The following is a 112,528-nucleotide window of genomic DNA, read 5'->3' as shown; positions in this document are numbered from 1 at the left end:
GCGGAGAAGAACGCGAAGACGGGCACGGCGAACCCGGCCGAGAGCGGCCGGAGCCGGTGCTCGAAGTGCTCGGCGAGCCCGGGGCCCGCGTCCGGTCCGCCGGCCGCCGCGCTGCGGACGACGGGCACGGTGAAGGCCAGCAGCACGCCGGCGACGGTGGCGTGCACGCCGGACTCGTGCATCAGCACCCAGGTGAGCGCGGCCAGCGGCAGCAGCAGCCACCAGGAGCGGATCCGCTTCTGCACGAGGAAGCCGAAGACGGCCAGCGGCAGCAGGGAGAGCAGCAGGGCCGGGACGTCCAGCGCCGCGGTGTAGAAGATCGCGATGACGACGATCGCCAGCAGGTCGTCGACGACGGCGAGGGTGAGCAGGAAGGTGCGCAGCGCCGTCGGCAGGTGAGTGCTGATCACCGCGAGGACGGCCAGGGCGAAGGCGATGTCGGTGGCCGACGGGATGGCCCAGCCGCGCAGCGCGCCGTCGGTCCCGCCCAGGTTGAACAGCACGAAGATCAGCGCGGGCACCGCCATGCCGCCCACGGCCGCGGCGATCGGCAGCGCCGCGCGCCGCGGTTCGCGCAGGTCGCCGGCGACGAACTCGCGCTTGAGCTCCAGGCCGGCCACGAAGAAGAAGATCGCCAGCAGGCCGTCGGCCGCCCACGTGCCGAGCGTCAGGTCCAGGTGCAGCGCCGACGGGCCGACGCGGGTGTCCCGCAGCGACTCGTAGCTCTCCGCCCACGGGGAGTTGGCCCAGACGAGCGCGATCGCGGCACCGACGAGCAGCAGGGCGCCGCCGACGGTCTCGCGCCGGAGCACCGAGGCGATCCGTTGCGCCTCGGGCCACGAGCCGCGGCCGAGGAGGCGGGGGGAGGACGAGGTGCTCACGGGGGCGGCTCCGGGGGAAGGGTCGAGAAGGACGTTGCCGACCAGACTTCCCGGCGCACCGGGAGACAGGTTACCGGGCGAGGAGCTCCCGCACGCGCGACGTCAGGCCCGCGTCACCGCGGCGCACGCCGTCGAGCGTGTGCACCGGCGCGGCCCCGCGCACCCCGGACAGCAGCCAGACGGCGTCGGCGGCGTGCAGGTCGTCGACGGTGGCCCGCGTCCGCGCCGTCGGCCAGCCCTCGGCCGATGCGCGCTCGAACAGCCGGGCGACGGTGGTACCGGGCAGGATGCCGGTCTCGGTCGGCGGGGTGTGCAGCGTGCCGCCGGCCGCCCACGCCACCGTCGACGTCGGCCCCTCGAGCAGTTCGCCCTCGAGCGAGGTGAGGACGACGTCGTCCGCGCCGAGGGAGTGCGCGTGCCGGTAGGCGGCCATGTTCACCGCGTAGGAGAGCGTCTTCGCGCCGCCCAGCAGCCACGGCGCCCGCGCGCGGAAGTCCGCCGGGACGCCGAGGGAGAGGCTGATCACCGAGACGCCCGTGGTGCGCTGTCGGACGGTCTCGGCGGGCACGGGTGCCAGCAGGGCGAGCGCGGTCGGCGGTGCGTCGTCTCCCGGCCCCCGGGTGAGCAGCAGCCGGATCACGCCCTCGGTGTCCACCGGCCAGCCCGCCAGCACCGCCCCGACGAGGGCGCGCCAGGCGTCGTCGCCCGGGTGGGGGATCTCCAGCAGCGCGGCCGACCGGGTCAGCCGGGCCAGGTGCGCCGGCAGGTGCGGGGTGCCGCCGTCGAGCACCGCCACCGACTCGAAGGCGCCGTCGCCGCGGACCAGGCCCTGGTCCCAGGCGGTCACCACGGCCTCGTCGGCGGGGACGGCGACGGCGGCTCCGTTCCGCCAGACGGCCACGCTGCGCAGATCGGTCACGGACCCTCCTCGCTGACGCTCGTCGGGCACGTGCCCTGGGTGCAGTGTCCTCGCGTGACCTCGCAAGCTCGGTCACGGGCCCAGGGTGCCCGACGCCGGGCATAGGGTCGCGCCATGGAGCACGAGGGCCATGCGGTCGAGGGTGGCAGCGCGGGCCGCACCGCCGGCGACGCGGCACCGCTGGCCGAGCGGCTGCGGTCCCGCGGGCTGCGCCTGACGGCCCAGCGCCGCCGCGTGCTGGCGGCCGTGGAGGCTCTGGAGCACGCGACGCCCGAGGCGATCGGGGCGTGGCTGCGCGAGGAGGCCGGGCCCGGGTCCCCCGCGCCGGACGCCTCCACGGTCTACCGCAACCTGGAGCTGCTCGAGCGGCTGGGCCTGGTGTGGCACACCCACCTGGGCAAGGGGGCGCCGATCTACCACGCCTCCGAGCACGCCCACCTGCACGTGGTGTGCGCCTCCTGCGGCGAGATCTCCTCGGTCGCCCCCGACCTGCTGGACAGCGCGGCGGAACGTCTGGCCGCCGATCTGGGTTTCACCGTGGACGTGGGGCACGTCGCCCTGTCCGGGACGTGCCGCGCATGCCGCGAACGAGCATCGGAGACCCCATGAGTTCCACCCTGCTGTCCCGCCCGGGCGCCGTCGCCGTCGAGAAGCCGGTGGACGCCGCCGTCGCGGTGGCCGCCCACTACGGGGACCCGCTGCGCGAGCAGCGGCTGCTCGCCGAGGGCGCCGGGCTGGTGGACCGCAGCGACCGGGACGTGCTCGTCGTCCCCGGCGCCGACCGGCTCTCCTGGCTGCACAGCCTCACCAGCCAGCACCTCGACCGGCTGGCCGACGCCACCGGCAGCGAGGCGCTGGTCCTCTCCCCGCAGGGGCACGTCGAGCACCACCTGGTGATCGCCGAGCTCGGCGGCACCACCTGGGCCGACGTCGAGCCCGGCACGGGTGTCGCACTGCACGCCTTCCTGCAGAAGATGCGCTTCATGCTCCGCGTCGAGCCGGAGCTGGTGACGGCGCAGTGGGCCGTCCTCTCGCTGGTGGGGCCGAGCGCGCTCGACGTGCTGGGCGCCGCCGGCCTGCCCGCGCCCGCCGTCGAGTACGCGGTGGAGCCGCTGGCCGACGGCGGGTTCGCCCGCCGGATGCGCCCGATCGGCGACGGCAGCGCCGTCGTCGTGGACCTGGTCGTGCCGCGCGGCTCGGTCGACGCCGTCGCCGACCGGCTGCTGACCGCCGGGGCCCGGCTCGCGGGGGTGCAGGCCTACGAGGCGCTGCGCGTGGAGGCCCGCCGGCCGCGGCTGGGCGCCGACAGCGACCACCGCACCATCCCCAACGAGCTGGAGTGGCTGACCAGCGCGGTGCACCTGGACAAGGGCTGCTACCGCGGGCAGGAGACCGTCGCCCGGGTGCACAACCTGGGTCGGCCGCCGCGCCGGCTGGTGCTGCTGCACCTGGACGGCGTCAGCGAGGACCTCACCGAGCCCGGCGCCCCGGTGCTCGCCGGCGCCCGCGAGGTGGGCCGGGTCGGCACGGTCGTGCGGCACCACGAGCTCGGCGTGATCGCGCTGGCGCTGGTGAAGCAGTCGGTCGCTCCCGACGCCGCGCTGACCGTGGGCGGATCGGTCGCCGCGATCGATCCGGACGACGCCCCCGCGGAGGTCGACGACACCCGGGCGGCGGCGCGCGACCGCATCCGAGCCGTCCGGTCTGCGACCATGCCGCGTGCGTGACGAGAAGACGACCGATGGAGGCCGCAGTGAGCGAGCTCGCGAGCTCACCCGAGAGCACAGCAGCCCGGCGAACGTCGGCGACGAGCGCCAGCGAGGAGAACACGTGAGCACCAAGACCAGTCCCGCGGGGGGCGCCGCCGTCGACGCGCTGCTGGACCCCGCGTTCCTCGAGGACGCGACCCGGCGGTCGATGACCGAGGTGCGCTCGCTGCGCCGCCAGGCCGAGCAGGAGGAGGTCAACCTCTCCTACACGCGGCGGCTGCTGCAGGGCCGGCTGGACATCGTGCGCCGCGAGGTGCAGCGCCGGGCCGAGCACGACGGCCGGTCGCTGGTCGAGCTGCTCCCGGAGATCCTGTCCGAGAAGGGCCGCGGCCCGGCGCACGGTCTCGGGCGCCACCAGACGGTGCAGCCGGCCAACCCCGACGAGTACGAGTCCTGGGTGAACGCGCTGACCCCCGGGGTCGACCTCTCCTCGATCACCGACCTCCCCGACGCCAAGCTCGAGCAGGGCGCCCGCGCGCTCGCCGAGGCCGAGGTCGGCCTCTCCGAGCGGCGGCGCGGCGTCCAGCAGGTCATGGATGCGCTCGCCGGGGAGCTGGGTCGCCGCTACCGCGACGGCGAGGCCGACGTCGCGGCGCTGCTGGCCGACGAGGGCCGGCACTGAACGACGACGACCGTTCCTGGCCAGGGAACCCGGTGCTGGTCGAGGTCGAGCGGTCCGGGTTCCTCGAGTCGGTGCACCGCGGCTCCCTGGTCGTGCTCGGCGCGGACGGGGACGTGCGCTTCGGCGCGGGCGCCGTGGACCGGCCGATGCTGCCGCGCTCGTCGAACAAGCCCGTGCAGGCGACGGCGCTGCTCGCCGCCGGCTGGGCGCCGCGCGACGAGGCCGAGCTGGCGATCGGGGCCGGCTCGCACAACGGCGAGGACGGGCACCGGGAGCTCGCGGCGGCGATCCTCGCCGCCGCCGGGCTCGGGCCCGAGCACCTGGGCTGCCCGCCGGCGCTGCCCTCGCACGAGGCGACGCGGGCGGCCTGGCTGGTCGAGGGCCGCGCGCCCGACCGGCTGGTGATGAACTGCTCGGGCAAGCACGCGGCGATGCTCGCCGCGTGCGTGGCGGCCGGCTGGCCGGTCGAGGGCTACCTCGACCGCGCGCACCCGCTGCAGCAGGCGATCGACGCGCGGCTGGGCGAGGCGGCGGGTGAGCCGGTGACGGCCGTCGTCGTCGACGGCTGCGGTGCGCCGCAGCACGCGCTCTCGCCGACCGGCCTGGCCCGCGGTGTCCTCTCCCTGGTGCAGGCCGACGCCGGCTCCCCGGAGCGCGCGGTCGCCGACGCCATGCGCGCCCAGCCCTGGTTCGTGGCGGGCACCGGCCGCGAGGACACCGACCTGATGCGCGCCGTCCCCGGCCTGCTGGTCAAGGGCGGCGCCGACGGCGTGCACGTCGCCGCGCTGCCCGGGGCGGGCGCGGTGGCGCTCAAGCTCGACGACGGCGGCGACCGCGGGCGGATGCCCGCGCTGACCGCGGGCCTGCTCCGGCTCGGGGTGCTGGCCGACGTGCTCGCGCCGTGGTTGCAGCTCCCGCTGTCCGGAGGCGAGGGGATCGTGGGTGCCGTGCGCGCGGCGCCGGCGCTGGCGGGCTGAACTGCGATTCCGGGTGTGACGCGGCAGACAGCCGAGTGCTAGCTCATCTGCTTGCAGGAGCTAGCACTCCGGGCTAGTCTCGGACACGTGCAGACACCGGGAGAGTTCGTCCGCGAGCAGGTGAGCACGGTCCGCTCGACGGTGGACCGGGTCGCCGGCACCGTGGCCGAGTCCGTCGCCGAGGCCACGAACGCCTCGGCGAGCAACGTCACCGCCGTCGGTTCGCAGGTGGGCAACTACATCCGCGAGCAGCGCAGTGCCGCCCAGGTGTCCCTGAGGGAGCTGGCCCGCACCGCCGGCGTCAGCAACCCCTACCTGTCCCAGGTGGAGCGGGGCCTCCGCAAGCCGTCAGCGGAGATCCTCGCGTCGATCGCCCGGGGCCTGAAGATCTCGGCCGAGTCGCTCTACGAGCAGGCGGGGATCCTCGACCGGCGGTCCGGCAACCCGGACACCGTGGCGGCGATCCGGTCGGACGAGGCGCTGTCCGAACGGCACAAGGCCGTGCTGCTGGAGCTCTACGAGACCTACGTCCGCGAGCACGGCGTCAGCACGGCGTCCTCGGCCGCTCCCCAGGCCGCACCCGAGAACCCCTCCCACCCTTCCAAGGAGTCGGCATGACCCCCACCCAGACCGTGAAGCAGTACGGCGAGCTCGCTGTGGCCCAGGGCCGCTCGCTGGCCGAGCAGGCCCGCACCCCCATCCTCGCCGTCGTCGGCGCCGGTGACCTGGCCGTCCAGAGCGCCCGCACCGTCCTCGACCAGTTCCGCTCGAAGGCCACCTCCTCCGTGCTGGCCCTGCCGGGCGAGGCGCAGGTCCAGGCCGACCTCGCCGTCCGCGAAGCCCGCACCCGGGCCACCGAGGCCGCCGACACCGCGCGTGCTCGGGCCAACGAGGCCGCCGGCAGCGCGCGCACCACGGCGCACCAGCTGGCCGACGCCGTCCGCCCCGACGCCCTGCGCAGCACCGTCGCCGGCCTGGTCGACACCGCCCGCACCCAGGCGACCGCGACCGTCGGCACGCTGGCCGAGCGCGGCGCCGAGGTCGTCGAGGAGCTGCGCCGCCAGCCCGGCTTCCGCCGGGTCGTGCGTCGCGCCGAGCGGGCCGTCGACACGGTCGAGGACGCGCTCGAGGACATCCTCGAGGAGACCGCCGAGGCCGTCGCCGACGCCTCCAACGAGGTCACCTCGGTCGCGCAGAAGACCGCCGCCAAGGCGACGAAGGTCGCCGCGAAGGCCGAGTCGTCGGTCGAGAAGACCGCCGAGGTCACGAAGAGCGAGCTCGAGGACGCCGTCGAGGCGCCGAAGCCCGCCCGCAAGACGACCGGTAAGAAGAGCAGTGCCGCCGCCGGTACCTCGGCCACCAAGGCCACCTCGGCGCGCGTCACCCGGGCCCGGACCGCGAAGCGGACCGACCCGGCGGCTGTGCCGGCCAAGCGCAACGGCTGACGCACCACCCCACGAACCAGGGCCCCGGAGCTGCGAGAGCGCTCCGGGGCCCTGTCGCGTCCGGGTACCCTCGTGGCCATGGCGGAGTTCGACGGACTGCTCTTCAGCGGCCTCTACGTGGCCGCGCAGGTACTCACCCTGTGGGCGTTCGTCGACGCGCTGATCCGCCCGGCCCCGAACTTCGTCGCGATGGGCAAGCTGAGCAAGCCCGCGTGGGCCGGCATCACGGGCCTGGCGGCGGTCTTCGTCTACCTGTTCGGGGCGATGAGCTTCCTCGGGCTGCCGGCGGTCATCGCCGCCACCGTCTACCTGGTCGACGTGCGCCCGGCCGTGCGCGGCCTGAGCCGCGGCAACAGCTGGTGACCGGGCGCTGAGCCCTCAGCGCCCGAAGACGCCCGCCGGAGGCTCGGGCGACGGCTGCGCCTCGGCGTCGGTCACCGGCGGCGTGCGCCCGACGAACCGCTCGAGGTCGGCGCCGTCCACGACCCGGGAGGGCATCGGGTCGCGCGCGCAGGCCCGGCTGAGGTCGGCCAGCGGCAGTTCGTCGTCCGAGGCGACGGCCACCAGGTTGCCGAACCGGCGGCCGCGCATCGTGCCCGGCTCGGCGAGCAGGCAGACGTGCGCGAACACCGAGCGCAGCGTCGCGACCTGGCCCCGCGCGAACCGCAGCGGCGGGCCGTCGGCGACGTTCGCGGCGTAGAGCCCGCCGGGGCGCAGCACGCGGGCGACCTCCCGGGCGAACTCGACCGTGGTCAGGTGGGCCGGGGTCCGCGCGCCGGCGAACACGTCGGTGACGACGACGTCGGCGCTGGCCGGGTGCAGCAGGGTGAGTGCGGTGCGGGCGTCCTCGGCGCGGACCCGCACGCGGGCATTGCGCGGCAGGGGCAGGTACTCGCGGACCAGGTCGGTGAGCGCCTGGTCGATCTCCACCACCCGCTGGCGGGAGCCCGCCCGGCTCGTCGCCACGTACCGGGGCAGGGTGAGCGCGCCCCCGCCCAGGTGCACGACGTCCAGCGCCGCACCGGCCGGGGCGGCGAGGTCGAGCACGTGGCCCATCCGGCGGACGTACTCGAACTCGAGGTGGGTCGGGTCCTCGAGGTCGACGTGCGACTGCGGGGTGCCGTCCACCATGAGCACCCACGAGCCGTCGCGGTCGGCGTCACCCAGCAACTCGGCGGTGCCACCGGCCACGGGCATCGGCCCCGGAGGGATCCGCATCAGCTCCCGGCCGCGCCGGCGGCCGCCAGCAGCGCCGCCTCGCGGTCGGCCGGCAGGTCCACGGCCAGCGGGGGCTCGCCGCGCTCCCGGTCCCAGGCGACGACGTCGGCCGCCGTCTGCTCCAGGGGGGTGGAGGTGAGCCCCACCGTGCGGGCCAGGTCGGCGTTCCGGCGCATGCCGACGTCGAACCGCGGGTCGGCCAGCACGAGCGGGACCGCTCCGCCGCCCAGCGCGGGGTCGACCGGGACGACGTCGACGGTCGCGCCGGTGCCGCGGGCGCAGGCCTCGACGAGGCCCCTCAGCGTCACCGGCTCGGCCGGGCCGGCGGCGTTGTACGTGCCCGCGCGGTCGTCGTGCAGGAGCGTGACGACCAGGTTCGCCAGGTCGCGGCTGTCCACGACCTGCACCGGCTGGTCCGGCCGTCCGGGCAGGGGGATCGTGCCGCCGCGGGCGGCCCGGCGGGCCCACCAGGTGAACCGGTCGGTCTGGTCGTGCGGGCCGGCGACGATGCCGGGGCGGACCAGCGTGGCGCGGTCGCCGAACCGGCCCAGCGCCTCGTCCTCGCAGGCCACCTTGAGCGGGCCGTAGGTGCGCCCGTCGACCTCCTCGGTGCCGAGCTCCGGCTCGCGCCGGGGGGCGGACTCGTCGAGGGGACCGTCGGCCTTGCCGTCGTAGACCGCCCCGGTGGAGATGAACAGGTACCGGCCGGTCGAGCCGGCCAGCGCGTCGGCGGCCTGCGCCACGTGCCGGGGGACGTAGCCGCTCACGTCGACGACGGCGTCCCAGTCGGTGCCTTGGAGGGAGCCGTAGTCGCCGCTCGCCCGGTCGCCGACCAGGCGGGCGACGTCGGGGAACAGGTCGGTACCGGTGCGGCCCCGGCTGAACAGCGTCAGCTCGTCGCCCCGGCGGAGCGCCTCCTCGACGATCGCGCGACCGACGAACGACGTACCGCCCAGCACCAGGATCCTCACCGGCCGACCATAACGGCGGCTGCGGACCGACCGACGGCGGGCGCTAGTGTCCCCGCCGGACGGCGGAAGGTGACCGCCGACACATCCGGGAGGCCCCGTGTCCACCGCACCGCCCGCACCCGCCGAACTGCCCGCCGAGGGGACCGACGGCCCGGCCGTCCTCGCCCGGATGGTGGCGAACCGGCACGACGACGCCGACTGGCGCAACGGCCGCATCTTCGGGCTGATCTTCCACCCGGACGACGAGGAGCTCGAGGAGCTGCTCGCCGACGTCAGCCGCGAGTACCTGGCGGAGAACGCGCTCAACCCGGTGCGCTTCCCGAGCCTGGCCCGGATGGAGCGGGAGACGGCGGACATGGTCGCCGGCCTGCTGCACGGCACGCCCGGCGCGGGTGGGCTCACCAGCGGCGGCACCGAGTCGATCTTCATGTCGGTCCTGGTCGCGCGCGAGACGGCCCGCAAGAAGGGGATCGCCGAGCCGGTGCTGGTCACCGCGGTGACCGCGCACCCGGCGTTCGCCAAGGCGTGCCACCTGCTCGACATGCGCCAGATCCGGGTGTCGGTGGACGAGGGCTACCGGCTGGACGTCGAGGCGATGCGCGCGGCCGTGGGCCCGGACACCGCCATGGTCGTGGCCAGCGCGCCCTGCTACCCGTACGGCGTGATGGACCCGGTGACCGAGGTCGCGGCCATCGCGCTGGAGGCCGGCGTGCTCTGCCACGTGGACGCCTGCCTGGGCGGGATGATGCTGCCGTTCTGGGAGCGGCTCGGGGAGCCGGTGCCGCCGTGGGACTTCCGGGTCGAGGGCGTCACGAGCATCAGCGCCGACCTGCACAAGTACGGCTACGCGTTCAAGGGCGCCAGCGTGCTGCTGCACCGCGACGTCGCGCAGTACCGGACCCAGTGGTGGTTCGACGACGGCGCCTGGGGCGGCGGGCTGTACGGGTCGCCGACGGCGGCCGGCACGCGTCCGGCCCCGCCGATCGCCGGTGCCTGGGCGGCGCTGCGCCACCTCGGCGAGGCGGGCTACGTGCGCCAGGCCGCGAAGGTGCGCGACGCCACCCGCCGGCTGATGGCCGGGGTCGAGGCGATCGACGGGCTGACCATCACCTCCACGCCGGACCTGTGCGTCTTCCAGTTCGGCAGCGACGTCCTGGACATGGACGTCGTGGCCGAGGCGCTGGCCGACCGGGGCTGGTTCCCGAACCGGCAGCCCGGCGGCCTGCACCTGATGGTGTCGCCGTACCACCTGAAGGTGGCCGACGAGTTCCTGGTCGCCCTCGCCGAAGCGGTCGAGGTGGCCCGGGACGGGGGCACCTCGGATGCCGCGCCGGCCGTCTACGGCGCCGCGCGCCCGACCGGGGGGAGCTCCTCGTGAGCGAGCCCTGGCTGCAGGACGCCTGCTCGCTGGTCGACGCGTTCCGCGCCGGCGAGCTCAGCCCGGCCGAAGCGGTGCAGGCGGTGCTCGACGCCGCCGAGGCCAGCGACCTCAACGCGATCTGCCACGTCGACGCCGAGAACGCCCTCGCCGCGGCGCGGACGGCCGACGTCTCGAAGCCCTTCGGCGGGGTGCCGTTCGCGGTCAAAGAGCTCGAGCCGGTCGAGGGCTGGCCGTTCCCGCGCGGCAGCAAGCTGCTGGAGGGGGCGACCGGGCCGTTCACCACCGTGCACGTCGAGCGGATCCGCGACCGCGGCGGCGCGATCCCCGTGGTGCAGACGACCAGCAGCGAGTTCGGCCTCGTCGGCTACACGCACACGTTGCTGCACGGCACCACCCGCAACCCGTGGGACCCGGCGCGCACGCCGGGCGGCTCCAGCGGCGGGACGGCGGCCGCCGTGGCCGGGGGCGTGGTGCCGATCGGCACCGGGACCGACGGCGGCGGCTCCATCCGCATCCCGGCCGGCTACACCGGACTGGTCGGCATCAAGACGAGCTTCCGCACCATCCCGTTCGCGCCGATGGCCCAGATCGAGCCGCTGCACTCCACCGTCGGCTGCCTGTCCCGCTCGGTGCGCGACACCGCCCGCTGGCTGGACGTCGCGAACGGGGCGCACCCGCGCGACCCGTTCAGCCTGCCGCGGGTCGAGGGCTTCGAGGCCGGGCTGGGCAGCCACGAACTGGCCGGGCTGCGGGTCGCGGTGCTGCCCGACTTCGGCGGCGCGGTCGTGCACCCCGACGTCGTCGCCGGGATCGAGGACGCCGCGGCCGCGCTCATCGCCGCGGCCGGCATGCGGCGGGTCGACGTCGACTTCACCGTGCCGGACATGGCCGCGGTGTGGTCCGGGGCGTCGCTGCCCACGATGTGGCACGGCATGCACGCCTACTGGCCGCAGATCCGCGAGCTGCTCACCGACGAGGTGGCGGCGCTGATGGCCCGCTCCGAGACGTTCACCATCGCCGACGCGGCCGCCGTCGACCCGCTGCGCAAGCAGCTCAACGAGTCCTTCGCCGACCTGTTCGAGTCGGTGGACCTGGTGCTCGCCGCCACCAACCCCGACGACGCCTACCCCGCGGAGGGTCCCTCCCCGGTGCGCGTGGGCGACGTCGACGTCGAGGGCGCGGGCAACACCGGCCGGCTGACGATGGGCATGAACATCACCGGCGTGCCGGCGATCAGCGTGCCGGCCGGGCTCTCGCCGCGCGGGATGCCGATCGGGCTGCAGATCGTCGGGCCGCGGCACAGCGACGCGCTGCTGCTCTCGGTCGCGGCGCTGTTCGAGCGCGAGCGGCCGTGGCCGCTGGTGGCGCCGTCGGCGAGGGCCCGATGAGCTGGGGCACGACATGACCTGGGAGACCGAGACCGTCGAGGGCCCCGACGGCCTGGTCTGCTGCGTGGACCGGCTGGCCTCCGACGCCGGCGTCGCCGTCCTGCGCGCCGGCGGGAACGCCGTCGACGCCGCGATCGCGACGAGCGCGGCGCTCACCGTCACCACCCCGCACATGTGCGGGATGGGTGGCGACCTGATGGCGCTGATCGCCGGGCCGGGCACCGGTTCGGCGGAGCCGCTGGTGCTGAACGCCACCGGTCGCGCGGGCAGCGGGGCCGATCCGGACCGGCTGCGCGCCGAGGGGCACCGCAGCATGCCGGTGCTGGGCGACGTCCGCAGCGCTCCGGTGCCGGGCTGCGTGGACGGCTGGCTGACCCTGCACGCGCGCCTCGGCCGGCTGCCGCTGGCCGACGTGCTGGCGCCGGCGATCGAGCTGGCCGAGGCCGGGTTCCCCACCTCGCCGCTGCTGGCGTTCCTGCTGCCCGGGCTGGCCGGGGTGGCCGGCTGCGACGAGCTGGTGCTGTCCGGGGTGAAGGCGGGTGACCACCTGCGCCGGCCCGGGCCGGCCCGGATGCTGCGGGCGATCGTCGCCGAGGGCCGCGACGGCTTCTACGGCGGGGAGTTCGGCGAGCGACTGCTGGAGGCCGGCGCGGGGGAGTACCTGCCCGAGGACCTCACCACCTCCCTGGCCGACTGGGTGCCGGGTCTGGCGCTGGACGTCTGGGGTCACCGGGTCTGGACCGTGCCCCCGAACTCCGCGGGCTACGTGGCGCTGGCCGGCGCCGGGATCGCCGAGCGCGCGGGGCTGCCCACCGACGCCGAGGACGGCGCGTGGGCCCACCTCACCGTGGAGGCGGCCCGGCTGGCCGGGTTCGACCGGGTGCAGCAGCTCTCCGAGGACGCCGACGGGCCGGCGCTGCTGGCGCCGGACCGGCTGGACGCCCGGGCGGCGATGCTCGACCCGCGTAGGCGGCTGCCGCTCGCGGACAGCTACCGCGACGGCGGGACGATCCACCTGGCCGTCGCCGACCGCGACGGCATGGCGGTGAGCCTGATCCAGTCCAACGCCAAGGAGTTCGGCTGCCACGTGGCGGTGCCCGGCACCGGCATCCTGCTGCACAACCGCGGGATCAGCTTCAGCCTGCAGCCCGGCCACCCGGCCGAGTACCGGCCCGGCCGGCGGCCACCGCACACGCTGTCGCCGACGCTGGTCACCCGGCCCGACGGCTCGCTCCGCGCCGTCCTCGGCACGATGGGCGGGGACTCGCAGACCCAGCTCGTCCTGCAGCTGCTCGCCCGCCTGCTGCGCACCGGAGCCGACCCGGCCGCGGTGATCGGCGCGCCGCGGTGGGTGCTCGCCGTCGACGGCGGAACGGGCTTCAACGTGTGGGAGCGGCCCGAGGCGCACCGCGTCCGCATCGAGGCGCACGCCCCGGCCTCCTGGCGGTCGGGGCTCGAGGAGCGCGGCCACGAGGTCGAGGTCGTGCGGCCCGACCCGGCCGGCTTCGGGCACGCGCACCTCATCGATCTCCCGGTCGACGGGCCGCCGCGCGGCGCGTCGGACGCCCGGGCGATCATCGGCGCCGCCGTCGCCGTCTGAGGGCCTGGTGCTTTTATCGGACGGCTGATAGAAAAAAGCGATGACCCAGGTCCTCGTCCAGCGGACGGCCGACGCGGCCCTGCGCACGCGCGCGGCGTCGGTGATCCCCGGCGGCATGTACGGCCACATGAACGCCGCGGGCCTGCCGGAGGCGTATCCGCAGTTCATGACCCGCGGCGAGGGCAGTCGCGTGTGGGACGCCGACGGCAACGAGTACCTCGACTTCATGTGCGGCTGGGGCCCGATCGTCCTGGGGCGCAAGGACCCGGTCGTCGAGGCGGCGGTCCGCGCCCAGCTCGAGCTCGGCGACCTGCTCGACGGCCCGTCGCCGGTGATGGTCGACCTCGCGGAGCTGCTGGTCGAGCTGGTCCCGCACGCGGACTGGGCGATGCTGGCCAAGAACGGCACCGACGCCACGACCGCGTGCGTCAGCATCGCGCGGGCCTCCACCGGCCGGCGGAAGGTCCTCGTCGCGACCGGGGCGTACCACGGCGCGATCCCGTGGTGCACGCCCCGACCGGGCGGCGTGCTCCCCGAGGACCGGGCGCACCTGGGCTACTTCGACTACAACGACGTCGCCTCGCTGGAGGCCGCGGTCGCCGAGGCCGGCGACGACCTCGCCGGCATCATCGTCTCGCCGGTGCGCCAGGAGCTCGCCCGCGACCAGGAGATGGCGACCGTCGAGTTCGCCCGCGCGATCCGGACGGTCTGCGACCGGACGGGCGCGGTGATGATCCTGGACGACGTCCGCTGCGGGTTCCGCCTCGACCTCGGTGGCAGCTGGGAGCCGCTCGGGGTCCAGCCCGACCTCGCCGCCTGGTCCAAGGCGATCGCGAACGGCTACTCGCTCGCCGCGATCACCGGCCGGGACGGGCTGCGCTCGGCGGCCTCGAGCATCTACGTCACCGGCTCCTTCTGGTACTCGGCGGTGTCCATGGCGGCGTCGATGGCCACGCTCACCCAGCTGCGGGACACCGACGCGCTGGCCCGCATGGCCGCCTCGGGGCAGCGGCTCCGCGACGGGCTGGCCGCCCAGTCGGCCGCCCACGGCTTCGTCACGACCCAGACCGGCCCGGTCCAGATGCCGCTGCTGCGCTTCGCGGACGACGACGCCGGGTCGACGCTGGCGCGGACGTGGACCAACGAGGCCGTGAAGCGCGGGGTGTACCTGCACCCGGTGCACAACTGGTTCCTCAGCGCCGCCCACACCAGCGACGACATCGACCTGGCCCTCGAGCGGACCGACGACGCGTTCGCCGAGCTCGCCCGCCTCGCGCGTCAGGGCTGACGTGCTCACCGACCCCCGCCGGCGCGCGGCCGCGGAGAGCCTGGTCCGGTACGGGCGGCGGATGAACCCCGATGGCCTCGCGGTCGGCCCGGCCGGGAACCTCAGCGTGCGGCTCGACGACGTCGTCGCGATCACGCCGTCGCAGATCCGCTACGACGAGGTCACGGTCGAGTCGATCTGCTTCGTGACCTTGGACGGCGAGCACGTCGGGGGCGAGGGCCGGGTCTCCTCGGAGACGCCCATGCACCTGTCGGTCTACCGGACCACGAACGCAGGGGCGGTCGTGCACACCCACTCACCGCGGGCCGTGGCGGCGTCGACCGTGGTGGACGAGTTGCCGGCGGTCCACTACTCGATCCTGCGGGCCGGAGGCGGCCCGACGATCCGCGTCGCGCCCTACGAGCGGTTCGGCTCCGACGAGCTGGCCCGGGCGGCGGTGGCGGGACTGGAGGGACGGACGGCGGTGCTGCTCCAGAACCACGGGGCGATCACCTACGGCAGGGACCTGGCCGACGCCTACGAACGGGCCCAGCTGGTCGAGTGGCTGGCCGACGTGCACCTCGCCGCGTCCGGGTTCGGCACCCCGCGCATCCTGACCGACGAGGAGCTCGGCCAGGTCGCCTCGGAGTCCGCCCGCCGCCGGTACGGCGCGGCCGTGGGGACGACGCGATGAGCGGCGGGATCCCCCCGTACGACGAGCTGCCGCGCGACGAGGCCGGTGCGCCGGTGGGCTGGGGCGTCTTCGGCGCGGGCGACACCGTCGGCCGGATGAACCTCCAGTCGCCGGCCGCGGTCGCCGCGGCCGCGCAGTCCGTCGTGAGCGGCGCCGTCTTCCCGCTGAACGCACCGCAGGACCTGTTCGACCCGCCGCTGTACGGCCGCGGCGCGATCCGCCACACCCGGCTGCCCAGCCCAGGGGGCACCGGCTTCGACGACGTGTACGACAACTACTACCCGCAGGCCTCCAGCCAGTGGGACGCGCTCTCGCACGTGGCGTACCGGCCCGACGTCTTCTACCAGGGCGTCTCGGCCGACGACGTCGCGCGCGAGGGCCGCAACGGCATCGACGTGTGGGCGCGACGCGGCATCGCCGGCCGGGGCGTCCTCCTCGACGTCGCCCGCGCGCTCGAGGCGGCGGGCCGGCCGCTCGATCCGGGGTCCAGCACGGCCCTGACGGTGGACGACCTCGAGCTGGCGCGCACGCAGGCCGGGCTGGAGTTCCGGCCCGGTGACGTCGTGCTGGTGCGCACCGGCTTCGTGGGCTGGTACCGGCAGCAGGACGAGCGGGCGCGGCAGGCGATGGCCCGCGGCCGGCTGACCGCGGCCGGCGTCGAGCACACCGAGGCGATGGCCCGCTACGTCTGGGACAGCGGTGCCGCCGCGTTCGTCAGCGACGCGCCGGCGCTCGAGGTGTGGCCGCCGGACCCGCGCCCCGAGGCGGCGCCCTTCGGCTTCCTGCACAACGTCCTCATCGGGCAGTTCGGGCTGGCGATCGGCGAGCTGTGGGAGCTGGACGCCCTCGCGGCGGACTGCGCCGAGGACGGGCGGTACGAGTTCCTGCTCACCAGCGCGCCGCTGCACGTGGCCGGCGGCATCGGCTCCCCGGCGAACGCCCTGGCGATCAAGTGACCGGCGCCCCGCGTCCGCGCATCGCCTGCGTCGGCGTCTACATCCTCGACGTCCTGGGCCGGGCGATCGACGTGCTGCCCACCACCCAGACGGCCGTCATCGTCGACGAGATCCGGATGACGGTGGCCGGCACGGCCGGGGGGACGGCGGTCGACCTCGCCCGGCTGGGCGCCGACGTGCTCGCCGTCGGCGCCGTGGGGGCGGACAACGTGGGCGCCTTCGTGCGCACCCTGCTGGACCAGGAGGGCGTCGACGCGAGCGGCCTGGTGGTGAAGCCGGAGCTGCCGACCTCGGCCACGATGCTCCCGATCAGCAGCGCCGGCGTCCGTCCCGCCTGGCACGTGCGGGGCGCGAACGCCGCGCTCGGGCGGGACGACCTGCCCTGGGACGCGCTCGCCGACGTCGACGTCCTGCACTACGGCGGGGTCTCGGCGCTGCCGGGGCTCGACGGGGAGGTCTCCCGGGAGCTGCTGGCCTTCGCCCGGTCGCACGGCGCGATCACCACGGCCGACTGCCTGGGCGTCAAGCGCACCGACGCGCTCGCCACCTTCGCCGCCTCGCTCCCGCACGTCGACGTCTTCATGCCCAACCGCGACGAGGTCGCCCGGCTGACCGGCCTGTCCTCGCCCCGCGACGGCGCCCGGGCGCTGCTGGACCTGGGTGCGCGGGCCGTGATCGTGAAGATGGACGCCGAGGGGTGCCTGGGCGTGAGCGCGGAGGGCGAGTTCGCGTTGCCGGCCATCCCTGGGGACGTCGTCGACTCCACCGGCTGCGGCGACGCCTTCTGCGCCGGGGTGATCCGGGGGCTGACGCTCGGCCGGCCGCTGGAGGAGGCGGCCTGGCTGGGCATCGCCGCGGGCACGCTCACCGCCGGCGGCCTGGGTTCCGATGCGGGCCTCCGGGACCTGGACTCGACGCTGGCCTTCCTCGACGACCGCCGGCCCGGACGAGTGGAGCAGTCATGACCAGCACGGTCCACCTGGCCGGCCTGTCCGACGACGTCGAGATCCACCGGGACGAGTGGGGCATCCCGCACGTCCGGGCCCGGTCGGCCGACGACGCCTTCTTCGCCCAGGGGTACGTGCACGCGCAGGACCGGCTGTTCCAGATGGACGCCGCCCGCCGCAAGATGGAGGGCCGCTGGGCCGAGTGGGTGGGGCCCGCGGGCGTGCCCGCCGACACCCTCGCCCGCAGGCTCGGGGTGGTCGCGGCCTGCCGGCGCGACCTCGCCGTCGCGAACGACGAGACCCGTCGGATGCTCGACGCCTACGCGGCCGGGGTGAACGCCCACCTCGCGGGCCTGGACCGGCTGCCGATGGAGTACGGGCTGCTCGGCGTCGAGCCCGAGGCCTGGGAGCCGTGGCACAGCATCGCGGCGATGCGGCAGCGGGGCTACCTCATGGGCTCGGTCTGGTTCAAGCTCTGGCGGGCCGCGGCGGTGCGGGCCATCGGCCCCGACCGGGTCGGCCTGCTCCGGTACGACGACGGCGGCTCGGACCGCCTCGCCATTCCGCCCGGCGCCGACGCCGAGCGCTGGGTCGCCACGCTGGAATCCCTGGCCCCGGCCCTCGAGGCGATGGCCGCGCTCGCCGACGCGGACGCCACCGGGGGCGGCAGCAACAACTGGGCGGTGTCCGGGGCACGCACCGCCTCGGGCCGGCCGCTGCTCGCCGGTGATCCGCACCGCGCGTTCGAGATGCCGGGGATGTACACCCAGGCGCACCTCGCCTGCGACGCGTTCGACGCCATCGGCCTGACCGTCCCGGGCGTGCCGGGCTTCCCCCACTTCGCGCACAACGGCTCCGTGGCCTGGTCGGTGACGCACGCCTTCGCCGACATCCACGACCTGTACGTCGACCTGTTCTCGCCCGACGCCGCCCGCTACCGGTTCGAGGACGGGTGGCGGCCCACGAGCGTCCGCACCGAGCGGGTCCTCGTGGCCGGCGCCGACCCGGTCGACGTCGAGGTCGTCGAGACCCACCACGGCCCGGTCGTCGCCGGTGACCCGAGGCAGGGCGCCGCACTCACCCTGCGGTCGATGCAGTTCGCCGAGACCGACCGGTCGTTCGACTGCCTGCTGCCGATGCTCCGGGCGCGGACGTCCGCCGAGCTGTTCGACGCCTGCGAGGGCTGGGGGTTGATCGACCACAACCTCGTGGCCGCCGACACCGCAGGCAGCATCGGGCACCTCGTCCGCGCCGTCGTCCCCCGCCGTCCCCGGCTCAACGGCTGGCTGCCGGTGCCCGGCTGGACGGGGGAGCACGACTGGGACGGAATGCTCCCGTTCGACGCGATGCCGCGGACCTCCGACCCGGCCCGCGGCTACCTCGCCACGGCGAACAACCGGGTGGTCGCGGACGCGGGCGACGGCGACTACCTGATGACCGACTGCCATCCCTCCCACCGCGTCCGTCGCGTGGAGGACCGGCTGTCGGAGCTTCCCGACGCCACGACGGAGGACATGCGGGCCATCTCCTCCGACGTGCGGAGCCTCGGCGCGCCGGTGTTCCAGCGGCTGCTCTCGGCGACCGACGTGCCGGACCCGTGGTGCGCGGAGCTGCGCGACGTCGTCGTGGGATGGGACGCGCAGATGGGCGCGGACTCGGTCGCCGCCGCGGCGTACACGTCCTTCCGCTGGGCGCTGGCCGGGGTGCTGACCGAGCGGTCGGGGCTGGCCGCGGCGGGCAGCGACCCGCTCGTCGTCCCGATGCAGCCCGGCGTCGACGCCACGAACCAGCTCTGGTGGGCACTGCCCGGGCTCGTCCGGGCCGATGACACCTCCCTGCTGGACGGCTGGACGTGGGCGCAGGCCGCGGTCGAGGCGCTGCACCGCGCGGCGGACGTGGTGGACGGCGCCCCGTGGGCCGACCGGCACCAGGTCGCCTTCCAGCACCCGCTGACCGCCGCGTTCCCCGCCGAGACGGGCCGGCTGAACGCGCCCGGCGCGCACGTGGGCGGCGACAACGACACCGTCCTCGCCAACGGCTGCTACGCCTCGGCGGGCACGCGGGCGGTCTACGGGGCGGTGGCGCGCTACGTCTTCGACGTCGGGGCCTGGGACAACAGCTCCTGGGTCGTCGTCACCGGGGCGTCCGGCGACCCGGACAGCCCGCACCACCTGGACCAGCACGCGCTCTGGGCGGCCGGCGAGACGGTTCCGATGCGCTACGACTGGACGACGATCGCGGCCGCGGGCCGGCTGACCCTGCTGCGTCCCGCTGACTGAGCTGTCCCACCCCAGCCGACCCGATACGACGACAGGAGCGCACGTGAGCGACCAGCTGTGGGCGACGCCGGCGACGGAGCTCGACCGGATGATCGAGGCGAAGGAGGTCTCGCCGACCGAGATCCTCGACGCGGTGCTCGACCGGATGGCCGCCGTCGAGCCGCAGGTCCACGCCTTCGTCACCGTCACCGTCACCGAGGAGCTCGCGCGGACCGAGGCGGCCGCCGCCACCGAGCGGGCCGCCCGGGGCGAGCGGATCAGCGCCATGGACGGGATCCCGTACTCGATCAAGGACCTGGAGAACACCGCCGGGATCCGCACCACGCAGGGCTCGAGGTTCTTCGCCGACGACGTCCCCGACACCGACAGCGTCGTCGCGGGCCGGCTCCGCTCCAGCGGCGGCGTCCTGCTCGGCAAGACCAACACCCCGGCCTTCGGGTGGAAGGACATGGCCGACAACCAGGTCGCCGAGACGACGGTGAACCCGTGGGACACCTCGCGGACCACCGGTGCCTCCTCCGGCGGGGCCGCGGCCGCGGTGGCGGCGGGGCTGGGTCCGCTGGCGCAGGGATCGGACGGCGCGGGCTCGATCCGCATCCCCGCGGCGCTGTGCGGCGTCGTCGGCTTCAAGCCGTCGTTCGGGCGGATCCCGGTGCACCCGATCCGCGAGTACTGGGCGCACCGCACGCACGTCGGCCCGCTGACCCGGACGGTGGCCGACGCCGCGCTCATGACGTCGGTGATGGCGGGGAACGACGACCGCGACCCGCTCTCCCTTCCCAGCGACATGGGGGAGTTCGTGCCGCTGCCGGAGTCCGACCGGCCGCTCGCCGGCCGGAAGGTCCGCTGGAGCGCCGACCTCGGCTACGGCGCGGTGAGCGCCGAGGTGGCGCAGATCGTGGCCGAGGCGGTGTCCGTGCTGGAGCAGCTCGGGTGCTCGATCGAGGAGAAGGCGCCGGGCTGGGAGGATCCGAGCCGCTTCCACCGGGTCATCTACAGCAGCGGCCTCGCCGTGGGCGTCGGCCCGTTCGCCGACCGGCAGCCGGAGTGGGTCGAGGAGGACCTGCGGCGGCTGATCGAGTACGGCCGCTCGCTGTCGGCGGTCGACCTCAAGGCCGCCGAGGCGCAGCGCGGCCGCCTCTACGACGCCGCCCGCACCCTCTTCGAGGAGATCGACTTCCTCGTCACGCCCGCGATGCCGCTCGAGGCCTGGTCCGCCGAGCCCGGCCCCGGGCCGCAGGAGATCGACGGCGTGCGGCTGGGCTCACGCGGCCGCTCCTACGCGCTGAACCCCTTCAACCTGACCGGGCAGCCGGCCATCTCGATCCCCTGCGGCTGGACCGAGGCGGGCCTCCCGGTCGGCGTGCAGATCGTCGGCCGGCGGAACCAGGACATCGACGTCCTCCAGGTCGCGCACGTGCTCGAGCAGCGCCTCGGGCTCGTGGACCGGTGGCCGGCGCTGTCCTGAGCGTCGTCGTCCAGCGGGAGCAGACGTGCCGAAGATCGTCGACCACGACGAGCGCCGCCGGTCGCTCATCGAGGCCACCTGGCGGGTGATCGCGCGGGAGGGCATCGCCAACGCGACGACCCGCGGGATCGCCCGCGAGGCCGGCTGCTCCAGCGGGGTCCTCGCGCACTACTTCGCCGACAAGGCCGAGCTCATGGCCTCGGCGATGCTGGCCGCGCACGCCGAGGTGCACGCGCGGATGGATCCGGAGCTGACCGGGCTGGCGTCGGTCCGCCAGTACATGCTCGAGTGCCTGCCGCTGGACGAGCGGCGCCGGTTCCTCGCCGTCGTCGAGGCGAGCTTCTGGGGGCAGGCGGTCGGCGATCCCCGGCTGGTCGACGTGTACGCCGGCGAGGTCGAGGGGTTCCGCGGGCGGCTGCGGGTCCGGCTGGAGCAGGCGCAGCACCAGGGCGAGCTGCGGCCGGAGGTCGACGTCGACGCGGTCGTGCACGAGCTGCACGTCCTCAACGACGGGCTGAGCATCCAGGCGGCGCTGTACCCGCACAGCGCCCCGGCGGAGCGGCAGACCGCGCTCGTCGACGCGATCCTCGACCGGATCCGCAGCGCCGGTCCGTGACGTTCCCGAGATTCTCCGGGCCGCTCTCAACCTCGGGCATGCGGCGGAGCGTGTCTAGGGGTGGAGGCGCACCCGCCCGGGTGCCGGGCCGGAGGGTGTCGTGAGCGGGGGCAGCGATGCGGAGTTCGCCGATTTCGTCGCGCAGTGGTCACCGGCGCTGCTGCGGGTGGCGTTCCTGCTGACCGGTGACCGCGGCCTGGCCGAGGACCTGCTGCAGACGGCGCTGCTGAAGACGTCGCGCCGGTGGTCGCGGATCGCCGACCGGCAGGCCGCCTACCCCTACGTGCGGCGGGTGCTGGTCACGACGTCGGCGAGCTGGCGCCGCCGTCGTCGGGTGGGGGAGGTGCTCACCGACCGGCTGCCCGAGCCGGCGACGGCGGGCGGCGCGGCGGCTCCGGGCCGGGCGGTGGCGGCGCTGGAGGCGCTGCCCCCGCGGATGCGGGCGGTGATCGTGCTGCGCTACTACGAGGACCTCTCGGAGGCCGACACCGCCGCGGCCCTGGGCTGCTCGGTCGGCTCGGTCAAGAGCCAGGCATCCCGCGGCCTGGCGCGGCTGCGCGTCGACCTGTCTCCCGCCGCCGACCTGGTGGGCTCCCGAGAGGACGCGTCATGAACACCAGCGACCTGCGCGACGAGCTGCGCCGCGACGCCGAGCTGGCCGGCCTGCCGCCGACCGACCTGGTCCACCGGGTGGCGGGCCTGCGCCGGCGCGGCCGCCGCCGCTGGGCCACGGCTCTGGCCTGCGCATGCGCGGTCGCGGTGGCGGTGGCCGGCGTCTCGACCCTCGACGGAGCGCGGGAGCAGGACCGGAGTGCGGACGGGGGTGCCGCCGCGACCGCGGTCGTCGACCCCGAGGCCGCCGCGGAGGCCTATCGGGAGGTGATCGCGAACCGCGGCGGAGGAGGCTCGCGTGCCATCGCCCCGGCGTCGCTGGTCGAGTTCCTGCCCACCATCACCTACCTCATCCGCAACGGGTCCACGACCAGCCTGTCCGACGCGGTCGTCGTCGGGCACGTTACGAGCGTCGGTCCGGGCCGCGCGTTCTACGTTCCCGAGGACGACGACACCGCCAGCATCGAGGTGCCCTTCGACGACCCCCGCGCGATGTGGCGGACCGTCCATGCCGAGGTTGCCGTCACGGAGGTCCTCGCAGGTGAGGTGCCCGGGAACACGGTCACCTTCGGGCTCTCGCTGAGCCCGCAGACGCCGGTCGAGGTCCCGGTGAACGGGCTCCCCGCGCTGGGCGACCTGGTTCTCTTCCTGAACGCGGACTCGGGGGTCTTCGACTACGAACCCGGCATCTGGAGCATCGTCTTCGACGGCGAGGTGCTGGCCGAGATCGCGGACGACGGCCGGCTCAGCCTGCCGGCCGCGGAGCCCTACTTCGCGGAACGGTGGCTCGCCGCGACGCCCACGCTGGACAGCCTGCGCGAGGCGGCCCGCCAGCCGGCCCGGGTGGTTCCGTTCGAATCCCTGGAGGACTGATGGCCGCCGGGAAGCGGACCGCCGGACGCGTCGTCGCTGTCGTCGTCGCCGTGCTGCTGGGCGGGGCACTGGTCACCTGGCTGGCCCTGCGCGGCACCGGAACCCCGGCGGAGGCCGCACCCGGGCCCGTTCCGGCCTGCTCCGAGCTGCTCGGGACCGAGCTCGGTCCCGTCGGAGAGGACCCGGCGTGGAACGGCTGCGTGACCGACGGCGGCGCGGCGGTCCGGTCCTATGGCTACGAGTGCTCCGGCCTCCGCGGGCTGCTGCCGGGGGGCGGGAGGGAGCAGGAGCTGGCCGACGAGGCCGCCGTCGTGTTCCTGCCCGACGCCGGGCTGATGGCCGCCACCGGGCAGCCCTGGGTCGGATCGCGGATGGCGCGCATCGCGTTCCTCCGGACGCCGCTCACGATGCTCGTCGAGTACCGCTGCGACGAGCTGCGCTCCCTGCCGCCACCGGACGGGATCGTCACGGTCGACTGCTCGCTCGACGACGTCCCCCTCGACCTGCCCACCACGCAGGGCTGCACCCGCGAGGGGCAGTACCACGCCGCCGTCGGCCGGATCTGCAGCTATCCCGACTTCGACACCACCACCTCCTGGGAGCAGTGGTCGATCGCCGCGCCCGACTTCCGGGGCGTGGAGGACGTGATCGTGCTGGAGAGCGGGCCGGACGAACAGTGGTGGGCGGTGCCCGCGGCCCACCGCGACGAGCGCTGCTCGACGCCGCCGGACGAGTGGGACCCCGCCTGGCGCTGAGACGAGGTTCTCCTGGCGGACTTTCTGCACCGAAAGTCCGCCGGGGGAACGTCGTGTCCGGACTTTCGGTGCAGAAAGTCCGGGGGGCGTCCGGACCGGGTCAGACGGGGGCGACCGCCGACCAGCGCACGGTGACCTCGCCGTGCCGCCACCGCCGGCTGGAACCGACCAGCGGCCAGCCCTGCTCGGCCAGCGCCTCGACGGCCCCGACCCAGCGCTGCCGCGGCCCGAAGGTCGACAGCCCGGCCGCGGTCGCCCAGGCGGCGTCGAAGGCGCGGAGGAACTCGTGCACCGGCTGGCCGGGGACGTTGTGGTGGATGAGCGCCTTGGGCAGCCGCTCGGCCAGGTCCGACGGCCGCTCGATGTCCGACACCCGGGCGGCCAGCGTCAGGGTGAGCGGACCGTCGTCGTCCAGGGCGACCCAGGCCGAGCGGCGTCCCCACTCGTCACACGTGCCCTCGACGACCAGACCGCCGGGGGCCAGCCGGGCGCGCATCGTGTCCCAGGCGCGGGCCGCGGACTCCTCGTCGTACTGGCGCAGCACGTTGAAGGCCCGGACGATCACCGGCCGCAGCCCGGCCAGCTCGAACCCGCCGACGCGGAAGTCCACCCGAGGGGGATCCCGGTCGGCGGCGACCGCGGTGACGCGGTCCGGGTCGATCTCCAGGCCCACGACCTCCAGCCCGTGCACCTCGGGGCCCAGCCGCTCCACCAGCTCCAGCGTCGTGACGGCCGACGCCCCGTAACCGAGGTCCACGACCAGCGGCCGGGGCGAGTCGCGCAGCCGCGGGACCTGCGTGGCCAGCAGCCAGCGGTCGACCCGGCGCAGCCGGTTGGCGTTGGTGGTGCCGCGCGTGGGCAGCCCGAGCGCGCGGGCGCGTCCGGCGGCCAGCCGGGGCGCCTTGCGCTGCGGCTGCGGGGACAGCGAGGCCCGCTTCTTGTGCTCGCTGCCCGCCTCGCTCACCGGGCGTCAGGGTAGTCCGGGCTAGCGTGGCGCCGTGCAGGTTCGACGCGGCGCCCGGTTGGCGGAGCTCACCACCCTCGCCGTCGGCGGCCCGATCGAGCGGCTGCTGGAGGTGGAGACGGCCGCGGAGCTGGTCGACGCCGTCCGCGACGCCGACGAGGCCGGCCGCCCGCTGCTGCTCCTCGGGGGCGGCTCCAACGTCGTCGCGCCGGACGAGGGCTGGCCCGGCGACGTCGTCGCCGTCCGCACCCGCGGCATCGCCCGGGACGGCGACCGGCTCACCGTGCAGGCGGGGGAGGACTGGGACGGACTGGTCGCCCGCACCGTCGAGGAGCAGCTCGCGGGGATGGAGGCGCTGTCCGGGATCCCCGGCTCGACGGGCGCCACTCCCGTGCAGAACGTGGGCGCCTACGGCCAGGAGGTCGCGCAGACCATCAGCGCGGTCCGGGTCTACGACCGCGCCGAGAAGACCGCGCGCGACCTGACCCCGGCCGAGTGCGGATTCGCCTACCGCGACAGCCGGCTCAAGCGCGAACCCGGCCGGTTCGTCGTCCTCGAGGTCGCCTTCGACCTGCACCCGGGACCGCTGTCCATGCCCGTCGGGTATGCGGAGCTGGCGCGGACGCTCGACGTGGAGATCGGGCAGCCGGCGCCGCTGGCCGCCGTCCGAGAGGCCGTGCTGGGCCTGCGCCGCGGCAAGGGCATGGTCTGGGACCCGGCCGACCCCGACTCGCGCAGCGCCGGCTCGTTCTTCACCAACCCGATCGTCCCGGCCGGGCAGGCGGTCGAGGGCTGCCCGAGCTGGCCCGCCGGCGCCGACCACGTCAAGCTCAGCGCCGCCTGGCTGGTGCAGCACGCCGGCTTCGGCCGCGGCACCCGCGAGGGCCACGTCGGGACGTCGTCCCGGCACAGCCTGGCCCTCACCACCGAGGACGGCGCCACCGCGACCGAGCTGCTGGCCTTCGCCGACCGCATCGTCGCCACCGTGCGCGAGAGGTTCGGCGTGACGCTGGAGCCGGAACCCACCGCCGTCCGCCCATAGCTCTGTCGTGCCGAGTGGGGCCCGGAGGGTCCCGCGCAGGCGCGACGGACGCGCTCCGCCCGGCCGTAAGGGGCTACCTGGCCGCGGTGTCGTCCGGAGGACGACAGAGTGCTCAGGCCTCCTCGCGGTGGACCTTGTGTTGGGCGGCCTGCGCTCTCGGCCGCACGACCATGAGGTCGATGTTCACGTGGTGCGGACGGGTGAGCGCCCAGGCGATGCAGTCGGCGACGTCGTCGGCGACGAGCGGCTCGCGCACGCCCCGGTACACGGCCTCCGCCTTCTCCTCCGAGCCCAGCCGGTTGAGCGAGAACTCCGCGGTGTGCACCATCCCGGGCGCGATCTCGATGACCCGCACCGGTTCGGCCACCAGCTCCAGCCGGAGCGCCCCGACCATGGCGTGCAGGCCGTGCTTGGCCGCGGTGTACGAGCTGCCGCCCTCGTAGGTGACCAGCCCCGCCGTCGAGCTGACGAACAGCACGTCACCGGCGCCCGAGGCGACCAGCGCGGGCAGCAGCGCCCGGGTGACGCGCACGGTTCCGAGCACGTTCACCTCGTAGGTTCGGGCCCACGAGTCCAGGTCGGCGTCCTCCACCCGGTTGGCGTCGAAGGCCCCGCCCGCGTTGTTGACCAGCACGTCCACCCGGTCCAGCTCCCCGGCGAACGCCTCGACCGACGCCGCGTCCGTGACGTCCAGCGGGAGCGCCCGGGCCCCGATGGAATCGGCCAGCTCGGTCAGCCGCTCCATCCGCCGCGCACCCAGGACGACGTCGAAGCCCTCCGCGACCAGCCGTGTCGCGGTGGCCGCCCCGATGCCGCTCGAGGCGCCGGTGACGACCGCGGTGCGGCCGGCTCCGGGCAGCGCGGAGGTACCGGACCGGGTGAGAGGTGAGCCACCTGACATGTGCTCATCCTCCCGCTGTTGCAGGATGGAAGACCGGCGGGGTCCACGACGTTGGCTCCCACGACGGTCCGGACTCCAGGAACTGCAGAGCGGGAGGACAGCACGTGCCTGCTTCCCGCACGTTCCGCCCCGGCCTGCCCCGGCGCGTCGCCACGCTGTCGGTGCACACCAGCCCGCTCGACCAGCCGGGTGCCGGTGACGCGGGCGGCATGAACGTCTACATCGTCGAGGCGTCCCGGCGGCTGGCCGCGCGCGGCATCGCCGTCGACATCTTCACCCGCGCCACCTCCAGCGACCTGCCACCCGTGGTCGAGATGTGCCCCGGCGTCACCGTCCGGCACGTCGTCGCCGGGCCGTTCGAGGGCCTGGGCAAGGAGGAGCTGCCCGCCCAGCTGTGCGCCTTCACCGCCGCCGTGCTGCGCGAGGAGGCCCAGCACGAGCCCGGCTTCTACGACGTCGTCCACTCCCACTACTGGCTGTCCGGTCAGGTCGGCTGGCTGGCCCGGGACCGGTGGAGCGTGCCGCTGATCCACACCGCGCACACCCTCGCCAAGGTCAAGAACGAGGCGCTCGCCGACGGCGACCGGCCCGAGCCGCGCTCCCGCGTGATCGGCGAGCAGCAGGTCGTCGCCGAGGCCGACCGGCTGATCGCGAACACCGACGAGGAGGCCCGCCAGCTGGTCCGCCTCTACGGCGCCGAGCCGGCCCGCACCCTCGTCGTCCCGCCGGGTGTGGATCTCGACCGCTTCTCACCCGGTGACCGGGCGGCCGCCCGGCGCGCGGTCGGCATGCCCCCGGACGCCGTCGTGCTCCTGTTCGTCGGCCGCATCCAGCCGCTCAAGGCGCCCGACGTCCTGCTGCACACCGCGGCCCGGCTGCTCGCCGACGACCCGGCCCTGCGCAGCCGCCTGCGCGTGCACGTCGTGGGCGCTCCCAGCGGCTCCGGGCTGGAAGCCCCCGAGCAGCTGCAGAAGCTCGCCGGCTCGCTCGGGATCGCCGACGTCGTCACGTTCTTCCCGCCGCAGCCGCCCGAGCGGCTCGCGGAGCACTACCGCGCCGCCGACGTCACGGTCGTCCCCAGCCACAACGAGTCCTTCGGCCTCGTCGCGCTGGAGTCGCAGGCCTGCGGGACGCCGGTCGTCGCCGCGGCGGTGGGTGGCCTGCCGACGGCGGTCCGCGACGGCGTCTCCGGCGTGCTGGTGGCCGGTCACCACCCGGCCGACTACGCCGTCGCCGTGCGGGCGGTGCTGGCCCGGCGGGAGCTGCTCGCCGCGGGCGCGCGCCGCCACGCCGCCATGTTCTCCTGGGACCGCACCGCCGACGCGCTCGTCGAGGCCTACGCCTCGGCGGCCCGCGACATGGCCGCCGCCCCCGTCCGTCCCGCGCGCGAGCGGCTGCTCGGCCCGCTGCGCGTCCTCCCCGGAGTGCAGGTGGCGCGATGAGCAGCAGGACCGTCGACGAGCTGGACGCCGTCATCGAGCAGGTGCTCCGCGACGGCGAGCTGGTGCACGAGCACCCGACGCCCGGCACCTGGCTGGTCGACCTGCCGGGCACCAAGAAGCTCAAGACGGTGTGCGGGCTCGTCGTCGGTGAGCACGCGCTGCGGGTCGAGGCGTTCGTCTGCCGCCAGCCCGACGAGAACCGCGAGCAGCTGTGGACCTTCCTGCTGCAGCACAACGCCCGGATGTACGGCGTCTCGTACTCCATCGACAACGTCGGTGACGTGTACCTGACCGGCCGGCTCCCGCACGCCGCCGTGACCGCCGAGGAGCTCGACCGCATCCTCGGCTCGGTGCTCAGCTACGCCGACGACCACTTCAACACCATGCTGGAGATCGGCTTCGGCACCTCCATCCGCCGAGAGTGGGACTGGCGGGTGAAGCGCGGCGAGTCGCTGCGCAACCTGGAGGCCTTCGCTGCCTTCGCCGACCCGTCGCGCCGCGGGGACGCCGCTCCCGCCGGCGAGGAGTGACGACGGACGTCACCTCGGCCGAGGAGGCTCCTCCCGGCTACGCCCGCCGCTGGTGGGTGCTCGCCACCATGACGGTGTGCCTGCTCGTGGTGATCATGGGCAACACGATCCTCAACGTCGCCCTGCCGACGCTGCAGCGCGATCTCGGCGCCACCCAGGCGGAGCTCCAGTGGGCGGTGGACGCCTACATCCTCGTGTTCGCCGGCCTGCTGTTCTCCTGGGGCGTCATCGGTGACCGCATCGGCCGGCGGCGGGTGCTGGTCATCGGCCTGTCGATCTTCGCGCTCGGCTCGGTGCTGGCCGCGATGAGCGACAGCCCGGCCGAGCTGATCGCCTACCGCGCGCTCATGGGCGTCGGCGGTGCCGCGGTCCAGCCCACGACCCTCGCGGTCATCACCAACGTCTTCCCCGGTCCGGAGCGCGGGCGGGCGATCGGCGTGTGGGCGGGCACCGCGGGCATCGCCGTCGCCGGCGGTCCGCTGGCCGGTGGCGCGGTCCTCGAGCACTTCTGGTGGGGTGCGGTCTTCCTCGTCGGCGTGCCCGTGGCCGTCCTCGGCATCATCGGCGTGCTGGCGATCGTCCCGGAGTCGAAGGACCCCTCGCCCGGCCGCCTCGACATCCCGGGCGTGCTGCTGTCGATCGTGGCGCTCGTCGGCCTGGTCTACGGCATCATCCGCGGCGGCGAGGGCGCCGGCTGGACGACGCCGGGCGTGCTGGTCCCGCTGCTCGGCGGCATTGTGCTGCTGGCCCTGTTCGTCCAGCTGCAGCGGCGCTCGGCCCACCCGGCGCTGGACGTCTCGCTCTTCCGCAACCCGGCCTTCTCCGCGGCCGCCGCCGCCCTGGGCCTGAACTTCTTCGCACTGCTCGGCGCCACGTTCTACGTCGTCTTCTACCTGCAGGGGGTGCTGGGCTACAGCCCGCTGCAGGCCGGCGCGACGCTCATCCCGGTGGCGCTGGGCATGGCGATCATGGGGCTGCGCAGTTCCGTGCTGGCCGAGAAGTACGGCGCCAAGGCCGTCTGCGCGGTCGGCTTCACGCTCATCACGACGTCGTTCCTCGGCTTCCAGCTCCTGGACGCCGACTCGCCCGCCTGGCTGCTGATCGTGATCCTGTCCGTCCAGGGCACGGGCACGGGCATGGTGATGGCTCCCGCCACCGAGTCGATCATGTCCGTCGTCCCGCGCGAGAAGGCCGGGGCAGGCGCGGCGGTGAACAACTCCGTCCGCCAGGTCGGCGGGGCGCTGGGGGTGGCGATCCTCGGTTCGGTGCTGGCCGGGGTCTACGCGGCGAACCTGGGCGACGCCACCGACGTGCTGCCCGCCGACGCCCGCGAGCAGGCGGGGGAGTCCATCGTCGGCACCCTCGCGGCGGTGGGCCGGGTGCAGGCCGGGGACGACCCGGAGGCCGCGCAGGCGGCGGCCGGGCTGGTGCAGCCGGCCCGCGAGGCCTTCGTCGACGCCATGCACGTCACCGCCGTGGGGACGGCGGCCGCGGGGGCCGTCGCGGTCGTCGTCGTGCTGGTCTGGCTACCGGGGCGCCGCGATCGGGTGATGCCGCCCCCCACGTGAGGGAACGATCGCGCAGAACGTTGACGCTCCGTCACCGGACGCACAGGCTGGCCGGGTCGCGTGCGGGCCGGGGAGCCGCGTACGGACGTACGTGGGGGAGAAGCACTTGTGACCGACGGCCTCGCCGCCGCCCGCCCTGACCTGCCCGCAGCCAGGCTGAACCGCCGCGATCCGTTCGCGCCGTTGCACGAGAACGCCCTCGCGGCCCTGCTCCGCGATCCGCGTCATCCCGGTGCGGCGTCCGTCGCCGTGCCCACCGGCGGCGCTCCGCTGCCGCTCACCCGGTACGCCGACGGCCACGACCGGATCAACCTGGGCACCGGCAACTACCTCGGCCTGGCCGGCGACCCGCGGATGATCGAGTCCGCGACCGCCGCGCTGCGCCGGTACGGCACCAGCACCTCGGGCAGCCGGGTGCTCAACGGGACCACCGGGCTGCACCTGCAGCTGGAGGAGGAGCTGGCCGACCTCTACGGCACCGAGGCCGCGGTGCTCACCTCGTCGGGCGTGAACGCCAACATCGCGCTGCTGTCCACGATCTGCACCCCCGACGACGTGCTGCTGGTCGACGCGCACGTGCACGCCAGCCTGCACGCGGCCGCGGCGGCCAGCCGTGGCCGGGTGGTGCGCTGGCGGCACAACGACCTGGCGTCGCTGGCCGCGCGCCTGGAGCGGCTCGACCCGCGGGCCGGCGCCGTCGTCGTCGTGGACGGCGTCTACTCCATGACCGGCGAGCTCGCCCCGCTGCGGGAGATCACCGCGCTCTGTGCGCAGCACGGCGCGCGGCTCGTGGTCGACGAGGCACACGGCCTGGGCGTGCTGGGCGAGGGCGGTCGGGGTGCCGGCGAGGAGCTCGGCGTCCTGGCCGACGTCGACGCGGTGACGATCGCGCTGAGCAAGTCGCTGGCCAGCGTCGGCGGCGCGGTGATGACCAGCCGGGCCGCCGCCGACGGCATCCGCGCCGGGGCGATGCCCTACGTGTTCAGCGCCGCCAACGACCCGGCCTCGGTCGCCGCGGCCCTCACCGCGGTGCGGATCCTGCGCGCCGAACCCGAGCGGATCGTCCGGCTGCAGGAGAACTGCGCGCTGCTGCGCCGGGTGCTCGCCGAGGCCGGTGCCGAGCCGATCGAGGGCCGGGGCGCGGTGGTCGCCGTCCCCACCGGGTCGGACGAGGCCACCGGCGCCGCCTGGCGCACCGCCTTCGACGGCGGCGTCTACACCAACGCCGTCGCCTACCCGGCGGTCCCGCGCGGGCGGGGAGTCCTGCGGCTCACGGTCATGGCGACGCACACCGACGCCCAGCTGCGCGCCGCCGGCGAGCTCGTCGCGGCCGCCGTGCACGCGGCCCAGGACCGGTACGGGGACGACGTCCCGGCCCGGCGGAGCGTCGCGTGATGCGGGCCCGGGCTGCGGCCGGACGGCGTTCGGGCAGGATGAGGGCGTGACTTCTACGGGAACCCTCGTGCTGCTCCGCCACGGCGAGAGCGAGTGGAACAAGGCCAATCTGTTCACCGGCTGGGTCGACGTCCCCCTGACGGACAAGGGGCGCGTCGAGGCCGCCCGCGGTGGCCAGCTGCTCGCCGAGCACGACCTGCTGCCCGACGTCCTGCACACCTCCCTGCTGCGGCGGGCGATCATGACCGCCGAGCTGGCGCTGCACGAGGCCGACCGGCACTGGATCCCGGTGAAGCGCTCGTGGCGCCTCAACGAGCGGCACTACGGCGCGCTCCAGGGCAAGGACAAGGCGCAGACGCTCGCGGAGTTCGGCGAGGAGCAGTTCATGACCTGGCGCCGCTCGTACGACACCCCGCCGCCGCCGATCGAGCCCGGCAGCGAGTTCGCCCAAGACGTCGACGCGCGCTACTCGTTCCTCCCGCCGGAGGCGCGGCCGGCGACGGAGTGCCTGGCCGACGTCGTCGTCCGGATGCTGCCGTACTGGTACGACGCGATCGTGCCGGACCTGCGCGAGGGGAGGACCGTGCTGGTCGCGGCGCACGGCAACAGCCTGCGGGCGCTGGTGAAGCACCTCGACGGACTCGGTGACGACGAGGTCGTCGGCCTCAACATCCCGACCGGCGTCCCGTTGCGCTACGACCTGGACGACGACCTGCGTCCGGTGCAGCCCGGCGGCCAGTACCTCGACCCCGACGCCGCGGCGGCCGCCATCGAGGCCGTCAAGAACCAGGGCAAGCACTAGGTCGCTGCACTGTCGTGCCGAGTGGGCCCCGGAGGGGTCCGCGCAGGCGCGACGAACGCGCTCAGCTCAGCGGGGGAACGGCTCCTGGCCGCGGTGTCGTCCGGAGGACGACGGTGTCACAGCGCAGGTAGGGGACGGCTCGTGGCCGCGGTGTCATGACTGCGTCGTCACTCCGTCATGACGGAGTGACGACGTGCCGCTCGCCGGTGACCAGGTAGACGACCCGGCGGGCGACGCTGACCGCGTGGTCGGCGAACCGCTCGTAGTAGCGGCCGAGCAGCGTCACGTCGATCGCGGTCTCGACGCCGTAGGGCCAGCTGTCGGCGAGCAGCTCGCGGAACAGGCCGCGGTGGATGCGGTCCATCGCGTCGTCGTCGGTCTCGAGTTCGCGGGCCTTCTCGACGTTCTGGGTGGCGATGACGGTGCCGGCCTTGGCGACCAGCATCTCCGCGACGTGCCCGGCCTCGAGGAACGCCGGGCGCACCTCCTGCGGGACGGCGTGGTCCGGGAAGCGCATCCGCGCCACCTTGGCGATGTGCTCGGCGAGGTCACCCATGCGCTCGAGGTCGCTGGCGATGCGGGTGGCGACGACGATCGTGCGCAGGTCGGTCGCGACGGGCTGCTGGCGCGCCAGCACGGTGAAGCAGCGCTGGTCGATGCTCTCCCGGGTCGCGTCGATCTGCTCGTCGCCGGCGATCACGAGGTCGGCCAGTGCGACGTCGGCGTCCAGCAGTGCGGTCGTGGCGGTGCTCATCTGGGAGCCGACCGTGTTGGCCATCTCGACCAGGCAGCCGCGGATGTCGTCGAGTTCCTCGTGGTAGCTGTCCCGCACGTCGTCCTCCTCGGGGGGTGCGGCAGGCTGCCGCGCCGGTCGGGATCGACCCTAGGCCCGTGTCGGGGGTGTGCGTACGCATCGAGGTGAACGCCGACCCACTCCCACGTGAACACTCCCTCGTCGGAGGCGCCCGATCAGGTGTTCGGGCGGGTCCGGGCCCCCGGCGCACCTAGCATCGGCACCGTGAGTCCGCTGGTCGCCCTCGTGGTGGGCCTCGCCCTGGGTGGGGCCGTGGCCCTCACTCTCGTGCTCGGCTCCCGGCGCACCTTCAACGGGTCGGGTCCCGACGCCGCCGCCGTGCCGCTGCCGGAGGCGGCGATGGCCCGCCGGCTGCTGGACCTCATGGATCCGGCGGTCCTCGTCGTCGACGCCGACGACGCCGTGCTGCTGGCCAATCCGGCCGCCCGCGCGCTGGGCATCGTGCGCGGCACCCGGCTGCTGGTGCCCGAGCTGCTCGAGCTGGCGCACGCGGTGCGCGGCGGTGGCGGCCGGCGCACCGACGTCCGGCTGCCGGGCAGCCTGGTCGGTGCCGGCCCCCGGATGATGGGCGTGCACGGGGTGCGGCTCGACAGCGGCACCGCGCCACCGCCCGGCCCCGTCGCCCTCGTCCTGGAGGACGTCACCGAGGCCCGCCGCACGGAGGCGGTGCGCCGCGACTTCGTCGCCAACGTCGGCCACGAGCTGAAGACGCCGGTCGGCGCGCTCGCCCTGCTCGCGGAGGCGATCGAGGGCGCGGCCGACGACCCCGAGGCGGTGCAGCGCTTCGCCGGCCGCATCGCGCTCGAGGCCGACCGGCTGGGCCGGCTGGTGCGCGAGCTCATCGACCTCTCCCGGCTGCAGGGCGGTGAGCCGCTGCCGGATCTCGCGCCGGTGCCGGTCGACCGCGTGCTGGCCGAGGCCGTCGACCGCACCCGCACCGCGGCGCGGGCCAAGCAGCTGGACATCGCCGTCGGCGGGCAGCAGGGCCTGGTGGTGCGCGGGGTGGAGAGCCAGCTGGCCACCGCTGTGACGAATCTGCTGGCCAACGCGGTCGCCTACAGCACGGGGAAGTCACGCATCGCCGTCGCGGCCCGTGCCCGCTCGGGCTTCGCCGAGATCGCCGTGACCGACAGCGGCATCGGCATCCCCCGCCAGGACCGGCAGCGGGTGTTCGAGCGCTTCTACCGGGTCGACCAGTCCCGTGCCAGCAGCACCGGCGGCACCGGCCTGGGCCTGGCCATCGTCAAGCACGTCGCGAGCAACCACGGCGGTTCGGTGACCGTCTGGAGCGAGGAGGGGCTGGGCTCGACGTTCACGCTCCGCATCCCGCTCGCCGCCGTGCCCCCACCCCCTGCTGCACCTCCCGGCGGCGAGATCGTCGCCGCCGACCCCGGAAAGGGGGCCGCATGACCCGCGTGCTGGTCGTCGAGGACGAGGAGTCCTTCTCCGACGCGCTCTCCTACATGCTGCGCCGGGAGGGGTTCGATGCCGTCGTGGCCTCGACCGGTCCGGACGCGCTCGCCGAGTTCGACCGCGGCGGAGCCGACATCGTGCTGCTCGACCTGATGCTGCCCGGGCTGCCGGGCACGGAGGTGTGCCGCCAGCTGCGCGCCCGCAGCGGCGTGCCGATCATCATGCTGACCGCCAAGGACAGCGAGATCGACAAGGTCGTCGGCCTGGAACTGGGCGCCGACGACTACGTCACCAAGCCCTACTCGGCCCGCGAGCTGGTCGCCCGCATCCGGGCGGTGCTCCGGCGCCGGGGCGAGTCGGTCGAGGCGGTGTCGGCGGACGCCGTGCTCGAGGCCGGGCCGGTCCGGATGGACGTCGAGCGGCACGTCGTCGCCATGGACGGTGCACAGGTCCCCCTCCCGCTGAAGGAGTTCGACCTGCTCGAGCTGCTGCTGCGCAACGCCGGCCGGGTGCTGACCCGCGCCCAGCTGATCGACCGGGTGTGGGGCTCGGACTACGTCGGCGACACCAAGACCCTCGACGTCCACGTCAAGCGGTTGCGGGCGAAGCTCGAGCCCGACCCCGCCAACCCGAAGTACCTGCTGACCGTGCGCGGCCTCGGCTACAAGTTCGAGGCCTGACCGGCAGGCGTCAGTTCTTGAGGTCGTCGATCTTCTGCGAGGCCTCGGCCTTGGTGAGGTCCTCCGGCACGTCCTCGTCGGTGCCCCGGGCGAGGGTCTCCAGGTAGCTCTTCTGCGCCCCGGTGGCCGGCTCGTCGCCGGTCACCCAGTCGGACGGGTCCTTCTCCAGCGTCGGGTCCTGCGGCTGCGATTCGCTCATGTGTTCGATGCTAGGCCGAGGTGAGCTCGACCGCCCGCCGGACGGCGACCTCCACGGCGCGGGCCCGGCGGGCCTCGTCCAGCCGGCGTCCGGTGCGGTGCACGTGCTCCTGACCGCAGGCCGGGCAGGTGACGGTGACGGCGATGGAGTCCGGGTGGTTGGCGATCGAGCGGACGGCGTCGAGCGAGGCCAGTTCCCGGTTCCCGGTGACGGTGCAGGTGATCATCAACATGCGGTCAGCCTGCTCGGGCGGGGTCCTGCGGACGAGTGGCAGGACTGACCGCGGACGCAGGTTTTCTGCCATGATCCCGCCATGAGCCTCCCCGACCGGCCCCTGGTGGTCAGCACGGTCGTCGCCGACGGGCTGATCGGCAGCTTCGGCCTCGGCGTCTGCCACGAGGTGTTCGCCTACGACCGGCAGCACCTCGGCCTGCCCCGGTTCGACTTCGCCGTCGTCGCCGAGACCCCCGGCATCCTGCGCACCGACACCGGTCTCGGCGTCCTCGTCGAGCACGGCCTGGACCGCCTCGAGCGGTCGGACATCGTGCTGATCACCGCGTGGGAACTGTTCGACCACGTCCCGTCCGACGCGCTGCTCGACGCGCTGCGAGCCGCGCACGCCCGGGGCGCGATGCTCATCAGCCACTGCACCGGCGTCTTCGTCCTGGCCGCCGCGGGGCTGCTGGAGGGCCTGCGGGTGACCACGCACTGGCGGTGGGCCGGCGAGCTCGCCGCGCGCTTCCCGGAGCTCGACGTGGACGCGGGCGTGCTCTACGTGGACAACGGGACGATCCTCACCGGCGCGGGCACCGCCGCCGGCGTGGACACCCTGCTGCACCTCGTGCGCCGGGAGTGGGGCGCCGCCGCCTCGAACGCGCTGGCCCGCGAGATGGTCGTTCCGCCGCACCGCGACGGCGGGCAGGCCCAGTTCATCGACGCGCCGGTCGCCCGCTGCGAGGACGACCTCCTCGGCGTCGTCCTGGAGTGGGCCAGTGCCCACCTGGCCGACGACCTGAGCGTCGACATCCTGGCCCGCCGCGCGCTGATGAGCCCGCGCACGTTCGCCCGGCGCTTCAAGGCGACGACGGGGACGACGCCGCACGCCTGGCTGCTCGGGCAGCGGCTGTCGGCCGCCGAGACCCTGCTGGAGGAGACCGATGCCCCGGTCGAGGAGATCGCCCGGCTCGTCGGTTTCGGCACCGCGGCGGGGCTGCGCGAGCAGTTCGCCCGCCGGCGGGGGGTCTCCCCGCGCGCCTACCGGCAGACCTTCCGGTCAGCCGGGCCGGCGCCGGTGCAGCTGGACGGGCGTCGCGCCGGGCCGGGGGGTGGGGGCCGGGCTCGCGGGGTGGGGGGCGATCAGGCCCTGGTCGAGGCGCAGCTCGGCCAGCCGGCGTAGCTCCGCGTAGGCGGAGGCGCCGAGCAGCGCGGTGAGCTCTGCGGCGTAGGTCTCGACCAGCGGTTCGGGGGAGACGTGCGCGGCGGGAGCGCCGGTGCACCACCAGTGCAGATCGTGCCCGCCCGCGCCCCAGCCGCGGCGGTCGAACTCGCCCACCGAGTCCACCAGGACCCGCGTGCCGTCGGGGCGCTCGACGTGCTCCTGCTCCCGGCGCACCGGCAGCTGCCAGCAGACGTCGGGCTTGGTGGTCAGCGGGTGCACGCCTGCGCGCAGCGCGCTCCGGTGCAGGGCGCACCCGCTCCCGCCCGGGAACCCCGGCCGGTTGAGGAAGACGCACGCGCCGTCGACCACGCGGGTCCGCAGCGAGCGGACGCCGTCCTCGGCGTCGTCCGAGCTGTCCTCCTCGGTCCAGTTGCTGCGACCGACGGGGGCCAGCTGCCAGTCCTCGTCCCCGAGGTCGGCGACGGCGGTGGTGACGCGCGCCAGGTCGTCCTCGTCGGTGAAGAACGCGCCGTGGCTGCAGCAGCCGTCGTCCGGCCGGCCCTCGACGACGCCGGCGCACCCGCGGCCGTAGACGCACGTCCACGCCGACGTCAGCCAGGTCAGGTCGGCGCGGACGACGTGGTCCGGGTCGGCCGGGTCGGTGAACTCCACGAACTCCCGCGGAAAGTCGAGGTCGACCTCGGGGGGTGGGTCGTCCGGCACCCGCCCAGCCTAGGGCGGCCGTCCCCGGCAGACTGGGCGCATGCGGCTGGGAGTGCTCGACGTCGGTTCCAACACCGTCCACCTGCTCGTCGTCGACGCGCACCGCGGTGCCCACCCGACGCCGATGCACGACGACCGGTGGGCGGTGCGGCTGGCCGAGCACGTCGGGCCGGACGACGTGCTGTCGCGCGTGGGGGAGAAGGCCCTGCTGGAGTCGGTGCAGGAGGCCTGCGACCAGGCCGAGAAGCAGGGCTGCGACGACTTCATGGCGCTGGCCACGTCGGCGATCCGCGAGGCACGGAACGGCGAGGAGGTGCTGGACCGCATCCGGCAGTCCACCGGCGTGGAGCTCCAGGTGCTCACCGGCGAGGACGAGGCGCGGCTGACCTTCCTGGCGGTCCGCCGCTGGTTCGGCTGGAGCGCCGGCCGGCTGCTGGTGCTGGACATCGGAGGCGGCTCGCTGGAGCTGGCCGTCGGCATCGACGAGCTGCCCGACGTGGCCGTCTCCCTGCCGCTGGGCGCGGGACGCATGACCCGGCGCTTCCTGCCCGAGGCGCTCTCCGGGGGGCGTCCCGACCTCGACGCGCTCGCGGCGCTGGACGAGCACGCGGCCACGCTGCTGGAGCCGGCGGTGGCGCGACTGCAGGCGGCCGGCCCGCCCGACCTCGTGGCCGCCACGAGCAAGACCTTCCGGACCCTGGCGCGGCTCAGCGGGGCGGCGCCGTCGTCGGCCGGGATCCGGGTGCCGCGCCGGCTGACGGCGACCGGTCTGGACCAGGTGGTGCGGTTCGTCTCCCGCATCGAGTCCAGCGCGCTGGCCGAGCTGCCGGGCGTCTCGGCGACGCGTGCGCACCAGGTTCCCGCAGGAGCGGCTGTCGCTGCCGCCTCCATGCGCCTGCTGGACGTACCGTTCGTCCGTATCTGCCCGTGGGCGCTGCGCGAAGGCGTGATCCTGCGCAGGCTGGACTCGTTGGAAGGGGCGTGATGGCCGAGACGGACTGGAACCCCGACACGGGAGGGCGGCCGCTCGCGGAGATCCTCCGCGAGGCGGGCATCGACACCTCCCGGGCGGCCCGCCGTCGCCGGTGGGACGAGCCCGACGAGGCGCCCGTCGTCCGTCAGCGCCGTCCCGACGCCGAGCCGCCGGCCGACCGGCCGGCCTTCGGCCGCCGCAGGAGCGACGCCGAGGTGGCCGCAGCGACCGGATCGGGGGCCACCCGCGCGGGCACGGCGCGCGCCGGAGCGCTCCAGGCCGGCCCGTCGCGGAGCGGGTCCGGTGCCGGCTTCCCGCCCGTCCGGCCGTCGGAGGACCGGCGGGCCGTGGCCGGCCCCTCGACCGCCGCCATCCCGAATGTCCGGCCGGACCGCGCGCCGGCCGTGCCGCAGCCCTCCGCGCCGCACCCCTCCGCTCCGCTGCCCGACATCCCGCTGGGTGCCCTGCGCGGCGACCGCGCCACCGGTCGCGTCGCCGACCGGGACACCGGCCGGGTCACCGGGCGGGACACCGGTCGCGTCACCGACCGTGGCGTCCGGCCCGGGCAGCGCTCCGGACCCCGCGACGAGCACTCCCACACGGGCCCGATCCCCGTCGTCCGGGCCCATGACGTCGACGACCTCGACGAGGACGCCAGCCCGCTCGCCTGGCTGCGGTTCGTCGGTGAGCTCGTCATCGCACTGGCCGCGGGGGTCGGCGTCTTCTTCGCCGCCACGCTGCTGTGGGAGATGGCCCCCTACGTCGCGCTGCTGCTGGTCCCCCTCGCCGTGACCGGCCTGGTCGCCGGCGTGGGCCTGTGGCGGCAGCGGCAGGGGGCCGAGCCGGTCGGCCCGCGCCTGCTGGCGCTCCTCGTGCTCGCCGGCACGCTGCTCACCATCGTCCCCGCGGCCCAGTTGCTCGCCGCGAGCTGAGCGCGCGCGGCGAGCCGGCGGCTCAGGCCGTCGCGTCGGTCGAGGAGCCGTCCCGCGCGGCCGCGAACTCCTCCACGATCGCCGCCCCGAAGGCGTCCAGGTCGTCGGGCTTGCGGCTGGTGATCAGGTTGCCGTCGACGACGACCTCCTCGTCCACCCAGGTGGCGCCGGCGTTGCGCAGGTCGGTCTGCAGCGAGGGCCAGGAGGTCATCCTCCGCCCCGTGACGACCTCGGCCTCGACGAGGACCCACGGTGCGTGGCAGATCGCCGCCACCGGCTTGCCCGCCTCGAAGAACGCCTTCACGAACGCCACCGCATCGGCGTCGGCGCGCACGAAGTCGCCGTTGATGACCCCGCCCGGCAGCACCAGGCCCGCGTAGTCGTCGGGGTCGGCGTCGGCGACCGTGGTGTCGACCTTCTTCGTGTCGCCCTTGTCGATGTGGTCGTAGGCGGTGATCGACCCCGGCGCCAGCGACACCAGCTCCGGCTCCGCCCCGGCCTCCTCCAGCGCCTGCCACGGCCGGTCGAGCTCGACCTGCTCGACGCCGTCGGTCGCCAGGACCGCCACCTTCATCCCGTCCAGTTCTCCTGCCATGAGGCCGCGCTACCCGGGGCCCCGACGGCACACACACCGGCGCACTACGGTTCGACCGTGTCCGTCCCTCCCCGCCCCGACGTGCGGCGCCTGGTCGAGGCGCCGCTGCTCGGCCGGCTGCTCGCCGGGCGTCTGGTCGCCGGTCCGCGGCCCGCGGACGGGCTGCGCGTGGCCGCCGGCCTGGCCGACGCGGGCAGCGCCGTCGCGGTGGAGCACCGGCCGGGCGCGGGGGACGACGCGGACGAGGAGTTCGCCGCGCTCCTCGCGGGGGTGCCGTCCGCCGGGCCGCTGGGGAACCGGCGCACCTTCGCCGGGTCCTGCGCTCTGCGCACTTTCGCCGAGTCCTGCGAACTGACCCTGCCGGTGGACCGGCTCGACGAGGCCCGGGCACTGGGCGCCGGCGCCGCCGCGGCCGGGCTCGGCCTCGCGCTCGAGGGGAGCGCCGGGCGCGTGGAGGCGCTGCTGCCCGATCTGCCGTCGGCGCGGGTCGTCGTCGGATCGGAGGAAAGGGGCGCCGAGACGAGGTGCCGCGCGCTCGCCGGCGGGCGGGTGCGGCTCCGGGCGGGCCGCGGCCGCGGGGCGCGGCTGGCGTTCGTGCGCTGCCTGGACGTCCTGATGGCCGGCGCGGGCGAACCCGCCGTCGCCACGAGCGATCTCCGCCTGATCGCCATCACCGGAGAACGGGCGGCCTGGCACGGCCGCTCGTCCGAGAGCTGGGAGCACGTCATGCCCTGGGGAATCCGAACCGCCGAGCAGCAGCGGCTCGCCGCGGCCGGCAGCACGGTGCGCATCGCCGTCCCGTCCGGTCGCGGTGCCGTGGCCGCGATCCCGGGGAGCCTGCGGTGAGCGCCCCGGTGCGGCGCGGCCTGGCCGTGATCGGTGGCGGCCGGATCGGGGAGGCGCTGCTGGCCGGGCTGGTCCGGCGCAGCGGCCCGGCGGACGTCGTCGTCTGCGAGCGCAGCGAGGAGCGTGCGGCGGAACTGGCCGACCGCTACGGCGTCGAGGTCGTGGACCTGGCCGGAGCGGCGTCCCGGGCGCGCGTCCTGCTCCTGGCGGTGAAGCCGCAGGACATCGCCACCCCGCTGGGGTTGCTCGCCGGGCACGTGGACGCCGACCACCTCGTGGTGTCGGTGGCCGCCGGCGTGACCACGGCCCGCATCGAGGCGGCCCTGCCCCCCGGCGTGCCCGTCGTACGGGTCATGCCCAACACCCCGGCGCTGGTCGAAGAGGGGATGAGCGTCCTCTCTGCCGGAGCGCACGCCAGCGAGGCCGACCTGGACGAGGCCGAGGGGCTGCTGTCCGCGGTCGGCCAGGTGCGCCGGGTGCCCGAGGCGCAGCAGGATGCCGTCACGGCGCTGTCCGGCAGCGGGCCGGCCTACTTCTTCTACCTCGTCGAGGCGATGGTGGACGCCGGGGTGGCGCTGGGGGTCCCCCGCGAGCTGGCCGGCGACCTGATGGTGCAGACGGCGCTGGGTGCGGCGGTGATGATGCGCGACTCCGGCCAGGACCCGGTCGCGTTACGGGCCGCGGTGAGCAGCCCGAACGGGACGACGGTCGCCGCGATCGAGGAGCTCGACCGGCACGACGTCCGGGGCGCCATGGCGGCGGCGATGGCGGCCGCGCACGCGCGCTCGGTGGAGCTGGGCGGTCCGCAGGGCTGAGGCGTGCGGTACCGGTGGCCGGGCCGGGACGACGGTGACCGATGTGCCACCTGTCGCCTCGTCGTACTCACTCCGAGCGAGCGGGCGAGCACACTAGCGGCTGACTGTCGACAAATCGAGTACGCAGAGTCGTGTCTTTGTCACACGGTCGTGTGACGCGCCGATCCACTTGTCGATCGGTCGACATAGGTGCACATCTGCCCAGGACGGATCGGTCCGTCTGTTCGATTCATCCATCGCTCCAGTCACGCTGGCCCCTTACGCTCAGTGTCAGTTCATGCGTGTTCAGTTGCCGGTGGGGAAGCCGGCGCCACGATGTGGACCAGGTAGCGGAGACGAAAATGACCATGCCCCAGCGCCACGCAGCCACCGTCGTCCGACCGGGTGTCCCCGGGCAGCGCCCGATGGGCCGCCCGATGCAGGCCTCGGCCGTCGCCCGTCCCGTGCCCGCCGCCCACCCGGCCGCCATGCCGATCGGCCGCCCGAGCGTCCCGGCCCCCCGCGCCGCCGTCACCTTCCTGACCGTCGCCGAGGTCGCCGCGATGATGCGCGTCTCCAAGATGACCGTGTACCGCCTCGTCCACGCCGGTGACCTCTCCGCCGTCCGCGTCGGCCGTTCCTTCCGCGTCCCGGAGCGCGCCGTGCAGGACTACCTGCGCGACGCGTACACCGACATCGCCTGAGAGGGACGCGCGGCGACAACGGCGTCGCCTGGGAGCAGTGCGCGCGCCGAGTGGGCCCGGAGGGTCCGCGCAGGCGTGACGGGCTCGCTCCATCCGACGGGAGAGGGCACGTGGGCGCGGTGTCACCCGGAGGGTGACCATGTCGTCGCGTCCCCCGACAGCGCCGTCGGGGTTCCGGCCGGTACGCTCGGTCGCCGGGCGACACCGGGGCCGAGCCCCGCTGTCGCGTATGGGCTGATCATCTGCGACGAAGTCGGGAGCACCACGTGGGTTCTGTCATCAAGAAGCGGCGCAAGCGGATGGCCAAGAAGAAGCACCGCAAGCTGCTGAAGAAGACGCGCGTCCAGCGACGCAACAAGAAGTGAGCTGACGCTCGTGCCGCCCGCGGTCGTCCTCGTCACCGGTGTGAGCCGGTGGCTGGGCGGAGCGCTGGCGGCCGAGCTCGCGGCCGACCCCGCCATCGGGCGGGTGATCGGGGTGGACAGCGTGCCACCGTCGCCGGCCATGCTGCGCCGGCTCGGGCGCACCGAGTTCGTGCGGGCCGACATCCGCAACCCCCTGATCGGCAAGGTCATCTCGGCGGCGTCCGTGGACACCGTCGTGCACATGAACATCAGCTCCACCCCGGCCGGTGCGGGCGGGCGCACGCCGATGAAGGAACTCAACGTCATCGGCACGATGCAGCTGCTCGCCGCCTGCCAGGCCGCACCGTCGGTCCGGCGGTTCGTGCTCAAGTCGACGAGCGCGGTCTACGGCGCCTCGTCGCGCGACCCCGCGGTCTTCACCGAGAAGATGCAGGCCCGTCAGGTGCCCTCCGGCGGCTTCGCCAAGGACAGCGTCGACATCGAGGGCTACGTGCGCTCCTTCGGGCGGCGCCGGCCCGACGTCGACGTCGCGGTGCTCCGGTTCACCAACTTCATCGGTCCGCGGATCGACTCCCTGCTGACCGGCTTCCTGCGCATGCCCGTCGTCCCGACGGCGCTGGGCTACGACGCCCGCGTCCAGCTGCTGCACGAGGACGACGCCCTGGCGGTCCTCGTCCGCGCCACCACGGGCGAGTTCGTCGGCACGGTGAACGTCGGGGGCGAGGGGACGCTGCTGCTCTCCCAGGCCATCCGCCGGCTGGGCCGCCTCGAGGTGCCGCTGCCCACCCCCGCGCTGGGCTCGGTGGGCCGGGTCTCGCGCCGCTTCGGCTTCGTCGACTACTCACCCGAGCAGATGCGCTTCCTCAACTTCGGCCGCGTCGTCGACACGACGGTGCTGCGGACCGAGTTCGGCCTGGTCCCGCGCTACACGACCAGCGAGGCGCTGGCCGACTACGCCACCACCGTCCCGCCGGTGGTCGCCCCGGGGGTGGTCGAGTCGACCTCCTCCCGGCTGCGCGCGCTGCTCGGGCGGGTCGGCGAGACCGCCGCCGCGGTGGGCGAGCGGCTGCACCCGGCGCCGCCGGCCCCGGGGCTGCGGGCGGTGCGCGATGCCTGAGGCCCGCGTGATCCCGCTGCGGCCCGACGACGACGAGCCGTTCGTCCCGCCGTCCCCACCGCCCGGGTGGGAGGAGCAGCTCGTCGGCGGGCTGGAGTTCCTCCGCCGGCGGGTGACCGGTGAGTACGAGACCGACGAGTTCGGCTTCGACCCCGACCTGACCGACCACGTCCTGCTGCCGATCCTGCGGCCGTTCTTCGAGAAGTGGTTCCGGGTCGAGACCCTGGGCCTGGAGAACGTGCCGGCCACCGGTGGCGGGCTCGTGGTGGCGAACCACTCCGGCACCATCCCGGTCGACGCGCTGATGACGACGGTCGCCCTGCACGACGAGCACCCGGCCCGTCGGCGGCTGCGGCTGCTGGGTGCGGACCTCGTCTTCGAACTGCCGTTCTTCGGATCGATGTCGCGCAAGCTCGGCACCACGCTGGCCTGCAACGAGGACGCCGAGCGGCTCCTGACCGAGGGCGAGCTCGTCGGCGTCTTCCCCGAGGGCTTCAAGGGCGTCGGCAAGCCGTTCTCGGAGCGGTACACGCTGCAGCGCTTCGGCCGGGGCGGCTTCGTCAGCGCGGCGCTGCGCACCGGTGCGCCGATCATCCCGTGCGCGATCGTGGGCGCCGAGGAGATCTACCCGATGCTCGGCAACGCCCGGGTCGCCGCACGGCTGCTCGGGTTGCCGTACTTCCCGATCACCCCGACGTTCCCGCTGCTCGGCCCGCTGGGCCTGGTGCCGCTGCCGTCGAAGTGGCTGATCGCCTTCGGCGAGCCGATCGAGACGGCGTCCTACGGCCCGGACGCCGCCGAGGACCCGATGCTCGTGTTCAACCTGACCGATCAGGTGCGCGAGAACATCCAGCAGTCCCTCTACCGCCTGCTCCTGCAGCGCAAGGGCGTCTTCGGCTGAGCCGCGACGAGTGGGGCCGGAGGCTCCCTGACGAGGGGCAGGACGCGCTCGACGCACGGGGGGTACGGCTCCTGACCGCGGTGTGATCCGGAGGATCACCACGGGAACTTGTTGCGCCTCCGCAGGGCGATCGCGCCGCCGGCCAGTCCACCGGAGAGCGCCGCGGCGGCGACCGTGGGGACGCCGATCTTCGCGGCCTTGCGGCCGGTGCGGAAGTCGCGGATCGTCCAGCCGCTGGACTTGGCGACGGCGCGCAGCTCCGTGTCGGGGTTGACCGCCACCGCAGTGCCCACCAGGGACAGCATCGGCAGGTCGTTCGCCGAGTCGCTGTAGGCGGTGCAGCGGGTGAGGTCCAGCCCCTCGCGCTCGGCCAGCGCCAGCACGGCCTCGGCCTTCGCGGGCCCGTGCATGAGCTCGCCGACCAGCCGGCCCGTGTACTGGCCGTCGACGACCTCGGCGACCGTGCCGAGCGCCCCGGTCAGGCCCAGTCGGTGGGCGATGATCGATGCGAGCTCGACCGGCGTCGCGGTCACCAGCCAGACGCGCTGCCCGTTGTCGAGGTGCTGCTGGGCGAGCGCCCGGGTGCCGGCCCAGATCCGGTCGGCCATCAGCTCGTCGTAGATCTCCTCGCTGGCCTGCACGATCTCCGAGACCGGCCGGCCGGCGACGAACGCCAGCGCGTTCTCCCGGATGGTCAGCATGTCGTCGGGGTTGCCCTCGTTGCCGCCGATCCGGAACTTCGCCTGCTGCCAGACGAAGCCCAGCATGTCCCGCGTCGTGAAGTACTTGCGGGCGGCCAGGCCGCGGGCGAACCAGAACAGCGAGGCGCCCATCATCATCGTGTTGTCGACGTCGAAGAACGCGGCCGCGGTGCGATCGGGCTCGACCGCCGGCGGCCCCTCGACCTCGGCGGCCGCGGCGGAAGCGGCGCCGGCCACGGAGGCGCGGGACTCGTCCCCTGCGGCGTCAGCGGGCATCACCGAGAGGTCCTTGCGGCTGCGGAAGGGCAGTCGCGGCACGGGGGTCCTCCCTGCGATCCGGCCCGCCCGGAAAGCGGGACACCGTCGGACGCGACCCTATCGGGGTCGGCCCCGCTCAGCCGAGACGGCTGCTCAGCACCGTCCCACCTGGATCAGCCCGCCGAGGCAGAGCCCCAGCGGCAGCTGCGGGATCGGAACGCCGACCACCGGCGGAGGCGTGGTGGTCACGGGTGCCGGAGGTGCGGGCAGCACGGGGGGCAGCGAGGGCAGCAGCCCGCCCGGAGTGGACGTCCTCGGCGTGGGCGCGCCGGTCACCACCGGAGAGGGCACGGTGCCGGGCGCCGGCCCCCCCGTCGGGCCGGCCGGTGCGCTCGGCGGGAGGACCGGGATGCTGGGGGCGGGCGTCGGAACGGCCTCCGGAGCGGTGCCGCCGGGCGCCGGCCGGACCGGCTCCGGAGCACCGCCCGGCCCTGAGGCTGCGGGCAGGCAGCCCGCGGTCACCGGGCCGAGCCGGTCGGCTCCGGCGGTGACCGGGCCGTTCGGGCAGGCGAGGTCGGTCCGCAGGGCTTCGGCGCGCCGGGTGATCTCGCCGAGCAGCGTCAGGGATCCGTCGACGTCGTCGGCGGCCGGGGCGGGCACCTCGCCGCGCACCGCGCTCAGTCGCACGGACTGCTCGGCGGCCCACCCGGACAGGTCGTCCAGAGGGGCGGCACTGGCGGTGTCGAGCGCTCGCGCCGCGAGCCACGCGGCACCCTCCCGGGTCTGGTCGTCCATCGTCGCGAGCGTGGACTCGGCCCGGCCGGCGTCGCCGTCCAGGTCCCCGAGCTCGTCGAGGCGGGTGCGTGCGAGGTCCAGCAGGACCTGTCCGCGGGAGTCGCCGGCCAGCGCCAGCTGGGTCTGCTCCGTCCCGCGCTTGAGGCCGTAGAGGACGTCACCCGGGCCGGCTCCGGTGGACAGCGCCACCAGCGTCGCCAGCGAGGTCACCGTGAGGGCGGCACCGGCCAGCCCGGCCGTGGCCCGGGTGCGCCAGTGGCCGGCGGGGGCGTCGGACGCGCGCGCGGCCAGGAGCCTGCGCAGCCGGGAGGGGCGGACCGGCTCGGGCGTGCGGACGGCGGCCATCGCGACCAGTCGCTGCCGGGTGGCCGCACGGAACGCCGGGTCGGGCTCCACCTCGAGGTGGGGGGCGAGTTCCTGCAGCATGGTGACGACCTGCGCCGCCGGATCGTCCCCGCGACGGGCAGCACGGCGGGACGGCGCCGCGTTGCTCTCGTGCGTGGTCACGGGGTTCCTCCGGTCGTCCGAGCGTGGCCGCTGGTCGGTGCACTGCCTCGCACACGGCCCAACGACACCGAACGCCGTGAGGTTACGGCGCAGTACCTGATAATCGGAGTCACCGCAACCCGTCCGGGACGAGGCCGGCCAGCCGGCGGACGGCCCGGTGCTGCAGCGCCTTGATCGCGCCGTCCTTCTTCCCCATGATCTCGGCGGTCTCGGACACCGACAGACCGTGGATGAAGCGCAGCACGATGCACTCCTGCTGCTCGCTGCCGAGCTGCTGCACGCAGGCGAGCAGCTCGCGGTTGGTCAGGTGCGCCACGACCGCGTCCTCGGGCCCGTCGGTGGCCCGGTCGGCGTCGCGCATGTCCGCGGTGGCCACCTCCAGCCGGTACCGGCTGCTCTTCACCTGGTCCAGGACGATGTTGCGGGCGATCGTGACCAGCCACGCGCCGACGTCGCGGCCCTGGTAGCTCAGCGAGTCGATGCGACGCAGCGCCCGCACGAAGGTCTCGCTGGTGACGTCCTCGGCCGTGGCCCGGTCACCCACCCGGTTGTAGACGTACCGGAAGACCAGCGTGACGTAGTGGTCGTACAGCTGCCCGAAGGCCTCGGCGTCGCCCTCCTGGGTGCGCCGCACCCAGTCCCACACGTCCGGCCCGTCCTCGGGCGGCGGGGGGGCGGCGGCCTCGACCTGCGCGACGTCCTCGACCGGCGCGTCGTCCTCGATCTCCGCCTCGATGGCCGGCCCGGCGACCTCGTCCGCGAGCCTCTCCGCACTCGCCCGCGGATGCGGCGTGGGCCGCGGCCGCGGCGACGGCCGCGGTCGCCGGACAGCGGCGGGTGCCGGCTGCTCGGCGTCCAGGGGGTGCGGCATGCGGGCGTCGACCTCCTCGTCGGCCCGCGATCCTGGACCGTCTCGTCCCCGGTGCGGCACGGCACGATCCGGCGTGCGAGCTGCGGGGTTCGTCCCATGGTGACAACATCGCCCCAGCCCGTCCACGCCAGCCCGCCGGACGCGCACCGGGATCCGGCGGGAGCGCGAGGCCCGCGCCACCGGAGGAGAAGTGTCGGACCTGGAGGCAGGAAGGTCGCTGGCCGCGCTCGTGCGCGCCGCGGCCCGTCAGCGCCCCGACGCGCCGGCCGTCGTCACGCGTGACGAGCGGCTGACCTGGGAAGAGCTCGACGCGGCGGCCGACGTGGCCGCCGCGGGGTACGCCGCCCGCGGCCTGGCGGTCGGCGACCGGGTCGCGGTCCAGCTGCCCAACGGGCTGCCCTGGCTGCGCGCCGTGCTGGGCGCGTTGCGTGCGGGCCTGGTCGTCGTGCCGGTCAACACCGCGTACACCGAGCCCGAGCTCGAGTACGTGCTCACCGACGCGGGCGCCGCCCTGCTCGTCGCCCCTGCGGAGCGCGACGAGATCGCCGGCGTGCCGGTCTGCCCCGGCGCTCCGGAGGGCGACGGCCCCCCGCCGGCGGTCGCCGACGACCCCGACGCGCTGGCCTTCCTCTGCTACACGAGCGGCACGACCGGCCGCCCGCGCGGCGCGATGCTGACCTCCGGCGCGCTGCGTGCCAACCAGGAGCAGTGCCTGGCGATGGAGCCCCCACCGGTGCGCGCCGACGACCGCGTCCTGCTGGTGCTCCCGCTGTTCCACGTCTACGGGCTGAACGCCGGTTTCGGCCTGGTCGCCGCCACCGGGGCGTGCGCGGTGCTCGAGGAGACCTTCGATCCGCGCGCCACCCTCACCGTCATGGCCGAGGAGCACGTCTCCGCGGTGCCCGGTGCCCCGCCGATGTACCAGGCGTGGCTCGCCGTGGCCGATGCCGTCGGCAGCGACACGTCCCTGCGCCGGGCGTTCGCCGCCGTCCGGCTGGCCTCCTCCGGCGCCGCGCCGCTGCCCGAGGAGGTGTGGACGGCGATGCGCGAGCGAGCGGCGATCACCGTCTGGGAGGGCTACGGGCTGACCGAGGCGGCGCCCGTCGTCGCCAGCACCCTGGTCACCGGCCGGCCCAAGCCGGACTGCATCGGCGGGCCGCTGCCCGGCATCGAGGTGGCGTTGCGCGACACCGCGGACTCCGCGGACCCGGCCGACATCGACACCTCCGCCCCGGACGAACCCCGGGAGGGGGCCGAGGAGGAGGGCCCCGACGACGGGCCGGGCGAGCTCTGGATCCGCGGGCCGAACCTCTTCTCCGGCTACTGGCCGGACGGCGCGGACGGGCCCGACGCCGACGGCTGGCTGGGCACCGGTGACCTCGCCTACCGGGACGCCGACGGTGACCTGCACCTGGTCGACCGGCGCAGCGACCTGATCCTGGTGAGCGGCTTCAACGTCTACCCCGCCGAGGTCGAGCGGGTGCTCGACGCCCACCCGGCGGTCGCCGAGAGCGCGGTCATCGGCGTGCCCGACCCGCGCACGGGCTCCGCGGTGCGTGCGGTCGTGGCCCTGGAGCCGGGGGAGAAGCTCACCTTCGAGGAGCTGCGCGAGCACGCCGCCGGCTCGCTGGCCCGCTACAAGGTGCCCACCTCGGTGCACTTCCTGCCGAGCCTGCCGCACTCGCTCACCGGCAAGGTCAGCCGCGCGCGGCTGCGCGAGCTCGGCCTGACCGGGGCCGATGAGGACCAGGATGACTGAGGGCGCGCCCCGGCTGCGGCTGCTGACCCGGGCCGGGTGCCATCTCTGCGAGGTGGCAGCCGAGACGCTCGAGCGGATCGCCGGCGACGCCGGGCTGCGCACGGAGGCCGTCGACGTGGACGCCGACCCCGAGCTGCAGGCCGAGTTCGGCGACCGGGTGCCGGTCGTGCTGCTGGACGGGCGCGAGCACTCCTACTTCACCGTCGACGTCCCGCGCCTGCGCCGCGACCTCGGGATCGGCTGAACGAGGGCTGAACGGCCGGTGCACGGCGGGCGCCGACGTGGTGTCCGCCACAGCGCCACCCGTTCGGGCCGGTCAGGACGCCGCGGCGCCGTCGGGGACTTTGTTCCTGCGTTCACAAGCGGCTACCGTGACCATCGCAGGCACTCCGGTGCCCGCGACACGCGCTCGTTCCTCGTCGTCCTGTGCCCAGTCGTCCCGTCGTCATTCTGCGTGCTTCGCCCCGCCCGGTCCACACCGGGTCCTCGGGTGCGGCCGCTGTGGGAGAGCCCGTTGATGCAGCCGCGGCCCCGGTCCATCCCGGAGGCCACCGTCGCCCGCTTGGCCGTGTACCTCCGGGTGCTGACCACGCTCGCCGACGGCGGCCGGAGCACCGTCTCCTCCGGTGAGCTCGCCTCGGCCGCGGGGGTCAACCCCGCCGGACTGCGCAAGGACCTCTCCCACCTGGGCCCCTGCGGCGTGCGCGGCGTGGGCTACGACGTCGGCGCGCTGCGCGACCGGCTCACCGGCGTCCTCGGCGTGGGCAGCGCCCGCGCCTGCGTCCTGGTCGGCATCGGCAACCTGGGCTCGGCCCTGGCCGACTACGCCGGCTTCGGCACCCGGGGGTTCGAGTTCGTGGCGCTGTTCGACGCCTCGCCCACCCGGATCGGCCAGCGCATCGGCGACCTGGAGGTGCGCGCCCTCGACGACCTCGAGGACGTCGTCACCGCGACCGGCGCCTCCATCGGGGTCATCACGACACCGGCCGAGGTGGCCCAGTCGGTCTGCGACCGGCTGGCCGCCGCCGGGGTGAGGAGCATCTTGAACTTCGCGCCGGTTCCGCTCGCGGCCCCCGCCGGGGTCGACGTCCGCAAGGTCGACCTGTCGGTGGAGCTCCAGGTGCTGGCCTTCCTGGGCCAGCAGCGGGTGCCCGCGGCTGCCGGCACCGCGAGCGTGGGGGAATCGGCATGAGCCTCCTGGCAGTCGGCATCAGCCACCGGACCGCGCCGGTCGCGCTGCTCGAGCAGTTCGCCATGAGCGACGTCGACCGGGTCAAGGCCCTGCACGAGCTCGTCGACGGCGACCACGTCGCCGAGGCGCTCGTCCTCGCGACCTGCAACCGCATCGAGGTCTTCGCCGAGGTGGAGCGCTTCCACGGCGGCGTCACCGACGTGAGCCGGGTGCTGGCCCGCCAGGCCGGGGCCTCGGTCGAGGAGCTCTCCCCCTACGTCACGGTCCACTACGAGGACCAGGCCGTCACCCACCTGTTCACCGTCGCCGCCGGCCTCGACTCGATGGTCGTCGGAGAGACCCAGGTGCTCGGCCAGCTGCGCGCCGCCTACGCCCTCGCCCGCGAGGAGGGCACCGTCGGGCGGGCCCTGCACCCGATCGCCCAGCGCGCCCTGCGCGTGGGCAAGCGGGTGCACTCCGAGACCGGCATCGACCGGGCCGGCGCCTCGCTGGTGTCCGTCGCGCTGGACCGCGCCGAGGCGCGCATCGGGGACCTCTCCGGCCGCCGGGCGCTCGTCGTCGGCGCCGGGTCGATGGGCGCGCTGGCCGCGACCACGCTGGCCCGCCGCGGCGCCGACGTCGTCATCGGCAGCCGGACCCACGCCTCCGCGCGGCGGCTGGCGACCACGCTCGGTGGCCGCGCGATCGAGCTCGTCCACGCCGACGAGGAGCTCGTGCACGCCGACGTGCTGATCTCCTGCACCGGCGCCTCCGGGATCGTGGTGAGCACCGACGCCGTGGCCATGGCGATGCAGCGCCGCGGGGGCCGTCCCATGGCCGTGGTCGATCTCGCGCTGCCCCGCGACGTGGACCCGGGTGTGGCCGCGCTGCCGGGCGTGCACGTCGTCGACCTCGCCCTGCTCCAGGGCGAGCGCGTCGCCGCCCGCGGGTCCGGCGACGGCTCCCTCGGCCCGGTCGCCGCCGACGACATCTCCACCGCGCACGCGATGATCGAGGCCGAGACGACGCTGCTGCGCGCCGAGCAGCAGGCCGCCGCCGTCGCCCCCACGGTCTCGGCCCTGCGCACCCAGGCCGCCGAGGTCGTCGACGCCGAGCTGCTCCGGCTCTCCACCCGCCTGCCCGACCTCGACCCCCGCTCGCGGCAGGAGATCGCCCGCACCGTCCGGCGGGTCGTGGACAAGCTGCTGCACGAGCCGACCGTCCGGGTGAAGGAACTGGCCGCCGTACCCGGCGGCACCGACTACGCCGGCGCGCTGCGTGCGCTGTTCGGCCTGGGCATCGACGCCGACGTCGCGAGCGAGGTCGCCAGCCTGGCCGACGCCGTCACCGTCGACCCCGAGCGCGCCGGAGGTGCGGCGTGACCACCCTCAGCGCCCCCGCCGAGAAGAGCACCGCCGTCCTCCGGCTGGGCACCCGCGCCAGCGCGCTGGCGCACACCCAGTCGCAGGGCGTGGCCGACGCCATCACCGCCGCCACCGGTCATCCGGTGGAGCTGGTGCACATCACCACCGAGGGCGACCGGTCGCAGGCCGCGATCGCGTCGATGGGCACCACGGGCGTCTTCGTGACCGCGCTGCGCGACGCGCTCCTGGCCGGCGAGATCGACCTGGCGGTGCACAGCTACAAGGACCTGCCGACCGCGCCCGCGCCCGGCCTGATCCTCGCCGCCGTCCCGCCCCGCGAGGACCCGCGCGACGCGCTGATCGCCCGTGACGGCCTCACCCTCGGCGAGCTGCCCGCGGGCTCGAAGGTCGGCACCGGCGCCCCCCGCCGTGTCGCCCAGCTGCGGGCCCTCGGGCTCGGCCTGGAGATCGTGCCGATCCGCGGCAACGTCGACACCCGGCTGGGCCGGGTCGCCGGCTCCGCGACGGGCCCGGGCGACCTCGACGCCGTCGTCCTCGCGCGGGCCGGGCTGTCCCGGCTCGGCCGGGCCGGCGAGATCACCGAGACCCTCGACCCGCTGCAGGTGCTGCCCGCGCCGGCGCAGGGCGCGCTCGCCGTCGAGTGCCGCACCAGCGACGCCCGCACCCGCGAGCTGCTCGGCCGGCTCGAGGACTCGCGCACCCGCGCCTGCGTCCTCGCCGAGCGGACGACGCTGGCCACGCTCGAGGCCGGCTGCAGCGCCCCCGTGGCCGCCTACGCCGAGGTGGCCGAGGGCGAGGACGGCCCCGAACTGTTCCTGCGCGCCTCGGTGACCGCGATCGACGGCAGCGACGGCGTCCGCGGCTCTTCCACCGGCCCGCTCGCCGACGCCGCGGCCCTGGGCCGCGCGCTCGCCGAGGAACTGCTCGACCGCGGCGCGGTCGAGCTCATGGCGATCACCTCGTGATCGCGCGCTCGACCACGCCGAACCCCCAGAACCCAGCAACAAAGGCCCTCAGGGCCAGGATCAGGAGCACGCGATGACGCGCTTCCGCAAGACCGTCGGCAGCACCGGCCGGGTCGTCTTCGTCGGCGCCGGACCGGGTGACCCCGGCATGCTGACCGCACGCGCCACCGCGGCGATCGCCGAGGCCGCTCAGGTCCTCGTCGACGTCGACGTACCGGTCGCCGTCCAGGACGCCGTCCGCGGGATCAACCCCGCGGCCGAGCTCGTCCCGGTGAGCGGTGAGCCGGCCGAGATCGCCAAGTCGGCCGTCACGGCCGCCAAGGGCGGCGCGGTGATCGTCCGGCTGGTCGCCGGCGACCCCTACACCGACGACGCCGCCGTCAAGGAGGTGCTCGCCGTCGGCCGCACCTCCATCGGCTTCGACGTGGTGCCCGGCGTCGCGCCGGCCACCGCGGTGCCCGCCTTCGCGGGCGTCGCCCCGGGCAGCACCGCGCTCACCGCCGACCTGCGCAGCGGGGTGGACCTGGCCGCGCTGGCCGCGGCCACCGCGACGACCGGCGGCACCCTGGTGCTGCGGGCCACCGTCGAGGAACTCCCCGACGCCGCGGCCCGACTGGTCGAGGGCGGCCTGTCCGGCAGCACGCCCGTCGTCGTCACCACCGGCGGCTCGTCGACGGCGCAGAAGAGCGTCGTCTCGAAGCTGACGGCCGTCGCCGAGAAGGCGGCCGGGCTGGACTCGTTCACCGGCCCGCTCGTGGTGACCATCGGTGCGGCCGTCGACAAGCGCGCCCGGATGTCGTGGTGGGAGAGCCGCCCGCTGTTCGGCTGGCGCGTGCTGGTGCCCCGCACCAAGGACCAGGCCGGCGAGATGAGCGACCGGCTGCGCGCCTACGGCGCCGTCCCGGTCGAGGTGCCGACCATCGCCGTCGAGCCGCCGCGCAGCCCCGCGCAGATGGACCGCGCGGTCAAGGGCCTGGTCACCGGCCGGTACGGCTGGATCGTCTTCACCTCGGTGAACGCGGTGAAGGCCGTGCGCGAGAAGTTCGCCGAGCTGGGCCTGGACGCCCGCGCCTTCGCCGGCGTCAAGGTCGGCTGCGTGGGCGAGCAGACCGCCGACGCGGTGCGCGCGTTCGGCATCCAGCCCGAGCTGGTGCCGAACGGCGAGCAGTCCAGCCAGGGCCTGCTGGCCGAGTTCCCCGACTACGACGACGTGCTGGACCCCATCAACCGGGTGCTCCTGCCGCACGCCGACATCGCCACCGAGGTGCTCGCCGCCGGGCTGGTGGAGCGCGGCTGGGAGGTCGACGACGTCACCGCCTACCGCACCGTCCGTGCCGCTCCGCCGGCCGCGTCGGTCCGCGAGGCGATCAAGGGCGGCGGCTTCGACGCCGTCTGCTTCACCTCGTCGAGCACCGTGCGCAACCTGGTCGGCATCGCCGGCAAGCCGCACGCCAAGACCGTCGTCGCCGTGATCGGCCCCGCCACGGCCGCCAGCGCGCAGGAGTTCGGCCTGCGCGTCGACGTGCAGCCCGAGACGGCCGCCGTCGCCCCGCTGGTCGACGCCCTGGCCGAGTACGCCCTGTCGCTCCGCGAGTCGGAGGACGGCGAGGGCAAGTGACCGACCGTGCAGGCGGCGCCGCTCCCGGGTTCGCCCGGGGGCGGCGGCTCCGGTCGACGCCCGCGCTGCGGCGCCTCACCGCGCAGACCCGGGTGGCCCCGGCCGACCTGGTGCTGCCGGTGTTCGTCAAGCAGGACCTCGCCGAGCCGGTGCCGATCGGCTCGATGCCCGGCGTCGTCCAGCACTCGCTGGACTCGGTGCGCAAGGCCGCGCACGAGGCGGCCGAGGCCGGCATCGGCGGGCTGATGCTGTTCGGCATCCCGGCCGAGAAGGACGCGGTCGGCTCGCAGGCCGACGCCGCCGACGGCATCGTGAACGTCGCGCTGCAGCAGCTCCGGGCCGACCTGGGTGACGAGCTGGTGCTCATGGCCGACCTCTGCCTGTGCGAGTACACCGACCACGGGCACTGCGGCGTCGTGACGCCGGCGGGCGTCGTCGACAACGACCCGACGCTCGACCGGTACGCGGCGGTGGCCATCGCGCAGGCGCAGGCCGGCGCCCACCTGGTCGCGCCCAGCGGGATGATGGACGGGCAGGTCGCGGCCATCCGCGCCGGGCTGGACAGCGCCGCGTTTTCCGAGATCCCGATCCTGGCCTACGCGGCCAAGTACGCCTCGGGGTTCTACGGCCCGTTCCGCGAGGCGGCCGAGGGCGCACCGCAGTTCGGCGACCGCTCGACCTACCAGATGGACCCGCCCAATGCCGCCGAGGCGCTGCGCGAGGTGGCGCAGGACCTGGCCGAGGGTGCCGACGCCGTCATGGTCAAGCCGGCGCTGCCCTACCTGGACATCGTCCGCCAGGTCGCCGACGCGGTCTCCGTGCCGGTCGCGGCGTACCAGGTGAGCGGCGAGTACGCGATGGTCGAGGCCGCCGCGGCGAACGGCTGGATCGACCGCGAGCGGGCGATCCTCGAGACGCTGGTCGCCATCCGCCGCGCCGGTGCCGGCCAGGTGCTCACCTACTGGGCGGTCGAGGCCGCCCGCTGGCTGGCCCGCGGCTGACATGACCTACGTCGAGCCCGGGGGCTCCTGGCGACCGTTCTGGATCGTCGCCGGGGCCCTCGGGCTCTTCGCCGTCCTCGACCTGGCGCTGCCGGGCCCCGACGTCCCGCCGTGGCTGTGGGCGCTCACGGTGGTCACCGTCCTCGGGGCGGTCGGGGTCGGCTGCCTCTCGGCCCGCCGGGTCTGGACGGTGCGGGTGGACGGCGACGGCCTCGCGGTCGGCCCCGACGTCGTCCCGCTGGCCGACGTCGACGTCGCGCACCTGGCGGCCGTCGAGGGCGGCGTGGACGCCGGCGCCCCGGTGATGGGCGGCGGCTGGACGCTCCCGCCCGGCCGGTCGGGGCTGCCGCTGCGGGTGCGCGACGGGCGCACCGTGCTGGTGCCGACGCGGGATCCGGCGGCTCTGCGCGCGGCCCTGCTCGCGGCTGTGTCCGACGCCTCCGACGGGCACCCAGGAAGAGAAGGGACACTGGGGTCGTGACCTCGCCGGACAGCCCGCCCTACCCCTACGAGGCCCCGCGCTCCGCGGAGCTCTTCGCCCGCGGCCGCGCCGTCACCCCCGGCGGGGTGAACTCACCCGTCCGCGCCTTCCAGGCCGTCGGGGGCACCCCGCGGTTCATGGTCGAGGGGTCCGGTCCCTGGATCACCGACGCCGACGGGCGGCGCTACGTCGACCTGGTCGGCTCCTGGGGCCCGCTGCTCCTCGGGCACGCGCACCCCGCCGTCGTCGAGGCCGTCACCGCCGCCGCGCGCCGCGGCCTGACGTTCGGGGCGCCCACCGAGGGCGAGGTGGACCTGGCCGAGGAGATCCGCGCGCGGGTCGCCCCGGCGCAGCGCGTCCGGCTGGTGAACTCCGGCACCGAGGCGGTGCTGTCGGCGGTCCGCCTGGCGCGCGGCGTGACCGGCCGCCCGCTGGTCGTGAAGTTCGCCGGCAACTACCACGGCCACGTCGACTCGCTGCTGGCCTCGGCCGGCTCCGGGGTGGCCACCCTCGGCCTGCCGGACACCCCCGGCGTCACGACCGGGGCGGCCGCGGACACCGTGGTACTGCCCTACAACGACGTCGCCGCCGTCGAGGCCGTGTTTGCCGAGCGCGGCGCGCAGATCGCCTGCGTCATCAGCGAGGCGGCCGCCGGCAACATGGGTGTCGTCCCGCCGGAGCCCGGCTTCAACGCCGCACTCCGCCGGATCACCGCCGCGCACGGCGCGCTGCTGATCCTCGACGAGGTCATGACCGGCTTCCGGGTGTCGCGGTCGGGCTGGTACGGCCTCGACCCGGTCGACGCCGACCTGTTCACCTTCGGCAAGGTCATGGGCGGTGGGCTGCCCGCGGCGGCGTTCGGCGGCCGCGCCGACCTGATGGAGCACCTCGCGCCGGCCGGGCCGGTCTACCAGGCGGGCACGCTGTCGGGGAACCCGGTCGCCGTCGCCGCCGGGCTGACCACGCTGCGGCACTGCACCGACGAGGTCTACGCGCACTGCGACGAGGTCGCCGCGATGCTCCGCGGCGCGGCGAGTGCCGCGCTGTTCTCGGCCGGGGTGCCGCACCGGGTGCAGCAGGCCGGCAACATGTTCTCGATCTTCTTCGTGCCGGACGAGCGGCAGGTGCGCAACTACGACGACGCCCGCAGCCAGGACGCCTTCCGGTACACGGCCTTCTTCCACGCGATGCTCGCCCGCGGGGTCTACCTGCCGCCGTCGGCGTTCGAGTCGTGGTTCGTCAACGCGCAGCTCGCAGGCGTAGCCCTCGAGCGCGTGCTCGAGGCGCTGCCGGCCGCCGCCCGCGCCGCCGCGGAGGCCACCCCGTGAGCGAGACGACGACGGTGCACCTGCTGCGGCACGGCGAGGTGCACAACCCGGGCAAGGTGCTCTACGGCCGGCTGCCCGGGTTCCGGCTCTCCGCGACGGGTGAGGCGATGGCGGTCGCGGCGGCGGAGTGGTTCGCCGGGCACGACGTCACCCACCTGGTCTCCAGCCCGCTGGAGCGCGCCCAGCAGACCGCCGGCCCGCTCGCCGAGGCGACCGGCCTGCCGATCGGCACCGACGACCGGCTGATCGAGGCCGGCAACGCCTTCGAGGGCATGGTCGTCGGCGGCGCCGGCGGCGTCTTCCGGGCGCCGCGGAACTGGTGGAAGCTGCGCAACCCGTTCCAGCCCTCGTGGGGCGAGCCCTACGTGGAGATCGCCGCCCGGATGCTCGGCGCGGTCGAGGCCGCGCGGGACGCCGCCCGCGGGCACGAGGCCGTCCTGGTCAGCCACCAGCTGCCGATCTGGACGATGCGGTTGCACCTCGAGGGCCGCAGCTACCTCCACGACCCGCGCCGCCGCGAGTGCGCGCTGGCCAGCGTGACCTCGGTGACCTACGACGGCGACCGGTTCGCCGGCGTCACCTACGCCGAGCCCGCCGGCGCCACCCCCTCCGACGCGGTGGCGGGCGCATGAGGCGGCTCCTCCTGGCCCTGGCCGCCGTGGCGCTCGCGCTCACCGGCTGCACCACCGGTGACGGCGCGGTGGACGTCAACAACGGGGGCGAGTTCCGGTTCGTCGAGGGCACCCCGCGCGGGGAGGTCATCCCCGCCGACGACCGGGCCACCGCGCCGGAGTTCTCCGGCACCCTGCTGGACGGTGCGGAGTTCTCCTCCACCGAGCTGGCCGGCGACGTCGCGGTGATCAACTTCTGGGGTTCCTGGTGCGCGCCCTGCCGGGTGGAGTCGCCGGAGTTCCAGGAGGTCTACGCCGAGGTCCGCGACCGGGGCGTGCAGTTCCTCGGGATCAACGTCAAGGACACCGACCAGCTCGCGCGCGCCTTCGAGGAGAACTTCGGCATCGAGTTCCCGTCGCTGGACGACCCGCGCGGCGAGGTGGCCCTGGCGTTCCGGGACTACCCGGCCAGCGCCATCCCCTCCACCATCGTGCTGGACCGGCAGAGCCGGGTCGCCGTCGTGTACACCGGCGCGGTGCGGCAGGACGACCTGCGCGGCGTCCTCGACCTGCTGATGGCGGAGGAGGGCTGACGTGGGGGAGACGTTCGCCGGCCTGGTCACCGACGGCCCGCTGCTGGTCGCTCTCGCGGTGTCGGCCCTCGTCGGCCTGATCAGCTTCGCCTCGCCCTGCGTGCTGCCGCTGGTGCCCGGCTACCTCTCCTACGTCACCGGCCTGGTCGGCTCCGGCGCCCGGATGACGACGGCCACGGCTCCGGCACCGGCTCCCGCACCCACCGGCGGCGGGACGGCGACGGCGGTGCGCACCGACGAGCGCGCCCCGCGCGGGCGCATGGTGCTCGGCTCGGTGCTGTTCGTCCTCGGCTTCACCGCCGTCTTCGTGGCCATCACCACCGCGTTCGGCGGGCTGGGCAGGCTGCTGCTGGTGCACAACCAGGTCATCACCCAGGTGATGGGCGGGGTCACCGTGCTGGTCGGCCTGGGCTTCCTCGGCTGGCTGCCGCTGCTGCAGCGCACCAAGCGGATGACCGTGCGGCCCACCGTCGGGCTGGCCGGCGCCCCGCTGCTCGGCGTCGTCTTCGGGCTCGGGTGGACCCCGTGCCTGGGGCCGACCCTGGCCGCCGTGCAGAACCTCGCCTTCGCCGAGGCCACCGCGGGCCGCGGGGCGCTGCTCGGGCTGGCCTACTGCCTCGGCCTCGGCGTGCCGTTCGTCCTCGTCGCGCTCGGCGCCCGCTGGGCCGTCGGGGCGACCACCTTCCTCCGCGTGCACGCGCAGGCGGTCACCCGCTTCGGCGGGGCGGTGCTGGTGCTGGTCGGGCTGCTGCTGCTCACCGGCGCCTGGACCGAGATGATGGAGTGGCTGCGTTCCTGGCTGGCCACGAGCGGATTCGCGGAGACCTCGCTGTGACCACCACCGCCCCGGCGCGGGAGGCCGCCGCCCCGCCGCCGCCCGCGCGCCCGTCCGTCGGCCGCCGGATCGCCGCCCAGCTGCTGCTGTGGTGGCGCCGGCTCACCGCGATGCGGACGGCGATCGTGCTGCTGTTCCTGCTCGCGCTGGCCGCCGTCCCCGGCTCGCTGCTGCCCCAGCGTTCGCTGTCGCAGGCCAACGTCCGCGGCTACTTCGCCGACCACCCCGACCTCGCCCCGGTGCTCGACCGGCTCTACCTGTTCGACGTCTTCAGCTCGCCGTGGTTCGCCGCGGTCTACCTGCTGCTGTTCATCTCGCTGATCGGCTGCGTGCTGCCGCGCGCCGTCGAGCACTTCCGCGCGCTGCGCTCGGCTCCGCCACCGGCGCCGCGGAACCTGCTGCGTCTGCCCGACTCGGGCGAGGTCGCGACGGCGCTGCCGGCCACCGCCGCGCTCGACGTGGTGGAGGAGGAGTTGCGGGTCCGTCGGTACCGCGTCGTGCGGCGCGACGGCGCGCACGGCCCCGAGGTGTCGGCCGAGAAGGGCTACCTCAAGGAGACCGGCAACCTGCTGTTCCACCTGTCCCTCATCGCGCTGCTGCTCGGCCTGGCCGGCGGCAAGCTCTGGGGCTACGAGGGCAGCATCCTGGTCACCGAGGGCGACGGGTTCTGCAACTCCTTCCAGCAGTACGACACCTACTCGTCCGGCCCCCTCATCGACAGCGGCGACCTGTCCCCGGTCTGCGTGGACCTCGAGGGGTTCCAGGCCGAGTACGAGCCCGACCTCACCGCCTCGTCGTTCACCGCCGACATCCGCTACGGCGCTCCGGGCGAGGAGGGCAGGACGACGATGATCGGCGTCAACAGCCCGCTGCGCTCCGAGGGTGACCGGCTCTACCTCACCGGGCACGGCTTCAGCCCGACCTTCAGCGTGACGCTGCCCGACGGGCAGGAGTTCACCGACGTCACGGTGCCCTTCCTGCCCTCGGACCCGACGACGATGGCCAGCGAGGGCGCGCTCAAGCTCCCCGACGTGGGCGGCGGGAGCGACCGGCAGCTGGCCCTGGAGGGCTTCTTCGCACCCACCGGGCTGGTGCAGGGCGGCATCCTCACGTCGATCGACCCGCGTCCGCTGGACCCGAAGGTCGCCGTCGTGGCTTACCAGGGCTACCTCGGGCTGGACTCCGGGCTGCCGCAGTCGGTGTACTCGCTGGACGCCAGCCAGATCGAGCGCGGCCGGCTGAGCGAGGCGGGCGCGGCGAACCTCTCGCTCGGGGACTCGATGACCCTCGAGGACGGCACGGTCATCACCTTCGCCGGCTTCAAGGAGTTCGCCGCCCTCCAGTACTCCCACGACCCCGGGCAGGTGTGGGTGCTGGTGTCGGCCATCTCGCTGCTCACCGGGCTGCTCGGCCTGCTCCTGCTCCGCCGGGAACGGGTGTTCGCCCGGCCGGCCCCCGCGCCCGACGGCGGCGGTACCGTGCTGACGCTGGCCTCGCTGACGCGGGGAAGCAGCGAGAGCGCCCCACGGTTCGCCGCCCTCACCGACGATCTGAGGGCCGCGCTCGCCGCCCGCACCGCATCGCAACCGGAGGTCTCCCCGCGTGACTCCTGACCAGTCGCTCCTCGACCTGTCGGACACCTTCTTCTCGATCAGCGTCGCGCTGTACTCGGTGGCGCTGGTGGCCTTCTGCGCGCAGCTGGCCTTCGGACGGCGTCCCGCGGCGCGCCAGCTCGTTCCCGCCGGTGGCGGGGCCGCTCCGGACGCGCCCGCCGGCACCGCCGAGGACCTGTCGACGCCGCGCCGGGCGCAGCGCTGGGGCACGCTCGCCATGGCCCTCACCGCTGTCGGTGCGCTGACCCACGCCGGCGTGCTGGTCTGCCGCGGGTTCGCCCTGGACCGGCTGCCCTGGGGCAACATGTACGAGTTCGGGACGGCGGTCGTGCTCGTGGCGGTCGTCGCCTACCTGGTGCTGGCGCTGCGTTCGCCGGCCCTGCGGCACATCGGCGTCTTCGTGCTCGCCCCCGTCGTGCTCGGCATGGTGGGCATCGGGCTGTTCCTCTACGTCGAGGGCGGGCCGCTGGTCGCCGCGCTGCGGTCGGCCTGGCTGGCCATCCACGTCACCGCCGCCATCATCGGCTTCGGCATCTTCCTGGTCAGCGGTATCGCCAGCGCGCTCTACCTGGTCCGCAGCAAGGACGAGCAGAAGCCCGCCGAGGAGCGCGGCACCGGGTTGGTCTCCCGGCTGCCGGCGTCGTCGGTGCTGGACAGGCTGTCCCACCGCACGGCCGTCTTCGGCTTCCCGATCTGGACCTTCGCGGTCATCGCCGGCGCCATCTGGGCCGAGAGCGCCTGGGGCCGGTTCTGGGGCTGGGACCCGAAGGAGACCTGGTCGTTCATCGCTTGGGTCGTCTACGCCGCCTACCTGCACGCCCGGACGACGGCCGGCTGGCGCGGGCGGCCCGCGGCGTGGGTCAACGTCGTCGGCCTGGTCGTCATGGTGTTCAACCTGACCTTCGTCAACCTCGTCTCCAGCGGCCTGCACAGCTACGCCGGGGTCGAGTGACCGCTGCGCGGGGATGACCCGGACCGTCACTCGTAGTGAGGGACGTTCCGGGCGGAGGGAGCCTGCTCCGTGACGATGTCCGACCCGCGTGCTTCCATGCAGGCATGACGTCAGGTCCGCAGTCCGGGAGTGGTCACCGTGGGTAAGCACTCGGCGGCCGACGACGCGACGGTGCACCCACTGGTGGCCGATGCGCTGGCCCGCCGCTCCGGTGTCGCCGGGGCCGCGCACGACGCGGACGCCCCCGAGCGCGGCGGCAGCACCGGCTGGCCCGAGCCGCCGCCGGGCGGCGGGAGCCCGGTGGGCTGGCCGGACGACGCCCGCCCGGACCGGGACGGGGACGGCCATCCGCAGGAGCGCACGGGCGGCGGAGCGGACCGGTCAGCGGCCTCCGTCGGCACGGCCCCGCGCCGGCGCGGGTGGCGGCGGCTGTTCGGGGTTCCCCCCGCCGCCTGAGGTCAGGCCGGGCTGCCGTCGTCCCGGCGTGCGCGGCGCTCGAGCTCGCGCAGGAACTCCGGGTCGTCGTCCGGCGCCAGGGGCCGGGTGGGCCGCTGCGGCCGGGGACGCCGAGGCGGCCGGGGAGTGCGCGGACCGCCACCGCCCGGGTTGGCCGCTGCACGCATGACCAGCGCGATCACCACGATCGCCACCACGAGCACCACCACGAAGACCATGGTCCCACCCCCTCGTCCCCGACCAGCGTACGTCCGCGGCGATACTCGGTGCCGACCAGAAGATCGCGGGCGGCCCGGGCACCGGGCGCCACGAGGACGGAGACAACGCCATCGACGCCGTGGACCGGCACCTGATCGAGCTGCTGCGGGCCAACGGCCGGGCCAGCTACGCCGAGCTCGCCCGGCAGGTGGGCCTCTCCTCGCCCGCCGTGCACGAGCGGGTCGGCAAGCTCGAGGCGGCGGGCGTGATCACCGGCTACCGCGCGGTCATCGAGCCCGGCGCGGTCGGCCTGGACGTCACCGCGCTCATCGGGGTCATCGAGAGCGACTCGGTGGACGACACCGGTCTCGAGGCCGCGATGCGCGAGGTGCCGGGGATCGAGGACTGCTGGCGGGTGGCCGGCAGCGAGGGCTACGTGCTCAAGGTGCGTGTGGCGGACATCCCGGCACTCGAAGCCACCGTCAACGCGTTGAACCGGATCAGGGGCGTGGCACGCACCCGCACCACCGTGGTGCTGTCGACGAAGTGGGAGGGCCGGCATGGCTGAGAACGAGACCGCAGGGGCTCCCGTGCCCCCGGCCGGCCCGACCGGCGGCCCGGCGACCCCGCCCAAGGTGCTGCCCTGGCTGGTGGTCCACACGATCGGCCGGCTGGGCATCTTCGTCCTGATCACCCTGCTGCTGTGGATGGCGGGCCTGGACTTCTTCTCCGGGGCGCTGTTCGGGCTGCTGCTGTCGATGCCGATCGCCTACTTCGCGCTGCGCCCCTCCCGCGAGCGGCTCAGCGAGGCGCTCGTCGCCCGCGGCGCGACCCGCCGCGCGGAGAAGGAGCAGTTCCGCGCCCGGCTCAACGGTGACGAGTCCTGACCGTCAGCTGAGTGCGAGGCCGGCGCCGAGCAGTACGCCGGTGACCAGGGTGAGCCGGCCGGTGCCGGCCAGCGCGCCGATCAGCGCCGGGCCGCGCCCGCCGGTGAGCACCGTCCGCACCGGGGGGATGCCCAGCGGCACCGCCAGCAGGGTGATCAGCACCTCCGGCCGGACGACGCCCACCGCGACGACGACGCCGAACGCCACGACGAACAGGCCGGCGAAGGCGTACCGGGTCGCGCGCTCGCCCAGGAGCACCGCGAGGGTGCGCTTGCCGGCCACGGCGTCACCGTCGATGTCGCGCAGGTTGTTGACGACCAGGATCGCCACGATGAGCAGCCCGATCGGCACCGCGACGGCGTAGGCGAGCCCGGGCAGCGTGCGGGTCTGCACGTAGGTGGTGCCCACGACGGCGACCAGCCCGAAGAAGACGAAGACGAACACCTCGCCCAGCGCCCGGTAGCCGTAGGGGATCGGCCCGCCGGTGTAGGTCCAGGCGGCCAGGATGCAGACCGCGCCGACGGCGATCAGCCACCAGCTGGACAGCGCCGCCAGGGCCAGCCCGGCCACCGCCGCGACGGCGAAGGACAGCAGCGCGGCGACCAGCACCGCGCGGGGCGAGGCGGCGCCCGAGCCCACGAGCCGCATCGGCCCGACCCGGTCGGCGTCGGTGCCACGGGTGCCGTCGGAGTAGTCGTTGGCGTAGTTGACCGCCACCTGCAGGGCGAGCGCGACGACCAGCGCCAGCAGGGCCGCCGGAAGCCGGAAGCCGTCGAGCGCGGCGGCGGCGCCGGTGCCCACGAGCACCGGCGCGAGCGCGGCGGGCAGGGTGCGGGGCCGGGCGCCGGCCAGCCACTGGGCGGGGGTGGCCAACTCAGACCTCCGGGATCAGGGCCGCGACGGCGCGGCGGTCGGGCTTGCCGGTGTGCAGCGTCGGGACGGCGTCGAGCACGTGCAGCTGCCGCGGGGCTGCGGGCGCGCCGAGACGCTCGGTGACCCAGCGGCGCAGCTCGGCCAGTTCCGGGGTGCGGTCCCCGGCGGGGACGACGGCAGCGAGCACCCGCTGCCCCCACTCCGGGTCCGGGCGGCCGACGACGACGGCATCGGCGACGCCGGGGTGCTCGCGCAGCGCCGCCTCGACCGCCGCCGGCGCCACGTTCACCCCGCCGGTGATGACGACGTCGTCCAGGCGGCCGAGCACGGTGAGCCGGCCGTCCGCCAGGCTGCCGGCGTCGCGGGTGCGGAACCAGCCGTCGGCGAAGGCGGCCGCCGTGCCCTCCGGGTCCAGCCGGTAGCCCGACGCGAGCACCGGCCCGGCGAGCTCGATGCCTCCCTCGGTCACGCGGACGGAGACGCCGTCGAGCGGGACGCCGTCGTAGACGCAGCCGCCGGCGGTCTCGGTCATGCCGTAGGTCGTGACCACGCGGACGCCCTCGGCCCGGGCGCGGGCCAGCAGCGCCGGGTCGGTGGCGGCCCCGCCGACGAGCACCGCGTCGAAGCTGCGCAGCGCGTCGGGCTCGGCGTCGAGGAAGCGGACCAGCTGGGTGGGCACCAGGGCGGTGTAGCGGCGGTCGCCGGCCGGCATCCGGGCGACCGCCGCGGCGAGGTCCTCGCCCTTGCCCAGGACGGCGGACTCGCGGCCGGCCAGCTCGCTGCGGCAGAGCACCTGCAGCCCGGCGATCGCCGAGACCGGCAGGGCGAGCAGCCAGCTCCCCGGACCGCCGAGCCGGTCGAGGGTGGCGGTGCCCGACGCCCGCACCGCGGCCGCGGACAGCAGCACGCCGCGGCCCGTGCCGGTGGACCCGGAGGTGACGACCACGAGGTCCGCGCCGTCCTCGAGCAGCTCGTCGGCGCGGAGCACCGCGCGGGCGGCGTCGACCGCTGCGGGCGGCCCGGCCGGCAGGACGGCGAGGGGCCGGTCACCGGCGAGCGCCGCGCGCACGTCGGCCTGCGTCAGCTCGGCGGCGGGGACGAGGGAGAGGTGCCGGGCCACGAGGGTCGAGCGTACGGCGGCACCCTCCTAGGCTGTCGGCCATGATCCCGAACCCCGCGATCGGCGACGGCCCGGCGCTGGAGGCGTGGGTCTACTCGTTCCCCATGCGGAACCGCTTCCGCGGCATCGACGTGCGCGACGGCGTGCTCCTGCGCGGACCGGCCGGATGGGGCGAGTTCTCGCCGTTCTGGGACTACGACGTCGCCGAGAGCCGCCGGTGGTGGGCCGCCGCCGTCGAGGCCGCCACCGTCGGGTGGCCGGCCCCGCTGCGCGACTCCGTGCCGGTCAACGTCACCGTGCCGGCGGTCGACGCCGAGCGGGCGCACGCGATCGTGGCGGCGTCGGGCTGCCGCACCGCGAAGGTGAAGATCGCCGAGCCGGGGCAGTCCGAGGCAGATGACCTCGCCCGCGTCGAGGCGGTGCGCGACGCGCTCGGCCCCGCGGGTGCGGTGCGGGTGGACGCCAACGCCGCCTGGGACGTGGACACCGCCGTCGCCCGCATCCGCGCACTCGACGCCGCCGTCGGCCTGGAATACGTCGAGCAGCCGTGCGCGACGCTGCCGGAGCTGGCCGCGCTGCGCCGCCGGATCGACGTCCGGATCGCCGTCGACGAGGGGGTGCGGCGCTCGGCCGATCCGCTGACGGTCGACCTGCGCGAGGCCGGCGACGTCGTCGTCCTCAAGGTGCAGCCGCTGGGCGGGGTGCGTGCCGCGCTGCGCGTCGCCGAGGCCCACGGCCTGCCGTGCGTCGTCTCGTCGGCGCTGGAGAGCTCCGTCGGCATCGCCGCCGGGGTGGCGCTCGCCGCGGCGCTGCCCGAGCTGCCGTTCGCCTGCGGGCTGGCCACCGTCGCGCTGTTCACCGACGACGTGTCGAGCACCCCGCTGCTCCCGGTCGACGGCGCACTGCCGGTCGTGCGCCCCGAACCGGACCGGATCGAGGCGGTGGCCGCCGACCCCGAGGTGGCGCAGCGCTGGGCCGCCCGCATGGCCGCGGTGAGCGCCGCGTGAACCCCTCGACCGCCTTCGCCCGCGTGCTGGTCGACGAGCTGCTGCGCGGCGGGGTCACCGACGCCGTCCTGGCGCCGGGCTCCCGCTCGGCGCCGGTCGCGCTGGCCCTGGCGGCCGCGGAGCGGGACGGCCGGCTGCGGCTGCACGTGCGCATCGACGAGCGGACGGCGTCCTTCCTGGCGCTCGGCCTGGCCAGGGCGTCGGGTCGCCCGGTGCCGGTGCTCACCACGTCCGGGACGGCGGCCGCGCACCTGCACGCCGCGGTCCTCGAGGCCGACGCCGCGGGCGTGCCGCTGCTGGCGCTCACCGCCGACCGGCCGCCGGAGCTGCGCTCGACCGGCGCGAACCAGACCATCGAGCAGGCGCAGCTCTACGGCGGCGCGGTGCGCTGGGCGGCCGACGTCGGCGTGCCCGAGTCCGGACGCGAGGCGGTGCAGAACCGCTACTGGCGCTCGCTGACCGCCAAGGCGCTGGTCACCGCCCTCGGGGCGCTGTCCGGCGACCCGGGCCCGGTGCACCTCAACCTGGCGCTGCGCGACCCGCTGATGCCCGGTGACGACGGTGTCGCCGAACTGGACGGCCCGTGGGCCGGCCGACCGGACGGCGCGCCGTGGACGGCGGCCGACCCGGCCCCTGACCACGGGGCGACGGTCGACCGCCTGGCGCCCCGCACCCTGGTGATCGGGGGTGACGGCCCGCTGGATGCCGACGTCGACCGGCCGGTCGTCGCCGAGCCCAGCAGCGCGTCCTGGGGCCGCAGCCTGCGTGGCGGTGTCCTCCTGCTCGGGGATCACGGCTGGCTGGCCGCCCACCGCCCGGACCACGTGGTGGTCGTCGGCCGCCCGACGCTGTCCCGGCCGGTCAACGCGCTGCTCGCCGACCCGGCGGTCACGGTGGCGACGGTCAGCGCCGTCCCGCGGTGGGCCGACGCGGTGCGCAGCAGCACCCGGGTGGCGTCGACCCTCGCCGGCGCCACCGGGGACGACGCCGGGGACGAGGCCGGGGACGAGGCGTGGGTGCGCGCGTGGTCCGAGGCCGCCGATCGCGCGGGCGCCGCCGTCGACGCCGTGCTCGATGCGGCACCCGAGCTCACCGCGGCCCGGCTCGCCCGCGACGTGGTGGCCGCCCTGCCGTCCGGGGCACTGCTGGTGCTCGGCTCCTCGACGCCGGTGCGCGACGTCGACCGGCTGGCGGTGCCGCGCGCGGACCTCACCGTCGTGGCCAACCGCGGGGTCGCCGGGATCGACGGCACGATCTCCACGGCGATCGGCGCCGCGCTGGTCCACGGCGGACCGGCGTTCGCGCTCTTGGGCGATCTGACGTTCCTGCACGACCTGACCGGGCTGCTGACCGGCGAGGGCGAGCCCGTCCCCGACCTCACCGTGGTCGTGCCGGACAACGACGGCGGCGGCATCTTCGCCCAGCTCGAACCGGGGGAGGACCGGTACGCCGACGGCTACCGGCGGGTGTTCGGCACCCCGCACGGCCGCGACCTGGTGGCGGTGGCCACCGCACTCGGCTGGGCCGCGACGCGGGTGGCGACGGCCGAGGAGCTCACCGACGCCCTGGGCCTGGGCGGCCCGCGCGTGGTCGTCGTCCGCACCGACCAGCGGGCCGAGGCGGCCCTGGCGCGGGACCTCCGCGCCGCGGCCTCCCGGGCGCTGTCCGAGTAGCGCTGGGGAGCCCTAGCCTTCGAGGGCGTTCTGGAAGGCGGCGAACTTCGCCTGGGTCTCGGCCAGCTCGGCGGCGGGCTCCGACCCGGCGACGATGCCGCAGCCGGCGAACAGCCGCGCGCCGCCGTCCGGGGTGAGCTCGGCGCAGCGCAGCGCCAGCCCGAACTCGCCGTCGCCGCGGGCGTCCATCCAGCCGACCGGACCGGCGTAGCGGCCGCGGTCCATGCCCTCGAGCTCGCGGATCAGCGCGGCGGCATCGGGGGTGGGGGTACCGCAGACCGCGGCGGTGGGGTGCACGGCGCCGACGAGCTCCAGCAGCCCCGCCGTCCCGCGCTGGGTGCCGACGACGTCGGTGGCCAGGTGCCGCACGTTGGCGAGGGTGAGCAGCTCCGGCTCGGCGGGGGCGGTGAGCCGGCTGCAGTAGGGCTCGAGCGCGCGCACCAGCGAGTCGACGGCGAGGGTGTGCTCGGCGCGGTCCTTGGTCGAGCCGAGCAGCGCCGCGGCCAGGCGGTCGTCCTCGGCCCCGGCACCGCGGGCGGCCGTCCCGGCCAGCACGCGGGAGGACAGCTGCCGCCCGGTGCGCCGCAGCAGCAGCTCCGGGGTGGCGCCGAGCAGGCCGTCGACGGCGAAGGTCCAGCAGTCGGGGAAGCGGGCGCCCAGCCGGCGCAGCAGCCGCCGCGGGTCGAGCGCGGGCTCGGCGGAGACGAGGAGGTCGCGGGCGAGCACCACCTTCTCCAGGTCGCCGGCGTCGATCCGCGCCACGGCGGCGTCGACCGCGGCGCACCAGGTGGCCGGGTCGAGGGCGCCGTCGGCGTAGCGGAGCCGCGGCGCACCGCCGTCCAGGGGTGCGGGGAGGGGCAGCTCCGCGGGGGCGGCGCCCACGGTGGTGATCCAGCCGACGCCGTCCCGGCGGCCCACCACGACCTCGGGGACGACGAACACCGACGTCGCGGCCACCGGGTCGAACGCGATGCTGCCGAACAGCACCGGACCGGATCCGGCGACGGCGAGGTCGTCGGCGACGTCCAGCCCGGCCGTGTACTCGTCCCACCAGGCGGCGGCGTCGGCCAGCGCGGAGGGACCGGACACCTCGAGGCGCGCGGCCTCCCCCCAGCCGACCAGACCCTCGCCGCGGCGCACCCAGGAGAGCCCGGCGCGAGCCGGCACCAGGTCGAGCAGCTCCCCGGCGGTGTCCGAGCGGACGGTCGTCACGGTGCGCGCCGCCGCGGGGCGGGAGGTCAGGGCGGGCGCGGGCACGGCTCCAGACTAGGAGGCCTTGTAGCGTCGACGCCGTGGCAGACCGGCGAGACAACCCGCACACCGCCGGACGCCGGGCCGATCTGGACAAGCGCCCGGCCGAGGTCGCGGCCATGTTCGACGGCGTCGCGAAGCGCTACGACGTCACCAACACCGTGCTCTCCGGCGGGCTCGACGCCTCCTGGCGCCGCGCCACCCGCGAGGCGCTCGGCGCCCGGCCGGGTCAGACCGTCCTCGACGTCGCGGCCGGGACGGCGGTGTCCACCGTCGAGCTCGCCTCGGGCGGGGTGCACGCCATCGCCTGCGACTTCTCGCAGGGGATGCTGCGGGCGGGCGCCGCGCGCCCGGTGCCGAAGGTGGCCGGCGACGCGATGGCCCTGCCGCTGGCCGACGAGAGCGTCGACGGCGTCGTCATCTCCTTCGGCCTGCGCAACGTGGCGGACCCGGACGCGGCGCTGCGGGAGTTCCGGCGGGTGACCCGCCCCGGCGGGACGCTGGTGGTCTGCGAGTTCTCCCGGCCGACGTGGGCGCCGTTCCGCACGGTCTACCTCGAGTACCTCATGAAGGCGCTCCCGCGGATCGCCCGCGCGGTCAGCAGCAACCCCGACGCCTACGTCTACCTCGCCGAGTCGATCCAGGTGTGGCCCGGGCAGGCGGAGCTCGCCGGGCGGCTGCAGAACGCCGGCTGGGCCGACGTCGCCTGGCAGAACCTCACCGGCGGCATCGTCGCGCTGCACCGGGCCCGCCGCCCGGACTGAGCCGGCCGGTCAGTCGCGGTCCACGAGGCAGAACTCGTTGCCGTCGGGGTCGGCGAGGAGCACCCCGCCGTCCTCCCGGCCGACGTCGAGCCGGGTCGCGCCGAGCGCGACCAGCCGCTCGACCTCCGCGTCCCGGTCACCGACGGCAACCAGGTCGAGGTGCAGCCGGTTCCTCGGCGGCTTCGGCGGCACCGGCGGACCGCCCCAGGTGATCTTCGGGCCGCCCAGCGGCGAGCGGATCGCCGTCTCCTGGTCCTGGTCCCAGACCAGCGGCCAGTCCAGGGCCCGGCTCCAGAAGTGGCCGACCTCCCGCGTCCCGTCGGAGGCCACCGCCCCGATGAAGCCGCAGCCGGCGAGGAAGGCGTTGCCGGGCTCGATGACGCAGAACTCGTTGCCCTCCGGATCGGCGAGCACGACGTGCCCTTCCTCGGGGAGCTGGCCCACGTCGATGTGCCGGCCGCCGAGCTCGAGCGCCCGGGCCACGGTGCGCTGCTGCTCCTCGGGTGAGGAGCTCGTCAGATCGAGGTGCATCTGGTTGGGCACCGTCTTGGGCTCCGCGGTGGGGGTGAAGCGGATCCGGAAGCCGGTCTCGTCGGTCGGCAGGAGGGAGACGCCGCCGCGGGGGTCGTCCGCCGCCGGCCGGCTCAGGAGCCCGGCCCAGAAGCGCGCCAGAGCGGAGGGGTCGAGCGCGGCGACGGTCAGCGCGACGAGGGAGCACGTCATCGGCCCAGGCTGGGCGCACCCGGCGGACGGCGCAACGGAGATGGCCGGGCGCCGATCGCTGCGGTGGTTCTGCGGACGCGGCTTGCGGGTCTAGCGTCGATCCATGACGAGCCCGCCGTCCCCGCAGCCGCCGTCGCCGTCCCCGTCGCCGACCGATCCGATCCCGCCGCCGGAGCCCGCGCCCTATCCCGTCCCCGGGCCGGGTGATCCGATCGCGCCCCCGCCGACGGGGCCGCAACCGGTCTGACCGTGGGTGCGGGGCCGTTCGCCGACCGCCGCGATGCCGGCCGTGCGCTGGGCGCCCGGCTGGCCGGGACGGTGCACGGCGACGTGGTGGTGCTCGGGCTGCCGCGTGGTGGTGCGGTCGTCGCCGCCGAGGTGGCGGCGGCGCTGGGCGCCGAGCTCGACGTCGTGGGCGTCCGCAAGCTCGGACTGCCCGGGCAGCCCGAGCTCGCCATGGGAGCGGTCGCCGCTCTCGGGGACGCGGTGGCCACCGTGCGCATCGACCGGGTGCTCGGTGCCGCGGCCGTCGACGAGGCATCCTTCGCCGCGGTGCGCGAGCGCGAACTCGCCGAGCTCCGCCGCCGGGAAGCGGCGTACCGCGGCGACCGCCCCCCGCCGGCCGTGACCGGCCGGACGGTGGTCCTGGTGGACGACGGCCTGGCCACCGGTGCGACCGTGCGCGCGGCGCTGCGGGTGCTCGCCGGACAGCGGCCGGGCCGGGTCGTGGTCGCCGTGCCGGTGGGCGCGCCCGCCGCGCTGCGCGAGGTGGGCGAGCTCGCCGACGAGGTCGTCTGCCTGTTCGCACCGCCGTCCTTCCGGGCGGTGGGCGGCGCCTACCGCGAATTCGGGCAGACCTCCGACGACGAGGTCCGGGAGCTGCTCCGTCGTCGCACCTAGCACCCCGGCGGCCCATGTTTGCCCTGCCCATGCGGCCCGACAGCGGCGTTGGGTGTGTCTCTTGGCGGCCCACTAAGGGACACCACCTTCTCGGCCCAGGCCACGGGGACGGATCGCCTCATTCGGGGGACCGCAGAGGGCAGGTGGTCTCATGCAGCGTGGACCAGTGCCACGATCCGTTTATGTCGCCGTTGCTGGTCATCGCAGGCGCCGTGATCGCCGGCCTCTGCGCAGTCCTAGTCTTTTCCTTGTTGTCAGCCCGCCGCGACGCGGCTCAGGGCAAAGTTGAAGCCGCCTTACGCGTCGCCTCCGGCACCCAGGCGCCGTTGACTGGAAAGTGGCGTCATGGCGCGGTGCTTGCGTCCCCGGGATGTCTTCAGTTCCGGCCTGGGGGGCCTGGTGGCGCACGTCTACCCCGTGGCCGTCCCTTCGACGTGCCTGTGACCTCGGTGAGCGCCGACAAGAGGAGCCGCCCGGCCCTCCGCCAGATCTGGTCGATCAACCCTTCGCTCGACGTCGTTCAACTGCTGACGCCGACCGGAACGGTTGAGCTCGCCGTTCGCCCCGCCGAGATGGACCGTGTCATCGCCGGCGTCACCTCGTCGGATCCCGCCTGATCGTTGCCGTCGACGTCGAAGACGCGAAAACCGCTAGTGGGCGCCCCTCATACATGTCCCATAGGCCGCCTTCAGGGACAACGCTCCGGGCGCGGCACCAGAACTCGACGGAACCGCGATCGAGCCTCGAAAAGTGTCGTAGGTCGAACGTACGTTCGTTCCATGCCGCGAATCGAGGTGCAGCGATCCTCATTGGAGGGGGTGCTGCTGGAACTCGCGCCGATGGTCGAGCATGTGTCGGCCGACCGGCTGTCGGCGGAGGAGGCGGTGCGGGCGCTGGCCTCGCTGCAGGAGCGGAAGGCGAAGGACGACGCCCGCGAGGCCGAGCTGCTGATGGCGCTGGCCGCCGACCGGCCGGACACCGACGATCCGCCGCCCGGTCATCCCGGCGCCCGCCGTCGCAGCGCGGGGTCGCCGGTGCCGGGCACGTCGGAGTTCCTGCCCGACGAGGTGGCGCTGGTGCTCAACTGCGGTCGCCCGTTCGCGACCGACCTGCTGTCCGACGCGTACCAGCTGGTGGAGCGGATGCCGGCGGTGCACGCGGCCCGGGCGGCGGGCCGGCTGGACGGCTACCGGGCGCGGATCTTCGCCGACGTCCTCGGTACGGCCTCGGACGAGGTGATCGCGGTGGTGGTGCCGAAGGTCCTCCCGTCCGCTGCGGGCTGGTCGTCGGGGACGCTGCGCAAGCGACTCATCGCCGCCGCGATCGCCACCGATGAGGAGTTCGCCGAGCAGCGCCGGATCGAGGCCGAACGCCGCGCCGCGGTCCGTCTGTACCCGACCGCGGACGGGATGTCGGCGCTGACCACCGAGGCGCCGGCGGCGGTGACGGCGGCGATGTGGTCGGTGATCGACCAGGCCGCGCAGCTGGCCAAGACCGCGGGCGATGACCGGCCGATCGGGGTGCTGCGCGCCGAGGCGCACGCCGCGAGGGTCTTGGGCGCGCAACATGACGGCCCGGCCATGACCGGGCACGTCACGATCATCGCGCCACTGTCCGCGCTACACGCGCCCGGTCACGAGGCGACGCATCCAGGTGCCAGCGCGCCGCAGGCCTGCCCCGAGGACTCCGTGCCGACGGTGGGCGGAACTCCGATCACGTCGGCGCACCTCCGCGAACTCCTCGCGCAGCTCGACGCTCTTGGCGTGCAGGCACCGCCCGGCGGCAGCCTCACCCTGGCCCTCACCGACGACGACGGCGCCCTGCTGGCCACCGTGACACCGGCGGAACTGGCACGGCTCGCCGCCCGCGGCTGCGGCGAGCACGGGAAGGCAGCCGACTGCGGTTGCTCCGTGCTCGGCCCACCACCCGAGGTGCCCGGCTACAGCCACACCGCCGAGCAGGAGCGGTTCCTCCGCCTGCGCGACCGCACCTGCCGCCACCCCGGCTGCGGCCAGCCCGCCGGCCGCACCGACGCCGACCACGTCGTGGCCTACGACTGCGGCGGCCGCACGGCCTGCGACAACCTCTGCTGCCTGTGCCGCAGCCACCACCGGCTCAAGACCTTCGCCCGCGGCTGGCGCTTCCGCTTGGACCCCGACGGCACCCTGCACGTGACGACCCCGTCGGGCATCACCAGGAGCACCCGACCACCGGGGCTCCGCGAGCAGCGGGCGCTGCCGCCACCGAGACCGGGTCCGGTGGACGACGATCCACCACCGTTCTGACGCCGGACGGCCTCGCGGCGACCTGCCCTGGCAGGCCCCGCGAGCCGCTCGGGACGGCCGCGACCGAACTGTGACGCATCCCTCTTCCTGGGGGTGCTGTCGTCTTCGTCACAGTGCCGCCTAGAGTGGGAGCCGAGCCACTTTGTGAAGCAATTCACAAAGTCCGGGACGAGAGGACCAGCCCGCCGTGCCAGGGACGACCGACCGAAGCGCCGACGTCATCGTCGTCGGCGCGGGTCCGGCCGGGTCCGCGGCGGCCTGGGAGCTGCGCCAGGCCGGGCGCGACGTCGTCGTCCTGGAGAAGGCGGCCTTCCCGCGCGAGAAGGTCTGCGGCGACGGGCTCACCCCCCGAGGCGTCAAGGTGCTGCAGGACATGGGCCTGGACCTGTCGCCCGCGGCCGGCTGGGTGCGGCACAAGGGGCTGCGGGTGCACGGCGGCGGCGTCGTCACCGAGGTCGACTGGCCGCGACTGCAGCACTGGCCCGACTTCTCCCTCGTCCTGCGGCGCAGCGAGCTGGACGCCCGGCTCGCCGCGCACGCGGAGGCGGCCGGTGCGCGCGTGCACACGGGGATCACCGTCACCGAGCCGCTGCTCGACGAGGCGGGACGCGTCACGGGCGTGCACGCCACGGGGCCGGGGAAGGAGCCGCAGGCCTGGCGCGCCCCACTGGTCGTCTCCGCCGAGGGCCTGTCGGGCCGGCTGGCCAAGTCGCTGGGCCTGGTGCGCCGCGAGGACCGGCCGCTCGGCGTCGCCGTCCGCCGCTACGTGCGCTCGCGCCGGGCGGCCGACGAGTACCTCGACATCTCCTTCGACCTCACCTCCGCCGGGCCGTCCCGGGACTCGATGCCCGGCTACGGCTGGATCTTCGGCATGGGTGACGGGACGGCCAACGTCGGCTTCGGCCTGCTCGACACCCGGCGGGGCACCGGCGCCGACCACCGCGCCGTCCTCCGCGGCTGGCTGGACACCTTCCCCGAGGCGGACGGGCTCGGCGAGGACGACGCGGTCACGCCCCTGCGCGGCGCCGGCCTGCCGATGGCCCTCAATCGGGGCCCCGCCTACACCCGCGGGCTGCTGCTGGCCGGTGACGCCGCCGGCACGGTCAACCCGTTCAACGGCGAGGGGATCAGCTACGCGATGGAGACCGGCCGCATGGCCGGAGACACCGCCGCCCGGGCGCTCGCCCGGCCCGAGGGCCCGGCCCGCGAGGCGGTGCTGCGGGGCTACCCGACGCGGCTGCGTGCGGCCTACGGCCGGCACCACCGGCTCGGCATGGGCTTCCTCGCGTTGCTCGCCCGCCCGGACGTCGTCCGCTTCACCGCCGCGCACGGCCTCAGGCGCCCCGCGCTGGTCGCCGCCGCGATGCGACTCATGGGCAACCTGACCGACGGTCGGGACGGGGACGCGGTGGACCGCGCCGTCGCCGTCCTCACCCGGCTGGCACCGGCGGTCTGACATGGACGCGACGACGACGATGGCGCTCCGGGTCGACACGGCAACAGTGCGTTCCGGATCAGCGCAGAACGTGATCGACCTCACTCTAGGGTGGTGCTGATGCTGTCGACCTATGTCCCGATCCTGGGGCTCTTCGCGCTGGCCGCGGTGTTCGCACTGGGCTCGGTCGCGGTCGCGCCGTACGTGGGCCCGCGCCGGTTCAACCGCGCGAAGTTCGACGCCTACGAGTGCGGGATCGAGCCGGTCGACCAGCCGCTGACCGGCGGCCGGTTCCCGGTGAAGTACTACCTGACCGCGATGTTGTTCATCATCTTCGACATCGAGATCGTCTTCCTCTACCCGTGGGCCGTGCACAACGAGGCGCTCGGCGTCTTCGGCCTGGTCGAGATGGTCGTCTTCATCGTCACGGTCTTCATCGCCTACGCCTACGTGTGGCGCCGCGGCGGACTGGAGTGGGACTGAACATGGGACGGGCGATCTAGTCATGGGTCTCGAGGAGAAGCTGCCCAGCGGCGTGCTGCTGACCAGCGTGGAGAAGCTCGTCAACTGGACGCGCAAGTCGTCGCTGTGGCCGGCGACGTTCGGCCTGGCGTGCTGCGCGATCGAGATGATGGCGACCGGCGCCGGGCGCTACGACCTCGCTCGCTTCGGCATGGAGGTCTTCCGCGCCTCACCGCGGCAGGCGGACCTGATGATCGTCGCCGGCCGCGTCAGCCAGAAGATGGCGCCGGTCCTGCGGCAGATCTACGACCAGATGCCCGAGCCGCGCTGGGTGCTCGCCATGGGGGTCTGCGCCAGCTCGGGCGGCATGTTCAACAACTACGCCGTCGTCCAGGGCGTGGACCACATCGTCCCGGTGGACATGTACCTGCCGGGCTGCCCGCCCCGGCCGGAGATGCTCACCGACGCGATCCTCAAGCTGCACCACAAGATCATGAACGAGCCGCTGGGGCCCAAGCGCGCCCGCGAGCTCGCGGAGGCCCGCGCGGACGGCACGGCGAAGGACCTCCACGTCGAGATGCCCTCGACCGTGCGGGTCGACAAGGTCGCCCGCCGCGCCTACGAGGCGGCCGCGGCGGAGGGCCGCGCCGGGCAGTTCGCCATCGAGCAGCGCAACGGCAACGCCGTGCTGCTCCCCGACGAGCGTCCGTCCGGCCAGGGGAAGGCCTGGCGATGACGGGCGAGATCGTGCCGGGCGACGGCGAGGCCGGCTTCGACGACGCGACCGCGCCCTCGGGCGGCTTTCGCAAGGGCGCGTTCGGGGTCAGCGGCAGCGGCGACACCTCCGGCTTCGGCGGGCTCGTGCGCGTCGAGCCCGGCGGCGCGGTCGCGCTGCACTCCACGGAGCGGCCCTACGGCGGCTGGTTCGACGAGGTCACCGACGCCCTGATCGACGCCGTCGGGCAGGCCACCTACGACGCCGCGGTGCTGCGGGTGCTCGTCGACCGCGGTGAGATCACCTACTTCGTCGCCCGCGAGCACCTGCTGACGCTCGCGCAGGCGCTGCGCGACGACGAGGCGCTGCGCTTCGAGCTGTGCAGCAGCGTCTCCGGCGTCGACTACCTCGACAGCGGTGGCCCGGCGGCCGGGGCGACCCGCCCCCGGCTGCACGTCGTCCTGCACCTGACGTCCATGACCTACCGGCGGCGGATCCGGCTCGAGCTGGCGGTCACCGCCGAGGATCCGCACGTCCCGTCCGTCACCGGGATCTACCCGACGGCGGACTGGCACGAGCGGGAGACCTTCGACATGTTCGGGATCGTCTTCGACGGACACCCCGCGCTCACCCGGATCCTCATGCCCGACGACTGGGACGGGCACCCGCAGCGCAAGGACTACCCGCTCGGCGGCGTCCCGGTGGAGTACCACGGCGCGACGATCCCGCCGCCGGACACGCGACGGGCCTACCGATGATCGGGGCGTACCGATGAGCACCGTCTACAACGAGGCCGACCCCTACGCCGGCTCGCGCGAGACCACCGAGGGACGCGTCTACACGGTCACCGGCGGCGACTGGGATCTCACCTTCGCCGATCCGCACGGCGAGGACCGGCTCGTGGTCAACATGGGCCCGCAGCACCCCTCGACCCACGGCGTCCTGCGGCTGGTGCTCGATCTCGAGGGCGAGACGGTCACCAAGGCCCGGGTGGTCATCGGCTACCTGCACACCGGCATCGAGAAGAACACCGAGTACCGCAACTGGGTGCAGGGCACGACCTTCGTGACGCGGATGGACTACCTCTCCCCGCTGTTCAACGAGGCCGGCTACTGCCTCGCGGTCGAGAAACTGCTCGGCATCGAGGCCCCGCAGCGGGCGCAGACCATCCGCGTGCTCGTCATGGAGCTCAACCGGATCGCCTCGCACCTGGTCGCCCTGGCCACGTTCGGCATGGAGATGGGCGCCCTGACGGGCATGACCAACGGCTTCCGCGAGCGGGAGATGGTCCTCGACGTGCTCGAGGAGATCACGGGCTTGAGGATGAACCACGCCTACATCCGCCCCGGCGGGCTGGCGCAGGACCTGCCCGAGGGGGCGGTGGAGAGCGTCCGCGACCTGCTGGAGATCCTGCCGAAGCGGGTGGCCGACTTCCACCGGCTGCTCACCGGCCAGCCGATCTGGCAGAACCGGCTCAAGGACGCCGGCTACCTCGATGTGACCGGCTGCGTGGCGCTCGGCGTCACCGGCCCCATCCTCCGCGCCGCCGGCCTCCCCTGGGACCTGCGCAAGGTGGAGCCCTACCTCGGCTACGAGACCTACGACTTCGAGGTGCCGACCGCCGACACCAGCGACGCCTGGGGCCGCTACCTGGTGCGCATGGCCGAGGTGAACGAGTCGCTGAAGATCGTCGCCCAGGCGCTGGACCGGCTGGAGCCGGGGCCGGTCATGGTCGACGACCGGAAGATCGCCTGGCCCGCGCAGCTCTCCCTGGGCGCGGACGGCATGGGCAACTCGCTGGAGCACGTCCGGAACATCATGGGCCAGTCGATGGAGTCCCTGATCCACCACTTCAAGCTGGTCACCGAGGGCTTCCGGGTGCCGGCCGGCCAGGTGTACGTGCCGATCGAGTCCCCCCGCGGGGAGCTCGGCTTCCACGTGGTCAGCGACGGCGGCACGCGCCCGTGGCGGGTCCACGTGCGCGACCCCAGTTTCGTGAACCTGCAGGCCACGGCGGCGATGAGCGAGGGCGGCATGATCGCCGACGTCATCGCGGCCATCGCGTCGATCGACCCTGTCATGGGTGGAGTGGATCGCTGATGAGTGCACTTCCCGGATCCGCCGAGGGCACCGCCGTCACCGGGCTCGACTCGAGCCCCGTCCAGCCGGCGTCGCCGGACCTGCCGCCGTTGACGGAGCAGGCCCGCCTCGAGGCGCGGCAGATCATCGCCCGCTACCCGAAGGCGCGGTCGGCCCTGCTGCCGATGCTGCACCTGGTGCAGAGCTACCAGGGCTACGTCTCGCCCGAGGGCGTGGCGCTGTGCGCGGAGGAGCTGGGCCTGACCAAGGCCGAGGTCGGCGCGGTCGCGACGTTCTACACGATGTACAAGCGCCGCCCCACGGGCCGGCACCTGGTGAGCGTCTGCACCAACACGCTGTGCAGCGTGCTCGGCGGCCAGCGGATCATGGACGCGCTCTCCGCCGACCTCGGCGTGCACCACGACGAGACCGCCGCCGACGGCTCGATCACCCTCGAGCACGCCGAGTGCCTGGCGGCCTGCGACTACGCGCCGGTGGTCACCGTGGACTACGAGTTCTACGACCAGCAGGACGTCGACAGCGCCCGCGAGCTCGTCGCCGCCCTGCGTCGCGGGGAGAAGCCACCGCCCACCCGCGGCGCCCCGCTCACCGACTTCCGTGGGATCTCCCGCCAGCTGGCCGGCTTCTCGCAGTACGACGACGTCGCCGCCGCGCAGGCGGCGATCGACGCGCCGGGCGCGCTGGGGCCGACGCTGGTCGGGCTGCGGCTGGCCGCGGAGCGCGGCGAGTCCGCACCGGAGATGCCGCGCTCGAAGCCCTCGTCGTCCCCGGACCCCGCGGCCGAGGCCGCGGGCGTCGAGTCCGCGCAGCGCGGCGCACCCGAGCCCTCCGGCCGGTCGCTGGCCGACAGGAACGGCGGCACCGACACACCTGCAGGAACCGAGCCGGGCACGTCCGGCCAAGGTCCCGGGAAGGCCTGACCGATGCCCCTGACTCCCGTCCTCACCACCCGCTGGGGTGCCGACAAGTCCTGGCGGCTGTCGACCTACGAGTCGATGGAGGGCTACACCGCCCTGCGGACGGCTCTGGCGATGACCCCCGGTGACCTGGTCACGATGGTCAAGGACTCGGGCCTGCGCGGCCGCGGCGGCGCCGGCTTCCCGACCGGGATGAAGTGGAGCTTCATCCCGCAGCCCAAGCCCGGGGAGACCCCGACCGGTCCGGCCGCCATGCCCAAGTACCTGGTGGTCAACGCCGACGAGGGCGAGCCGGGCACCTGCAAGGACCTGCCGCTGATGATGGCCGACCCGCACTCGCTGATCGAGGGCGTGATCATCTCCGCCTACGCGATCCGCTCGGCGTTCGCCGTCATCTACGTCCGCGGCGAGGCCGTGCACGCCCACCGCCGGCTGGTCGCCGCCGTCGAGGAGGCCTACGCCGCCGGCTACCTCGGCACCGACATCCTCGGCTCGGGCTACGACCTCGAGCTCGTGGTGCACGCCGGTGCGGGCGCCTACATCTGCGGCGAGGAGACGGCGCTGCTGGACTCCCTCGAGGGCTACCGCGGCCAGCCCCGACTCAAGCCGCCGTTCCCCGCGGTCGCCGGCCTGTACGGCGCCCCGACGGTGATCAACAACGTAGAGACTCTGGCCAGCGTGCCGTTCGTCGTCCGCGGCGGAGCGGAGTGGTTCAAGGCCTTCGGCCCCGAGAAGTCGCCCGGGCCGAAGATCTACTCGCTCTCGGGCCGCGTCGTCCGTCCCGGGCAGTACGAGGCCCCCATGGGGACGACGATGCGCGAGCTGCTGGAGATGGCCGGCGGCGTGCGCCCCGGGCACGAGCTCAAGTTCTGGACGCCGGGCGGCTCCTCGACGCCGTACTTCACCCCGGAGCACCTCGACGTGCCGCTGGACTTCGACTCGGTCGCGGCGGCGGGCTCCATGCTCGGGACCACCGCGCTGATGGTCTTCGACGAGACCGACTCCATCGTCGAGGCCACGCTGCGGTTCACCGAGTTCTACGCGCACGAGAGCTGCGGCAAGTGCACGCCCTGCCGGGAGGGCACCTACTGGCTGGTGCAGATCCTGGACCGCATCGCGCACGGCCGCGGCACCGCGCAGGACCTCGACGTGCTCCTCGACACCTGCGACAACATCCTGGGCCGCTCGTTCTGCGCCCTCGGGGACGGCGCGACCAGCTGCATCTCCAGCTCGCTGAAGTACTTCAAGGACGACTACGTCGCCCTGCTGCCCCCGGAGGAGCAGGCCCGGCTGGGCCGCAGCCTCCGCCTCGAGCCGGTCGGAGCCGCGTCATGACACTGACGAACCCCACCCCGGCGCCGGCCGTCCCGCCGGGCGCCCCCGGCCCGCACACGCCGCCGGACGCCGTCCACTGCACGATCGACGGCTTCGACGTCGCCGTGCCCAAGGACACCCTGATCATCCGGGCGGCCGAGCAGGTCGGCGTCTTCATCCCGCGGTTCTGCGACCACCCGCTGCTGGAGCCGGTCGGCGCCTGCCGGCAGTGCCTGGTCGAGGTCGAGGGCCAGCGCAAGCCGGTCGCCTCCTGCACCATGCCGGTCACCGAGGGCATGGCCGTGCGCACCCAGCTCTCCAGCCCGGTGGCCGACAAGGCGCAGCAGGGCACGATGGAGCTGCTGCTGATCAACCACCCGCTGGACTGCCCGACCTGCGACAAGGGCGGCGAGTGCCCGCTGCAGAACCAGGCGATGGGCCACGGCCGCACCGAGAGCCGGTTCGTCGACGAGAAGCGCACGTACCCCAAGCCGCTGGCGATCAGCACCGAGATCCTGCTCGACCGCGAGCGCTGCGTGCTCTGCGCCCGCTGCACGCGGTTCTCCCAGCAGGTGGCCGGCGACCCGTTCATCGAGCTGTTCGAGCGCGGGGCGCTGGAGCAGGTGGCGATCTACGAGGACGAGCCGTTCGAGTCCTACTTCTCGGGCAACACCACGCAGATCTGCCCGGTCGGGGCCCTGACCAGCACGCAGTACCGGTTCCGCGCCCGCCCGTTCGACCTGCGCAGCGAGGACAGCGTCTGCGAGCACTGCGCCTCGGGCTGCGCGATGCGCACCGACTACCGGCGCGGCAAGGTCACCCGCCGCCAGGCCGGCGAGGACCCCGCGGTGAACGAGGAGTGGACCTGCGACAAGGGCCGCTACGCGTTCCGGTACGTGACGTCCAACGAGCGGCTGACCACGCCCCTGGTGCGCGACGCCGACGGGACGCTCCAGCCGGCGTCCTGGCCCGAGGCCTGGGCGGCCGCGGCCGCCGGCCTGGCCGCCGCGCGCGAGGCCGGTGGGGTCGGCGTGCTGCCCGGTGGCCGGCTGACCGTCGAGGACGCCTACGCCTACGCCAAGTTCGCCCGCGTGGCCCTGGGCACCAACGACGTCGACGCCCGCGCCCGCGCGCACTCCCCGGAGGAGCTGGCGTTCCTGGCCGGGTCGGTCGCCGGCACCGGCCCCGGCCGGGGTGGGGTGACCTACGACGAGCTCGGTGCGGCGCCGGTCGTGCTGCTCGCCGGCCTCGAGCCGGAGGAGGAGTCGCCGATCGTCTTCCTGCGGCTGCGCAAGGCGGTGCGCACCAAGCGGACGCAGGTCTTCGACCTCGCCCCCTTCCCGACCAGGGCCGCGCAGAAGCTGCAGGCCACGGTGCTCACCACGCTGCCCGGCGCGGAGGCCCGGTCGCTGCACGCGCTGGCCGCCGGCACCTGGGGCGGCCCCGCGGTCGACGCGCTCCGGCAGCCCGGCGCCGTCGTCCTCGCGGGCGAGCGGCTGGCCGAGGTGCCCGGCGCGTTCACCGCCCTGCTCGAACTCGCGCGGGCCACCGGCGCGCGGATCGCCTGGGTGCCCCGCCGCGCCGGCGAGCGCGGTGCCGTCGAGGCCGGCGCCCTGCCCGGCCTGCTGCCGGGTGGACGCGTCGTCGCCGACCCGGCCGCCCGCGCCGAGGTCGCCGCCCGCTGGGGGATCGAGGAGGCGGGCATCCCGGCGGTCCCGGGCCTGGACACCACCGGCATCCTCACCGCCGCGCGCGACGGGCGGCTGGCCGGGCTGCTCGTCGGCGGCGTCGACCCCGCCGACCTGCCCGACCCCGTGCTGGCCGAGGCCGCGCTCGCCGAAGCCCGCTTCGTCGTCAGCCTGGAGATGTTCCCGACCGCGGTGACCGAGTGGGCCGACGTCGTCCTGCCGGTGGCCGCGGCGTCGGAGAAGGCCGGCAGCTACCTCGACTGGGAGGGCCGGGTGCGGTCCTTCGACGCCACGCTGCACGACACCGGGCGGCTGACCGACGGCCGCGTGCTGCACGGCCTGGCCGACCTGATGGACGTCGACCTGCGCCTGCCGACGCCGGAGGCCGCCCGCGCAGAGCTGGCCGCGCTGGGCACCGCCCGTGCCGCCGGTGACGTCGCAGCCCCGGACGTCGCCCCCGCCGGTGCACCGTCCCTGCGCGCCGACGAGGCGCTGCTGGCCAGCTGGCGGCAGCTGATCGACGCCGGCACCCTGCAACGGGACGAGCAGGAGCTCTCGGGCACCGCCCGCCGGCCGGTCGTCCGGCTCGCCCCCGAGGCAGCGGCCCGGCTGGGTGTGGCCGAGAACGAGCTGGTCACGGTGACCGGGCCGAACGGTTCGGTGAGCCTGCCGCTGGCCGTGACGCCGATGCCCGACCACGTGGTCTGGCTGCCGATGCGGTCGCCGGGCAGCGAGGTGCGCACCGACCTGGGCGCCGGTCCGGGCGCCGTCGTGCGGCTGTCGGCCACCGCCGCCACCGGGGGTGCCGCGTGAACCTGCTGGCGCCGTCCCTCCTCGCGTCGCCGGACCAGCCGACCCTGGAGGACTTCGGGCAGGACGTCTGGTGGATCGTGCTGATCAAGGTCCTCGGCGTCTTCGTGGTCCTCGTGCTCATGACGCTGTTCGCCATCGTCTTCGAGCGCAAGGTCGTCGCCCGCATGCAGCAGCGGATCGGCCCCAACCGGGTGGGCCCGCGTGGCTACCTGCAGAGCCTCGCGGACGGGCTGAAGCTGGCGTTCAAGGAAGACATCATGCCGGCGCTCGCCGACAAGCCGGTCTACTTCCTGGCCCCGGTCCTGGCCACCGTCCCGGCGTTCCTGGCGTTCTCCGTCATCCCGATGGGCCCGACGGTCAGCATCTTCGGCGAGCGCACCCCGCTGCAGCTCACCGACGCCCCCATCGGCGTGCTGATCGTCCTGGCCTGCTCCGCCATGGGCATCTACGGGATCGTGCTCGGCGGCTGGGCGTCGGGCTCGACCTACCCGCTGCTGGGCTCGCTGCGCAGCGCCGCGCAGATGGTCAGCTACGAGATCGCCATGGGCCTGTCGATCGTGGCGGTGTTCCTCTACGCCGGGTCGATGTCCACCTCGGAGATCGTCGCCGCCCAGGCCGACGGCAACCAGGTGTCCTTCTTCGGCTGGGAGTTCACCGGCCCGAGCTGGTACGCCGTCCTGCTGCCGGTCTCCTTCATCATCTACGCGGTCGCCGTCGTGGGGGAGACCAACCGCGCGCCCTTCGACCTCCCCGAGGCCGAGAGCGAGCTGGTCGGCGGCTTCCACACCGAGTACTCGTCGCTGAAGTTCGCGCTGTTCTTCCTCGCCGAGTACATCAACATGGTCACCGTCTCCGCCCTGGCCGCGACGCTGTTCCTCGGCGGCTGGCGGGCGCCCTGGCCGCTGTCGCTGTGGGACGGCGCGAACACCGGCTGGTGGCCGATGCTGTGGTTCTTCGGCAAGGTCGTCCTCGCGCTGTTCGTCTTCATCTGGCTGCGCGGCACCCTGCCGCGGCTGCGCTACGACCAGTTCATGCGCTTCGGCTGGAAGGTGCTGGTCCCGACCGCGCTGCTGTGGATCCTCGTCGTGGCCACCATGCGCACCGTCTCCCGCGAGACCGACCTCTCCACCGGCGAGGTCACCCTCTTCGTCGGTGTCCCGGCCGCGCTGCTGGTGCTCGCCGGCCTGCTGATCGCCAGCCGCGCGGCCAACCGCGACACCCGGCTGATGGCTGCCGACGCCGCCTCCGGCGGCGTGCACGCCGTCGACCCCGAGCCCGACGTGCTGCCCCCGGTCGGCGGCGCCCAGCGCCGCCCCACCGGCGGCCCGACCCGCTCCGAGGGCGGGTTCCCCATCCCGCCGATGGACCTGAAGGTGCCGCCGTCGCCCCGGCTGCGGCACCAGTCCGCCACCGGGGACGGCGCCGCCGTCGTCGGCACCGGCCGGCGCGGCACCACCACTGTCGAGGAGGACAGCCCCGATGTCCGATGAGCGGCCCGACCGCACGCCGGCGACGCGTCGCGGCGGTGAGGTGGACCGGCCCTCGACCGCCCACTTGGCCCCGCCGGCCGTCCGCGACAGCCTGATCCCGGCGCCCGTCCAGGGTTTCGGGGTCACCTTCGCCCAGATGTTCCGCAAGGTGACCACCGAGCAGTACCCGTTCGAGCCCAAGGTGACCAAGCCGCGCTACCACGGCCGGCACGTGCTCAACCGGCACCCCGACGGGCTGGAGAAGTGCGTCGGGTGCGAGCTGTGCGCCTGGGCCTGCCCGGCCGACGCGATCTACGTCGAGGGCGGCGACAACACCGAGGAGGCCCGCTTCTCCCCGGGGGAGCGGTACGGCGCGGTCTACCAGATCAACTACCTGCGCTGCATCTTCTGCGGGCTGTGCATCGAGGCCTGCCCCACCCGCTCGCTGACGATGAGCAACGACTTCGAGCTCGCCGACGACAACCGCCAGGACCTGATCTACACCAAGGAGCAGCTCATGGCGCCGCTGCTGCCCGGCATGGAGCAGCCGCCGCACCCCATGCGGCTGGGGGACGACGAGAAGGACTACTACCTGCGGGTCCCGCAACCCGGGTCGCCGTCCGAGGCCGTCGTCGGGGAGCAGGCGTGAACGACGTCGTCATCGGCACGGGGGAGACGGTCGCCTTCTGGATCCTCGGCCCGGTCGCGCTGGCCGGCGCGCTGGGGATGGTCTTCAGCCGCAACGCCGTCCACTCCGCGCTCTGGCTGGTCAACACCATGCTCGCGCTGGGCGTCTTCTACGTGATCCAGGAGGCGCCGTTCCTCGGCGCGGTGCAGATCATCGTCTACACCGGCGCGATCATGATCCTGTTCCTGTTCGTGCTGATGATGGTCGGCCGTGACTCGTCGGACTCCGTGGTGGAGACGTTGCGCGGGCAGCGGGTGGCGGCCACGGTGCTGGGCATCGGCTTCGCCGGCATGGTCGGCGCGGGCATCGCGCGGGCGACCGAGGGGCTCGTCGTCACCGGCCTGGCCGACGCGCAGCCCGAGGGCAACATCCCGGCGATCGCGGAGTCGCTGTTCACCGACTACCTGCTCGCCTTCGAGGTCACCAGCGCGCTGCTGATCACCGCGGCGCTGGGGGCGATGGTGCTGGCGCACATCGAGCGCGAGCCCGGCAGCCGCCGCACGCAGAAGGAGCTCTCCCGGGCCCGGTTCCTCACCGAGCGGCCGCAGACGCTGCCCGGCCCCGGCGTCTACGCCCGGGCCAACTCCGTCGCCGCACCGGCGCTGCTGCCCGACGGCAGCCCCTCGCCCGAGAGCTACGCGACCGGCATCGAGCCCCAGGAGATCGACGAGATGGCCCGCCCGACCGGCCGGGGGCAGCTCGGCTCGCCCGATGCCGCGCTCGGCACGCTCGACCCCGCCCCGCTCGAGGGCCCGGCGGGCGGTGACCGGCCATGACCCTGACCTACTACCTGGTGCTCGCGGCGATCCTGTTCACGATCGGCGCCGTCGGCGTGCTGGTCCGCCGCAACGCCATCGTCGTGTTCATGTGCATCGAGCTGATGCTCAACTCGGTGAACCTCACGCTGGTCACCTTCGCCCGCGCCACCGGCACCGTCGACGGCCAGATCATGGCCTTCTTCGTCATGGTCGTCGCCGCGGCCGAGGTCGTCGTCGGCCTCGCCATCATCATGTCGATCTACCGGACCCGCCGGTCCGCGTCGGTCGACGACGCCAACCTGCTGAAGTACTGACGGGGGATCAACGAGACATGGAGACCCTGTCCGCTGAGGTGCCGCTGCCCGCCGAGGGCCTGCTCGGCTGGTCCTGGCTGCTGATCGCGCTGCCACTGGCGGGCGCCGCGGTGCTGCTGCTGGGCGGTCGGCGCACCGACCGCTGGGGCCACCTGCTGGGGACGGCGACGGTGGCCGGCGCCTTCCTGCTCGCGGTGCTCTGCACCGTCCAGCTGGCCGACGTCGAGGGCCGGTCGGTCGACGTCGACCTGTTCACCTTCATCTCCACCGGCGAGCTCGACGTCCGGGCGGGGCTGCTGTACGACCCGCTGTCGGCGGTGTTCGTCCTGCTGATCACCGGCGTCGGCTCGCTGATCCACGTCTACTCGATCGGCTACATGGCGCACGACCCCGCGCGCCGGCGGTTCTTCGCCTACCTGAACCTGTTCGTGGCGGCGATGCTGCTGCTGGTCCTGGGCAACAGCTTCGTGGCCCTCTACGTGGGCTGGGAGGGCGTCGGGCTGGCGTCCTACCTGCTCATCGCCTTCTGGTACACCCGCCCGGCGGCGGCCACCGCGGCCAAGAAGGCCTTCATCATGAACCGGGTCGGCGACGTCGGCCTGGCCCTGGCGATCTTCGTCATGTTCGCCCAGCTCGGGACGACGTCCTACGCGGGCGTCTTCGGCTCGGTCGGCACGCTCGCCGGCGGCACCCTCACCGCCATCGGGCTGCTCCTGCTGCTGGGCGCCTGCGGCAAGTCCGGCCAGTTCCCGCTGCAGGCCTGGCTGCCCGACGCCATGGAGGGCCCGACGCCGGTCTCGGCGCTCATCCACGCGGCGACCATGGTGACCGCAGGGGTCTACCTGATCGCCCGCTCGGCCCCGATCTACGACGAGACGCCGACGGCGCGCACCGTCGTCCTCGCCGTCGGGGCGGTCACGCTGCTGATCGGCGCGATCGCCGGGTGCGCCTTCGACGACATCAAGAAGGTGCTGGCCTACTCGACGGTGAGCCAGATCGGCTACATGTTCCTGGCCGTCGGCCTCGGCCCGGCCGGCTACGTCGCGGGCCTGGCGCACCTGCTCACCCACGGGTTCTTCAAGGCCGGGCTCTTCCTCGGCGCCGGTTCGGTCATGCACGCCATGGACGACTCGGTGGACATGCGCCGCTTCGGCGGGCTGTGGAAGAAGCTGCCGGTCACCTTCGCCACCTTCGGGCTGGGCTACCTGGCGCTGATCGGCTTCCCGTTCCTGTCCGGCTTCTACACCAAGGACGCGATCATCGAGGCCGCGCTGGACCGGGACGACGTCTGGGGCTGGGTCCTCGGCGGGGTCGCCGTCCTCGGGGCCGGGCTGACCGCCTTCTACATGACCCGGCTGATGCTCATGACCTTCTTCGGCCGGGCGCGGTGGGAGCCGGGCGTGCACCCGCACGAGTCGCCGTCGGTGATGACCGTGCCGATGGTCGTGCTGTCGCTGGGCTCCATCGGCGCCGGGTTCCTGCTGGTGAAGGCGTTCCCGCTCTCGGACTGGCTCGAGCCGGTGTTCGGCGAGCACGAGGCGGAGCACGTCGTCGCGCCGCTGACCGTGGGCCTCGTGGTCACCGCCGTGATGCTGGTGGGCGTGCTCGCCGCGTGGCTGTTCGTCGGCCGCCGGGAGGTGCCGGACACCGCACCCGTGCGGGTCTCGCCGGTCACCCGTGCGGCCCGCAACGCCCTCTACGCGGACACGATCAACGAGTCGCTGGTCATGCGCCCGGGGCAGTGGCTCACCCGCGCCCTGGTGTGGGTGGACAACCGGGGCGTGGACGGCGCGGTCAACGGCCTGGCCGCCGGGCTCGGCGGCTCCTCGTCGCGGCTGGGCCGGACGCAGACCGGGTTCGTGCGCACCTACGCGCTCAGCATGCTCGGCGGAGCGGTCCTGGTGGCCGGTGCGCTGCTGGCGGTGACGTCGGGATGAGCCAGACATTGTCGACGAACGGAGAGGTCCCGGACGTGACTGCGCCGAGCCGAGCTTGCGAGGCGAGCCATGAGTGATTTCCCGTTCCTCGTGGCGATGATCGCGGTGCCCGCGGTGGGCGCGGCGGCCGTCGCCGCCCTGCCCAGGGGGCGCGAGCTCCTCGCGAAGCAGTTGGCGCTCGGCGTCAGCCTGGTCGTGCTGGTGCTGGCGGCCCTGGCCGCCGTCGCGTTCGACACCGGCGGCGACCGCTTCCAGCTGACGACCTCGGTGGCCTGGATCCCCGACTTCGGCGTCGACTTCGCCCTGGGCGTGGACGGCATCGCGCTGGTGATGCTGCTGCTCGTCGGGCTGCTCGTGCCGCTGGTCATCGGCGCCTCCTGGGAGGACGGCGCCCCCGGCGCCGGCACCGTCCCGGAGGCGGGCACCGAGGCGCGCTCCATGCGCTTCTTCTTCGCCTGGCTGCTGCTGCTCGAGGCCTTCATGGTCGGCGTCTTCGCCGCCACCGACATCTTCCTGTTCTACGTCTTCTTCGAGGCGATGCTCGTCCCGATGTACTTCCTGATCGGCAGCTTCGGCGGGCCGCGCCGGCAGTACGCCGCGGTGAAGTTCTTCCTCTACAGCCTGGTCGGTGGGCTGATCATGCTGGCCGCCGTCATCGGGCTCTACGTGGTGAGCACCAGCGAGCTCGGCGAGGGCACGTTCGCCTTCGACGCGCTGCGGCAGCTGGACATCGACCCGGGCGTGCAGAAGCTGCTGTTCCTCGGCTTCTTCGTCGCCTTCGCGATCAAGGCCCCGCTGGTGCCGCTGCACACCTGGCTGCCGGACTCCGCGGCCGAGGCGCCGATCGGCGGTGCGGTGCTGCTGGTCGGCATCCTCGACAAGGTGGGCACCTTCGGGTTCCTGCGGTACTGCCTGCCGCTGTTCCCCGACGCGTCCCGCTTCTTCGCGCCGATGGTCCTCGTGCTGGCCGTGGTCGGCGTGCTGTACGCGGCACTGCTGGCCATGGGCCAGAGCGACATGAAGCGGCTGGTGGCCTACACCTCGATCTCGCACTTCGGCTTCATCGCGCTGGGCATCTTCGCCTTCACCACCGAGGCCGCCACCGGCGCGGTGCTGTACATGGTGAACCACGGCATCGCGACCGGTCTGCTGTTCCTCGTGGTCGGCATGCTCATCGCCCGGGGCGGCTCCCGGCAGATCGGCGACTACGGCGGCGTCGCCGCGCAGGCCCCGAAGCTCGCCGCGGTCTTCCTGATCGCCGGCCTCGCCTCACTGGCGCTGCCGGGCACCAACAGCTTCGTCAGCGAGTTCCTCGTGCTGATCGGCTCGTTCCCCGAGCGGCCGGTGTACGCGATCGTGGCCACCGCCGGCATCGTCCTGGCCGCGCTCTACATCCTGCTCATGTACCAGCGCACGATGCACGGCCCGGCCCGTGGCGTCGTCGCGCCCCCGGCCGGCGACGGGCCCGCGTCCGGTCCGGCCGGGACGGTCGACGAGCCCGGTGGGGGAGGCGCCACCGCCGTCCTGACGGCACCGGCCCGGGCGGCCGTGCGGTTCACCGACCTGAGCCGCCGGGAGATCGCCGTCGTCGCGCCGCTGGTGGTGCTGATCCTGGTGCTCGGCGTCCATCCCCAGCCTCTGCTGGACATCATCGAGCCGGCGGTCACCGCCACCCTGAGCGACCTCGGAGCGACCCGATGATCGAGGCACCTGACCTCTCGCTGGCGGCGCTGGCGCCCCTGCTGTTCGTCTTCGGTGCGGCCTGCATCGGGGTGCTGGTCGAGGCGTTCGCCCCCCGGGACGTGCGGCACCCCGTGCAGGTCGCCGTCGCGCTCGTCGGCACCGGCGGCGGCTTCGTGAGCACGCTGGTCTACGCCGCGACCCAGGACCTGTCCGCCGGCGGCGAGATCACCGCCGCCGGTGCGCTGGCCGTCGACAAGGCCGGCCTGTTCCTGCAGGCCACGGTCGCCGGGCTGGCCACGCTCGCCATGCTGCTGTTCGCCGAGCGCGGCCTCGACCCGGCCCGGTCGGCGTTCGTCGCCGCGGCCGCCGTCCCGGCCGGCAGCCCCCGAGACCGGGAACTGGCCACCGCCACGCGCGTGCAGACCGAGGTCTACCCGCTCGCCCTGTTCGCCGTCGGCGGCATGATGGTCTTCGTCACCGCGAACGACCTGCTGATCATGTTCGTCGCGCTCGAGGTGCTCAGCCTGCCGCTGTACCTGATCAGCGGCCTGGCCCGGCGCCGGCGGCTGCTGTCGCAGGAGGCGGCGGTCAAGTACTTCCTGCTGGGTGCCTTCGCGTCGGCGTTCTTCCTCTACGGGCTGGCGCTGGTCTACGGCGCCACCGGCACGATCCGGCTCGGCGAGATCCGGGAGGCCGTCGGCGAGGACGGCGGCGGCACCCTGGTGGTGCTCGGCCTGGCGCTGCTCGTCGTGGGCCTGCTGTTCAAGGCCAGCGTCGCGCCGTTCCACAGCTGGACGCCGGACGTCTACCAGGGCGCCCCGACGCCGGTCACCGCGTTCATGGCCGCCTGCACCAAGGTCGCCGCGTTCGGCGCCATCCTCCGGCTGCTCTACGTCGCCTTCGGCACCGAGGAGTGGACCTGGCGGCCGCTGATCTACGGGGTGGCGATCGTCTCGATGATCGTCGGCGCCGTCCTCGGGCTGACCCAGACCGACCTCAAGCGGATGCTGGCCTACTCCTCGATCGCGCACGCCGGCTTCCTGCTCACCGGGGTCCTCGGACTCGGCGCCGACGGCGAGGGGTCGGGGCTGGCAGCCACGATGTTCTACCTGCTCACCTACGGGCTGACCACGCTCGGCGCCTTCGCCGTCCTCACCCTCGTGCGCGACGGCGACGGCGAGGCCTCGCACCTCTCGCAGTGGGCCGGGCTGGCCGCCCGCTCCCCGCTCACCGCCGCGGTGATGGGCCTGTTCCTGCTGGCCCTGGCCGGCATCCCCCTCACCGCCGGGTTCACCGGCAAGTTCGCGGTGTTCCGGGCCGCCATAGAGGAGGGAGCCTGGCCGCTGGTGCTCGTGGCGGTGCTGGCCAGCGCGGTCGCCGCGTTCTTCTACCTGCGGGTCATCGTGCTCATGTACTTCTCGCCGCCGGCCGCGGACGGCCCGACCGTCGGCGTCCCCGGCATCCCGACCACGGTGGTGCTCGCCGTGACCGCCGCCGCCACGCTGGCGCTGGGCATCCTGCCCGGGGCGGTGCTCGACCTGGCGGAGCGGGCGGCTATCTTCGTCGGTTGATGACCGGAGTCCGTGCCGCAGCCGACGGCACCCCCACGGAGGTCTGGCACCGGATCTCGACGCCGGCCTCCACCATGGGGCCCTGGCTGCCCGAGGGTGCGCTCGGCGATTCGCTGGCCGAGGGGCTCGCGCGGGTCGAGTCGGCGCTGGCCACCGCGGTGGGCAGCGAGCACCCGTTCGTGCGCGAGGCGGCCGGCCACCTCATGGCGGCCGGCGGCAAGCGGTTCCGCCCGATGCTCGCGCTGCTGGCCGCGCAGCTGGGGGATCCGGACCGGCCCGAGGTGACCTCGGCGGCGGTGGTCTGCGAGCTCACCCACCTGGCGACCCTGTACCACGACGACGTGATGGACGAGGCGTCCGTGCGCCGCGGTGCCCCCAGCGCCAACAGCCGGTGGACCAACAGCATCGCCATCCTCACCGGCGACCTGCTCTTCGCCCGCGCCTCCGACCTGCTCGCCGATCTCGGCCCCGAGGCGGTGCGGGTCCAGGCGCGCACGTTCGAGCGGCTGGTGACCGGCCAGATCCGCGAGACCGTGGGTGCCCAGCCCGGGGACGACCCGGTCGGCCACTACCTCGAGGTGCTGGCGGACAAGACCGGGTCGCTGGTCGCGACCTCTGCCCGGTTCGGCGCCTCCTTCGCCGGCGTCGACGCCGACCTGGTCGAGGAGCTCACCGCGTACGGTGAGGAGGTCGGGGTGGCCTTCCAGCTCTCCGACGACCTCATCGACATCGTCAGCGTCGCCGGCGCCTCCGGGAAGTCGCCCGGGACGGACCTGCGCGAAGGCATCGCCACCCTGCCGGCGCTGTTCGCCCTGGCCGGCGACGACCCGGCCGAGGCGCGGCTGCGCGAGCTGGTGGCCGCTCCCGTCACCGACGACGCCGAGCACGCCGAGGCGCTGGAACTGCTCCGCGCGTCCCGCTCGCTGCAGCGGGCCACCGACGTCACCCGCCAGTACGCCGAGCGCGCCCGTGCCCGGCTGGTCGCCGTTCCGGCGGGCGAGGTCCGCGAGGCGCTGTCCGCGCTCTGCGACTACGTGGTGACCCGCACCAGCTAGCCCCATGCTGGGGGCGTGCGCCGTGCTCCCCTCGCCCTGGTGGCCCTCCTGCTCGTCGCCTGCTCGGCGGACCCGGCTCCCGCGACCGCCGACCCGGTACCGGAGGGGACGACGTCCCTCGCCGTGGAGGTCGTCGCCGACGGGCTGGACAACCCGTGGGACGTCGTCGAGGCGCCCGACGGCACCCTGCTCGTCGACGAGCGCGCCGGGGGCTTCACCGCCGTCCTGCCCGACGGGACCGTCCGCGAGGTCCGCGCCGATCTCGACGACCTGTTCGTGGACGGCGAGACCGGGCTCATGGGGCTCGCGCTGGATCCGGCGTTCGAGGGGAACCGCCGGCTCTACAGCTGCCAGGGCGACCGGGCCGGCTCCATCCAGGTCGTGGCGTGGACGGTCGCGCCGGACTGGTCGTCGCTGACCCGCGTCGCCGACCCCCTGGTCGGCGGGCTGCCGCTCAACGAGACCAGCGGGCGGCACGGCGGCTGCCGGCTGGAGTTCGCGCCCGAAGGCGCGCTGCTGATCGGCACCGGCGACACCGCGTCCGGGGACGTGTCCCAGGACCCGGACTCCCTCGGCGGCAAGGTGCTCCGGGCCGATCCGGCCACCGGCGAGGTCGAGGTGTGGACCCTCGGGCACCGCAACGTGCAGGGTCTGGCGGTCCGTCCGGGCGGCACGCAGGTGTTCTCCGTGGAGCACGGCCCCGACCGCGACGACGAGGTCAACCTGCTCCGTGAGGGCGCCAACTACGGCTGGGACCCCGACGGCGGCGGCTCCTACGACGAGAGCGTGCCCATGACCGACCCGGACATCCCGGGCGCCGTCCCGGCGGTGTGGTCGTCCGGCTCGCCGACGCTGGCCACCAGCGGCGCCACCTTCCTCGACGGCGCGGCGTGGGGCGACTACGACGGGGTCCTGGTCATCGGCCTGCTCAAGGCCCAGGGGGTGCTGGCCCTGCGGCTCGACGACGCCGGCGAGGTGGTCGAGCAGTTCCTCGTCCCGGAACTCGACGGGACGTACGGGCGCATCCGGTCCCTGCGTTCCGGTGCCGACGGCGCGCTCTACGTCACCACCGACAACGGGGACGACCAGGACCGGTTGCTCCGGATCACCCCGGCGGGCTGAGTACCCGGCCCGTCACGCGCGAGGGAGCGGCCGTCCCCGGGGGGAGCAGCGGGCACGGCTGCGGCTCGCCGAGCACCGTGCTGATCGGCAGGACGCCGGCCCAGACCGGGTCCGGGTCGCCGGCTGCCGGCACATCGCGCTCGTCGTCCCCGGGCGGCCCGGTCCGGATCTTGACGCTGGCCTCGGTGAGGTCGAGCGCCAGCACCACCGTGGCGGCCAGCTCCCGGCGGTCCGGCGGCCGGGTCGCCGTCCACGAGCCGGGCGCCAGGTGCTCGGTCAGCGTCTCCAGGCCGAGCAGCTTCTCCTGGGGGTCCTCGACCGTCCGCGCCGTCCCGTGCACCACCGCGCACCGGTAGTTGACCGAGTGGTGGAACGCCGACCGGGCGTACACCACGCCGTCCAGGTGGGTCACGGTGAAGCAGACCGGCCCGCCGGTCGCGGCTGCGCGCAGCGTCGCCGCCCCGGTCGAGCCGTGCAGGTACAGGGTGTCGTCGCGGCGGCCGTACCCCGTGGGCAGCACCACCGGGGCGCCGTCGAGCACGACGCCGAGGTGCCCGACGAGGCCGGCGTCGAGGACGGCGTGCAGGTCCGCCCGATCGGTGCGGGCGCGCTTCGCGCCGCGGCGCACGGTGCTGCGGTCGGTGGGCGACAGCGGGGGAGCGGTGTCCATGCCCCGATCCTGCAGCCCGCGGGTGGCCTGCCGGAACGGCCAATCCGCTAGCGTTCCACCAGGCCACCGCCCGCGAGGAGGATTCGTTTGACCGGCATCCCGCCCGTCGTGCTGGACCGCTCCTCGGGGATTCCGCTGGCGGCTCAGCTCGCCGACGCCCTGCGCGCGGCCGCCTCCGGAGGTGGGCTCCGGCCCGGTGACCGGCTGCCGTCCACGCGTGAGCTCGCGGCCGCACTCCGGGTCAGCCGCACCGTGACCAGCGCCGCGTACGACCAGCTGCTCGCCGAGGGCTGGGCCGGCGGGCGCCGCGGGGTGGGGACGTTCGTGCTGGGGGCGGTGCCCTCCGCGCCGGTGGCACCGTCGCCGCCGACGGTCGCCGGCGAGCCGGCGCGGGCACTCGTCGACCTCCGTGCGGGGTCGCCCTGCCTCGAGGTGCTGGACCGTGCCGCGTGGCGGCGGGCCTGGCGCGCGGCGGGCGACCAGCCCCCGGACCCCCGGGCGGAGGACGCAGGCGACCCCGGCTTCCGGGCGGCGGTCGCCGAGCACCTGCTCCGCCACCGCGGCCTGGTGGCCGGTCCGGACGACGTCCTGGCCACCGCCGGCACCTCCGCCGCGGTCGGCGAGGTGGCGCGGCTCCTGCCACCGGGCAGCCGGGTGGCCGTGGAGGACCCGGGCTACTCGCGCGCGGTGGCCGCGCTGCGCGATGCGGGCATCGAGGTGGTCCGGGTGCCCGTCGACGACGACGGGCTGGTCGTCGACGCCCTGCCGGACGGTCTCGCGGCCGTCTACTGCACGCCGGCCCACCAGTTCCCGACCGGCCGGCGGATGTCCGCCGCGCGACGGCTGGACCTGGTCGCCCGGGCGCGCGCCGAGGGCTGGTGGGTGCTGGAGGACGACTACGACGGCGAGCTGCGCTTCGACGTCGCCCCGCTGCCGCTGCTCGGCGCCCTGGGCCCCGACGTCGTCGTGCACCTCGGCACCTCGAGCAAGATCCTCAGTCCCACCCTGGGCGTGGGGTGGCTCGTCGCCCCGGTGCCCCTCCGTGCGGAGCTGCTGGCCCGACGGACCGCGACCGCGATGCGGCCGGCGCGCGCCGGGCAGCGCGTCCTGGCAGCGCTGGCGGGCTCGGGCGACCTGTCCCGGCACCTGCGCCGGCTGCGCCGGGAGATGGCGGGGCGCCGGGAGCTGGTGCGGGCCGCGGTGACCGCTGCGGGGCGCGTCGTCGAGGGCGACCCCGCCGGTGCGCACGTCCTCGTGCCGCTGGAGGACGTCGCCACGGAGGAGGCGCTGATCGGCCACGCCGCCCGGCGGGGCCTCGGGCTGGACGGACTGGGGCGGCACCACCTCGCCGCCGGGCCCGGCCGACGTGCGGGACTGGTGCTCGGCTACGCGGCGCCGACGCGTACCGAGCTGGTTGACGCGCTCCCGGAGCTCACCGACGTCCTGGGCGCGCACCGCTGAACCGCCACGGGCCAGCTCTCCGGAGGGAGGGCGGGCCCGTGGACGGGACTACGTGGTGGGGGACTGCTCAGTTCCCCACGGTCCAGGTCTCGCCGCCGCCGAGGAGCGCGTCGAGATCGGCGGTCTGCTGCACCTTGGCGGTGTCCAGCTGCTCGGTCATCATGCCGTCGTACGTCGGCTTCGAGACGGAACGGAACACGCCCATGGGCGTGTAGCGCAGGTCCTGCGAGGACAGCCGCGAGAGCGCGAACGCGTACGCCGGGTTCTCCCGGGTCGCGTCGTGCACCACGATGTCGTCCGCGTCGACCTGGTTGGTCTCGGCGATGCGCAGGCCGCCGAAGTCGTCCTTGACGACGCAGGCCGCACCCTCGGGCCCGAAGACCAGGGGCTTGCCCTGCTCCAGCGGGATGGACCACTGGGTGCCGGTGTTCGGGTCCTTGAGCAGCTCGAACGCGCCGTCGTTGAAGATGTTGCAGTTCTGGTAGATCTCGACCAGCGACGTCCCCTGGTGCTCCGCCGCCTGGCGCAGCACGTCGGTCAGCCCCTTGCGGTCGGAGTCCATGGCGCGGCCGACGAAGGTCGCGTCGGCGCCCAGGGCCAGCGAGATCGGGTTGAACGGGGCGTCGATGGAGCCCATCGGCGTGGACTTCGTGACCTTCCCGACCTCGGAGGTGGGGGAGTACTGGCCCTTGGTGAGGCCGTAGATCCGGTTGTTGAACAGCAGGATCGTCATGTTCACGTTGCGGCGCAGCGCGTGGATCAGGTGGTTGCCGCCGATGGACAGCGAGTCGCCGTCACCGGTGACGACCCAGACCGACAGGTCGGGACGCGAGGCGGCCAGACCGGTCGCGATCGCCGGGGCCCGGCCGTGGATCGAGTGCATCCCGTAGGTGTTCATGTAGTACGGGAAGCGCGACGAGCAGCCGATCCCCGAGATGATGACCATGTCCTCGCGAGCGATCCCGAGACTGGGCAGGAAGCTCTGGACCGCGTTGAGGATGACGTAGTCACCGCACCCGGGGCACCAGCGCACCTCCTGGTCGGTCTTGAGGTCCTTGGCCTTGAGGTCGGTCTTCTTCTCGCCGGCCAGGGCGACCGAGTCGGCCACCGCGGCGGAGATCGGGTTCCCGGGCATGCCCAGGTCGTGCACGTGCGTGTCCAGCGTGGTCACTGCGTGGCTCCGTTCGCGGCGGCTCCGGCGGGAACCGCGGGGGTGCTCGAGGTGTCGATGGCGTCCTGGATGACCGCTGCCAGCTCGGCGGAGCGGAACGGCATCCCGCTGACCTGGGTGTGGCTCTGCACGTCGACCAGGTACTTGGCGCGCAGCAGCAGCGCGAGCTGCCCGAGGTTCATCTCGGGGCAGATGACGCGGTCGTAGCGGGCGAGGACCTCACCGAGGTCGGTCGGGAACGGGTTGATGTGCCGCACGTGGATCTGGGCGACCTTGCGGCCCGAGGCCCGGATCCGCCGGCAGGCCGCACCGATGGGCCCGTAGGTGGAGCCCCAGCCGATGACCGCGACGGTGGCGTCGCCGTCGGGGTCCTCGACGTCGGTCGGGCCGATCGAGGCGGCGATGCCGTCGATCTTGGCCTGCCGGGTGCGGACCATGAAGTCGTGGTTCGCGGGGTCGTAGGAGATGTTGCCGTTGCCGTCGGCCTTCTCCAGACCACCGATCCGGTGCTGCAGCCCGACGGTGCCCGGCACCGCCCACGCGCGCGCCAGGGTCTCCGGGTCGCGCTGGTAGGGGTGGAACTCCGGGGTGCCGTCGGTCGCGGCCGCGTTCGGCCCCGTGGCGAAGCCGACCGTCCCGGTGAGGTCCGGCAGCGAGTCGGCCTCGGGCACGGCCCACGGCTCGGCGCCGTTGGCCAGGTAGCCGTCCGACAGCAGCATGACCGGGGTGCGGTAGGTCAGCGCGATGCGCACCGCCTCGATCGCGGCGTCGAAGCAGTCGCCGGGGGAGCGCGGTGCGATCACCGGCAGCGGGGCCTCGCCGTTGCGGCCGAACATCGCCTGCAGCAGGTCCGACTGCTCGGTCTTCGTCGGCAGGCCCGTGGACGGCCCGCCGCGCTGCACGTCGACGATCAGCAGCGGCAGCTCGGTCATGACCGCGAGGCCGATGGTCTCGGCCTTGAGGGCCACGCCGGGTCCGGACGTCGTCGTCACGCCGAGGGCACCGCCGAAGGAGGCGCCCAGGGCCGCACCGATGCCGGCGATCTCGTCCTCGGCCTGGAACGTGCGCACGCCGAAGGCCTTGTGCTTGGACAGCTCGTGGAGGATGTCCGAGGCCGGGGTGATCGGGTAGGCGCCGAGGAAGATCGGCAGACCCGACCGCTGCCCGGCCGCCACGATGCCCAGCGAGAGCGCCTGGTTGCCCGAGATGTTGCGGTACAGACCCGCCTCCATCGGGGCGGGCTTGATCTCGTAGGAGACCGCGAAGGCCTCGGTGGTCTCGCCGTAGTTGTAGCCGGCCCGGAACGCGGCGATGTTGGCCGCGGCGATGTCGGGCTTGCGACGGAACTGGCGCTCGAGGAAGCGCACCGTGCCCTCGGTGGGCCGGTGGTACATCCAGCTCAGCAGGCCGAGCGTGAACATGTTCTTGCTCCGCTCGGCCTCCTTCTTCCCCAGGCCCGAGTCGGCGAGCGCGTCGAGCGTCATCGACGTCAGCGGCACCGGCACGGTCTGCCAGGCCTCGAGCGAGCCGTCCTCGAGCGGGTTGGTCGCGTAACCGACCTTCGCCAGGTTCCGGGGCGTGAACTCGTCGGAGTCCAGGATGAGCAGCCCGCCGCCGGGAAGGTCGGAGAGGTTGGACTTCAGCGCCGCCGGGTTCATCGCCACCAGGACGTCGGGGGCGTCCCCGGGAGTCATGATGTCGTGGTCGGCGAAGTGCAGCTGGAACGAGGAGACGCCCGGCAGGGTCCCCGTGGGCGCCCGGATCTCGGCGGGGAAGTTCGGCAGCGTCGACAGGTCGTTGCCGAACGACGCCGTCTCGCTGGTGAACCGGTTGCCGGTCAGCTGCATGCCGTCGCCGGAGTCACCGGCCAGGCGGATCACGACGCGGTCGAGCGCGACCACGCTCTTGACCAGCCCGCCGGTCGCGGCGTGTGCGGCCGTGGCGGAGACGTCGTCGTGGGGCGCGCCGATGGGCGGCGGGGTGCTGGCAGTCATCAGTGGTGTACCTCCACCGGCCGAGGTTACGTGCGCGCTGCAGCGCCGGGTACAGAGACCCGAAGGTGATTCCACATTCACCCGGGTCAACCACCCGGGCGAGCGGCGCATTCCACCGCCAGGGGCCGGGAACGGCGCCCGCCGCGACGCCGTTGGGGAGGACGTGCAGCGCTGGAGCAACGGACTCAAGACCGCCGTCCTGCTGGGCGCGATGGGCGGGCTCCTCCTGGCCGCCGGTGCGCTCATCGGCGGTCGCGGCGGGCTGCTCATCGCCCTGGTGATCGCCCTGGGCGTCAACGGCTACGCGTACTTCAACTCCGACAAGCTGGCGCTGCGGGCGATGCGCGCCTTCTCCGTGACCGAGACCCAGGCGCCGCAGCTCTACGCGATGGTGCGCGAGCTGGCGACCGAGGCCCGGCAGCCCATGCCCCGGCTCTACGTGAGCCCGACCGACCAGCCCAACGCGTTCGCCACCGGCCGCAACCCGCGCAACGCCGCCGTCTGCGTCACCCAGGGGATCCTCGAGCTGCTCGACCGGCGCGAGCTGCGCGGCGTCCTGGCCCACGAGCTCTCGCACGTCTACAACCGCGACATCCTGATCAGCTCGGTCGCCGGCGCCATGGCCACGGTGATCACCTACCTGGCGCACATGGCGATGTTCGCCTCGCTGTTCGGCGGCCGGGGCGGTGACGACCGGGGCGGCGGCAACGCCCTCGGCGGGCTGCTGCTGGTGTTCCTCGGTCCGCTGGCCGCGGGGCTGGTGCAGATGGCGGTCAGCCGGAGCCGGGAGTTCCAGGCCGACGCGACCGGGGCGCAGCTCTCGCAGGACCCGCTGGCCCTGGCGTCCGCGCTGCGCAAGATCGAGCGGGGCGCGGGCGCGCTGCCCCTCCCGCAGGAGGACCGGCTGGTCACCCAGAGCCACCTGATGATCGCCAACCCGTTCCGCGGGCAGGGCATGGCCACGATGTTCGCCTCGCACCCGCCGATGCCGGAGCGGATCGCCCGGCTGGAGGCGATGGCCCGCGACCTCGGTCAGCGCTGAGGGGACGCCCCCGGTTCACGGAGTCCCTGGGACGGACACGCCGGGCCGCAGTCCGTCCTTCCGGGGGACACCGTGGAGCCGCGAGCGGTAGGTGGCCGCGATCTGGGCCACGCATCGAGCAGGCCGCTCGGACACGTCGGCGTAGCTGAAGCGGAGCACGACCCAGCCGAGCGCCGCGAGCGCGGCGTCCCGGCGCAGGTCGCGCTGCCAGTCGTCGCGCCCGGAGTGGAACGCGGCCCCGTCGAACTCGACGGCCAGCCTCACCTCCGGCCAGGCGAGGTCGACGTGCAGGACACCGCCGGGCAGCTCGATGCCGTACTGGCGCTGCGGTTCCGGCAGGGCTGCCGCCCGCAGGACGCGCACCCCGAGCACCTCGAGGTGGCTGTGCGACCCGGCGCCGGCGTCGTCGAGCAGTCGGCGGAGCGGGTCGAGTCCGGGCTGTCGGGGGACGGCGACCAGCTCGGCCCGGACCTCCCCGACGCTCGTCCGCCGCTCGTGAACCGCCTGGAAGACGGCGTTGCGCACGCGATCCACGGCGGCGCCGCTCGTGCTGCCGCGGTGTGCCTCACCCCAGGCGTCGACCAGTGCGCGGGGCAGCGAGGTCGCGGCCAGGCCGCGGACGATGGTGATGCCGCAGGGGCGCCGGCTGCGATGGATGTGCAGACGTCGGGTCGACCGGAGCCGGTCGGCCACCGGCACGGTGACGTCCAGGCGCCACGCCTGGTGCTGCATGACCCCGTGGGCCCTCAGCGCGCTGCCGTGGCTCAGGACGCCGCCGGTGTACCCGGTCGCGGCGTGCGCCCGCACCGTCCAGTCCTCAGCCCATTCCGGGAGCGTCACCCAGCCCGGGTGCAGCCGCACGAGCCGGCCCGCGGCCAGCCACCGTCGCACCGAGCGCGACGTGGCGGCGCGGGAGAGCGCGAGTTCCGACGCCGTGCGACGGGGCCCGAGCAGGGCGACGAGGTCGTGCATGCCGACAGCCTGCGGCGCTCCGGGCCCGGCCGGCTCTCGCCGGCCGGCAACCTGTGGACAGCCACCCCACGATGCCCCTCAGGCGGTCATCCGAACGGGGATTCCGTCCGCCTGGGGCGCATCGTGAGCGGCGGTGGAGCTCAGCGGTAGTTGTCGAACTGCAGGGCGACGTCGAGGTCGGCGCCGCGCAGCAGCTGCTGCACCGCCTGCAGGTCGTCGCGCTTCTTGCCGGTCACCCGCAGCTGGTCGCCCTGGATCTGCGCCTGCACGCCCTTGGGGCCCTCGTCGCGGATCAGCTTGGAGATCTTCTTGGCGACGTCGGACTCGATGCCCTGCTTGATCCGCGCGGAGATCTTGTAGATCTTCCCCGAGGACTGCGGCTCGTCGGCATCGAGCACCTTGAGCGAGATGTTCCGCTTGATCAGCTTCTCCTTGAACACCTCGAGCGCGGCCGCGACCCGCTCCTCGGTGTCGGCCTGGAGCGACACGCCCTCCTCGCCGGCCCAGGCGATGGTGGCGTTCGTCCCGCGGAAGTCGAAGCGCTGCGACAACTCCTTCGCGGCCTGGTTCAGCGCGTTGTCGACCTCCTGCCGGTCGACCTTGCTGACGACGTCGAAGGACGCGTCGGCCATGGGAACTCCCCTCGTCGGACGGTGGCGGCCCGGGGCTCCGAGGTCCGCGACCACAGTCTTGTATTCTGCTCCGGTACCACCGCACGGCGGGTTGCCCGAGTGGCCAATGGGAGCGGACTGTAAATCCGTCGGCTTAGCCTTCGAAGGTTCGAATCCTTCACCCGCCACGCCTCGGTACGAACGGCCCTCGACCCTCCGGTCGGGGGCCGTTCGCCGTTCGCGGGCCGTCCGTGGGTTCAGCCCAGCGTCGGTGCCCGGGCGCTCGCGGTGGCGGTGCGCTCGAGCTGCTCCCCGCCCAGGAAGAGCCAGCCGAACGCGATGTCCACGAACCGCGTGCAGCGGACGGTGACCTCGGCGCCGTCGGTCTCGGCCGACCACGCGTCCAGCGCCGTCCCTCCCGCGCCGAGCTGGTCGGCGACGGCCGCCTGTGCCGTCGCCCGGGTCAGCGGCAGCTCCGCGCCCAGCCCGCCGGCGTAGATCGCGGCCTCGTCGGCCTGGTTCGCCGCGGCCAGCGCCGCGCCGTCGCAGACCGCCTGCACCTCCTGCTGCTCGAGGAAGGCGTCCGAGGCGGCGATGGCGCCCAGGACCATGAGGGCGGCGACCAGCCAGCAGACCAGGACGAACGGCAGCGTCGAGCCCCGCTCGGAGTCGGTCCGGTCGTTCCGCACGCCGGGCAGCGTAGGCAGGCCGCCGGCTGTCCACGGGCTGTGGACAGCACCTGTGGACACTGCGGACACCCGATCGGGTGGCGGCCCGCTGGGCCGGTCCGCCTGTGGACGACGCCCCGCGGGTCCGGCCGGGCCGGAGACACTGCGCCGGTGAGCATCGAGCTGCCCGCGGAGGAGGTCCGCGCCCTGGGCCGGTCGCTGACCGGACGGGGGGACGCCGCCGACGAGGTCCGGAGCCGGCTGGGCGAGGACGGCGACGTGGAGGGTCCGCTGCGCGCACCGGTCGCCCTGTTCCTGGAGTGCCAGGCCGCGGTGGCGACGGCGCTGGCCGGCGAGCTCCGCCGGCTCGGCGCGACCGTCACCGGCGTCGCCGACTCCTGGGTGGAGTTCGACGCCGCCCTCCTGCCTGCGGACGGGACGCCGGGCCGATGACCGCGCTGGTGCCCGATCCGGTGCCGCTCGGCCCGCCGCCGGGAGATCCACGCGCGATCGCGGCACTGGCGGGGCGGCTGGACCGGGCCGGCCTCCTGCTCGGGGAGCTCGGCGAGCAGGTGACCGCGGACGGCGGCGCGGTGCCGTCGTGGACCGGTCGCGACGCCGACGCGGCCACGGCCCGGCTGCTGCGGGCCGGCGCCCTGGTGCGGGAGGCGGCCGAGGGGCTCGTGCGCGCGGGCACCCGTCTGGCCCTGCACGCGGACCTGCTGGAGGACGCGCGCGGGCGCCTGGCCCGCCAGCGGGACGCCCAGGAGGAGGACTTCGCCGCCGCGGCCGCGCGGCTCGGCGGGGTCCAGGACGTCTCCGGGACGGACACCTCCGGCGCGCTCGAGGAGCTGCGGACCAGGGAGGCGGCACGACGCCGCGTCGCCGCGGCGATCCGGGAGGAGGTCGCCGAGGACGCCGCGGCCACCGCCGCCGTGCTCGCCGGGGCCGGGGCGGTCGCGGTCGGCGCCGGCCGGGCCGGCGACGGGTCGGCGGTGCTCCGGCACCTCGCCGAGGTCCTCCCCGGCTGGCGCGAGGTGCTGATGGCGCAGCGCGGCCGTGCCTTCGCGGCCACCCTCCTCGCGGACGACGGCGCGGTGCGCCAGGAGCAGGCGGCCCGTGAGCTGCTCCCGGAGGTGGGCGACCCCGCGGTGGCGGCAGCCGTCCTGACCGGACTCGGTCCCGCGGGGTTCCGCGACGTGCTGCGCCGGCTCGGCGAGGGCTCGCTGTCCTCCGGCAGCGCGCTCGCCCGCGTGATGGCGGGCGTCCTGGGCGCGCCCGTGCCGCTCGCGGACGCCGCCGGGGTGGCCCGGGTCCGCGAGGGCCGGCTCGTCGACCCGGGTGACCACCACACCCTCGACAGCGACCTCGTGGCACTGGGCATGGGCGTCGTCCTCGCCGCCGGGCGGGGAAGCCCCGCGGCCGGACCGCCCCTGACCACCGTCCGGGAGTGGGGCCGGCAGATCGTCGCGCGCGAGCGCGCCCTGGGCGCCGAGCGCATCGTCGACCACGTCCGCCCCGGCCCGGCCGAGGCGCCGCCGGGAGATCCGCTCGAGGAGGTGCTGGTCCGGCTCGCCACGGCCGACGACCCGGCGCCCGCGGCGGCCCTGCTCCGAGCGGTGCCGACCTGGTCGCTCCTGCTCGAGCGCACCTGGGACGACGACGGCGCCGCGTTCGCCGCCCTCGTCGGGCGCGCCGCCGCGGAGCCCGGGGACGTCGCCGTGCGGGCGGGGCTGAGCGCGCTCGCCGTCGGGCTCCGGGACGACGGCGACCCGGCCGGGTGGACCGTCGACCGGGGGACCGCCGCCGCGATTACCCCGGCGCTGGCGGAGGCGGTCGCCGCGAGACCGGAGGTGCTGACCGCCCCCCTGCTGCGGGACGGCGGTCCCGGCGGCGACGACCGCACCCTGCTCCGGGGGCTGGGCTACCTCGGCGCGGACCCGGCCGCCGGCCCGGCGCTGGACCGCGGCGTGGCGGAGGCCGCGGTGGGGCTGCGCGGCGCCGACCACACCGGCGCGCGCGATCCGGCGGTCGCCGTGATCGCCGGGTACACCGCCGTCCGCGAGTACGGGCAGCGCCTCGTGCACGCGCTGGACGAGTTCGCGGCGCAGGAGCACGCCGTGCACCAGCAGCGGATCACCGAGCTGCTCAAGGCGGCCTCCGACTCCGTCACCGCGGTCCGGGTGGCCGTCGCGGCGGTCGCCGTCGTCCGGGACCTGGACGGCACCTGGGACGGGGGTCGCGACGACGGTCAGCACCTGCCCGTGAGCGAGGCGCGGCGCGCGACCGGCGGAGCCGCCGGGGCTGCGGAGGCGTATGCCCAGGTGGCGGGCGTGCTGGGCACCCCGACGGCCCCGGTCTCGCCGGGGACCGACTGGATCGGCCTGGCCCTTGAGGTGGTGCCCGGTGGCGACCGGTTGCGGGACGTCGTCGAGCAGGTTCACGAGCAGCTGACCGAGCTCTGGACCGAGCACCGCGAGGACGCTGCCGGCGGCTGATGTACCCCATTCGGTTGACGTTGAGTGGATAAAAGTGAACGGAGAGTGACGACACTCAAGATCGTCACTCCGTCGTGATCTTCGATGCTTGCCTCGTAAGGGTGACGGGCAGCAATGTTCCCAGCGCGGTCCGTACCCAACGACGCTCTGCCCCCGCGCGTAAGTCACTGCCGCACATCGCAGTCGGTCATGCCACAACAGGAGGCGTCATGAGCAGCAACACGCAGCGCGGGATCAAGTGGAGCCGGGGCATCAAGTGGAGCCGCGGGATCAAGTGGAGCCGCGAGGCCTGATCCCCTCAGTTCTTTCCCGCAGGGCAGCCGGTCGGCAGACCGGCTGCCCTGCGGCGTTTCCGGGGGTGGCCTGCGGTTTCCCGGGGTGAGCGGCGCGACTGTGACCCTTTCGGGTCGCGGCGCGGGCCGAACGAGGGTGTGAGAGGCGTCTCCGTTGCTAGCCTCTGCGCGCCCATCCACCCCGCGGATTGCAGGTGAGAGTGCCCGAGCAGGACGTTCGAGCGACGCCCCGACGGGCCTTCCGCGCGCCCTCGACCGTCGCCGCTCTCGGCGTGGCGCTGGCCGTCCCGGTGATGCTGGTCGTGCTCGTGACCCAGCCGCTGACGGTCTCCGTGGTCGCGCTCGTGGCCGTGTTCCTGTCCCTCGTCGCGGCCGAGTCGATCCACCTGCACTTCGAGTTCCGCCGGCAGGCCTTCTCCTTCTCGGCCAGCGAGCTCGCCATCGTGGTCGCGCTGGTCGAGGTCGGCGGCGCCTGGGCGGCGATCGCCCGCGCGGTGGCCGTCGCCATCGTCCTGCTCGTCCAGCGCTTCCCGCGCCCTCAGGGCGTCTACACGCTGGCGGTGGGGGTCCTCGAGGTCTGCGCCGCCGTCGCCGTGCTCTCCCTGCTGCCGGTGGGCGAGCTGACCTCCCCGGCCACCTGGATCTCCTACCTGGTCGCGGTCCTCGTGGCCGACGGGCTGGGAGCGCTGCTGTTCGCCGGCGCCATCACCGCCACCCAGGGCTACCCCGGCCGCTCGCTGTGGACCAGCCTCCTGGTCCCGGTCTTCCTCGTCGGCCCGGTCGCGGTCATCGTCGGACTGGCCGCGCTGCTGCTGATCGGCGTCACCGGCTGGGCCTGGCTCCTGCTGGCGCCGCTGCTGGTCGCCCTCGCGCTGCTGTACCGCCACTTCGGCGCCGTCACGCGCCGGGGCCACAGCGTCCAGCGCGTCTACGACTTCGCCCGCCGGGTCGAGCAGGTCACCCCCGACGAGACGGGCACCCGCCAGATCGTCGCCGCCGTCCAGGAGCTGCTCAACGCCGAGCGGGTGGCGATGTGGCTGCCGCCCTACCTCGACGAGCCGCCGAGGCTGGTCGTCACCGCCGAGGACGACGCGGCCTGGTACGACGGCCCGGGCGACCCCGACGACGTCTTCCGGCGTGCGGTCGCCGCTGCCGGCGGGCCGGTGCTGATCTCCCTGGCGCACGCCGACGAGGAGCAGGCGGCCGGCCTCGCCCGCCGTGGCGTCACCGAGCTGCTGGCGGCGCCGCTCGCGACCGCCGCCGGCGAGCCCGGCTACCTGGAGGTCTGCGACCGGCGCAGCGCCGTCGTCTCCTTCGCGGACAGCGACCGCGTCGCGCTCGACTCGATGCTGACCCACGTCAACGCCGCCATCCGGCACCAGCAGCTGCTCACCCAGATCCGCTACGACGCCGACCACGACCGCCTCACCGGGTTGCCCAACCGGCAGCGGCTCGCGGCCGAGATCGACGCGCTGCTCGCCGCCGACCCGGCCGGCGGCCGTGCCGGGCTCATCCTCGCGGCGCTGGGCAACTACACCGAGGTCACCGACACCCTGGGCCACGCGGCCAGCGACGAGCTGCTGCTGGTGACCGCCGGGCTGCTGCGCGAGCACGCCCCGCCGCAGGCGCTGCTCGCCCGCATGGAGGGCGAGCGCTTCGCCGTCCTGCTGCCCGGGCTCTCCCTGGCCGCCACCGAGCGCGCCGCGCGCCGGCTGCGGGAGGCCGCCGCCACGCGCGTCCGGGTCGCCGGCCTGGACCTGGAGGTCACGCTCACCATCGGCGTCGCCTCCGCACCCGTGCACGGCACCGAGTCGGGCACCCTGATGCAGCGGGCCGACGTCGCCCTCCTCGCCGCCTCCGACTCCGGCGGCGTGGCCACCTACCACCCGGTCCTCGACCAGCAGAGCCTGCGCCGGCTGCAGCTGGGCACCGAGATCGAGCAGGCCATGGCCGACGGCCAGATCAGCGTGGTCTTCCAGCCGATCATCGACGCGCAGTCCTCGGACATCGTCTCGGTGGAGACGCTCGTGCGGTGGGCCCATCCGCGGTACGGCTCGATCTCGCCGGACGACTTCATCCCCCTGGCCGAGCAGATCGGCCGGATCGGCGCCGTCACCGACCACGTCCTCGACCTGGCGCTGGCCCGCTGCCGGCGCTGGCTGGACCAGGACATCGCGCTGTCGGTCGCGGTCAACCTCTCGGTGCACTGCCTGACCGAGCCCGATCTCGTCACCCGCGTGCGCGGCGCCCTGCAGCGGCACGGCGTGCCGGGCGAACTGCTGACGCTGGAGCTGACCGAGGGGAGCGTGGTCGACGACTCGGTCCGCGACAGCACGGTGCTGGCCGACCTGCACGACCTCGGCCTGCGGCTGTCGATGGACGACTTCGGCACCGGCTACTCGTCGCTGTCCCAGCTCCGGCAGCTGCCCATCGACGAGGTCAAGATCGACAAGTCCTTCGTGCTCGGCATGTCCACCAGCCAAGGCGAGTCGTTCATCGCCCGCTCGATCATCGAACTGGCCCACAACCTGGGGCTGCGCGTGGTCGCCGAGGGGGTCGAGGACGAGATGACCCGCAACCTGCTCACCGAGATGGGCTGCGACAAGCTGCAGGGCTTCCTCGTCAGCCGGCCGCTGCCCGACGACCGGCTGGAGAACTGGCTCCTGGCGCGCACCGGCGTGCGGTCGGCGGCCCCCGGCGCGGCGCACCGGCGGCTGTTCGTCCGCGGCTGACGCGCCGGGGTACCCCCTCGCGAGCGCCCGGGAGCGCGCGAGGTACAGTCGTCGAGGCTTTCGAGCACGCCCCTTTAGCTCAGTCGGCAGAGCGTCTCCATGGTAAGGAGAAGGTCTACGGTTCGATTCCGTAAAGGGGCTCTGGAACACGTAAGCTGACCTACCGGTCCAGTCGCGAGACCGGGCCGCAGGTCGTCCCGGCGGTGTAGCTCAGCCTGGTAGAGCAAGCGGCTCATAATCGCTGTGTCACCGGTTCAAGTCCGGTCACCGCTACTCCCGACGGACCCCGCACTCCGGGGTCCGTCGTCACGTCGGCCCAGCCGGCGCGACAGCAGGATCCGGATCCGGGTCCTGACCCACAAGGCTAGGAGCACTCCATGGCAGCCACCGATGTCCGTCCGAAGATCACCCTGGCCTGCCAGGACTGCAAGAACCGCAACTACATCACCCGCAAGAACCGGCGGAACGACCCCGACCGGCTCGAGCTGATGAAGTACTGCCCGCGCGAGCGCAAGCACACGCTGCACCGCGAGACCCGCTGACCCAGCCGGTCGACGACGCGAGAGGGCGGGAGCATGGCGCTGGACCGGGCACTGGTCGGGCGCAGCTACCCGCCCTCCGCCGTCTACGAGGTCGGCCGCGCGAAGATCGCCGAGTTCGCCACCGCGGTCGGTGATCCCTCGCCGCTGTACCGCGACGCGGAGGCCGCCCGCGCCGCCGGTCATCCCGACGTCATCGCACCGCCCACCTTCGCCATCGTGGTGAGCCTCGAGGCGGCGATGGTCGTGCTGGACGACCCCGACGTCGCGATCGACTACGGCCGGGTGGTGCACGGCGAGCAGCGGTTCGCCCACCACCGCCCCATCCGGGCCGGTGACCGGCTGATCGCGACGACGACGATCGACGCGGCCCGCACCGTCGCCGGCAACGACCTGCTCACCGCCCGCGTGGACCTGGCCACCGAGGACGGCGAGGCCGTCTGCACGGCGACGTCGATGCTGGTGGCGCGGGCATGAGCGCCGTCGTGCGCCTCGCGGACGTCGAGGTCGGCACCGAGCTCCCCGAGCAGCGCTACCGGATCACCCGGGCCGACCTGGTCCGCTACGCCGGCGCCTCCGGCGACTTCAACCCGATCCACTGGAACGAGCGGGTGGCCACCGAGGTCGGACTGCCGGGCGTCATCGCCCACGGCATGTTCACCATGGCGCTGGCCGGGCGCGCGGTCACCGGCTGGACGGGCGATCCCGCCGCGCTCGTCGAGTTCCAGGTGCGCTTCGGCCGGCCGGTCGTCGTCCCGGACGACGACGCCGGAGCCGAGCTGACCGTCCGGGGCACCGTCGCCGCGCTGCTGGACGAGGGCCGGGTCCGCGTCGACCTCGCCGTCGGCAGCGCCGGCGAGAAGGTGCTCTCCCTGGCGCGCGCCGTCGTCCGCCTGGCATGACGGGGTCGCGGCGGCTCGCGGCGTTGTCCGTCGCCGGGCTCGTCCTGACCGGCTGCACGTCCTTCGCCGACACCCGCACTGCACCGACGGCGTCGTCAGCTCCGCCGTCCGCTGCCCGCGGCGACGACGGCGCGTGCACCGAGCGCACCGAGCCCGACCCGGACCGGCCGGTCGTCGCGCTGGACTTCCGGCTGGCCGACGACCTGCGCACCGTCACCGGCACGGAGACCGTCGTCTTCACCCCCGACCGCGAGGTCGGCGAGCTCGTGTTCCGGCTGGTGCCCAACGGTCCCGAGCTCGCCGAGGCCGGTTCCCGGCTCGTCGTGGACGAGGTCCGCGGCGACGACGTCGCCGGCTCCGGGTACGAGTCGTTCGGTGCGCCCGGAGCCGACGGCGGCTACGTCGTGACGCTCGACGAGCCGCTGGCGGCGGGGGAGAGCACCGAGGTGGAGCTGGACTTCACGCTCACCGTCGGCTCGGGCGGCTTCGACCGGGTCGGCGCCACCGACGGCGTCTCCTGGTGGGCCAGCGGGTTCCCGCTCCTCGCGTGGGAGCCGGGTGCCGGCTGGGCACGGGACCCGTACGTGGCCGTCTCCGGCGAGACCACGACCAGCCCCGCCGCCGACACGACGGTGCGCGTCTCGGCACCCGCCGGCCTCACCGTGCTGATGACCGGCGACCAGGCGGCGCCGACGCCCGTGGACGGCGAGGGACGCCGGACCTGGACCTCGACCGAGCCGGCGGCCCGGGACGTCAGCGTCGCGGTGGGCCGGTTCGCGACCGCCGAGCGGACCACGCCCGCCGGGATCCGGGTGACCACCGGCGCCCTCGCCGGTGCGGAGCCCACCGCCGACGAGCTCGCCGACGCGACGGTCGAGGCGATCGCGGACCTGGAGGAGTTCCTCGGCCCGTTCCCCTACGGAACGCTCACCGTGCCGCAGCTGCCCGACTACGGCGGCGGCATCGAGTACCCCGGTTCGATCCTGCAGGCCTCGCCCAGCCGGGAGGTGCTGGTCCACGAGGTCGCCCACATGTGGTTCTACGGGATGGTCGGGAACTCGCAGTTCCGCGATCCCTGGCTGGACGAGGCCTTCGCGACCTGGGCCGAGGCCGTGGTGCATCCCGCGTCCGCCGAGGACCTCGAGCGGGCCCTCGGCGTCGTGGGCGACGTCGGCGCCGCCATGGACGACTTCCGCAACCAGCGCCAGTACACCGCCCGCGTCTACGGCAAGGGCGGCGCAGCGCTGCTCGAGGCGCGGCAGCAGGCCGGCGCGGAGGCGTTCGATGCCGCGGTGCGCTGCTACGTCCAGGCCACCGCGTGGAGCATCGCCGACCCCGATGACGTCGCCGAGGCCCTGGGCGACCTGCCCGAGGCCCTCGACGTCCTCACCGGGGCCGGGGCCCTGGCCGGCGGCTAGTCGGCGCTGGTGAGCAGCCGCTGCATCCGGGTGACGCCCTCGACCAGGTCGTCGTCCCCGAGCGCGTAGGACAGGCGCAGGTAGCCCGGGGTGCCGAAGGCCTCGCCCGGGACGACCGCGACCTCGGCGAGCTCGAGGATCAGCTCGGCCAGCTCGATGCTGGAGTTCGCCGTGCGGCCACCGATCGACCGGCCGAGCAGCCCCTTCACCGACGGGTAGACGTAGAAGGCGCCCTGCGGCTCGGGGCAGGCGACCCCGGGGATCTCGCGGAGCATCGAGACGATCAGCTTCCGCCGCCGGTCGAAGGCCTCACGCATGGTGGCCACGGCCGAGAGGTCGCCGGTGAGCGCGGCCACCGCTGCGGCCTGCGAGACGTTGGCGACGTTGGAGGTGGCGTGCGACTGGAGGTTGGTCGCGGCCTTGACCACGTCCGCGGGGCCGACGATCCAGCCCACCCGCCAGCCGGTCATCGCGTAGGTCTTGGCCACGCCGTTCACCACGACGCAGCGGTCGGCGAGCTCCGGGACGACGACGGGCATGGAGGGGGCGGTCACCCCGCCGTAGGTCAGGTGCTCGTAGATCTCGTCGGTGAGCACCCAGAGCCCGGCGTCCAGCGCCCAGCGGCCGATCTCCTCCACCTGCTCGAGCGGGTAGACCGCTCCGGTCGGGTTCGACGGCGAGCAGAACAGGAGCACCTTGGTGCGCGGGGTGCGGGCGGCCTCCAGCTGGGCGGCCGACACCAGGTAGCCGCTCTGCTCGTCGGCCACGACCGGCACCGGGACGCCGCCGGCCAGGCGGATCGCCTCGGGGTAGGTGGTCCAGTAGGGCGCGGGGAGCAGCACCTCGTCGCCCGGGTCGAGCATCGTGGCCAGCGCTTCGTAGACCGCCTGCTTGCCGCCGTTGGTGACCAGCACCTGGGCCGGGGTCACCTGGAGGCCGGAGTCGCGGGCGGTCTTGGCGACGATGGCGTCCTTGAGCGCCGGCAGGCCGCCGGCCGGAGTGTACCGGTGCATCGCCGGCTGGCGGGCCGCGGCGATCGCGGCCTCGACGATGTAGTCCGGGGTCGGGAAGTCCGGTTCCCCGGCGCCGAAACCGATCACCGGCTTGCCCGCCGCCTTGAGCGCCTTCGCCTTGGCGTCGACGGCGAGGGTGGCCGATTCGGCGATCCCCGCGATGCGACGGGAGATGCGCCGCCGGGCGGGCGGTAGCTCGGAGGACG

General features: G+C 74.5%; 111 protein-coding genes, 3 tRNA genes and 1 pseudogene (2 of these 115 running past the window's edge). 89 read left to right on the top strand and 26 right to left on the bottom strand.

Annotation, left to right across the window (positions count from 1 at the left end; translation table 11 throughout):
- Both nhaA and CRP29_RS09580 read right to left on the bottom strand, forming a co-directional pair.
- A protein-coding gene (gene nhaA / locus CRP29_RS09585; protein WP_097194758.1) for a Na+/H+ antiporter NhaA crosses the window boundary here: on the bottom strand, positions 1 to 881 show its 5' portion. The gene continues 538 nt to the left of window position 1, outside the view; 881 of the gene's 1,419 nt are visible here — the first part of the coding sequence; it begins with the start codon at positions 879 to 881; its stop codon lies beyond the left edge, outside the window.
- Positions 882 to 951: 70 nt separating this feature from the next.
- Positions 952 to 1,800: an aminotransferase class IV gene (locus tag CRP29_RS09580; protein WP_097194757.1), complete on the bottom strand. Its 849-nt coding sequence runs from the start codon at positions 1,798 to 1,800 to the stop codon at positions 952 to 954.
- Between the two features lie 114 nt (positions 1,801 to 1,914).
- Between CRP29_RS09580 and CRP29_RS09575 the strand changes: the two genes are divergently transcribed.
- The 7 genes from CRP29_RS09575 (at position 1,915) to CRP29_RS09545 (ending at position 6,976) form a co-directional block, all read left to right on the top strand.
- On the top strand, positions 1,915 to 2,409 hold the full coding sequence (locus CRP29_RS09575; protein WP_097194756.1) for a Fur family transcriptional regulator: 495 nt from the start codon (positions 1,915 to 1,917) through the stop codon (positions 2,407 to 2,409).
- A complete protein-coding gene (gene ygfZ, locus CRP29_RS09570; protein ID WP_097194755.1) occupies positions 2,406 to 3,527 on the top strand; it encodes a CAF17-like 4Fe-4S cluster assembly/insertion protein YgfZ in 1,122 nt (373 codons plus the stop codon). The genes CRP29_RS09575 and ygfZ overlap by 4 nt, the downstream gene beginning before the upstream one ends.
- A 103-nt stretch (positions 3,528 to 3,630) precedes the next feature.
- Positions 3,631 to 4,191, top strand: a complete 561-nt coding sequence (locus CRP29_RS09565) for an RsiG family protein (RefSeq protein WP_097194754.1) — start codon at positions 3,631 to 3,633, stop codon at positions 4,189 to 4,191.
- A gap of 32 nt (positions 4,192 to 4,223) precedes the next feature.
- Entirely contained in the window at positions 4,224 to 5,168 is a 945-nt protein-coding gene (locus tag CRP29_RS09560; RefSeq protein WP_097194753.1) for an asparaginase, read from the top strand.
- A gap of 87 nt (positions 5,169 to 5,255) precedes the next feature.
- A complete protein-coding gene (locus CRP29_RS09555) occupies positions 5,256 to 5,786 on the top strand; it encodes a helix-turn-helix domain-containing protein (protein ID WP_176522890.1) in 531 nt (176 codons plus the stop codon).
- A complete protein-coding gene (locus CRP29_RS09550) occupies positions 5,783 to 6,613 on the top strand; it encodes a hypothetical protein (protein WP_097194752.1) in 831 nt (276 codons plus the stop codon). The genes CRP29_RS09555 and CRP29_RS09550 overlap by 4 nt, the downstream gene beginning before the upstream one ends.
- A gap of 78 nt (positions 6,614 to 6,691) precedes the next feature.
- The gene (locus tag CRP29_RS09545) at positions 6,692 to 6,976 is read left to right on the top strand and encodes a DUF2516 family protein (protein ID WP_097194915.1); all 285 of its coding nucleotides are present in this window, start codon (positions 6,692 to 6,694) and stop codon (positions 6,974 to 6,976) included.
- Positions 6,977 to 6,991: 15 nt separating this feature from the next.
- Here CRP29_RS09545 and CRP29_RS09540 read toward each other — a convergent pair whose 3' ends face one another.
- Together CRP29_RS09540 and CRP29_RS09535 are read right to left on the bottom strand one after the other, a co-directional pair.
- Positions 6,992 to 7,831, bottom strand: a complete 840-nt coding sequence (locus tag CRP29_RS09540) for a spermidine synthase (protein WP_097194751.1) — start codon at positions 7,829 to 7,831, stop codon at positions 6,992 to 6,994.
- Positions 7,831 to 8,802: an SDR family oxidoreductase gene (locus CRP29_RS09535; protein ID WP_097194750.1), complete on the bottom strand. Its 972-nt coding sequence runs from the start codon at positions 8,800 to 8,802 to the stop codon at positions 7,831 to 7,833. The genes CRP29_RS09540 and CRP29_RS09535 overlap by 1 nt, the downstream gene beginning before the upstream one ends.
- A gap of 97 nt (positions 8,803 to 8,899) precedes the next feature.
- Here CRP29_RS09535 and CRP29_RS09530 point away from each other — a divergent pair, with 97 nt between their 5' ends.
- The 13 genes from CRP29_RS09530 to CRP29_RS09470 all read left to right on the top strand — a co-directional run bounded on the left by CRP29_RS09530 (position 8,900) and on the right by CRP29_RS09470 (position 23,638).
- Positions 8,900 to 10,180 (top strand): pyridoxal phosphate-dependent decarboxylase family protein, encoded by a 1,281-nt coding sequence (locus tag CRP29_RS09530; protein WP_097194749.1) that lies wholly within the window; start codon positions 8,900 to 8,902, stop codon positions 10,178 to 10,180.
- Entirely contained in the window at positions 10,177 to 11,571 is a 1,395-nt protein-coding gene (locus CRP29_RS09525; RefSeq protein WP_176522889.1) for an amidase, read from the top strand. Before CRP29_RS09530 ends, CRP29_RS09525 begins: the two co-directional genes overlap by 4 nt.
- A gap of 13 nt (positions 11,572 to 11,584) precedes the next feature.
- Positions 11,585 to 13,171 (top strand): gamma-glutamyltransferase family protein, encoded by a 1,587-nt coding sequence (locus CRP29_RS09520; protein WP_097194747.1) that lies wholly within the window; start codon positions 11,585 to 11,587, stop codon positions 13,169 to 13,171.
- Between the two features lie 40 nt (positions 13,172 to 13,211).
- Positions 13,212 to 14,459 carry an aminotransferase class III-fold pyridoxal phosphate-dependent enzyme gene (locus tag CRP29_RS09515; RefSeq protein ID WP_097194746.1) on the top strand — a complete coding sequence of 416 codons (1,248 nt, stop codon included), beginning with the start codon at positions 13,212 to 13,214 and terminating at the stop codon, positions 14,457 to 14,459.
- A 1-nt stretch (position 14,460) separates the two neighbouring features.
- A complete protein-coding gene (locus tag CRP29_RS09510; RefSeq protein ID WP_217991510.1) occupies positions 14,461 to 15,132 on the top strand; it encodes a class II aldolase/adducin family protein in 672 nt (223 codons plus the stop codon).
- On the top strand, positions 15,129 to 16,088 hold the full coding sequence (locus tag CRP29_RS09505; RefSeq protein ID WP_097194745.1) for a cyclase family protein: 960 nt from the start codon (positions 15,129 to 15,131) through the stop codon (positions 16,086 to 16,088). Before CRP29_RS09510 ends, CRP29_RS09505 begins: the two co-directional genes overlap by 4 nt.
- Entirely contained in the window at positions 16,085 to 17,053 is a 969-nt protein-coding gene (locus tag CRP29_RS09500; protein ID WP_176522888.1) for a carbohydrate kinase family protein, read from the top strand. Before CRP29_RS09505 ends, CRP29_RS09500 begins: the two co-directional genes overlap by 4 nt.
- Positions 17,050 to 19,314 (top strand): penicillin acylase family protein, encoded by a 2,265-nt coding sequence (locus tag CRP29_RS09495; protein ID WP_097194743.1) that lies wholly within the window; start codon positions 17,050 to 17,052, stop codon positions 19,312 to 19,314. The genes CRP29_RS09500 and CRP29_RS09495 overlap by 4 nt, the downstream gene beginning before the upstream one ends.
- Before the next feature lie 43 nt (positions 19,315 to 19,357).
- Positions 19,358 to 20,782: an amidase gene (locus tag CRP29_RS09490; protein WP_097194742.1), complete on the top strand. Its 1,425-nt coding sequence runs from the start codon at positions 19,358 to 19,360 to the stop codon at positions 20,780 to 20,782.
- Positions 20,783 to 20,807: 25 nt separating this feature from the next.
- Positions 20,808 to 21,398 carry a TetR/AcrR family transcriptional regulator gene (locus tag CRP29_RS09485; protein WP_097194741.1) on the top strand — a complete coding sequence of 197 codons (591 nt, stop codon included), beginning with the start codon at positions 20,808 to 20,810 and terminating at the stop codon, positions 21,396 to 21,398.
- A gap of 100 nt (positions 21,399 to 21,498) precedes the next feature.
- Positions 21,499 to 22,011: a SigE family RNA polymerase sigma factor gene (locus CRP29_RS09480; RefSeq protein WP_097194740.1), complete on the top strand. Its 513-nt coding sequence runs from the start codon at positions 21,499 to 21,501 to the stop codon at positions 22,009 to 22,011.
- Complete coding sequence (locus tag CRP29_RS09475; RefSeq protein WP_097194739.1) at positions 22,008 to 22,883, top strand: hypothetical protein; 876 nt, start codon at positions 22,008 to 22,010, stop codon at positions 22,881 to 22,883. The genes CRP29_RS09480 and CRP29_RS09475 overlap by 4 nt, the downstream gene beginning before the upstream one ends.
- Positions 22,883 to 23,638 (top strand): hypothetical protein, encoded by a 756-nt coding sequence (locus tag CRP29_RS09470; protein ID WP_097194738.1) that lies wholly within the window; start codon positions 22,883 to 22,885, stop codon positions 23,636 to 23,638. Before CRP29_RS09475 ends, CRP29_RS09470 begins: the two co-directional genes overlap by 1 nt.
- A 100-nt stretch (positions 23,639 to 23,738) precedes the next feature.
- On the opposite strand, the gene CRP29_RS09465 is transcribed toward CRP29_RS09470, so the two are convergent.
- Positions 23,739 to 24,602 carry a class I SAM-dependent methyltransferase gene (locus tag CRP29_RS09465; protein ID WP_097194737.1) on the bottom strand — a complete coding sequence of 288 codons (864 nt, stop codon included), beginning with the start codon at positions 24,600 to 24,602 and terminating at the stop codon, positions 23,739 to 23,741.
- Positions 24,603 to 24,636: 34 nt separating this feature from the next.
- Between CRP29_RS09465 and CRP29_RS09460 the strand changes: the two genes are divergently transcribed.
- Complete coding sequence (locus CRP29_RS09460; protein WP_097194736.1) at positions 24,637 to 25,644, top strand: UDP-N-acetylmuramate dehydrogenase; 1,008 nt, start codon at positions 24,637 to 24,639, stop codon at positions 25,642 to 25,644.
- A 112-nt stretch (positions 25,645 to 25,756) separates the two neighbouring features.
- Here the strand turns inward: CRP29_RS09460 and CRP29_RS09455 are convergent, their stop codons facing one another.
- Positions 25,757 to 26,545, bottom strand: a complete 789-nt coding sequence (locus tag CRP29_RS09455; protein WP_097194735.1) for an SDR family oxidoreductase — start codon at positions 26,543 to 26,545, stop codon at positions 25,757 to 25,759.
- 104 nt (positions 26,546 to 26,649) lie between these two features.
- Here CRP29_RS09455 and mshA point away from each other — a divergent pair, with 104 nt between their 5' ends.
- The 5 genes from mshA (at position 26,650) to CRP29_RS09430 (ending at position 32,282) form a co-directional block, all read left to right on the top strand.
- Complete coding sequence (mshA, locus tag CRP29_RS09450; protein ID WP_245852679.1) at positions 26,650 to 27,987, top strand: D-inositol-3-phosphate glycosyltransferase; 1,338 nt, start codon at positions 26,650 to 26,652, stop codon at positions 27,985 to 27,987.
- Positions 27,984 to 28,517, top strand: coding sequence for a YbjN domain-containing protein (locus tag CRP29_RS09445; protein WP_097194734.1), 534 nt, complete (start codon positions 27,984 to 27,986; stop codon positions 28,515 to 28,517). Before mshA ends, CRP29_RS09445 begins: the two co-directional genes overlap by 4 nt.
- The gene (locus tag CRP29_RS09440; RefSeq protein WP_245852677.1) at positions 28,514 to 30,085 is read left to right on the top strand and encodes an MFS transporter; all 1,572 of its coding nucleotides are present in this window, start codon (positions 28,514 to 28,516) and stop codon (positions 30,083 to 30,085) included. The genes CRP29_RS09445 and CRP29_RS09440 overlap by 4 nt, the downstream gene beginning before the upstream one ends.
- A gap of 108 nt (positions 30,086 to 30,193) precedes the next feature.
- Positions 30,194 to 31,480, top strand: a complete 1,287-nt coding sequence (locus CRP29_RS09435) for an aminotransferase class I/II-fold pyridoxal phosphate-dependent enzyme (RefSeq protein ID WP_176522886.1) — start codon at positions 30,194 to 30,196, stop codon at positions 31,478 to 31,480.
- 46 nt (positions 31,481 to 31,526) lie between these two features.
- On the top strand, positions 31,527 to 32,282 hold the full coding sequence (locus CRP29_RS09430; protein ID WP_097194732.1) for a phosphoglyceromutase: 756 nt from the start codon (positions 31,527 to 31,529) through the stop codon (positions 32,280 to 32,282).
- 175 nt (positions 32,283 to 32,457) lie between these two features.
- Here the strand turns inward: CRP29_RS09430 and phoU are convergent, their stop codons facing one another.
- A complete protein-coding gene (gene phoU, locus CRP29_RS09425) occupies positions 32,458 to 33,114 on the bottom strand; it encodes a phosphate signaling complex protein PhoU (RefSeq protein WP_097194731.1) in 657 nt (218 codons plus the stop codon).
- Positions 33,115 to 33,300: 186 nt separating this feature from the next.
- Here phoU and CRP29_RS09420 point away from each other — a divergent pair, with 186 nt between their 5' ends.
- Together CRP29_RS09420 and CRP29_RS09415 are read left to right on the top strand one after the other, a co-directional pair.
- Positions 33,301 to 34,506 (top strand): sensor histidine kinase, encoded by a 1,206-nt coding sequence (locus CRP29_RS09420; RefSeq protein WP_097194911.1) that lies wholly within the window; start codon positions 33,301 to 33,303, stop codon positions 34,504 to 34,506.
- Positions 34,503 to 35,189: a response regulator transcription factor gene (locus tag CRP29_RS09415; protein ID WP_097194730.1), complete on the top strand. Its 687-nt coding sequence runs from the start codon at positions 34,503 to 34,505 to the stop codon at positions 35,187 to 35,189. The genes CRP29_RS09420 and CRP29_RS09415 overlap by 4 nt, the downstream gene beginning before the upstream one ends.
- 10 nt (positions 35,190 to 35,199) lie before the next feature.
- Here CRP29_RS09415 and CRP29_RS09410 read toward each other — a convergent pair whose 3' ends face one another.
- On the bottom strand, positions 35,200 to 35,388 hold the full coding sequence (locus tag CRP29_RS09410; RefSeq protein ID WP_097194729.1) for a DUF3072 domain-containing protein: 189 nt from the start codon (positions 35,386 to 35,388) through the stop codon (positions 35,200 to 35,202).
- A 10-nt stretch (positions 35,389 to 35,398) separates the two neighbouring features.
- Entirely contained in the window at positions 35,399 to 35,620 is a 222-nt protein-coding gene (locus CRP29_RS09405) for a hypothetical protein (protein WP_097194728.1), read from the bottom strand.
- An 81-nt stretch (positions 35,621 to 35,701) separates the two neighbouring features.
- Between CRP29_RS09405 and CRP29_RS09400 the strand changes: the two are divergent.
- Positions 35,702 to 36,640, top strand: a pseudogene (locus CRP29_RS09400) (helix-turn-helix domain-containing protein); the annotation flags it as partial.
- A gap of 21 nt (positions 36,641 to 36,661) precedes the next feature.
- On the opposite strand, the gene CRP29_RS09395 reads toward CRP29_RS09400, so the two are convergent.
- Positions 36,662 to 37,489 carry a DUF3109 family protein gene (locus tag CRP29_RS09395; protein WP_245852675.1) on the bottom strand — a complete coding sequence of 276 codons (828 nt, stop codon included), beginning with the start codon at positions 37,487 to 37,489 and terminating at the stop codon, positions 36,662 to 36,664.
- 40 nt (positions 37,490 to 37,529) lie between these two features.
- On the opposite strand from CRP29_RS09395, the gene CRP29_RS09390 reads away from it, so the two are divergent.
- Together CRP29_RS09390 and CRP29_RS09385 are read left to right on the top strand one after the other, a co-directional pair.
- Complete coding sequence (locus CRP29_RS09390) at positions 37,530 to 38,474, top strand: Ppx/GppA family phosphatase (protein WP_097194726.1); 945 nt, start codon at positions 37,530 to 37,532, stop codon at positions 38,472 to 38,474.
- Positions 38,474 to 39,394, top strand: coding sequence for a hypothetical protein (locus tag CRP29_RS09385; protein WP_097194725.1), 921 nt, complete (start codon positions 38,474 to 38,476; stop codon positions 39,392 to 39,394). The genes CRP29_RS09390 and CRP29_RS09385 overlap by 1 nt, the downstream gene beginning before the upstream one ends.
- Before the next feature lie 22 nt (positions 39,395 to 39,416).
- Here the strand turns inward: CRP29_RS09385 and CRP29_RS09380 are convergent, their stop codons facing one another.
- Positions 39,417 to 39,989, bottom strand: coding sequence for a type 1 glutamine amidotransferase domain-containing protein (locus tag CRP29_RS09380; protein WP_097194724.1), 573 nt, complete (start codon positions 39,987 to 39,989; stop codon positions 39,417 to 39,419).
- A gap of 57 nt (positions 39,990 to 40,046) precedes the next feature.
- Here CRP29_RS09380 and CRP29_RS09375 point away from each other — a divergent pair, with 57 nt between their 5' ends.
- The 6 genes from CRP29_RS09375 (at position 40,047) to CRP29_RS09350 (ending at position 44,716) form a co-directional block, all read left to right on the top strand.
- The gene (locus tag CRP29_RS09375; RefSeq protein WP_097194723.1) at positions 40,047 to 40,835 is read left to right on the top strand and encodes a hypothetical protein; all 789 of its coding nucleotides are present in this window, start codon (positions 40,047 to 40,049) and stop codon (positions 40,833 to 40,835) included.
- Positions 40,832 to 41,650 (top strand): pyrroline-5-carboxylate reductase, encoded by an 819-nt coding sequence (gene proC, locus CRP29_RS09370; protein WP_217991509.1) that lies wholly within the window; start codon positions 40,832 to 40,834, stop codon positions 41,648 to 41,650. The genes CRP29_RS09375 and proC overlap by 4 nt, the downstream gene beginning before the upstream one ends.
- A gap of 341 nt (positions 41,651 to 41,991) precedes the next feature.
- On the top strand, positions 41,992 to 42,333 hold the full coding sequence (locus CRP29_RS22680; protein ID WP_176522885.1) for a helix-turn-helix domain-containing protein: 342 nt from the start codon (positions 41,992 to 41,994) through the stop codon (positions 42,331 to 42,333).
- 266 nt (positions 42,334 to 42,599) lie between these two features.
- Positions 42,600 to 42,698, top strand: coding sequence for a 30S ribosomal protein bS22 (locus CRP29_RS09360; RefSeq protein WP_012854759.1), 99 nt, complete (start codon positions 42,600 to 42,602; stop codon positions 42,696 to 42,698).
- Positions 42,699 to 42,708: 10 nt separating this feature from the next.
- A complete protein-coding gene (locus CRP29_RS09355; protein WP_097194722.1) occupies positions 42,709 to 43,815 on the top strand; it encodes an NAD-dependent epimerase/dehydratase family protein in 1,107 nt (368 codons plus the stop codon).
- On the top strand, positions 43,808 to 44,716 hold the full coding sequence (locus CRP29_RS09350) for a lysophospholipid acyltransferase family protein (protein ID WP_097194721.1): 909 nt from the start codon (positions 43,808 to 43,810) through the stop codon (positions 44,714 to 44,716). Before CRP29_RS09355 ends, CRP29_RS09350 begins: the two co-directional genes overlap by 8 nt.
- Before the next feature lie 95 nt (positions 44,717 to 44,811).
- Here CRP29_RS09350 and CRP29_RS09345 read toward each other — a convergent pair whose 3' ends face one another.
- The 3 genes from CRP29_RS09345 to CRP29_RS09335 all read right to left on the bottom strand — a co-directional run bounded on the left by CRP29_RS09345 (position 44,812) and on the right by CRP29_RS09335 (position 47,848).
- On the bottom strand, positions 44,812 to 45,735 hold the full coding sequence (locus CRP29_RS09345; protein WP_245852673.1) for an HAD family hydrolase: 924 nt from the start codon (positions 45,733 to 45,735) through the stop codon (positions 44,812 to 44,814).
- Positions 45,736 to 45,828: 93 nt separating this feature from the next.
- Positions 45,829 to 46,977: a DUF5667 domain-containing protein gene (locus tag CRP29_RS09340; protein ID WP_097194720.1), complete on the bottom strand. Its 1,149-nt coding sequence runs from the start codon at positions 46,975 to 46,977 to the stop codon at positions 45,829 to 45,831.
- Between the two features lie 109 nt (positions 46,978 to 47,086).
- Positions 47,087 to 47,848, bottom strand: a complete 762-nt coding sequence (locus tag CRP29_RS09335) for a sigma-70 family RNA polymerase sigma factor (RefSeq protein ID WP_097194719.1) — start codon at positions 47,846 to 47,848, stop codon at positions 47,087 to 47,089.
- Positions 47,849 to 48,038: 190 nt separating this feature from the next.
- On the opposite strand from CRP29_RS09335, the gene CRP29_RS09330 reads away from it, so the two are divergent.
- From CRP29_RS09330 to CRP29_RS09260, 15 genes are all read left to right on the top strand, one after another.
- On the top strand, positions 48,039 to 49,607 hold the full coding sequence (locus CRP29_RS09330) for an AMP-binding protein (RefSeq protein ID WP_245852671.1): 1,569 nt from the start codon (positions 48,039 to 48,041) through the stop codon (positions 49,605 to 49,607).
- The gene (locus CRP29_RS09325) at positions 49,600 to 49,851 is read left to right on the top strand and encodes a glutaredoxin family protein (protein WP_097194718.1); all 252 of its coding nucleotides are present in this window, start codon (positions 49,600 to 49,602) and stop codon (positions 49,849 to 49,851) included. The genes CRP29_RS09330 and CRP29_RS09325 overlap by 8 nt, the downstream gene beginning before the upstream one ends.
- 273 nt (positions 49,852 to 50,124) lie before the next feature.
- Positions 50,125 to 50,799 (top strand): redox-sensing transcriptional repressor Rex, encoded by a 675-nt coding sequence (locus CRP29_RS09320; RefSeq protein WP_176522884.1) that lies wholly within the window; start codon positions 50,125 to 50,127, stop codon positions 50,797 to 50,799.
- Positions 50,796 to 52,160, top strand: coding sequence for a glutamyl-tRNA reductase (locus tag CRP29_RS09315; protein ID WP_097194717.1), 1,365 nt, complete (start codon positions 50,796 to 50,798; stop codon positions 52,158 to 52,160). Before CRP29_RS09320 ends, CRP29_RS09315 begins: the two co-directional genes overlap by 4 nt.
- Positions 52,157 to 53,128 carry a hydroxymethylbilane synthase gene (gene hemC / locus CRP29_RS09310; RefSeq protein WP_097194716.1) on the top strand — a complete coding sequence of 324 codons (972 nt, stop codon included), beginning with the start codon at positions 52,157 to 52,159 and terminating at the stop codon, positions 53,126 to 53,128. The genes CRP29_RS09315 and hemC overlap by 4 nt, the downstream gene beginning before the upstream one ends.
- A 73-nt stretch (positions 53,129 to 53,201) precedes the next feature.
- Entirely contained in the window at positions 53,202 to 54,746 is a 1,545-nt protein-coding gene (locus CRP29_RS09305; RefSeq protein WP_097194715.1) for a bifunctional uroporphyrinogen-III C-methyltransferase/uroporphyrinogen-III synthase, read from the top strand.
- Positions 54,743 to 55,747, top strand: coding sequence for a porphobilinogen synthase (gene hemB / locus CRP29_RS09300; RefSeq protein ID WP_097194714.1), 1,005 nt, complete (start codon positions 54,743 to 54,745; stop codon positions 55,745 to 55,747). Before CRP29_RS09305 ends, hemB begins: the two co-directional genes overlap by 4 nt.
- 1 nt (position 55,748) lies before the next feature.
- On the top strand, positions 55,749 to 56,228 hold the full coding sequence (locus CRP29_RS09295; RefSeq protein ID WP_097194713.1) for a hypothetical protein: 480 nt from the start codon (positions 55,749 to 55,751) through the stop codon (positions 56,226 to 56,228).
- Complete coding sequence (gene hemL, locus CRP29_RS09290; protein ID WP_097194712.1) at positions 56,225 to 57,556, top strand: glutamate-1-semialdehyde 2,1-aminomutase; 1,332 nt, start codon at positions 56,225 to 56,227, stop codon at positions 57,554 to 57,556. Before CRP29_RS09295 ends, hemL begins: the two co-directional genes overlap by 4 nt.
- Positions 57,553 to 58,188, top strand: coding sequence for a histidine phosphatase family protein (locus tag CRP29_RS09285; RefSeq protein WP_097194711.1), 636 nt, complete (start codon positions 57,553 to 57,555; stop codon positions 58,186 to 58,188). The genes hemL and CRP29_RS09285 overlap by 4 nt, the downstream gene beginning before the upstream one ends.
- Positions 58,185 to 58,760, top strand: a complete 576-nt coding sequence (locus CRP29_RS09280; protein WP_097194710.1) for a TlpA family protein disulfide reductase — start codon at positions 58,185 to 58,187, stop codon at positions 58,758 to 58,760. Before CRP29_RS09285 ends, CRP29_RS09280 begins: the two co-directional genes overlap by 4 nt.
- Before the next feature lies 1 nt (position 58,761).
- A complete protein-coding gene (locus tag CRP29_RS09275) occupies positions 58,762 to 59,595 on the top strand; it encodes a cytochrome c biogenesis CcdA family protein (protein WP_097194709.1) in 834 nt (277 codons plus the stop codon).
- The gene (gene resB / locus CRP29_RS09270) at positions 59,592 to 61,208 is read left to right on the top strand and encodes a cytochrome c biogenesis protein ResB (RefSeq protein ID WP_097194708.1); all 1,617 of its coding nucleotides are present in this window, start codon (positions 59,592 to 59,594) and stop codon (positions 61,206 to 61,208) included. The genes CRP29_RS09275 and resB overlap by 4 nt, the downstream gene beginning before the upstream one ends.
- Positions 61,198 to 62,160 carry a c-type cytochrome biogenesis protein CcsB gene (gene ccsB / locus CRP29_RS09265; protein ID WP_097194707.1) on the top strand — a complete coding sequence of 321 codons (963 nt, stop codon included), beginning with the start codon at positions 61,198 to 61,200 and terminating at the stop codon, positions 62,158 to 62,160. The genes resB and ccsB overlap by 11 nt, the downstream gene beginning before the upstream one ends.
- A 138-nt stretch (positions 62,161 to 62,298) precedes the next feature.
- Complete coding sequence (locus CRP29_RS09260; protein WP_141437096.1) at positions 62,299 to 62,616, top strand: hypothetical protein; 318 nt, start codon at positions 62,299 to 62,301, stop codon at positions 62,614 to 62,616.
- 2 nt (positions 62,617 to 62,618) lie between these two features.
- Here CRP29_RS09260 and CRP29_RS09255 read toward each other — a convergent pair whose 3' ends face one another.
- Positions 62,619 to 62,834, bottom strand: a complete 216-nt coding sequence (locus tag CRP29_RS09255; RefSeq protein ID WP_097194705.1) for a hypothetical protein — start codon at positions 62,832 to 62,834, stop codon at positions 62,619 to 62,621.
- A gap of 119 nt (positions 62,835 to 62,953) precedes the next feature.
- Between CRP29_RS09255 and CRP29_RS09250 the strand changes: the two genes are divergently transcribed.
- Entirely contained in the window at positions 62,954 to 63,382 is a 429-nt protein-coding gene (locus CRP29_RS09250; RefSeq protein ID WP_217991508.1) for an Lrp/AsnC family transcriptional regulator, read from the top strand.
- Entirely contained in the window at positions 63,375 to 63,701 is a 327-nt protein-coding gene (locus CRP29_RS09245) for a DUF4229 domain-containing protein (RefSeq protein ID WP_097194704.1), read from the top strand. The genes CRP29_RS09250 and CRP29_RS09245 overlap by 8 nt, the downstream gene beginning before the upstream one ends.
- Positions 63,702 to 63,704: 3 nt before the next feature.
- Here the strand turns inward: CRP29_RS09245 and CRP29_RS09240 are convergent, their stop codons facing one another.
- Together CRP29_RS09240 and menE are read right to left on the bottom strand one after the other, a co-directional pair.
- Complete coding sequence (locus tag CRP29_RS09240; RefSeq protein WP_097194703.1) at positions 63,705 to 64,574, bottom strand: 1,4-dihydroxy-2-naphthoate polyprenyltransferase; 870 nt, start codon at positions 64,572 to 64,574, stop codon at positions 63,705 to 63,707.
- A 1-nt stretch (position 64,575) separates the two neighbouring features.
- Entirely contained in the window at positions 64,576 to 65,694 is a 1,119-nt protein-coding gene (menE, locus tag CRP29_RS09235; RefSeq protein WP_097194702.1) for an o-succinylbenzoate--CoA ligase, read from the bottom strand.
- Between the two features lie 41 nt (positions 65,695 to 65,735).
- Between menE and CRP29_RS09230 the strand changes: the two genes are divergently transcribed.
- Positions 65,736 to 66,701 carry an o-succinylbenzoate synthase gene (locus CRP29_RS09230; RefSeq protein ID WP_097194701.1) on the top strand — a complete coding sequence of 322 codons (966 nt, stop codon included), beginning with the start codon at positions 65,736 to 65,738 and terminating at the stop codon, positions 66,699 to 66,701.
- A complete protein-coding gene (gene menD / locus CRP29_RS09225) occupies positions 66,698 to 68,374 on the top strand; it encodes a 2-succinyl-5-enolpyruvyl-6-hydroxy-3-cyclohexene-1-carboxylic-acid synthase (RefSeq protein ID WP_097194700.1) in 1,677 nt (558 codons plus the stop codon). Before CRP29_RS09230 ends, menD begins: the two co-directional genes overlap by 4 nt.
- A gap of 12 nt (positions 68,375 to 68,386) precedes the next feature.
- Here menD and CRP29_RS09220 read toward each other — a convergent pair whose 3' ends face one another.
- A complete protein-coding gene (locus CRP29_RS09220; protein WP_097194699.1) occupies positions 68,387 to 69,631 on the bottom strand; it encodes an isochorismate synthase in 1,245 nt (414 codons plus the stop codon).
- Between the two features lie 35 nt (positions 69,632 to 69,666).
- Here CRP29_RS09220 and CRP29_RS09215 point away from each other — a divergent pair, with 35 nt between their 5' ends.
- Complete coding sequence (locus tag CRP29_RS09215; RefSeq protein ID WP_097194698.1) at positions 69,667 to 70,389, top strand: demethylmenaquinone methyltransferase; 723 nt, start codon at positions 69,667 to 69,669, stop codon at positions 70,387 to 70,389.
- Between the two features lie 9 nt (positions 70,390 to 70,398).
- On the opposite strand, the gene CRP29_RS09210 is transcribed toward CRP29_RS09215, so the two are convergent.
- Positions 70,399 to 71,112 (bottom strand): VOC family protein, encoded by a 714-nt coding sequence (locus CRP29_RS09210; protein ID WP_097194697.1) that lies wholly within the window; start codon positions 71,110 to 71,112, stop codon positions 70,399 to 70,401.
- A 249-nt stretch (positions 71,113 to 71,361) separates the two neighbouring features.
- Between CRP29_RS09210 and CRP29_RS09205 the strand changes: the two genes are divergently transcribed.
- From CRP29_RS09205 to CRP29_RS09115, 20 genes are all read left to right on the top strand, one after another.
- The gene (locus tag CRP29_RS09205; protein WP_245852668.1) at positions 71,362 to 72,012 is read left to right on the top strand and encodes a phosphoribosyltransferase; all 651 of its coding nucleotides are present in this window, start codon (positions 71,362 to 71,364) and stop codon (positions 72,010 to 72,012) included.
- A 449-nt stretch (positions 72,013 to 72,461) separates the two neighbouring features.
- The gene (locus CRP29_RS22675) at positions 72,462 to 72,629 is read left to right on the top strand and encodes a hypothetical protein (protein WP_176522883.1); all 168 of its coding nucleotides are present in this window, start codon (positions 72,462 to 72,464) and stop codon (positions 72,627 to 72,629) included.
- A gap of 162 nt (positions 72,630 to 72,791) precedes the next feature.
- Positions 72,792 to 74,297: an HNH endonuclease signature motif containing protein gene (locus CRP29_RS09200; protein ID WP_141437095.1), complete on the top strand. Its 1,506-nt coding sequence runs from the start codon at positions 72,792 to 72,794 to the stop codon at positions 74,295 to 74,297.
- A 187-nt stretch (positions 74,298 to 74,484) separates the two neighbouring features.
- On the top strand, positions 74,485 to 75,753 hold the full coding sequence (locus CRP29_RS09195) for a geranylgeranyl reductase family protein (protein ID WP_097194694.1): 1,269 nt from the start codon (positions 74,485 to 74,487) through the stop codon (positions 75,751 to 75,753).
- Positions 75,754 to 75,852: 99 nt separating this feature from the next.
- Positions 75,853 to 76,215: an NADH-quinone oxidoreductase subunit A gene (locus CRP29_RS09190; protein ID WP_425427070.1), complete on the top strand. Its 363-nt coding sequence runs from the start codon at positions 75,853 to 75,855 to the stop codon at positions 76,213 to 76,215.
- 22 nt (positions 76,216 to 76,237) lie between these two features.
- Positions 76,238 to 76,930, top strand: a complete 693-nt coding sequence (locus CRP29_RS23800; protein ID WP_097194693.1) for a NuoB/complex I 20 kDa subunit family protein — start codon at positions 76,238 to 76,240, stop codon at positions 76,928 to 76,930.
- Entirely contained in the window at positions 76,927 to 77,667 is a 741-nt protein-coding gene (locus CRP29_RS09180; RefSeq protein ID WP_097194692.1) for an NADH-quinone oxidoreductase subunit C, read from the top strand. The genes CRP29_RS23800 and CRP29_RS09180 overlap by 4 nt, the downstream gene beginning before the upstream one ends.
- A gap of 13 nt (positions 77,668 to 77,680) precedes the next feature.
- Positions 77,681 to 79,009: an NADH-quinone oxidoreductase subunit D gene (locus CRP29_RS09175; RefSeq protein WP_097194691.1), complete on the top strand. Its 1,329-nt coding sequence runs from the start codon at positions 77,681 to 77,683 to the stop codon at positions 79,007 to 79,009.
- Entirely contained in the window at positions 79,009 to 79,929 is a 921-nt protein-coding gene (gene nuoE, locus CRP29_RS09170) for an NADH-quinone oxidoreductase subunit NuoE (protein ID WP_097194690.1), read from the top strand. The genes CRP29_RS09175 and nuoE overlap by 1 nt, the downstream gene beginning before the upstream one ends.
- Positions 79,930 to 79,932: 3 nt before the next feature.
- Positions 79,933 to 81,261 (top strand): NADH-quinone oxidoreductase subunit NuoF, encoded by a 1,329-nt coding sequence (gene nuoF / locus CRP29_RS09165; RefSeq protein WP_097194689.1) that lies wholly within the window; start codon positions 79,933 to 79,935, stop codon positions 81,259 to 81,261.
- Positions 81,258 to 83,741: an NADH-quinone oxidoreductase subunit G gene (locus CRP29_RS09160; RefSeq protein WP_097194688.1), complete on the top strand. Its 2,484-nt coding sequence runs from the start codon at positions 81,258 to 81,260 to the stop codon at positions 83,739 to 83,741. The genes nuoF and CRP29_RS09160 overlap by 4 nt, the downstream gene beginning before the upstream one ends.
- The gene (gene nuoH / locus CRP29_RS09155; RefSeq protein WP_245852666.1) at positions 83,738 to 85,231 is read left to right on the top strand and encodes an NADH-quinone oxidoreductase subunit NuoH; all 1,494 of its coding nucleotides are present in this window, start codon (positions 83,738 to 83,740) and stop codon (positions 85,229 to 85,231) included. The genes CRP29_RS09160 and nuoH overlap by 4 nt, the downstream gene beginning before the upstream one ends.
- Positions 85,221 to 85,859 carry an NADH-quinone oxidoreductase subunit NuoI gene (gene nuoI, locus CRP29_RS09150; RefSeq protein WP_281256790.1) on the top strand — a complete coding sequence of 213 codons (639 nt, stop codon included), beginning with the start codon at positions 85,221 to 85,223 and terminating at the stop codon, positions 85,857 to 85,859. The genes nuoH and nuoI overlap by 11 nt, the downstream gene beginning before the upstream one ends.
- Entirely contained in the window at positions 85,856 to 86,674 is an 819-nt protein-coding gene (locus tag CRP29_RS09145; RefSeq protein WP_097194687.1) for an NADH-quinone oxidoreductase subunit J, read from the top strand. Before nuoI ends, CRP29_RS09145 begins: the two co-directional genes overlap by 4 nt.
- Positions 86,671 to 86,970 carry an NADH-quinone oxidoreductase subunit NuoK gene (gene nuoK, locus CRP29_RS09140; RefSeq protein ID WP_089336423.1) on the top strand — a complete coding sequence of 100 codons (300 nt, stop codon included), beginning with the start codon at positions 86,671 to 86,673 and terminating at the stop codon, positions 86,968 to 86,970. The genes CRP29_RS09145 and nuoK overlap by 4 nt, the downstream gene beginning before the upstream one ends.
- A 17-nt stretch (positions 86,971 to 86,987) precedes the next feature.
- Positions 86,988 to 88,907, top strand: coding sequence for an NADH-quinone oxidoreductase subunit L (nuoL, locus tag CRP29_RS09135; RefSeq protein ID WP_097194686.1), 1,920 nt, complete (start codon positions 86,988 to 86,990; stop codon positions 88,905 to 88,907).
- Between the two features lie 69 nt (positions 88,908 to 88,976).
- On the top strand, positions 88,977 to 90,608 hold the full coding sequence (locus CRP29_RS09130; protein WP_097194685.1) for an NADH-quinone oxidoreductase subunit M: 1,632 nt from the start codon (positions 88,977 to 88,979) through the stop codon (positions 90,606 to 90,608).
- A complete protein-coding gene (nuoN, locus tag CRP29_RS09125) occupies positions 90,605 to 92,161 on the top strand; it encodes an NADH-quinone oxidoreductase subunit NuoN (protein ID WP_097194684.1) in 1,557 nt (518 codons plus the stop codon). Before CRP29_RS09130 ends, nuoN begins: the two co-directional genes overlap by 4 nt.
- Positions 92,161 to 93,216, top strand: coding sequence for a polyprenyl synthetase family protein (locus CRP29_RS09120; protein ID WP_097194683.1), 1,056 nt, complete (start codon positions 92,161 to 92,163; stop codon positions 93,214 to 93,216). The genes nuoN and CRP29_RS09120 overlap by 1 nt, the downstream gene beginning before the upstream one ends.
- A gap of 15 nt (positions 93,217 to 93,231) precedes the next feature.
- Positions 93,232 to 94,338: a PQQ-dependent sugar dehydrogenase gene (locus CRP29_RS09115; protein ID WP_097194682.1), complete on the top strand. Its 1,107-nt coding sequence runs from the start codon at positions 93,232 to 93,234 to the stop codon at positions 94,336 to 94,338.
- Here the strand turns inward: CRP29_RS09115 and CRP29_RS09110 are convergent.
- Complete coding sequence (locus CRP29_RS09110; RefSeq protein ID WP_097194681.1) at positions 94,322 to 95,008, bottom strand: pyridoxamine 5'-phosphate oxidase family protein; 687 nt, start codon at positions 95,006 to 95,008, stop codon at positions 94,322 to 94,324. The genes CRP29_RS09115 and CRP29_RS09110 overlap by 17 nt on opposite strands.
- An 87-nt stretch (positions 95,009 to 95,095) precedes the next feature.
- On the opposite strand from CRP29_RS09110, the gene pdxR reads away from it, so the two are divergent.
- On the top strand, positions 95,096 to 96,469 hold the full coding sequence (gene pdxR, locus CRP29_RS09105; RefSeq protein WP_097194680.1) for a MocR-like pyridoxine biosynthesis transcription factor PdxR: 1,374 nt from the start codon (positions 95,096 to 95,098) through the stop codon (positions 96,467 to 96,469).
- A gap of 67 nt (positions 96,470 to 96,536) precedes the next feature.
- Here the strand turns inward: pdxR and CRP29_RS09100 are convergent, their stop codons facing one another.
- Both CRP29_RS09100 and CRP29_RS09095 read right to left on the bottom strand, forming a co-directional pair.
- Positions 96,537 to 97,640, bottom strand: a complete 1,104-nt coding sequence (locus tag CRP29_RS09100; protein ID WP_245852664.1) for a 2-oxoacid:ferredoxin oxidoreductase subunit beta — start codon at positions 97,638 to 97,640, stop codon at positions 96,537 to 96,539.
- Positions 97,637 to 99,634, bottom strand: coding sequence for a 2-oxoacid:acceptor oxidoreductase subunit alpha (locus CRP29_RS09095; protein WP_097194679.1), 1,998 nt, complete (start codon positions 99,632 to 99,634; stop codon positions 97,637 to 97,639). The genes CRP29_RS09100 and CRP29_RS09095 overlap by 4 nt, the downstream gene beginning before the upstream one ends.
- 163 nt (positions 99,635 to 99,797) lie before the next feature.
- Here CRP29_RS09095 and htpX point away from each other — a divergent pair, with 163 nt between their 5' ends.
- Entirely contained in the window at positions 99,798 to 100,676 is an 879-nt protein-coding gene (gene htpX, locus CRP29_RS09090) for a zinc metalloprotease HtpX (RefSeq protein ID WP_097194678.1), read from the top strand.
- Between the two features lie 15 nt (positions 100,677 to 100,691).
- On the opposite strand, the gene CRP29_RS09085 is transcribed toward htpX, so the two are convergent.
- Together CRP29_RS09085 and CRP29_RS09080 are read right to left on the bottom strand one after the other, a co-directional pair.
- Positions 100,692 to 101,648: a DUF559 domain-containing protein gene (locus tag CRP29_RS09085; protein WP_097194677.1), complete on the bottom strand. Its 957-nt coding sequence runs from the start codon at positions 101,646 to 101,648 to the stop codon at positions 100,692 to 100,694.
- Positions 101,649 to 101,788: 140 nt separating this feature from the next.
- A complete protein-coding gene (locus tag CRP29_RS09080; RefSeq protein WP_097194676.1) occupies positions 101,789 to 102,280 on the bottom strand; it encodes a YajQ family cyclic di-GMP-binding protein in 492 nt (163 codons plus the stop codon).
- A gap of 85 nt (positions 102,281 to 102,365) precedes the next feature.
- On the opposite strand from CRP29_RS09080, the gene CRP29_RS09075 reads away from it, so the two are divergent.
- A tRNA-Tyr gene (locus CRP29_RS09075) sits at positions 102,366 to 102,447 on the top strand.
- Between the two features lie 69 nt (positions 102,448 to 102,516).
- Here CRP29_RS09075 and CRP29_RS09070 read toward each other — a convergent pair.
- On the bottom strand, positions 102,517 to 102,948 hold the full coding sequence (locus CRP29_RS09070) for a pilus assembly protein TadG-related protein (protein WP_097194675.1): 432 nt from the start codon (positions 102,946 to 102,948) through the stop codon (positions 102,517 to 102,519).
- 150 nt (positions 102,949 to 103,098) lie between these two features.
- Here CRP29_RS09070 and CRP29_RS22670 point away from each other — a divergent pair, with 150 nt between their 5' ends.
- The 9 genes from CRP29_RS22670 (at position 103,099) to CRP29_RS09025 (ending at position 111,309) form a co-directional block, all read left to right on the top strand.
- Positions 103,099 to 103,380 carry a hypothetical protein gene (locus CRP29_RS22670; RefSeq protein ID WP_097194674.1) on the top strand — a complete coding sequence of 94 codons (282 nt, stop codon included), beginning with the start codon at positions 103,099 to 103,101 and terminating at the stop codon, positions 103,378 to 103,380.
- The gene (locus tag CRP29_RS09060; RefSeq protein ID WP_097194673.1) at positions 103,377 to 105,425 is read left to right on the top strand and encodes a hypothetical protein; all 2,049 of its coding nucleotides are present in this window, start codon (positions 103,377 to 103,379) and stop codon (positions 105,423 to 105,425) included. The genes CRP29_RS22670 and CRP29_RS09060 overlap by 4 nt, the downstream gene beginning before the upstream one ends.
- A gap of 493 nt (positions 105,426 to 105,918) precedes the next feature.
- Positions 105,919 to 108,450, top strand: a complete 2,532-nt coding sequence (locus CRP29_RS09055; RefSeq protein WP_245852662.1) for a putative bifunctional diguanylate cyclase/phosphodiesterase — start codon at positions 105,919 to 105,921, stop codon at positions 108,448 to 108,450.
- 68 nt (positions 108,451 to 108,518) lie between these two features.
- Positions 108,519 to 108,591, top strand: a tRNA-Thr gene (locus CRP29_RS09050).
- Positions 108,592 to 108,649: 58 nt separating this feature from the next.
- Positions 108,650 to 108,723 (top strand) — tRNA-Met (locus CRP29_RS09045).
- A 104-nt stretch (positions 108,724 to 108,827) separates the two neighbouring features.
- Positions 108,828 to 108,992: a 50S ribosomal protein L33 gene (gene rpmG / locus CRP29_RS09040; RefSeq protein ID WP_040338575.1), complete on the top strand. Its 165-nt coding sequence runs from the start codon at positions 108,828 to 108,830 to the stop codon at positions 108,990 to 108,992.
- Between the two features lie 33 nt (positions 108,993 to 109,025).
- Positions 109,026 to 109,466 carry an FAS1-like dehydratase domain-containing protein gene (locus CRP29_RS09035; protein ID WP_097194671.1) on the top strand — a complete coding sequence of 147 codons (441 nt, stop codon included), beginning with the start codon at positions 109,026 to 109,028 and terminating at the stop codon, positions 109,464 to 109,466.
- Positions 109,463 to 109,891 (top strand): MaoC family dehydratase, encoded by a 429-nt coding sequence (locus tag CRP29_RS09030; RefSeq protein WP_097194670.1) that lies wholly within the window; start codon positions 109,463 to 109,465, stop codon positions 109,889 to 109,891. The genes CRP29_RS09035 and CRP29_RS09030 overlap by 4 nt, the downstream gene beginning before the upstream one ends.
- Positions 109,888 to 111,309 (top strand): M1 family aminopeptidase, encoded by a 1,422-nt coding sequence (locus tag CRP29_RS09025; RefSeq protein ID WP_097194669.1) that lies wholly within the window; start codon positions 109,888 to 109,890, stop codon positions 111,307 to 111,309. The genes CRP29_RS09030 and CRP29_RS09025 overlap by 4 nt, the downstream gene beginning before the upstream one ends.
- Here the strand turns inward: CRP29_RS09025 and CRP29_RS09020 are convergent.
- Positions 111,306 to 112,528, bottom strand: partial view of a pyridoxal phosphate-dependent aminotransferase gene (locus tag CRP29_RS09020; RefSeq protein WP_097194668.1) — the 3' portion only. 34 nt of this gene lie beyond the right edge of the window; 1,223 of the gene's 1,257 nt are visible here — the last part of the coding sequence; its start codon lies beyond the right edge, outside the window — the gene reads right to left on this strand; its stop codon occupies positions 111,306 to 111,308. The two genes, CRP29_RS09025 and CRP29_RS09020, sit on opposite strands and share 4 nt — an antisense overlap.

It is taken from the genome of Blastococcus aggregatus, from assembly GCF_900221005.1.
In the GTDB taxonomy this organism is placed as follows: Bacteria; Actinomycetota; Actinomycetes; order Mycobacteriales; family Geodermatophilaceae; genus Blastococcus; species Blastococcus aggregatus.
Note: the sequence above shows the minus strand (reverse complement) of the source record. Positions and strands in the feature narration are given on the sequence as shown.

Bases quoted from the DNA above. Each gene is read 5' to 3' on its own strand.
- CRP29_RS09095 (WP_097194679.1), bottom strand. From the start codon at position 99,634: ATGACTGCCAGCACCCCGCCGCCCATCGGCGCGCCCCACGACGACGTC.
- CRP29_RS09025 (WP_097194669.1), top strand. From the start codon at position 109,888: ATGACGGGGTCGCGGCGGCTCGCGGCGTTGTCCGTCGCCGGGCTCGTC.
- CRP29_RS09130 (WP_097194685.1), top strand. From the start codon at position 88,977: ATGAGTGATTTCCCGTTCCTCGTGGCGATGATCGCGGTGCCCGCGGTG.
- CRP29_RS09505 (WP_097194745.1), top strand. From the start codon at position 15,129: ATGAGCGGCGGGATCCCCCCGTACGACGAGCTGCCGCGCGACGAGGCC.
- CRP29_RS09495 (WP_097194743.1), top strand. From the start codon at position 17,050: ATGACCAGCACGGTCCACCTGGCCGGCCTGTCCGACGACGTCGAGATC.
- CRP29_RS09410 (WP_097194729.1), bottom strand. From the start codon at position 35,388: ATGAGCGAATCGCAGCCGCAGGACCCGACGCTGGAGAAGGACCCGTCC.
- CRP29_RS09415 (WP_097194730.1), top strand. From the start codon at position 34,503: ATGACCCGCGTGCTGGTCGTCGAGGACGAGGAGTCCTTCTCCGACGCG.
- CRP29_RS09540 (WP_097194751.1), bottom strand. From the start codon at position 7,831: ATGCGGATCCCTCCGGGGCCGATGCCCGTGGCCGGTGGCACCGCCGAG.
- CRP29_RS09030 (WP_097194670.1), top strand. From the start codon at position 109,463: ATGAGCGCCGTCGTGCGCCTCGCGGACGTCGAGGTCGGCACCGAGCTC.
- CRP29_RS09190 (WP_425427070.1), top strand. From the start codon at position 75,853: ATGCTGTCGACCTATGTCCCGATCCTGGGGCTCTTCGCGCTGGCCGCG.
- CRP29_RS09255 (WP_097194705.1), bottom strand. From the start codon at position 62,834: ATGGTCTTCGTGGTGGTGCTCGTGGTGGCGATCGTGGTGATCGCGCTG.
- CRP29_RS09315 (WP_097194717.1), top strand. From the start codon at position 50,796: ATGAGCCTCCTGGCAGTCGGCATCAGCCACCGGACCGCGCCGGTCGCG.
- CRP29_RS09470 (WP_097194738.1), top strand. From the start codon at position 22,883: ATGGCCGCCGGGAAGCGGACCGCCGGACGCGTCGTCGCTGTCGTCGTC.
- CRP29_RS09200 (WP_141437095.1), top strand. From the start codon at position 72,792: ATGCCGCGAATCGAGGTGCAGCGATCCTCATTGGAGGGGGTGCTGCTG.
- CRP29_RS09325 (WP_097194718.1), top strand. From the start codon at position 49,600: ATGACTGAGGGCGCGCCCCGGCTGCGGCTGCTGACCCGGGCCGGGTGC.
- CRP29_RS09295 (WP_097194713.1), top strand. From the start codon at position 55,749: ATGACCTACGTCGAGCCCGGGGGCTCCTGGCGACCGTTCTGGATCGTC.
- nuoI (WP_281256790.1), top strand. From the start codon at position 85,221: ATGTCCGATGAGCGGCCCGACCGCACGCCGGCGACGCGTCGCGGCGGT.
- nuoL (WP_097194686.1), top strand. From the start codon at position 86,988: ATGGAGACCCTGTCCGCTGAGGTGCCGCTGCCCGCCGAGGGCCTGCTC.
- CRP29_RS09110 (WP_097194681.1), bottom strand. From the start codon at position 95,008: ATGGACACCGCTCCCCCGCTGTCGCCCACCGACCGCAGCACCGTGCGC.
- rpmG (WP_040338575.1), top strand. From the start codon at position 108,828: ATGGCAGCCACCGATGTCCGTCCGAAGATCACCCTGGCCTGCCAGGAC.
- CRP29_RS09180 (WP_097194692.1), top strand. From the start codon at position 76,927: ATGACGGGCGAGATCGTGCCGGGCGACGGCGAGGCCGGCTTCGACGAC.
- CRP29_RS09175 (WP_097194691.1), top strand. From the start codon at position 77,681: ATGAGCACCGTCTACAACGAGGCCGACCCCTACGCCGGCTCGCGCGAG.
- CRP29_RS09320 (WP_176522884.1), top strand. From the start codon at position 50,125: ATGCAGCCGCGGCCCCGGTCCATCCCGGAGGCCACCGTCGCCCGCTTG.
- CRP29_RS09305 (WP_097194715.1), top strand. From the start codon at position 53,202: ATGACGCGCTTCCGCAAGACCGTCGGCAGCACCGGCCGGGTCGTCTTC.
- CRP29_RS09515 (WP_097194746.1), top strand. From the start codon at position 13,212: ATGACCCAGGTCCTCGTCCAGCGGACGGCCGACGCGGCCCTGCGCACG.
- CRP29_RS09455 (WP_097194735.1), bottom strand. From the start codon at position 26,545: ATGTCAGGTGGCTCACCTCTCACCCGGTCCGGTACCTCCGCGCTGCCC.
- CRP29_RS09160 (WP_097194688.1), top strand. From the start codon at position 81,258: ATGACACTGACGAACCCCACCCCGGCGCCGGCCGTCCCGCCGGGCGCC.
- CRP29_RS09380 (WP_097194724.1), bottom strand. From the start codon at position 39,989: ATGGCAGGAGAACTGGACGGGATGAAGGTGGCGGTCCTGGCGACCGAC.
- CRP29_RS09390 (WP_097194726.1), top strand. From the start codon at position 37,530: ATGCGGCTGGGAGTGCTCGACGTCGGTTCCAACACCGTCCACCTGCTC.
- CRP29_RS09575 (WP_097194756.1), top strand. From the start codon at position 1,915: ATGGAGCACGAGGGCCATGCGGTCGAGGGTGGCAGCGCGGGCCGCACC.
- CRP29_RS09385 (WP_097194725.1), top strand. From the start codon at position 38,474: ATGGCCGAGACGGACTGGAACCCCGACACGGGAGGGCGGCCGCTCGCG.
- nuoK (WP_089336423.1), top strand. From the start codon at position 86,671: ATGACCCTGACCTACTACCTGGTGCTCGCGGCGATCCTGTTCACGATC.
- CRP29_RS09405 (WP_097194728.1), bottom strand. From the start codon at position 35,620: ATGTTGATGATCACCTGCACCGTCACCGGGAACCGGGAACTGGCCTCG.
- CRP29_RS09550 (WP_097194752.1), top strand. From the start codon at position 5,783: ATGACCCCCACCCAGACCGTGAAGCAGTACGGCGAGCTCGCTGTGGCC.
- CRP29_RS09335 (WP_097194719.1), bottom strand. From the start codon at position 47,848: ATGCCGCACCCCCTGGACGCCGAGCAGCCGGCACCCGCCGCTGTCCGG.
- CRP29_RS09475 (WP_097194739.1), top strand. From the start codon at position 22,008: ATGAACACCAGCGACCTGCGCGACGAGCTGCGCCGCGACGCCGAGCTG.
- CRP29_RS09445 (WP_097194734.1), top strand. From the start codon at position 27,984: ATGAGCAGCAGGACCGTCGACGAGCTGGACGCCGTCATCGAGCAGGTG.
- CRP29_RS09545 (WP_097194915.1), top strand. From the start codon at position 6,692: ATGGCGGAGTTCGACGGACTGCTCTTCAGCGGCCTCTACGTGGCCGCG.
- nuoE (WP_097194690.1), top strand. From the start codon at position 79,009: ATGAGTGCACTTCCCGGATCCGCCGAGGGCACCGCCGTCACCGGGCTC.
- CRP29_RS09060 (WP_097194673.1), top strand. From the start codon at position 103,377: ATGACCGCGCTGGTGCCCGATCCGGTGCCGCTCGGCCCGCCGCCGGGA.
- CRP29_RS09280 (WP_097194710.1), top strand. From the start codon at position 58,185: ATGAGGCGGCTCCTCCTGGCCCTGGCCGCCGTGGCGCTCGCGCTCACC.
- nuoN (WP_097194684.1), top strand. From the start codon at position 90,605: ATGATCGAGGCACCTGACCTCTCGCTGGCGGCGCTGGCGCCCCTGCTG.
- CRP29_RS09245 (WP_097194704.1), top strand. From the start codon at position 63,375: ATGGCTGAGAACGAGACCGCAGGGGCTCCCGTGCCCCCGGCCGGCCCG.
- CRP29_RS09230 (WP_097194701.1), top strand. From the start codon at position 65,736: ATGATCCCGAACCCCGCGATCGGCGACGGCCCGGCGCTGGAGGCGTGG.
- CRP29_RS09085 (WP_097194677.1), bottom strand. From the start codon at position 101,648: ATGCACGACCTCGTCGCCCTGCTCGGGCCCCGTCGCACGGCGTCGGAA.
- ygfZ (WP_097194755.1), top strand. From the start codon at position 2,406: ATGAGTTCCACCCTGCTGTCCCGCCCGGGCGCCGTCGCCGTCGAGAAG.
- CRP29_RS23800 (WP_097194693.1), top strand. From the start codon at position 76,238: ATGGGTCTCGAGGAGAAGCTGCCCAGCGGCGTGCTGCTGACCAGCGTG.
- CRP29_RS09350 (WP_097194721.1), top strand. From the start codon at position 43,808: ATGCCTGAGGCCCGCGTGATCCCGCTGCGGCCCGACGACGACGAGCCG.
- nuoF (WP_097194689.1), top strand. From the start codon at position 79,933: ATGCCCCTGACTCCCGTCCTCACCACCCGCTGGGGTGCCGACAAGTCC.
- CRP29_RS09080 (WP_097194676.1), bottom strand. From the start codon at position 102,280: ATGGCCGACGCGTCCTTCGACGTCGTCAGCAAGGTCGACCGGCAGGAG.
- CRP29_RS09210 (WP_097194697.1), bottom strand. From the start codon at position 71,112: ATGACGTGCTCCCTCGTCGCGCTGACCGTCGCCGCGCTCGACCCCTCC.
- CRP29_RS09520 (WP_097194747.1), top strand. From the start codon at position 11,585: ATGACCTGGGAGACCGAGACCGTCGAGGGCCCCGACGGCCTGGTCTGC.
- CRP29_RS09120 (WP_097194683.1), top strand. From the start codon at position 92,161: ATGACCGGAGTCCGTGCCGCAGCCGACGGCACCCCCACGGAGGTCTGG.
- CRP29_RS22680 (WP_176522885.1), top strand. From the start codon at position 41,992: ATGACCATGCCCCAGCGCCACGCAGCCACCGTCGTCCGACCGGGTGTC.
- CRP29_RS09035 (WP_097194671.1), top strand. From the start codon at position 109,026: ATGGCGCTGGACCGGGCACTGGTCGGGCGCAGCTACCCGCCCTCCGCC.